Annotated in this window: 75 protein-coding genes and 3 tRNA genes (1 of these 78 cut by a window edge); 35 read left to right on the top strand and 43 right to left on the bottom strand. The window is 69.7% G+C overall.

The window, feature by feature from the left end:
• On the bottom strand, positions 1–905 hold a 905-nt coding region (locus tag QSJ33_RS13975), incomplete at its 3' end, for an immunoglobulin domain-containing protein (RefSeq protein ID WP_285727237.1).
• A gap of 124 nt (positions 906–1,029) precedes the next feature.
• Between QSJ33_RS13975 and QSJ33_RS13970 the strand changes: the two genes are divergently transcribed.
• On the top strand, positions 1,030–1,671 hold the full coding sequence (locus tag QSJ33_RS13970; protein WP_285727235.1) for a PilZ domain-containing protein: 642 nt from the start codon (positions 1,030–1,032) through the stop codon (positions 1,669–1,671).
• 59 nt (positions 1,672–1,730) lie between these two features.
• On the opposite strand, the gene QSJ33_RS13965 is transcribed toward QSJ33_RS13970, so the two are convergent.
• From QSJ33_RS13965 to QSJ33_RS13950, 4 genes are all read right to left on the bottom strand, one after another.
• Positions 1,731–4,025, bottom strand: a complete 2,295-nt coding sequence (locus QSJ33_RS13965) for a polysaccharide biosynthesis tyrosine autokinase (RefSeq protein WP_285727233.1) — start codon at positions 4,023–4,025, stop codon at positions 1,731–1,733.
• Entirely contained in the window at positions 4,022–4,495 is a 474-nt protein-coding gene (locus tag QSJ33_RS13960; protein WP_285727231.1) for a low molecular weight protein-tyrosine-phosphatase, read from the bottom strand. The genes QSJ33_RS13965 and QSJ33_RS13960 overlap by 4 nt, the downstream gene beginning before the upstream one ends.
• A gap of 62 nt (positions 4,496–4,557) precedes the next feature.
• Positions 4,558–5,640: a polysaccharide biosynthesis/export family protein gene (locus QSJ33_RS13955; protein ID WP_285727229.1), complete on the bottom strand. Its 1,083-nt coding sequence runs from the start codon at positions 5,638–5,640 to the stop codon at positions 4,558–4,560.
• 311 nt (positions 5,641–5,951) lie between these two features.
• On the bottom strand, positions 5,952–6,362 hold the full coding sequence (locus tag QSJ33_RS13950) for an FKBP-type peptidyl-prolyl cis-trans isomerase (RefSeq protein WP_420801406.1): 411 nt from the start codon (positions 6,360–6,362) through the stop codon (positions 5,952–5,954).
• A 157-nt stretch (positions 6,363–6,519) separates the two neighbouring features.
• Between QSJ33_RS13950 and QSJ33_RS13945 the strand changes: the two genes are divergently transcribed.
• The gene (locus tag QSJ33_RS13945; protein ID WP_285727225.1) at positions 6,520–6,753 is read left to right on the top strand and encodes a hypothetical protein; all 234 of its coding nucleotides are present in this window, start codon (positions 6,520–6,522) and stop codon (positions 6,751–6,753) included.
• A gap of 461 nt (positions 6,754–7,214) precedes the next feature.
• Here QSJ33_RS13945 and QSJ33_RS13940 read toward each other — a convergent pair.
• From QSJ33_RS13940 to QSJ33_RS13930, 3 genes are all read right to left on the bottom strand, one after another.
• Positions 7,215–7,305, bottom strand: a tRNA-Ser gene (locus QSJ33_RS13940).
• A 79-nt stretch (positions 7,306–7,384) separates the two neighbouring features.
• Positions 7,385–8,173: a sulfite exporter TauE/SafE family protein gene (locus QSJ33_RS13935; RefSeq protein ID WP_285727223.1), complete on the bottom strand. Its 789-nt coding sequence runs from the start codon at positions 8,171–8,173 to the stop codon at positions 7,385–7,387.
• A 78-nt stretch (positions 8,174–8,251) separates the two neighbouring features.
• A complete protein-coding gene (locus QSJ33_RS13930) occupies positions 8,252–9,400 on the bottom strand; it encodes an ABC transporter substrate-binding protein (RefSeq protein ID WP_285727222.1) in 1,149 nt (382 codons plus the stop codon).
• 98 nt (positions 9,401–9,498) lie between these two features.
• Here QSJ33_RS13930 and QSJ33_RS13925 point away from each other — a divergent pair, with 98 nt between their 5' ends.
• Complete coding sequence (locus QSJ33_RS13925) at positions 9,499–10,515, top strand: YncE family protein (protein WP_285727220.1); 1,017 nt, start codon at positions 9,499–9,501, stop codon at positions 10,513–10,515.
• Here QSJ33_RS13925 and QSJ33_RS13920 read toward each other — a convergent pair.
• Both QSJ33_RS13920 and QSJ33_RS13915 read right to left on the bottom strand, forming a co-directional pair.
• Complete coding sequence (locus QSJ33_RS13920) at positions 10,512–11,093, bottom strand: HutD/Ves family protein (protein WP_285727218.1); 582 nt, start codon at positions 11,091–11,093, stop codon at positions 10,512–10,514. The two genes, QSJ33_RS13925 and QSJ33_RS13920, sit on opposite strands and share 4 nt — an antisense overlap.
• On the bottom strand, positions 11,093–11,728 hold the full coding sequence (locus tag QSJ33_RS13915; protein WP_285727216.1) for a methyltransferase family protein: 636 nt from the start codon (positions 11,726–11,728) through the stop codon (positions 11,093–11,095). Before QSJ33_RS13915 ends, QSJ33_RS13920 begins: the two co-directional genes overlap by 1 nt.
• Before the next feature lie 9 nt (positions 11,729–11,737).
• On the opposite strand from QSJ33_RS13915, the gene asd reads away from it, so the two are divergent.
• Genes asd through QSJ33_RS13900 form a run of 3 tightly spaced genes read left to right on the top strand, consistent with a single transcriptional unit; the run spans position 11,738 to position 13,646 of the window.
• The gene (asd, locus tag QSJ33_RS13910; RefSeq protein ID WP_285727214.1) at positions 11,738–12,721 is read left to right on the top strand and encodes an archaetidylserine decarboxylase; all 984 of its coding nucleotides are present in this window, start codon (positions 11,738–11,740) and stop codon (positions 12,719–12,721) included.
• A complete protein-coding gene (gene scpB / locus QSJ33_RS13905) occupies positions 12,718–13,392 on the top strand; it encodes an SMC-Scp complex subunit ScpB (protein ID WP_285727212.1) in 675 nt (224 codons plus the stop codon). Before asd ends, scpB begins: the two co-directional genes overlap by 4 nt.
• Entirely contained in the window at positions 13,389–13,646 is a 258-nt protein-coding gene (locus tag QSJ33_RS13900) for a hypothetical protein (RefSeq protein WP_285727210.1), read from the top strand. The genes scpB and QSJ33_RS13900 overlap by 4 nt, the downstream gene beginning before the upstream one ends.
• Positions 13,647–13,959: 313 nt before the next feature.
• Here the strand turns inward: QSJ33_RS13900 and QSJ33_RS13895 are convergent, their stop codons facing one another.
• Both QSJ33_RS13895 and QSJ33_RS13890 read right to left on the bottom strand, forming a co-directional pair.
• Positions 13,960–14,193, bottom strand: a complete 234-nt coding sequence (locus tag QSJ33_RS13895) for a hypothetical protein (protein ID WP_285727208.1) — start codon at positions 14,191–14,193, stop codon at positions 13,960–13,962.
• A 76-nt stretch (positions 14,194–14,269) separates the two neighbouring features.
• The gene (locus QSJ33_RS13890) at positions 14,270–16,273 is read right to left on the bottom strand and encodes a protein kinase domain-containing protein (RefSeq protein ID WP_285727206.1); all 2,004 of its coding nucleotides are present in this window, start codon (positions 16,271–16,273) and stop codon (positions 14,270–14,272) included.
• A gap of 173 nt (positions 16,274–16,446) precedes the next feature.
• Here QSJ33_RS13890 and rpsU point away from each other — a divergent pair, with 173 nt between their 5' ends.
• The 3 genes from rpsU to QSJ33_RS13875 all read left to right on the top strand — a co-directional run bounded on the left by rpsU (position 16,447) and on the right by QSJ33_RS13875 (position 20,799).
• Positions 16,447–16,653, top strand: a complete 207-nt coding sequence (gene rpsU, locus QSJ33_RS13885; protein WP_285727203.1) for a 30S ribosomal protein S21 — start codon at positions 16,447–16,449, stop codon at positions 16,651–16,653.
• A gap of 97 nt (positions 16,654–16,750) precedes the next feature.
• Positions 16,751–19,168, top strand: coding sequence for an endonuclease MutS2 (locus QSJ33_RS13880; protein ID WP_285727201.1), 2,418 nt, complete (start codon positions 16,751–16,753; stop codon positions 19,166–19,168).
• 80 nt (positions 19,169–19,248) lie between these two features.
• On the top strand, positions 19,249–20,799 hold the full coding sequence (locus QSJ33_RS13875) for a methyl-accepting chemotaxis protein (protein WP_285727199.1): 1,551 nt from the start codon (positions 19,249–19,251) through the stop codon (positions 20,797–20,799).
• 212 nt (positions 20,800–21,011) lie between these two features.
• Here the strand turns inward: QSJ33_RS13875 and QSJ33_RS13870 are convergent, their stop codons facing one another.
• Positions 21,012–24,044: a TonB-dependent receptor gene (locus QSJ33_RS13870; protein ID WP_285727197.1), complete on the bottom strand. Its 3,033-nt coding sequence runs from the start codon at positions 24,042–24,044 to the stop codon at positions 21,012–21,014.
• 199 nt (positions 24,045–24,243) lie between these two features.
• The gene (locus QSJ33_RS13865; protein ID WP_285727239.1) at positions 24,244–24,648 is read right to left on the bottom strand and encodes a bacteriohemerythrin; all 405 of its coding nucleotides are present in this window, start codon (positions 24,646–24,648) and stop codon (positions 24,244–24,246) included.
• Between the two features lie 407 nt (positions 24,649–25,055).
• Here QSJ33_RS13865 and QSJ33_RS13860 point away from each other — a divergent pair, with 407 nt between their 5' ends.
• The 4 genes from QSJ33_RS13860 (at position 25,056) to QSJ33_RS13845 (ending at position 28,732) form a co-directional block, all read left to right on the top strand.
• Positions 25,056–25,667 (top strand): superoxide dismutase, encoded by a 612-nt coding sequence (locus QSJ33_RS13860; RefSeq protein WP_285727195.1) that lies wholly within the window; start codon positions 25,056–25,058, stop codon positions 25,665–25,667.
• On the top strand, positions 25,664–26,002 hold the full coding sequence (locus QSJ33_RS13855; protein WP_285727193.1) for a ferritin family protein: 339 nt from the start codon (positions 25,664–25,666) through the stop codon (positions 26,000–26,002). The genes QSJ33_RS13860 and QSJ33_RS13855 overlap by 4 nt, the downstream gene beginning before the upstream one ends.
• 28 nt (positions 26,003–26,030) lie before the next feature.
• Positions 26,031–26,867, top strand: a complete 837-nt coding sequence (locus QSJ33_RS13850; RefSeq protein ID WP_285727190.1) for a family 1 encapsulin nanocompartment shell protein — start codon at positions 26,031–26,033, stop codon at positions 26,865–26,867.
• 110 nt (positions 26,868–26,977) lie between these two features.
• Positions 26,978–28,732, top strand: a complete 1,755-nt coding sequence (locus tag QSJ33_RS13845) for a DUF748 domain-containing protein (protein ID WP_285727187.1) — start codon at positions 26,978–26,980, stop codon at positions 28,730–28,732.
• A gap of 48 nt (positions 28,733–28,780) precedes the next feature.
• Here QSJ33_RS13845 and QSJ33_RS13840 read toward each other — a convergent pair.
• From QSJ33_RS13840 to QSJ33_RS13830, 3 genes are all read right to left on the bottom strand, one after another.
• Positions 28,781–28,868: transfer RNA gene (locus QSJ33_RS13840), tRNA-Leu, on the bottom strand.
• A gap of 34 nt (positions 28,869–28,902) precedes the next feature.
• Entirely contained in the window at positions 28,903–30,612 is a 1,710-nt protein-coding gene (gene nadE / locus QSJ33_RS13835; RefSeq protein ID WP_285727185.1) for an NAD(+) synthase, read from the bottom strand.
• 9 nt (positions 30,613–30,621) lie between these two features.
• Positions 30,622–31,764 carry a sensor histidine kinase gene (locus QSJ33_RS13830; protein WP_285727182.1) on the bottom strand — a complete coding sequence of 381 codons (1,143 nt, stop codon included), beginning with the start codon at positions 31,762–31,764 and terminating at the stop codon, positions 30,622–30,624.
• Positions 31,765–31,800: 36 nt separating this feature from the next.
• On the opposite strand from QSJ33_RS13830, the gene QSJ33_RS13825 reads away from it, so the two are divergent.
• Positions 31,801–32,628 (top strand): pyruvate, water dikinase regulatory protein, encoded by an 828-nt coding sequence (locus QSJ33_RS13825; protein WP_285727180.1) that lies wholly within the window; start codon positions 31,801–31,803, stop codon positions 32,626–32,628.
• A 4-nt stretch (positions 32,629–32,632) separates the two neighbouring features.
• Here QSJ33_RS13825 and pap read toward each other — a convergent pair whose 3' ends face one another.
• Positions 32,633–34,108, bottom strand: coding sequence for a polyphosphate:AMP phosphotransferase (pap, locus tag QSJ33_RS13820; RefSeq protein WP_285727178.1), 1,476 nt, complete (start codon positions 34,106–34,108; stop codon positions 32,633–32,635).
• A gap of 91 nt (positions 34,109–34,199) precedes the next feature.
• Here pap and QSJ33_RS13815 point away from each other — a divergent pair, with 91 nt between their 5' ends.
• The gene (locus QSJ33_RS13815) at positions 34,200–35,102 is read left to right on the top strand and encodes a DUF7544 domain-containing protein (RefSeq protein ID WP_285727176.1); all 903 of its coding nucleotides are present in this window, start codon (positions 34,200–34,202) and stop codon (positions 35,100–35,102) included.
• Here QSJ33_RS13815 and QSJ33_RS13810 read toward each other — a convergent pair.
• On the bottom strand, positions 35,099–36,790 hold the full coding sequence (locus QSJ33_RS13810) for an NAD(P)/FAD-dependent oxidoreductase (protein WP_285727174.1): 1,692 nt from the start codon (positions 36,788–36,790) through the stop codon (positions 35,099–35,101). The two genes, QSJ33_RS13815 and QSJ33_RS13810, sit on opposite strands and share 4 nt — an antisense overlap.
• Before the next feature lie 84 nt (positions 36,791–36,874).
• Between QSJ33_RS13810 and QSJ33_RS13805 the strand changes: the two genes are divergently transcribed.
• Positions 36,875–37,795 carry a TIGR01777 family oxidoreductase gene (locus tag QSJ33_RS13805; RefSeq protein WP_285727172.1) on the top strand — a complete coding sequence of 307 codons (921 nt, stop codon included), beginning with the start codon at positions 36,875–36,877 and terminating at the stop codon, positions 37,793–37,795.
• Positions 37,796–37,811: 16 nt separating this feature from the next.
• Here QSJ33_RS13805 and QSJ33_RS13800 read toward each other — a convergent pair whose 3' ends face one another.
• From QSJ33_RS13800 to QSJ33_RS13790, 3 genes are all read right to left on the bottom strand, one after another.
• Positions 37,812–40,118 carry an ATP-dependent helicase gene (locus tag QSJ33_RS13800; RefSeq protein WP_285727169.1) on the bottom strand — a complete coding sequence of 769 codons (2,307 nt, stop codon included), beginning with the start codon at positions 40,116–40,118 and terminating at the stop codon, positions 37,812–37,814.
• Positions 40,119–40,127: 9 nt separating this feature from the next.
• The gene (locus QSJ33_RS13795) at positions 40,128–40,475 is read right to left on the bottom strand and encodes a c-type cytochrome (RefSeq protein ID WP_285727167.1); all 348 of its coding nucleotides are present in this window, start codon (positions 40,473–40,475) and stop codon (positions 40,128–40,130) included.
• A 67-nt stretch (positions 40,476–40,542) separates the two neighbouring features.
• Positions 40,543–40,869, bottom strand: a complete 327-nt coding sequence (locus QSJ33_RS13790) for a c-type cytochrome (RefSeq protein ID WP_285727164.1) — start codon at positions 40,867–40,869, stop codon at positions 40,543–40,545.
• A gap of 59 nt (positions 40,870–40,928) precedes the next feature.
• Between QSJ33_RS13790 and QSJ33_RS13785 the strand changes: the two genes are divergently transcribed.
• Positions 40,929–41,014 (top strand) — tRNA-Leu (locus QSJ33_RS13785).
• Between the two features lie 13 nt (positions 41,015–41,027).
• Here QSJ33_RS13785 and QSJ33_RS13780 read toward each other — a convergent pair.
• Positions 41,028–41,570, bottom strand: a complete 543-nt coding sequence (locus QSJ33_RS13780) for a glycoside hydrolase family 19 protein (RefSeq protein WP_285727162.1) — start codon at positions 41,568–41,570, stop codon at positions 41,028–41,030.
• 138 nt (positions 41,571–41,708) lie between these two features.
• Between QSJ33_RS13780 and QSJ33_RS13775 the strand changes: the two genes are divergently transcribed.
• Complete coding sequence (locus tag QSJ33_RS13775; protein WP_285727160.1) at positions 41,709–42,578, top strand: aldose 1-epimerase family protein; 870 nt, start codon at positions 41,709–41,711, stop codon at positions 42,576–42,578.
• A 3-nt stretch (positions 42,579–42,581) separates the two neighbouring features.
• Here QSJ33_RS13775 and miaB read toward each other — a convergent pair whose 3' ends face one another.
• From miaB to QSJ33_RS13750, 5 genes are all read right to left on the bottom strand, one after another.
• Complete coding sequence (miaB, locus tag QSJ33_RS13770) at positions 42,582–43,886, bottom strand: tRNA (N6-isopentenyl adenosine(37)-C2)-methylthiotransferase MiaB (RefSeq protein ID WP_285727158.1); 1,305 nt, start codon at positions 43,884–43,886, stop codon at positions 42,582–42,584.
• A 150-nt stretch (positions 43,887–44,036) separates the two neighbouring features.
• Positions 44,037–46,136 carry a TonB-dependent receptor gene (locus tag QSJ33_RS13765; RefSeq protein WP_285727156.1) on the bottom strand — a complete coding sequence of 700 codons (2,100 nt, stop codon included), beginning with the start codon at positions 46,134–46,136 and terminating at the stop codon, positions 44,037–44,039.
• 59 nt (positions 46,137–46,195) lie between these two features.
• Positions 46,196–47,554: an ATP-binding protein gene (locus QSJ33_RS13760; protein WP_285727153.1), complete on the bottom strand. Its 1,359-nt coding sequence runs from the start codon at positions 47,552–47,554 to the stop codon at positions 46,196–46,198.
• A complete protein-coding gene (locus tag QSJ33_RS13755; RefSeq protein ID WP_285727151.1) occupies positions 47,541–48,224 on the bottom strand; it encodes a response regulator in 684 nt (227 codons plus the stop codon). Before QSJ33_RS13755 ends, QSJ33_RS13760 begins: the two co-directional genes overlap by 14 nt.
• Before the next feature lie 2 nt (positions 48,225–48,226).
• Positions 48,227–48,847, bottom strand: a complete 621-nt coding sequence (locus tag QSJ33_RS13750) for a hypothetical protein (protein ID WP_285727149.1) — start codon at positions 48,845–48,847, stop codon at positions 48,227–48,229.
• A 90-nt stretch (positions 48,848–48,937) separates the two neighbouring features.
• Here QSJ33_RS13750 and QSJ33_RS13745 point away from each other — a divergent pair, with 90 nt between their 5' ends.
• Positions 48,938–49,816: a cyclic di-GMP-binding domain-containing protein, MshE-related gene (locus QSJ33_RS13745; protein WP_285727146.1), complete on the top strand. Its 879-nt coding sequence runs from the start codon at positions 48,938–48,940 to the stop codon at positions 49,814–49,816.
• Here the strand turns inward: QSJ33_RS13745 and lepA are convergent.
• Positions 49,813–51,630 (bottom strand): translation elongation factor 4, encoded by a 1,818-nt coding sequence (gene lepA / locus QSJ33_RS13740; RefSeq protein ID WP_285727144.1) that lies wholly within the window; start codon positions 51,628–51,630, stop codon positions 49,813–49,815. The two genes, QSJ33_RS13745 and lepA, sit on opposite strands and share 4 nt — an antisense overlap.
• A 145-nt stretch (positions 51,631–51,775) precedes the next feature.
• Between lepA and QSJ33_RS13735 the strand changes: the two genes are divergently transcribed.
• The 7 genes from QSJ33_RS13735 (at position 51,776) to QSJ33_RS13705 (ending at position 60,578) form a co-directional block, all read left to right on the top strand.
• Positions 51,776–52,585 carry a response regulator gene (locus QSJ33_RS13735; RefSeq protein WP_285727142.1) on the top strand — a complete coding sequence of 270 codons (810 nt, stop codon included), beginning with the start codon at positions 51,776–51,778 and terminating at the stop codon, positions 52,583–52,585.
• The gene (locus tag QSJ33_RS13730; protein WP_285727140.1) at positions 52,582–54,114 is read left to right on the top strand and encodes a hypothetical protein; all 1,533 of its coding nucleotides are present in this window, start codon (positions 52,582–52,584) and stop codon (positions 54,112–54,114) included. The genes QSJ33_RS13735 and QSJ33_RS13730 overlap by 4 nt, the downstream gene beginning before the upstream one ends.
• A 29-nt stretch (positions 54,115–54,143) precedes the next feature.
• On the top strand, positions 54,144–55,517 hold the full coding sequence (locus tag QSJ33_RS13725; protein WP_285727137.1) for a M20/M25/M40 family metallo-hydrolase: 1,374 nt from the start codon (positions 54,144–54,146) through the stop codon (positions 55,515–55,517).
• A gap of 62 nt (positions 55,518–55,579) precedes the next feature.
• Positions 55,580–56,398 carry a cytochrome C assembly family protein gene (locus QSJ33_RS13720; protein WP_285727135.1) on the top strand — a complete coding sequence of 273 codons (819 nt, stop codon included), beginning with the start codon at positions 55,580–55,582 and terminating at the stop codon, positions 56,396–56,398.
• Positions 56,395–57,696, top strand: a complete 1,302-nt coding sequence (gene hemA, locus QSJ33_RS13715) for a glutamyl-tRNA reductase (RefSeq protein WP_285727133.1) — start codon at positions 56,395–56,397, stop codon at positions 57,694–57,696. The genes QSJ33_RS13720 and hemA overlap by 4 nt, the downstream gene beginning before the upstream one ends.
• Positions 57,697–57,896: 200 nt before the next feature.
• The gene (locus QSJ33_RS13710) at positions 57,897–59,600 is read left to right on the top strand and encodes a GNAT family N-acetyltransferase (RefSeq protein ID WP_285727131.1); all 1,704 of its coding nucleotides are present in this window, start codon (positions 57,897–57,899) and stop codon (positions 59,598–59,600) included.
• A 12-nt stretch (positions 59,601–59,612) separates the two neighbouring features.
• Complete coding sequence (locus QSJ33_RS13705) at positions 59,613–60,578, top strand: hypothetical protein (protein WP_285727129.1); 966 nt, start codon at positions 59,613–59,615, stop codon at positions 60,576–60,578.
• 8 nt (positions 60,579–60,586) lie between these two features.
• Here QSJ33_RS13705 and QSJ33_RS13700 read toward each other — a convergent pair whose 3' ends face one another.
• The 5 genes from QSJ33_RS13700 to QSJ33_RS13680 all read right to left on the bottom strand — a co-directional run bounded on the left by QSJ33_RS13700 (position 60,587) and on the right by QSJ33_RS13680 (position 71,670).
• The gene (locus tag QSJ33_RS13700; RefSeq protein ID WP_285727126.1) at positions 60,587–61,264 is read right to left on the bottom strand and encodes an OmpA/MotB family protein; all 678 of its coding nucleotides are present in this window, start codon (positions 61,262–61,264) and stop codon (positions 60,587–60,589) included.
• Positions 61,257–62,030 carry a motility protein A gene (locus QSJ33_RS13695; RefSeq protein ID WP_285727124.1) on the bottom strand — a complete coding sequence of 258 codons (774 nt, stop codon included), beginning with the start codon at positions 62,028–62,030 and terminating at the stop codon, positions 61,257–61,259. Before QSJ33_RS13695 ends, QSJ33_RS13700 begins: the two co-directional genes overlap by 8 nt.
• Before the next feature lie 570 nt (positions 62,031–62,600).
• Complete coding sequence (locus tag QSJ33_RS13690) at positions 62,601–65,966, bottom strand: RHS repeat-associated core domain-containing protein (RefSeq protein WP_285727122.1); 3,366 nt, start codon at positions 65,964–65,966, stop codon at positions 62,601–62,603.
• A 2-nt stretch (positions 65,967–65,968) separates the two neighbouring features.
• On the bottom strand, positions 65,969–70,654 hold the full coding sequence (locus QSJ33_RS13685) for an RHS repeat domain-containing protein (protein ID WP_285727120.1): 4,686 nt from the start codon (positions 70,652–70,654) through the stop codon (positions 65,969–65,971).
• Positions 70,655–70,809: 155 nt separating this feature from the next.
• Entirely contained in the window at positions 70,810–71,670 is an 861-nt protein-coding gene (locus tag QSJ33_RS13680) for a tRNA1(Val) (adenine(37)-N6)-methyltransferase (RefSeq protein ID WP_285727118.1), read from the bottom strand.
• Positions 71,671–71,785: 115 nt separating this feature from the next.
• Here QSJ33_RS13680 and QSJ33_RS13675 point away from each other — a divergent pair, with 115 nt between their 5' ends.
• The 3 genes from QSJ33_RS13675 (at position 71,786) to QSJ33_RS13665 (ending at position 75,041) form a co-directional block, all read left to right on the top strand.
• Positions 71,786–74,011 (top strand): RelA/SpoT family protein, encoded by a 2,226-nt coding sequence (locus QSJ33_RS13675; RefSeq protein ID WP_285727116.1) that lies wholly within the window; start codon positions 71,786–71,788, stop codon positions 74,009–74,011.
• Positions 74,008–74,637, top strand: coding sequence for an NUDIX domain-containing protein (locus QSJ33_RS13670; RefSeq protein WP_285727114.1), 630 nt, complete (start codon positions 74,008–74,010; stop codon positions 74,635–74,637). Before QSJ33_RS13675 ends, QSJ33_RS13670 begins: the two co-directional genes overlap by 4 nt.
• Before the next feature lie 83 nt (positions 74,638–74,720).
• Complete coding sequence (locus tag QSJ33_RS13665; protein ID WP_285727112.1) at positions 74,721–75,041, top strand: hypothetical protein; 321 nt, start codon at positions 74,721–74,723, stop codon at positions 75,039–75,041.
• A 6-nt stretch (positions 75,042–75,047) separates the two neighbouring features.
• Here QSJ33_RS13665 and QSJ33_RS13660 read toward each other — a convergent pair whose 3' ends face one another.
• The 5 genes from QSJ33_RS13660 to QSJ33_RS13640 all read right to left on the bottom strand — a co-directional run bounded on the left by QSJ33_RS13660 (position 75,048) and on the right by QSJ33_RS13640 (position 81,919).
• On the bottom strand, positions 75,048–75,290 hold the full coding sequence (locus tag QSJ33_RS13660) for a hypothetical protein (protein ID WP_285727110.1): 243 nt from the start codon (positions 75,288–75,290) through the stop codon (positions 75,048–75,050).
• Positions 75,291–75,318: 28 nt separating this feature from the next.
• Positions 75,319–78,582 (bottom strand): efflux RND transporter permease subunit, encoded by a 3,264-nt coding sequence (locus QSJ33_RS13655; RefSeq protein WP_285727108.1) that lies wholly within the window; start codon positions 78,580–78,582, stop codon positions 75,319–75,321.
• Positions 78,583–78,591: 9 nt separating this feature from the next.
• Positions 78,592–80,037 (bottom strand): efflux RND transporter periplasmic adaptor subunit, encoded by a 1,446-nt coding sequence (locus QSJ33_RS13650; RefSeq protein ID WP_285727106.1) that lies wholly within the window; start codon positions 80,035–80,037, stop codon positions 78,592–78,594.
• 8 nt (positions 80,038–80,045) lie between these two features.
• Positions 80,046–81,443, bottom strand: a complete 1,398-nt coding sequence (locus tag QSJ33_RS13645; protein WP_285727105.1) for a TolC family protein — start codon at positions 81,441–81,443, stop codon at positions 80,046–80,048.
• Between the two features lie 74 nt (positions 81,444–81,517).
• Positions 81,518–81,919, bottom strand: a complete 402-nt coding sequence (locus QSJ33_RS13640; protein WP_285727102.1) for a hypothetical protein — start codon at positions 81,917–81,919, stop codon at positions 81,518–81,520.
• A 128-nt stretch (positions 81,920–82,047) separates the two neighbouring features.
• On the opposite strand from QSJ33_RS13640, the gene QSJ33_RS13635 reads away from it, so the two are divergent.
• The 6 genes from QSJ33_RS13635 to QSJ33_RS13610 all read left to right on the top strand — a co-directional run bounded on the left by QSJ33_RS13635 (position 82,048) and on the right by QSJ33_RS13610 (position 88,417).
• Entirely contained in the window at positions 82,048–83,112 is a 1,065-nt protein-coding gene (locus tag QSJ33_RS13635; RefSeq protein WP_285727100.1) for an NAD(P)/FAD-dependent oxidoreductase, read from the top strand.
• Positions 83,113–83,292: 180 nt separating this feature from the next.
• Positions 83,293–84,081, top strand: coding sequence for a carbon-nitrogen family hydrolase (locus QSJ33_RS13630; protein WP_285727098.1), 789 nt, complete (start codon positions 83,293–83,295; stop codon positions 84,079–84,081).
• Between the two features lie 86 nt (positions 84,082–84,167).
• On the top strand, positions 84,168–85,331 hold the full coding sequence (locus tag QSJ33_RS13625) for an efflux RND transporter periplasmic adaptor subunit (RefSeq protein WP_285727096.1): 1,164 nt from the start codon (positions 84,168–84,170) through the stop codon (positions 85,329–85,331).
• A complete protein-coding gene (locus QSJ33_RS13620) occupies positions 85,328–86,005 on the top strand; it encodes an ABC transporter ATP-binding protein (protein WP_285727094.1) in 678 nt (225 codons plus the stop codon). The genes QSJ33_RS13625 and QSJ33_RS13620 overlap by 4 nt, the downstream gene beginning before the upstream one ends.
• A gap of 1 nt (position 86,006) precedes the next feature.
• The gene (locus QSJ33_RS13615) at positions 86,007–87,206 is read left to right on the top strand and encodes an ABC transporter permease (RefSeq protein WP_285727092.1); all 1,200 of its coding nucleotides are present in this window, start codon (positions 86,007–86,009) and stop codon (positions 87,204–87,206) included.
• Positions 87,207–87,208: 2 nt separating this feature from the next.
• Positions 87,209–88,417: an ABC transporter permease gene (locus QSJ33_RS13610; RefSeq protein WP_285727089.1), complete on the top strand. Its 1,209-nt coding sequence runs from the start codon at positions 87,209–87,211 to the stop codon at positions 88,415–88,417.
• A 161-nt stretch (positions 88,418–88,578) separates the two neighbouring features.
• Here QSJ33_RS13610 and QSJ33_RS13605 read toward each other — a convergent pair whose 3' ends face one another.
• The 4 genes from QSJ33_RS13605 to QSJ33_RS13590 form a co-directional block, all read right to left on the bottom strand.
• Positions 88,579–89,436: a class I SAM-dependent methyltransferase gene (locus QSJ33_RS13605; protein ID WP_285727087.1), complete on the bottom strand. Its 858-nt coding sequence runs from the start codon at positions 89,434–89,436 to the stop codon at positions 88,579–88,581.
• 150 nt (positions 89,437–89,586) lie between these two features.
• Entirely contained in the window at positions 89,587–89,931 is a 345-nt protein-coding gene (locus tag QSJ33_RS13600) for a DUF1398 domain-containing protein (protein ID WP_285727085.1), read from the bottom strand.
• 145 nt (positions 89,932–90,076) lie between these two features.
• Entirely contained in the window at positions 90,077–90,823 is a 747-nt protein-coding gene (locus tag QSJ33_RS13595) for an SAM-dependent methyltransferase (RefSeq protein WP_285727083.1), read from the bottom strand.
• Between the two features lie 195 nt (positions 90,824–91,018).
• Positions 91,019–91,538, bottom strand: the 3' portion of a protein-coding gene (locus QSJ33_RS13590) for an alpha/beta fold hydrolase (protein ID WP_285727081.1). The gene runs 335 nt beyond the window's last position; only the last 520 of its 855 coding nucleotides appear in the window; its start codon lies beyond the right edge, outside the window; the stop codon is at positions 91,019–91,021.

Below are 91,538 nucleotides of genomic sequence, written 5' to 3'. Positions count from 1 at the left end.
TAGGCGTCCCACTCGACGGGGTTCGCCGCCGATCCGGAATCCGCCGATCCGAGGGTGAAGGAACTGCTACGCGGGTAGATGCCTCCCCGCAGGAGCACACGCAGCACCCCGGGGCTCGTCCGGCTCGCGTTCTGGATGATCGTCCGCGCGCCCTCCAGCGTCGTCGGCGCCGCCAGCGTCCCCGGATTCCCCAACACTCCGTTCGGCGCCACGATCACTCCGGTGACGCTCGTGGTGGCGGCCTGGACGGTGAGGGTGGAGGAGCCGGATTGGGTCGGGTCCGCCACGCTGGTCGCGGTGACGGTATGGGCGCCCGAGGCCAGGGGCGCGGTGTAGACGGCCGAATTCCCGGTCACTGCGAGGGCACCCACGGTGGTGCTGCCGTTCGGCACGCCATCCACCGTCCAGGTGACCGCCGTGTTGGTGGTACCCGTGACCGCCGCCGTCAGCGTCAGAGTGGCCGCGCTGTTGAGGGTGGCGCTCCCGGGGGTCACGGTGACCAGGACCCCGGCCTGGATCGTGATGGCGGCCGAGGCCTTCTTCGTGGAATCCGCGTTGCTCGTGGCCGTGACGCTGTGCGTGCCGGCCGCGGCCGGGGCGGTGTAGGTGACGGTGCTGCCGCTTCCCGTGAGGGTGCCCACGGTGGCATTCCCATCCTGGAACCCGTCCACGCTCCAGGTCACCGAGGTGTCGGTGGTGCCCGTGACCGTGGCCGTGAGGGAGAGGGTGTCGCCCGGGCCGATGCGGCTGGAACTGGGGTTCACGGCCACGGCGATGCCCCCCGACACCGACTGTGCCGGGGCGGAGGTGGGGGCGGCGGCACCTCCGCTGCAGGCGATCAGGGAAGTGACCACCCCGATGACCAGGATGCCCAGAAGGCGGACTTGAATACTCCCAGCATGCATGGGAGCCCCTTGTTCGACAGTACAGGAGTTCGGTGCGAAGGGGGTAGGCCTTGATCGAACCTATTTTATCCCATTCCTTGCAAATGTCCACCGGCGACTTATCATCAACCCGTGGGGACGTACCATGACTGAACCTTCCGACAAGCGCACCTTCGAGCGCATCCCCTTCAGCCAGAAGGTGAAGGTGGTTTCCATGGGGCGGATGGTGGCCTATGCCATGGCCATCAACCTCGGAATGGGGGGCGTCCTGCTGAAGTCGGCCTCCCCTCTCCCCGTGGGCCGGAAGTTCCGGTTGGCCATTCCCGTCACAGGTCCCGAGGGGGTCAAGCGCATCCTGGCTGAGGGCACCGTGGTCAGGAGCGATCCGGAGGGGACCGCCATCCAGTTCTCGAACCCCCTCGAGCTGGCGGGCATCGACAACCTGCTGGGCCAGGCCTCAGGGATGCCGGGGCATACGATCCTGGCGGGCTACCAGGCCTATTTCCGGGTGAGCCGGAACCAGGACCTCGCCGAGTGCGAGAGGCTCCTGGGCGTCAGCAAGCGCACCTTCCGGACCACGTTCTACATCACCTTCCTCTCCTGCATCTCCCTCTCGATCCTCCCCGTCTGGCTGTTCCAGAGCAGCATCCCGGCCTACCCCAACTGGATCAAGATCGTCCTGTCCTTCGTCTATGGCGGCATCTGGCTGGCGGTCATCCAGCCCACCCTCGACCTGACGGTCTTCCACTTCCTGAGGCACCGCGGTTCGACCCGAAGCAGCGTCTGATCCGGAACCGCCGGGCGGATCCCCCGGGGAGACCCGCCAGGCTGTGGTTCCGAAGCCCTTCAGGTGTTGTCGGCGCGGCCGTACTTGTAGTGGTAGGCGTAGAGGTAGTGCCGGTCGTAGTATCCCAATCCGGTCGGGAGCATGTCATTGAACACGCAACCCTTGAGCGGGATGCCGGCGGACTGGATGCGGCTCTGGCAGGCCCGGAGTTCATCCAGGGTGTGCTTCCTGGACTTGGCCACCAGGAGGACGGTCCCGACCTTGGACCCGATGATGGTGGCATCGGTCACGGGCAGGATCGGGGGGGCATCGATGACCACGAAGTCGTACTCCTTGGTCACGTCTGAAACGAAGTTCGCGAACCCCGGGGACATGAGCAGCTCCGTGGGGTTCCTGGGAATCTCGCCCGTGCTCATCATGTGAAGGCCCGGAACCTCGGTCTTGTGGATCACGGACTTCCAGGTGGACAGGCCCGCGATGACTTCGGAGAGGCCACCCAGCCGGTTCCCAAGACCGAAATACTTGTGAAGGTTACCCTTGCGCATGTCGGCATCCACGACGAGCACCTGGGCGCCGGTCTGGGCAAGGACCACCGCGAAGTTGCCGCTGAGGAAGGACTTCCCGACCTTCGGGGAGGGCCCCGTGATCATGATGGCCCGGTTGGGTGTGTCGCCCATGGTGAAGTTGAGCATGGTCCGCAGGCTCCGGAGGCTCTCGATGGCGAGGTCATCCGGGTTGTGGAGGGCGAGGAGGTGCCTGCCGGAACGGCTTTCCCGGATGGCCCGGTAGTGTTCCTCCTGGGCCTTGCTGTGGGGGATCGTCACGAAGACCGGCAGCCCCAGCTTGGTTTCGATGATCCGGTGATCCTCCACCCCCTGCTGGAGCGCCCGGCGCAGCATGGCGAGGCCGACACCCACGAAGAGCCCCAGGATGATGAAGACAGCCAGCAGCATCTCCTTCTTGGGCTTGATGGGCTTCAGCCCGGCCAGGGCCGCGTCGACCACGCGGGTATTGTTCGTCTCGGCGACCCGGGTGATCTGGAGCTGCTGGATGTTGTTCAGGAGGGCGGTGTAGAGGTCGGTGTTCACCTGGACGTCCCGGGAGAGGCGCACCAGCTCCTGCTGGTTGAGCGGCAGGGACCGGACCTTCTGGTTCACGCCGGCCGACTCGCTTTCCAGCTTGGCGATCTGGGCGTTCAGGGTCGACACGACATCCGAGTTCTCCTGGTAGATCCGGAGCAGATCCTGCTTCTTCTGCCTCAGGGCCGAGATCTGGGCTGCGAGGCTGGTGCTCTGCTGGAGGGCGAGGTCGGCCTCCCTCGGGATGTCCACCGAGCCCGTCTGGGCGCGGAACCGGTTCAGCTGGTTCTCTGCCAGGGCGAGCCGGGCATGCACCTCCGGGATCTGCTTCTGGAGCAGGTCCAGGGTGCGGGCGATCTCCCCGCTCTTCCGCTCCATGTTCTGGCGGATGTACTGGTTCATGATGTCGTTGAGGATCTGCTCGGCCACGATCGGGTTCGGGTAACGGAAGGTGAGGGCCAGGAGGTTCGTGGACTTCCCGGGCTGGGTGGCCCCCTTCTCGGCGGCCTCCAGGTCGTTCCGGACATCCGTGATGGCGTCCAGGAGGGGGCGGCGGACGAGCTTGAACACCTGGCCGGGCTTGGCCGACAACTGGCTGACCTCCAGCTTCAGCGTCTCGCCGCCGAAAGTGGCCGCCAGGAGTTCACCGGGCCGGCCCGAGGCAAGCACGCTGTCCTTCGGGAAGGTGGCCCCGGGCTTGCCGCCCAGGGCAGGGACCTCTTCGGGGCTCTTCCAGGCAAAGGCCCCGCCAGGCAGGGCGACGATCTGGAAGGCCAGTCCCCGCATGGCCTCCGGGACCACGAACGTGTCCACCTGGATCCGGGGTGCATCCGCCTTCCCCCGTTCCAGCGCATCCCCGATGACCGGGAACAGCACCGGCTTCGCCACGAGATCAAGGCCCAGGGCCTCCACGGTCCGGCCGAGCACCAGGTTGCTGCCGAGGATCTCGATCTCGGTGGAGGCATCGGATGGGGCGGAGAACAGGTTCTCCATGCGGGTGTAGGCGGCATCGGAATCCCGCGTCGACTTCGGCGGAACGATCTGGAGCAGGGCTTCGGCCTGGTAGATCGGAGTGCTCCACCAGATGTAGAACACGCCCAGCCCGGTAAAGACCAGCAGACTGATCAGCAGAAGGTAGCGGCCACTCCACAGGCCCATCAGCCATTCGCGGAGGTCGATCTCGCGGAGTTCATCGAAGCCCCCCTTCGGCCTCGAGAAGGTTCCGGTACCGCTCAGCTGGACGGGTCGCAGGGAGGGAGGGAGCGATGAAGTCATGCCAGCCTTTGCTCGGAAAGGAGATGCGGCACCCAGGCCGACACCGATCGTTGAATGTCCTTGTAGATCTGACGGAAAACGTCCGGGCCCTGGCAGAACGGATCCGCGATGTCCTGTGGCGGAGTGGACAGCCAATGTCCCAGGAGGAAGATCCGCCCCCGGGCGCTCGGAGCCAGCTGCGTGCACCACTCCTTCTGCCGGGAATCCATCACCAGGATGAGGTCCACCTCGCGGGCAAGATCCGGCGTGAACTGGCGACCCCGGTGCCCGGAGATGTCATGCCCCTCTTCCCGCATGATCCGCACACCTTCAGGATCCGGAGGCATGTCCACGAGGGCGTTCAACCCGGCCGAGGCGACCCGGACGGACGGCCCAAGGGCCGCGCGCAGGAGTCCTTCGGCGATGGGGGCGCGGCAATGGTTCGCCTCACAGAGGACGAGAACGGAGCGGATGGTGGGCGTCGATATCAAGGGGTTGGCCTGAAGAGGTTCGGGAGAGGCGGCAGGAGGGCGCCCGGCACCGGATGGGAGGATCACTTCACCCGGTTGATGAAATAGTCCGTCTCCCCCACCGCGATGGCCGTCGAGGTGACGGCCGTGACCGTGGGTACCAGCAGGCCCATGACCCGGCTGAAGCGGACGAGGGTCCCGGCATCCACGTAGACGATGTCCCTTGGATGGAGGGGGAACCGGTCCGCCAGGACCATGGCGGTCGGATTGCGGGAATCCAGGTGGTAGACGTTCACGGCATTGGCCGCGCCGGCCTGCCGGATCACGTAGATGGAACGCGCGTCGGCGCTCGTGCCCGCGATCCCTCCCGTCTCGGAGATGGCCTGGGCCAGGGAGAGGTTGCCATGGATCAGGGGGAGGCTGCCGGGCCGGACCAGCTCACCCATCATGTAGACGGGGTGTTCCAGGCTGTTGGGCACCTGGAGCGAGTCGCCATCCTTCAGGAGGATCTGGCCGACGCGGTTCCCGGAGGCGAGCAGCGCCTGGAAGTTCAAGCGCCAGACATGATTCCCGCGGGTGAGGAGCAGCCGGCTGTCATCCGCCGTGGGCAGGAAGCCGCCGGCCCGATTGATGGCCTCGGCCAGCGTGAAGGGGACATCGGTGACGTTGTAGACGGCGGGGTTCTTCACCTCCCCGCCCACATAGACCTTCTGGGAGCGGTAGGCGAGGACCTTCACGTCGATCTGGGGGTTCTGGAGCACCCTGGTGAGACGGGAGGTGAGGGCATCACGCACCTGCGAGGTGGTCATCCCCGCCACCTTGAAGGTCCCCACGTGCGGGAAGTAGATCTGCCCGTTCTCGTCCACGATGATCCCGGAAGCCGCATCCTGCCGGAACTGGCCCAGGGGGAGGGTGATCTCAGGGTGATCCCAGACCGTCACGAGCAGGACATCCTGGGGGCCGATGCGGTAGGCAGGGATCTTGTCGTTCAGCAGGAGCTCGGCGTCCGTCGGGTCGAGGTCGCGGGGCTGCTGGGGTTTCAGGACCTCGGTGCCCAGGGACCGCAGCGTGATGTTGAGGCCGTCCATCTGCATGGTGGTGTCATGCCGCCCCGGCTTCACGTTCAGCTTCATGCCAGGAGCCGCACAGGCGCTGAGGAGGAGCATCAGGGACCCGATGAGCCCGAGCCTGATCCATCCGCTTTCCTGCCTGCCGAGCCGCCCAGGGGCGGTCCCGGGATGCGGCCGGGGATGGGGGACTCGACCTTGTGGGGTGGACATGGATGCCTCCGCTTGGCACGGCCAGGGGATTCAGACGAGAAAGATACATCCATCCATCGCAATTTCCCAATTTTATCTAATATTTTTTAATACGATCCTAGCCGTTGTGCCCAAATTGATTTAACTCGCCCTCAGGGACAGGGCTGCGCCATCCACGGCAAGGTGGAGGATCCAGGGGGGCCGGGGCTGGGGGCGGCCTACTTCACCCCGAGCAGCTCCACTTCGAAGATCAGGCGGGCGTGGGGCGGAATGTCCTCCCCCGCCCCGCGGGCCCCATAGCCCAGGTCCGCAGGGATGTAGAGCATGCGCTTGCCCCCCACCCGCATGGAGGCCACACCCTCGTCCCACCCCTTGATGACCCGGCCGATGCCGATCGGGATGGTGAGGGGCTCCCCGCGATCCAGGGAGCTGTCGAACTTCCTGCCCTTCCGGTCTCCCCGCGCCTCGAGCCAGCCTGTGTAGTGCACCACACAGGCCTGGCCGCGCATCGGCATGGGCCCGGTTCCCACCACCAGGTCCTGGTACTTCAGGCCGCTGGGCGTCGTCACCTTCACGGGCGCCTTCGCCCTGGGCTTCGGCACGGCCCCCAAGGGCAAAGCCAGCACCATCAGGGAAAGGATCAGGCCGGTACGGGACATGGGCGCCTCCTGAAGCAACCGAGAGTGTAGCGGAACCCCCGGCGTGAACCATTCCAGCGTTCGAGGCATCCAACCGTCAGAGACGCCTGCCAGACCGGCAGGCCCCTTGATAACCACCGGAGGAGCCATGCCGCCCGGGAACGTCAGGACCCAGCCGCCGACCAGGGTGATCGAGAAGACCACCGTGCAGACCTGCCTCACCATTGCCCGGCGGGTCGAGCAGGACCGGCACCTCGCTGGCGACGCCCGGGGCTCCGAGGCCGCCCACCAGATTGCCGAGACCATCCAGCGGGAGCTGCTGGAGCAGGGGTGGCACAAGGGAGGTTACCCCGCCGCGGCACGGATCATCCCTCACGCCTGACGCGTCCGTGACGGGTCCGCTTCGGCCCGGCCTGGGAGATCCGCCTGGAGGGCGCGCATCCCCTGGGCTTGGCAGGCCGGGCAGTATCCGCCACAGCTCCAGGCACAGGTGAGGCCCCGCGATTCCGGTTGGGCCGGGATTGTCGGATCCGACGGGTTCTTGGGCATGCCCCAGGATAGGGCGCCGCCTGCGGATCAGCAGGTGAGATCCGCCCTGCCGGCCTTTCCGTGACTTCGATTCCCCCCTCGCCGCGCTTCCATGGGGCGGAGCGTGAGGGATTCCCTCCAGGGCCACCCTTCGGGCGTCCCTTCCGGCCGCACGAAAGGCTGGCACGGCGCTTCACGGCCCGGACAGCCCATCAAAGGCTGTCCGGGCCTGCGCCTACCTGCCGGCCTTTCTGTGACTTCGAATCCCCCGCTCGCCGCGCGCATGAAAGAAGCCGCCCTGCGGCGGCTTCAATGTGGCGGAGAGTGAGGGATTCGAACCCTCGAACGGCTTTTGACCGTTACACGATTTCCAATCGTGCTCCTTCGGCCACTCGGACAACTCTCCGGGGCTCCGCGCGGGCGCGGGGAACAGAAAGGCTAGCATGGGCCTGGGTTCCGGCCAAGGGCGAAGGCCGAGCCGGTGCTCAGGCGGCGTAGTGCTTGTAGAAGTACCAGGCCGCCAGGGCGAATCCGATGCTCACCACCGCGATCCGGACGGTCTTCCGGCCGACCCGGTGGGCCATGTGGGCGCCGAAGAATCCCCCGCCCATGGCCGAGAGGGCCATGAGCAGGACGAGGTGCCACACGACGTTGCCGGGGTGGCGGAGGAACTCCATGCCCACGAAGGCGAAGATGGCGATGCCGTTGATGGAGAGGGCCAGGAAGTTCTTGAGGCCGTTCATCTGGTGGATGTCCGTGAGCCCCAGCAGGCTCAGGGCCGCCAGCATCAGGATGCCGATGCCCGCGCCGAAGTAGCCGCCGTAGACGCCCACGACGAACTGGAAGGCGATGGCGCCGATCCACCAGCCCGTGGTGCGCTCGTGGCCGCCGACCCTCTTGAGGAAGCGGCCCACGGGATCGTTGGCCGCCAGGAGCACCGTGGCCGCCAGGATGAGCCAGGGGATCAGCTTGTCGAAGACGGACTGGGGCGTGACCAGCATGAGCCAGGCGCCCGTGAGCCCCCCGAGCAGCGAGGGCGGCACGAGGCGCAGGGCGAAGGCCCGGGTACCCTCCAGGTCCTTGCGGTGGCCCAGGAATCCGCCGATGGAGCCGGGCCAGAGGGCCAGGGTGCTCGTCACGTTGGCCTGCTGGCCCGTGAGGCCGATGCCCATGAGGGACGGGAAGGAGATCAGCGTGCCGCCACCGGCGATGGCGTTGATGGTGCCCGCGGCGAAGGCCGCGGCCATGACCGTGAGCGTCGACCATATCTGCATGGCCTCCACGATGCCATGGACCCGCCGGTGACGCGAAGCGCCCCGTGCGGGGCGCTTCGCCGGGGAATCAGCAGATCCTCACTTCCACTTGAAGGGGTAGTGCGGCTTCTTGATGGCGTACTGGGGCGGCCAGACCGTCTCGTGCTTCCCGTCCTGGATCTGCTCCACCAGCATCTGGTGGTGGTTCTGGTTGGTGTAGCCGCTGTAGTCGACGAACTGGACCTCGCCCATGATGCCGTTCCACTTCCCGCCGTCCAGGGCCGCCCGCAGCTTCTCGCGGTCGCCGCCGACCTTGGCCGCGGCCTCGGCCATGACCATCAGCGAGGCGTAGGCGTTGGCCGCGTGGTAGGGCACCTCGTCCTTGCCGAAGGCCGCCTTGTACCGCTTGGCGAAGTCCTTGGCGCCGGGCCAGTTCACATCGGGGGTCCACTGGGTGCTGGAGAACACGTCATTGGAGATCGCCTTCTCCCGGGCGAATTCCGAAGAGGCGAAACCTGCGCCCGCGCCCAGGAAGGCCTGGGGCGCGAGGCCCACCTCCCGGGCCTGACGCATGAGCAGGATGCCGTCCGCCACGTAGGACACCATGAAGACCAGGTCGGGGTTCTTGGCCTTGATCTTGGCCAAGGTGGAGCGGTAGTCGGGGGAGCCGGCGGCGTAGGCCTCCTCCGCCACCACCTGGATGCCCACCTGGCCCGCGTAGGCCTTGGCGGACTTGGCACCCGAGGTGCCGAAGTCGGTGTTCTCGTTCAGGATGGCCATGGTCCTGGGCTTGCCCAGCTTCTGGGCCATGGAGATGAGGATGGAGGCGTAGTCCTCCGTGGTGGCGCTGAGGCGGTAGACGTACTTCAGGTTCTGCCGGGTGATCTCCTCCTTGGAGGCCACCGGCACCAGGAGCGGCACCCGGTACTTCTCCGCCAGCTTGGACGCGGCGCTGGCGCAGGCGCTGCTGTAGGGGCCCACCACCGCCGCCACCTGGTCGCGGGTCACAAGCTTCTCCATGGCGGACATGGACACCTGGGGCTTGCCCGTGTCGTCCTCGATGACCAGCTGCACCGGGATCCCCTGCTTTTTGAGGTCCTCCAGGGCCAGCTTGTAGCCGTTGCTCATGTACTCGCCGATGGGCGCCTGGGTGCCCGTGAGGCAGTTGATGATGCCGATCTTGACGGGCGACTGGCCCTGCAGCGCCAGGCCGAACGCCAGCAACGAAGAAAGGATGCCCTTCCTCATGCGCGCCTCCTTGGGGGGATGTGGTGGACCACGCTACCACGGACAGCCCCTGGATACCTCGCCAGGTGATAGTCTCAATCTCACTGTAGGAGAACCCCATGCGGATGCCCCTCGCAAGCCTCGCCTCCCTTCTCCTCCTTGCCACGGCGCCAGCCCCGGCCCAGGGCCTGCACGTCCTCAAGACCCTGCCCGTGGGCGGGCCCGGCGGCTGGGACTACGTCACCCTGGACAGCGCCCGCCACCGCCTCTACGTGCCGCGCTTCGACCGGGTGATGGTCCTGGATCTGGACGGCAAGGTGGTCGGCACGATCCCCGGCACCGAGGGCGTCCATGGCGTGGCCCTTGCTCCGGACCTGGACCGCGGCTTCACCAGCAACGGCCGCAGCCAGTCCGTGACCATCTTCCGCCCCTCCACCTTGGAGGTGCTGGGCCGCATGAAAGCCACGGGGGCCGGACCGGACGCCATCCTCTACGATCCCTTCACCCGCCGCGTCTTCTCCTTCAACGGCCAGGGGAAGGACATCACGGCCTACGACGCGGAGAAGGGGACGGTGGTGGGCAGCATCCCCCTGGGCCACAAGCCCGAGTTCGCCGTCGCGGACGGCAAGGGGCGGATCTTCGTGAACCTGGAGGACGCCTCCGAGGTCGCCGTCCTCGACGCCCAGACGCTGAAGGTGCTCCATACCTGGCCCCTCGCGCCGGTGGAGGAGCCCTCGGGCATGGCCATGGACCGGCGCCACCGCCGCCTCTTCATCGTGGGCCGCAACCGCCTGATGGCCGTCATGGACGCCGACAGCGGCAAGGTGGTGGCCACCCCCGCCATCGGGGCCGGTGCCGACGCGGCGGCCTTCGACCCCGGGACCGGAACGGCCTACAGTTCCAACGGCGAAGGCACCCTCACCGTGGTGCGCCAGGATTCCCCGGACGCCTACACCGTGCTGGAGCAGGCCCCCACCCAGCGGGGCGCCCGCACCATGGCCCTGGACGAGGCCACCCACCGCCTCTACCTGCCCACGGCCGAGTTCCAGCCGGCGCCCGTGCCGGCGCCCGGTGCGCCCCGGCAGCGGCCGGCCATGGTGCCGGACAGCTTCCGGATCCTGGTGGTGGGACGCTAGTCGATCCTGACCACGATCACCGCGGTCCCACCTCCGTAGCCCGGCACGAGGGCCAGGTCCCCTGCCCCCCCGTCAACCCGGAGGAGGTGACCCTGGCCCAGGTGCAGGTCCAGGGCGGGCACCGAGACGACGCCCCGGGCCGCGAACACCAGGACGGTGGCCGCATCCAAGGAGAGGCGCCGGGAGTTCTCCAGCCGCTGGACCTCCAGCCGGGTCCGGCAGCGGGCGGGATCGGCCATGAGATTGAAGTCCACGCAGGGCCCGCCGAGCAGGATGGCCCCGGCGGGCCAGTCGCCGGAGAAGCGGACCGGCTCGAGGGATCGGTCCAGGGTCACGGTGCCGTGCCCGCCGAAGTCCAGGCGGAAGCCGTCGCCGGCGATCAGGAGGAGGGTCCGTTCGATTCCCGGGAACGCCGAGAAGGGCCCGGAGACGGCCACCTCGGCGCTGCTGAGGCGCCAGGCGAAGCCCGTCTCCAGCGTGGCGCCCGCCGGCTCCACGGCCAGTTCCAGGGTGGTCCCGCCGCCGTTCTTCCAGGGCATGCGGCGGGCCTCGCGGGGCGTCCGGCGGGTCCAGCGCATCAGGCCTCCAGGTCCCGGGCCTCGGCCCGGCTCAGGGTCTTCCAGGGGAGGGGCACCAGACCCGCCACCCGGGCCCGGTAGCGGTGGTAGCGCTCGCCGTGGAGGGCCAGGAGCTTCCGCTCCTCCAGCCGGGACCCGACGACAAAATAGGCCGTGATCCACAGGACCGAGACCAGGCGGAGGGCCGTCATGTCGCGAGTCCACAGCAGCACCAGCGACAGGGCGTACCAGGGGTGGCGCACAAAGCGGTGGAGGAACCCGATACAGAAGGGCTCGCCGTCCCCGGCATCCATCCGGCGCTCGCGCCAGGAGCGCCACCCCAGGAAGAGGGCCGTGTCGTAGGGGCTCCCCGGCAGCAGGAGCCCAGCCAGGGCTGCCAGGCCCAGGCCATCGGCCACCCAGCGCCAGGGCCCGGTCCAGCGCCAGAGGAAGGGACCCGGGTCCCCCCGCAGCCACAGGACGAAGGGGACCAGGGCGACCAGGGCCACCAGGTTGTAGAGCAGCCGGTAGGCCGGCATGAGGCGGGGCCAGCGGGCCGCGACCCAGCGCTTCACGGGGTGGCTGGCCAGCAGGGAATGGAGCAGGCCGTACCCTGCCCAGGCGGCGGAGAGGACCGGGAGCGAGGGCGTGCCCATGGAGGCATGGTGGCCCGGACGGCGCTCCGGCGGAAGCGGAAGCCGGGTTATCCTGGCGGGATGCCCTTCGACTGGCCCACCCCTGCGCGCGCCGCGCTGGCCCTTGCCCTCCTCTGGGCGGCCTACGTGCTGCTGCGCACACCGGGACCCCTGACCCTGCGCCTGCTCGGTTTCTATCCCAAGCGGCTGGGCTCGGCCGTGGTGGGATGGGCGGCCGAGCGCGACCTGCCCCGCGCCTGGCGGGCGCCCCTGCTGGGCCGCTTCGCCCGGGCCTACCACCTGGACATGGCCGAGGCGGAGTACCCCCTCGAGCGGTATCCCAGCCTGCAGGCCCTCTTCACCCGACGTCTGAAGCCCGGCCTCCGGCCCCAGGAGGCCCCCGTTCCGGGCTTCGTGAACAGCCCCGTGGATGCCCGGATCATCGCCTGCGGACGGATCGAACGGGACACCGCGATCCAGGCCAAGGGGCTTCCCTACCGCATCACGGAGCTGCTGAAGCACGATCCCGGCGCCCGGCGCTTCGAGGGCGGCCACTACCTCACCCTCTACCTGGCGCCCAAGGACTACCACCGCATCCACGTCCCCCTGGAGGGCCGCGTCACCGCGGTCTCCCGCGTGGAGGGCGAGCTGTGGCCCGTGAACGACGCCAGCACCGGCGCCGTGGCCCGCCTCTACGAGCGCAACCGCCGCGCCACCTGGACCGCCCTGGGCACCGGCGCCGACGAGGGCCTGGAGGTGGCGGCTGTGCTGGTGGGCGCCACGCATGTGGGTGGCGTGGTCATCGATCCCCGCTGGCTCGGCGGGAAGCCCCTGCCGAAGGACGGCGGCTTCCCCGTGGCGATGCTGCCCTGCACGCCGGGCGAGGACCTGGGCACCTTCGAGTTCGGGTCTACGGTGGTACTGCTGGTGGGGGGACCGAGGGCGGAGGACTGGGCTCCCGTCCGCACCGGGGGCGAGGTGAAGGTGGGTCAGCGGCTGGGGGCGTACCGGTGAACGACACGGAGATCTTCCACCAGGATCCCCTCTGGGACGAGGGCGGCGACCTGCCGGGCGCCCTGGAGGCGCTCTTCACGGCGGCGGGCGAGGTGCTGGACCTGGCCCGCCTGCGGGAGCTGACGGGCCTTGGCGACGGGGCGCTCCAGCAGGGCATCGAGAAGCTCCAGGAGCGCCTGCAGGGCGCCAGCGGCCTGCGGCTGCTGGAGGTCGGCGGCGGCTGGCGCATGGCCACCAGCCCCGTCTACAAGGACATGGTCGCCAAGCTGGTGACCGTCACCCGCAGCGGGAAGCTCACGCCGGCCCAGATCGAGACCCTGGCCATCATCGCCTACCGCCAGCCCGTCACCATCACGGAGCTGAACGCCATCCGCGGCGTCACCAGCAGCGCCAACCAGGTGAAGAGCCTCATGGAGCGCCAGCTCATCACGCCCGCCGGCCGCAAGCCGGTGGTGGGCCGGCCCATGATGTACGCCACCACCCAGGCCTTCCTCCTGCACTTCGGCCTCAAGAGCCTCCACGACCTGCCCCAGCTCGGCGACTTCGGGGAAGGTCGCCTGGAGGTCGAGGCCCTGGCCGCCCTGGAGCCGCCGCTGCCCGAGGACGGGCTCTTCGGGGAAGGCGCCATGGAGATCGTGCCCGAATCCCCCGAAGAAGGTTCCGAGCCATGAGCGTCCGACAGCCCGCCGTCAGCCTGCAGGAGCAGCCCGCCAAGCCCGAGAAGCCCTGGAGCCCCACAGGCATCGTGCTGCAGGGCTGGCAGAAGGGGCTCCTGCTGGTGATCCTCCTGGGTGTCCTCTACCTGCGCCTGTGGCGCCGGAAGCAGGCCCGTATCCAGGTCTGCAGCCACTGTGGGGAGAAGAACCCGCCGCACCTCTCCAACTGCCGGAAGTGCGCGGCGCCGATGCTCAACCTCAAGCGCTAGGCGGGGCCCGGCCGGGAGCGCTGCGCGGCAGCGCCCCTCGATCCGTTCAGGGCAGGGGCCGACCTGGGCGCGATGCTCAACCTGACGGGGGCCCGGCTCGGAGCGCTGCGCGGCAGCGCCCCTCGATCCGTTCAGGGCAGGGGCCGACCTGGGCGCGATGCTCAACCTGACGGGGGCCCAGCTCGGAGCGCTGCGCGGCAGCGCCCCTCGCCACCCGTCTAGGCTTCGCCCCGGCGGTCGTGTGGCATAAGCTCCTCGCCGGGTCCCGGCTCCAGACGCTCCCCCGGAGCGTCTTACGCCACCCGGCGGTCGCTTAGAACTCGATATCGATCCCGGACTCTTCGGCCAGGTCGTTCTCCACGCCCAGCACCTCGCAGGCGGCCCCGTACATCTGGAGGACGGCGGTCTTCCGGTTGCTCAGGCTGGTGAGGAGGTCCTTCACCCGCTGCACCTCGGAGGCGATGGTGTTGTTGATCTGCTCCACTTCCTGGCGGCAGCGCTCGCGGGTGGTCTCGTAGAAGGCGTGCTGGTCCTGGCTCAGATCCATGGGGAACTCCGGATTGCGGGAATGGGGACGGGGGGACGCGAAAGCCGAGTCTATCCTGAATCGTTTGTGCTGGGGATCAGCTCCGGGCGGCGATCCAGAGGAGCGTCACCAGCAGGACGGTGAGAACGAGGATCACCGGGAGCAGCCAGCGCGGGCGCGGCTGCGGCGGGGCGACCGGCCCCTCGGGGGCGGCTTCGAGGCCCGGCGCCGTGTCGGCACGCGTCCGGGCGGTGGTCGTGGTCTCCCCGGATCGCCCTGCGGGCACCCGATAGGAGCCGCTGCTGAGGCTGGCCACCTGGGGGAAGCGGGCCGCCAGCAGTTCCTCCAGGCGTTCCTTCGGACCCACCAGCAGGGCCTCCATGTACTCCGCCACGTCGTGCTCGGTGATGGGGGCACCCTGGCGCTGGAGGAAGTCCCGCAGGTCGCGCTCCATGAAGCGGGCCGAGGGATAGCGGTGGTCCACGCCCTTCTGCAGGGCCCGGCTGACGATGGCCACCATGTCCCGGGACACCCCCGGGTTCAGGGTGTGCAGGTCCGCGATCCGGCCCAGGCGCACCTTCTCCAGCACGCCGAGCTCGGAATCCGCCTGGAAGCAGCGCTCCCCGGTGAGCAGCTCGAAGAGCACGAGCCCCAGGGAATACAGGTCCGACCGGTTGTCCAGGGGCTGGCCGGTGGCCTGCTCGGGGCTCATGTAGAGCAGCTTGCCCTTCAGGGCGCCCGCCACCGTGTGGCTGGCCTTGCTGGCGGCCTTGGCGATGCCGAAGTCCACGAGCTTCACCGCCCCGTCCGTGGAGAGGAGGATGTTCTGGGGGCTGATGTCCCGGTGGACCAGCTTCAGCTCCCGGTCGTCGAAGCCCCGCTTGCGGTGGGCGTAGTCCAGGGCGGAGGCCACCTTCATGGTGACGAAGGCCGCCACCTGCTCCGGGAAGGGCAGCCGGTACTCCCGCACCTTCTTCAGCAGCGTCCGGAGGTCCCGGCCGTTCACGTACTCCATGGCGATGTAGTAGGAGCTGCCCGCCTTGCCCAGGTCGAAGATCTGCACGATGTTCGGATGGGTCAGCTGGGCCGCCAGCTTGGCCTCGTCGATGAACATCGTGACGAAATCCTCGTTGTCGCTGAAGTGCGGCAGGATGCGCTTGATGGCCACGATCTTCTGGAAGCCCTGCACGCCCCGCTGCTGGGCCTTGAAGAGCTCCGCCATGCCGCCCACGGCGATCTTCTCGAGGAGGTAGTAGTTCCCGTATTCCTCCAGCACCTCCGGGTGCCCGGCGACGCCGGACGGGGGGAGCCCCGGCGGAGGCGTCCCGGCGGGCGCGCCTCCGCCCTCGCGGGAGGCTTCCCAGGAGAAGGGATCGTTCACCCCGGAGATGCCGCTGAGCGTGAAGTCCGAAGGGCCCAGCGCCTCGGGCGCGGCCGTTTCCGACACCGGGGCGGTGGACATGGGCACGGGGGCCACGAGGCGGACGGGCGCCTGGGGCAGCCGCCCACGCTCCGGGGTGGCCCGGGAGAGGGCCTCCACCTCCTGCAGCACGTCGCCGAAGATGTCCTCGGTGCTGAGGGGCGTCTGGGGGGCCGGCGGCGGCGGTGGGGCCGCACCGTGGGGGGCCGGCGGGGAGGGCAGGGCTTCGTAGAGGGCGAAGGGATCGCGAGGGGGGGCCGGCGCGCCATCGAGGTCGGCGAGCAGGTCCCCGAAGATGTCCTCGCTGCTGAGGTGGGAGGTGCCGGGACGGAATCGCCGGAGCGCCGCGGCCAGCTCCAGCTCGGGCTGGGTGCGCTCCAGGAAACCCTGGACTCCCACCCCCTTGCGGTTCACGCCGCCGGAGGTGGAGCCTTCCGTGAGCACCAGCACCGGCAGGTCCGGTTTGCGCACCCGGAGGCGGCGCGCGAAGTCGTAGCCGGCCTCCTCGGGCGTGGCCGAGTCCAGCAGCAGCAGGTCGGGAACCAGCCCCGCGGATTCGAAGGCGGGGGCCTCCGAAGCCCGCACCCACTGCACCGTCCAGCCGTCCCCCTCCATGGCGGAGACCAGCCCCGGAGTCCGGAGGGACTCGCCGTCCACGATCAGCAGGAGGGGGCGGGGCATGGGGGATCCAGAGGCGGGGAGAACCAGGGTAACGGCAGGCCGCGACCCGGTCCAATGCCCAGGCCGCCGATTCAGCCTCGCTCTGCGAGGGTTTCCGGTGTAGACTCGTTCCCTGGTCCCGTCCCGGTCTCCGGTGGCGGTGGCGAATCCCCTGCGGAAGGAGGTGCATCCCTATGCCTTTGGTCAAGGTCAAAGAAGACGAAACGTTCGAGTTCGCCCTTCGCCGCTTCAAGCGGAAGTGCGAGAAGTCCGGCATCCTCAGCGAGCTGAAGAAGCGCCAGCACTACGAGAAGCCCAGCGCCAAGCGCAAGCGGAAGATGCTCGCCGCCCGCAAGAAGACGCTGAAGCGCCTCGCGCAGGAGCGCCGCATGCTCGGTTGATCCCGCAGCGCTCGCGCGCCGCGTGAAAAGGCCCGCGCGAGCGGGCCTTTTGTTTTACTGGAGGCTGACGATCGAAGCCCGAGGACTCCACCCTTCCATGACCCCCGAACTCCAGGCTCTCGAATTCCCCGAAGCGGTGCGTCTCATCCAGGCGGGCGCGCGCACGGCCGAGGCCCGCACCGCCCTGGGGAGCATGCATCCCTGGGACGGCCGGGCCGGACTCCGGCGCCTGCACCAGCTCGAGCTGCAGGACCTATGGGCCCAGTCCCCGGATCTCCTGCCGGTCCAGGCCCTGGACGAGGCCCTGGAGGAGCTCCTGGATCCCGCGGGATGGCTGCAGCCGGACCACTGGCGGCAGCTGCGGGATGGCCTGCGGGCCCTGGCCGTGCTGCTGAGGAGCCTCTCCGGCCTGGCCTGGCCGGAGGCCCGCCCCGCGCCGGCCGGCGTCCACCTGGGCATCGACCGGCTCCAGGTGACGGCCGCGCTGCTGCCGGACCCTTCGCCGGTGGCGGACCGTCTCGCGAAGGCCTTCACCGCGGACGGCCAGCTGGATCCCCTGCGGATTCCGGGCCTGGCCGAGCTCCACCGGCAGCGCCAGGCCGCCCTGCAGGCCGTGCAGAACAAGCTCCAGAAGCTGCTCCGGGGAGGCCCGGAGGCCTTCTCGGACCCCCTGGTGGTGGAGCGCAATGGCCGCCTCTGCCTGCCCGTGCGCCAGGAGCGCCGGAGCCTGGTGCCGGGCCTGGTGCTGGACCGCAGCGGCAGCGGCGCGACGGTCTTCATCGAGCCCATGGATGCCGTGCCCCTCAACAATGCCTTCGTGGAAGCGGACCGGGACTACACCCAGGCCGTGCAGGCCTTCCTCCGGGATCTGCTGGCCGAGCTCCGGGCCCGCCGGGAGGATTTCACCCGCTGGCGCGACCTCCAGGCCCAAGCGGACCAGGCCCTGGCCCTCCTGCGCTGGGCCGCCCTCTGCGACGGCCGCCTCCCGGATCTCGAAGCCGATCCCAAGCGGGGCCGCCTGTGCCTGCTGGAGGCCCGGCATCCCCTGCTGCTGCCCGCCGTGCGCGAGGTCCTGGGCCTGGAGCCCCTGCCCCACCCCGTGGTGCCGCTGAACCTGGTGCTGGAGGCGGAGAAGCCCGGGCTCGTCATCTCCGGCTCCAACACCGGCGGCAAGACCGTCGTGCTGAAGACCGTCGGCCTGCTCACGGCCCTGGCGGCCTGCGGCTGCGCCGTACCCGCCCGGGAGGGGTCCAGCTTCCCCGCCCTGCCCAGCCTCCACGCGGACATCGGCGATCACCAGACCATCACCGGAAGCCTCTCGACCTTCAGCAGCCATATCCTGCACCTGAAGGACATCCTGAAAAACGTCCATGATGGCGGGCTGGTGCTGCTGGACGAACTGGGTACGGGCACGGATCCCAAGGAGGGCGCCGCCCTCGGCATCGCCCTCCTGCAGACGCTCTCCCGGCGCCGGTGCTGGATCCTCTGCTCCACCCACCTCGGCGAGATCAGCCAGTGGGCCCTCCGCCACGTCCGGTTCCAGAACGCCTCCGTGCAGTTCGACGAGGATCGCCTCGCCCCCACCTACCGCCTGCTGGTGGGCCAGCCGGGCCAGAGCCGGGCCCTGACGATCGCCGCCAAGCTGGGCCTCCCCGCGCCGCTGCTCGAGCACGCCGAGAAGGTGCTGGGCCGGCGGGAGCAGGACTGGCGGGACTTCCTGCGGCAACTCGAGGCGGAGCGGGTGCGGATCCAGGAGGAGGCGGAGGTCCTCCGCCAGCGGGAGGCGGCCATCGAGAAGGACCGGGAGATCCTCCGGCAGCGGGAGGAGAAGCTCTGGACCGAACGCGAAGCCTTCCAGCGGGAATCCCGGGAGAAGGTGGCGCGGGTGCTGGACTTCCTGGACCACGAGGGCAAGCGCCTGGTCAGGGAGCTGAAGGACCGGCAGAAGGCCCAGGCGAACGCCGACCGCCTGGGCACCGAGGCCCACGAGCGGGTGAAGCAGCTGACCCGCATCGCGGAGGCCGAACTGGGCCCCAGGCGCCCCCGGCCGGGCGCGGAGGAGGTCCCCCAGGTCCGGGAGGGGGGCCATGCCCGGCACCGGGGCCTGGGTGTGGAGGGGAAGGTCCTGGCCCTCAAGGGGGACCGGGTCACCCTGGAGACCCTCCAGGGCCGGCGCCTGGAATGCCGGGTGGGGGAGCTCGAGGCCATCGGCGCCCGGGAGGCCGCCCCCCGGGCCTCCGGAAAGGTCCGGGTGCGGGCCGAGGCGCTGGACATCGAATCGGAGATCAACCTCATCGGACGGGCCAGCGACGATGTGGACAGCGAGATCTACCGCTTTGTCGAGGAGGCCCTGGCAGCCGGCCGCCGCGTCATCCGCATCGTCCACGGCCACGGCACCGGCCGGCTGAAGGCGGCGGTCCGCGAGGCCCTGCGGGGCCATCCGGGCATCTCCCGGGTGGAGGATGCTCCCCAGAACCAGGGAGGAGCCGGCGCCACCGTGGTGACCCTCCGGTAAGAATCCGATCCAGGCTGAAATTCAACCTCGCCACCTCCCCTTCCGATGCCATGGGCATCACGTTTTCCTCAGGGGCGGCCATGGCATTCTGGAACAACCTCAACATCCGAAAGAAGCTGCTCTACTCCATCCTCGCCCTGGCGGTGGTGCTGGGCGGTTCGGCCACGATCTTCTCCGTCTGGCGCCTGGACTCGGCCCTCAACTCGGGCCTGAGGCTGAAGGCCAGCAGCCTGGCCTCCCTGGTGGCGGACAACGTCCAGTCCGGCGTCCAGTTCGAGGACACGGGCCTGGTCGAGCGCGGTCTGGAGGCCCTGAAGAACGATGCCGACATCACCCAGGCGCTGGTGGTGACCTCCGATCCCGCGACCAAGGCCACGAAGATCATGGCGAAGTCCAAGGCCAAGGCCGAGGCGGATGCCAGTGCCATCGCCGATGCCTTCATGGCCGCGGCCGCCGGCAAGGACATGAGCAAGGAGAACCTCTTCCTGGACGCCAAGGGCTACCTGGTGGTGGGTTCCCTCGTGAAGATCGACGGGGCTCCCGTGAAGTCCTACCTGGTGCTCCTGGTGAACCACGACAAGCTGCGCCAGGACCAGATCGCCGCGCTGGCGGGCATGGCCCTCCTCGGGGTGTTCATGGTCGCCCTGGGCTTCGTCGCCGCCTGGCTGCTGGGCAATGCCATCGTGAAACCCCTCGAGAACATCCAGAAGCGCATGCGGGACATCTCCGAGGGCGAGGGCGACCTGACGGCGCGCCTCGATGTGCACGGGACTGACGAGATCGCCCAGCTGGCCGGCCACTTCAACCGGTTCGTGGAGAACATCCACGGGATCGTGCAGCAGGTGATGGCCATCTCCACAAACATCGCCTCGGGGTCCCTGCAGATGTCGGCGGGCATGTCCGAGATGCACAGCACCGCCCAGAGCATCGCCCAGGCCGCGGAGACCCAGAAGGGCAGCGTCAACACCACGACCGGCAGTGTCCAGACCATCGCCGGTGCGTCCAATGTGGTGTTCTCCAATGTGACCGACGCCCTCAAGGTCTTCGACCAGGCCCAGCAGGCCGCCGCCAAGGGCGGCACCGCCGTGGGTGGCGCCGTCTCCGGCATGCAGGCCATCAACCAGAACTCGAAGCAGATCGGCAACATCCTCACGGTGATCACCGAGATCGCCAACCAGACGAACCTGCTCTCCCTGAACGCCGCCATCGAGGCCGCCAAGGCCGGCGAGCATGGCAAGGGCTTCGCGGTGGTGGCCGAGGAGGTGCGCAAGCTGGCAGAACGCAGCGCCACCGCGGCGAAGGAGATCACGGCCCTCATCCAGACCTCCGATCGCGCCATCGGCGACGGCACCAAGATGGTGAACACCGCCGGCGAGGCCCTGCAGAGCATCCAGGCGGCCATCACGGCCTCCGCGGAGCGGATGAAGACCATCGGCGAGCAGAGCCAGGCCCAGAGCCAGGACAGCCAGCGGGTGGTGGACGCCATGGGCAACCTGACGGGCATCGCCGAGCAGAACGCCGCCGCCATGGAAGAGATGGCCGCCACCATCAAGGAGTCCACCCGCACCGTGGACGAGCTCAGCCACCTCGCCGAGCAGCTCAACGCCATCGTCGCCCGCTTCAGGATCTGAACCCGGGCCCATCGGCACGCCACCTGAAGGCCCCGCTCCGGCGGGGCCTTTCCCATGGCTGGGCCCGGCGGCGCCTCCCGCGCCCGTTTCGGGTCCGGAGCGCGATCCAGGCCCCGCCCGGCCTGCCCCGGGGGCATGGCCGGGTCCCAGCGGCAATCCGATAAAGAAACAGGCCCCGCGATGCGGGGCCTGCTTCCTGGAACGGGGTGGCGCTAGAACCGGGCGCGGACGCCCAGCTGGACCTCGCGGGTGTTGCGGTCCGGGAGGTTGATGTAGCCGAAATCCGTGGTGGGCTGGCCACCGGTGATGGTGGTGCGCTGGTTGGCCCAGTTGGGGAGGTTGAAGACATCGATGAAGGTCTCGACGTCGAACCGGCGGGTGAGCTTGAAGTCCCGGGTCAGGCGCAGGTCGAGGGTCCGCATGGAGGGCTGGCGGAAGCCGTTGCGCTCCGTTCCGGGCAGGTAGTCGTTGCGGCCGCCGTCCCCGTTGACGTCGGCGGTGGCGATGGCGCTGTAGGGCCGTCCGGTGGTGTAGCTGTAGTTCACGGAGCCCTGGATGCCCCAGTAGATGGGGAAGTAGCCCGCGAAGACCACCCGCCAGCGGCGGTCGTTGTCGCTCCAGGAGGTGGTCGCCAGGGGATCCGCCGGGTTGTTCACGTTGGAGTCGGCGGTGCTGCTGGCGGTGGTCCGCTCGTTGGAGTTGTTGTCCCGGGTTTTGGACCAGGTCAGGTTGGAGGTGAAGCCCCACCCGGCATCGGACCGCTTGGACAAGGTGAGGATCAGGGCCTGGTAGGAGCCGTCGCCGTCGTTCTTGCTCAGGAACACGTTGCCGAACCCGGTGAAGTCCATGAGCCGGCCGGCGACCATGGCCTTGTTGGGCCGACCGGTGGTGCTGAACCGGTTGACGTCCGGCAGGGCGTAGCCGTCGTTGTAGTAGGACCCGGCCGGGGCACCCACCTGGTTCAGGTTGATGTTCACGAAGTACTGGAGGTTCTCGAACTTGGCATACACCCCCTGCACGCCCACCGTGTAGCCGCTGTCGTAGGTGTGCTCGAGCCCGAGGGAGGTCCGCTTCGCCACGGTCATCTTGTTGCGGGGGTCCCAGACCTGGCCCTGCTTCCCGGCCGTGGAGGCCAGGGTGGAGAGGAGCGCGGGATCCAGCCGGTTCAGCGTGGTTCCGGACACGAGGTTCGCGTAGGACAGCAGGCCGGAATTGAAGAGGGTGTTGGTCGTGGCGCCGTTGTTGATGAAGTAGGTCGAGGTGGTGTTCCCGTTGCTGTTCATCGTGTTGGACACGGTGAGGCTGGGGTTGGGGCTGGAGAACCAGCCGTAGCCGCCGCGCAGGAGGGTCTTGCCCTGCCCGGTCAGGTCATAGGTGAACCCGAAACGCGGATCGGTCGAGGTGCTGCTGTTGGCCTGGTCGAGACCCGCGAACTGGGGGTTCGGCCGCGGATTGTCGGGCTGCACCTCGCGGGTGGTCCGGAGGCCAAGGCTCAGCATGAGGCGCCGGTCCAGGAGGCCCTGGTACTGGCCCTGCACGTAGCCCGCGAGCAGCTTGGAGGAGTAGGAGATCGCGCCGCCGTAGTTGCTGAAGGCGCCCACGTAGGTGAGGCTGTCCGCGGTGGCCACGGTCCCGGTGGCCCAGCGGTTCGCCACGCTGTAGTTGCCGAACTGGATGGAGCCGTTCTGATAGCGGAAGAAGGTGTTCTTGAAGTCGAACCACTGGAGGTCGACGCCGCCCTTGACGGTCCAGTCGCCCTGGTTCCAGGTGAGGTTGTCGATGACCTGCCAGGTGTACTCGTCGAGGCCGTTGGGCAGGAAGTTGTTCTGGCCGGCCGTGAAGCCGCCGTTCACCTGGAACTCAGGAGACGCGGTGCTGTTGGCGTAGCGGGGGCGGCGCTCGATGGCGCGCTGGATGCGGGCCTCGTTCACCAGGTTGGGGCCGAGGAGGCTGTTCAGCTCCACCACCCAGGAGATGCCGCTGTTCTTCTCGAGGCCCTGCTGGGTCTGCCCGGTGGTGGGGGCGAAGGAGCTGGTGAAGGAGGTGGTGCCGTTCTCGGACTTCCAGTCCTGGGCGTTCACCCGCAGGGTGGCCCGGTGGTTCTCGTTGATGGTCCAGTCCAGGCGGCCGAAGTACACGGTGTTCGTGCGGTCGTTGGTGTAGGTGCGGCCGCCTTCCTGGGCGAGGGTGCGCCCGTCGTTGCCCATCACCAGGTTCCCGAAGGTCCCCAGGAAGGTGTTGAAGTTGGCCAGGCTGTTGCCCCCGCTGCTGGAGATGGCGAAGTCGGGGGTGAAGTCCTCCTTGTACTTGTAGGTCTCCACGCCCACGAAGAAGAACAGCTTGTCCTTGATGATGGGCCCGCCCACGTTCACGTTGAACTGGGTCTGGGTGAAGTTCTTCGTCTCGGCCTTGTCGGTGTTGACGGTGCCGCGGGGATCGTAGGGCACGGGCCGGATCTTGGCGACCAGGGACTGCGGGCGGACCTGGTAGAGCGCCGTGCCGGAGAATTCGTTGGTGCCGGTCTTGGTGACGGCGTTGATCACCGCGCCCGCGGCGTTGCCGTACTGGGCGTCGAAGGCGTTGGTGATGATCTGCAGTTCCTTGATGGTGTCCGCGCCGAAGGCGAAGGGGATGCGCGTGGACCCGCGCTGCTCGCCGAAGAAGTTCGACTGGTAGGAGGCGCCGTCGATCGTGAGGTTGTTCTGGATGCCGCGGGCGCCTTCAACGGCCACGCGGTTGTTGTCGGGGTCGTAGGTCGTTCCGGGCGTCAGGTTCACCAGGTTGGTGAAGTCGCGGCCGTTGAGGGGGATGGATTCCACCAGCTTCTCGTCCACGGAGGTGATGGTGTTCACCTGGGTGGTGTCGAGGGTCTGGGAGGACGAGACGATCTCCACCGTGGCGGCCGCTTCCGCCTTGTCCAGGTTGAAGTTGGCCACGCTGCTCTGGCCGAGGACCACGTGGATGTTGGCATCCTTGACGGCCCGCATGCCCTGGGCGGTGATGGTGAGCTCGTAGGCGCCGACCGGCAGCAGGCCGATCTGGTACTCGCCGGCGGCATTCGTCACGGCGGTGCGGGTGAGGCCCGTGTCCAGGTTGCGGAGCACCACGGAGGCCCCGGCCTGGGCCTGGCCCGCCTTGCTCTTGATGACGCCCCTCACCGCGCCGGCAGTGGAGGAGGTCTGGGCCTGCGCCACCGTGGCGCAGGCGAGGCCTGTCAGGAAGAGGGTTGTCCAGCGTCGGTTCATGGATGCTCCTAAGCCATGGGGGGATGGCGTATCGACCGGGCGGGAGGATCCCCGCAATTGCGACCGGTTCCTGGGAATACACAAGCATTCCCAAAGGCGGGGTGCCTCTCAAGCTCCTTTTTCGGGCGGCAGAAGTAACCTGATCGATACAGGCCCGTTACCCGACCGTGGTCGACGGGGAGCAGGTGGCTACCCCGGGTCAGACCAGGCCCCGGGCCTTCAGGAAGGTCACGAACCCGAAGTCCCCGTCGCTGATGTGATGCTTGAACCAGCCTTCCATGAAGGTGGGCACCATCATGGCCATGCTGTGGTGGCTCTCAAGGAACTTGGCCTGGAGTTCCTTCAGGCTGGTCAGCATGGCGGCATGCTCCGCCACATGCTGGGCCAGGTCCGGATAGCCATGCTCGCCCATGAACCTCTCCTCCGAGGCGAAATGCCGGGCCGAGGCTCTCAGGAGGGAGTCCAGGAGGTGCTCGATCACCTGCCGGTCGGCTCCCGCCTGGACCGACGTCCGAAGCTCGTTCACGGTGGAGAAGAGTTCCTTGTGCTGCTCGTCGATGAGCTGGATGCCTGTGTTGTACCGCGTACTCCAGACCACATCCATCACGTCGGATCCTTTCGGGGACAAACTTTCAGCATCACAGAAGGACCCGGGCCGAGTCCATTGGCTACCACCGAATCACCTTATTATTCAACACCCTCCAGGCCAATGTAGACTTTATGGACCTCCCGATCAAGTGAAGTCGGTGCCGCTTCCCCTGGATCAGGGCCGGGCCCGACGGGGCCTTCCCGATCCGGTTCATAGGCGGGATCCGGGTCGACGCAGCCCTTCGATCTGACCGAGGCTGCATTTCAACTTGATGGGATGATCCACCCAATCCAGACCAGCGATATTATGTAAAAATTCTATCAATTTGGCTTATTGTTTTGGTTCAAAAGATGCCTGCTGATGGGCCCAGGTGCCCCGTCATCAGATGGACTGCGCCATGTGGAACCTTTGCGGGGGAATTCATGGCGTACGAACCCAAGAACTACGAGTACCTGAAGGGCGGAACCTTGAAGGGGTTCAGCGACAGCCAGCTGGACCTGCACTTCACCCTCTACAAGGGCTATCTGGCCAAGCTCAATGAGATCGAGGAGAAGCTTACCCTCACGAGCAATGCCAAACCCAACTATTCCTTCAACGAATACAGCGAACTGAAGCGCCGGGAAGCCGTGGCCTTCAACGGCACCTTCCTCCACGAGCGCTACTTCGAGAACCTCGGGGCCGATGCGGCCCTCAGCCCGGGGATTCAGCATGCCCTGGAGGCCCAGGGCGGCAAGGACCAGGTGCTGGCCGATCTCAAGGCGGCCGCCCTGTGTGGCCCCGGCTGGGCGCTGCTGACCCGCAACCGCCGGGACGGCAGGCTCCACACCTATTTCGTGGCCGAGCACCATCTCGGCCTGCCGATCGAGCAGGACCTGCTCCTGGTGCTGGACAGCTGGGAGCACGCCTTCATGGTGGATTACGGCATCAGGCGCCCTGACTACATCAACGCCTTCCTCGAAAACATCAAGTGGAGCGAAGTATCCAGGCGGTTCGGCGTCCTGAATGCCGGTGGCGGGGAAGGCGACCTTACATGAACGGCGGACTCATCGAAGCGGGCCTCTCGGCCGGGGCGCTCGACCTCCATCGGGCGCTGGCCAGCCTCCAGGAAGAGCTGGAGGCCATCGACAACTACCACCAGCGAGCGGATGTGTCGGAGGACGCGTCCATCAAGGCCATCCTGATCCACAACCGCAACGACGAGATGGAGCACGCGGCGATGCTGCTCGAGTGGCTCCGCCGGGCCATGCCTGAATTCGACACCCAGATGCGGAAATTCATCTTCGCGTCAGGGGCCCTGACCGAGGTGGCTGCCGGGGCCGGACCTCCGGCGGCGCCTGGCAGCGGCCTGGGATTGGGAAACCTGAAATGAACGGGCGCTCCGCCCAGGAGATACGGCCATGACAGACATCCTCCGGCGCGACATGGCGCCCATCACAGACGAAGCCTGGAGGGAGATCGAACGCCAGAGCTCACGGATCCTGAAGGGGAACCTCTCGGGACGGAAACTGGTGGACTTCTGCGGCCCCCATGGCTGGCAGTTCGCCGCGGTGAACCTCGGGAGGCTGGACGTCGGATCCGGGGAGACAAAGGGCGGAGTGGCCTGGGGACTGCACAAGGTCCTCCCGCTCCTCGAGATCCGGGTGCCCTTCACCCTGGGGATCTGGGAACTGGATGATGTCGCGCGCGGTGCGAAGAACCCGGATCTGCATGGCCTGACCGAGGCCGCGAGAAGGGTGGCGATCTTCGAAGAGACGGCCCTCTACCGGGGATTCGATGGGGCCGGCATCCAGGGCATGCTTGAGGGCCCCAGCCATCCGCCGGTGCCCCTCAGCCCCGACCGGGGCAGGTTCACCGAATCCCTCGAAAGGGCCCTGCTCGCCATCCAGGAGGCTGAGATCGGGGGTCCGTTCGCCCTGGTCCTGGGCACGGAACCCTACGCGTGGCTGATGGCTGGAGATCCAGGGGCCTACCCGCTACGTAAGCGGGTCGAGGTCCTCTTCTCCGGCGGCATCCATTGGAGTCCGGCCCTTGAGGGCGGGGCTGTGCTCTCGCGCCGGGGGGGCGATTTCGAGATGACCGTCGGCCAGGACCTGACCATCGGCTACCAACGGCACGACACCCGGGAGGTCGAGCTGTATTTCACGGAATCCTTCACCTTCCGGGTGCTTGAGCCCGCGGCGGCCGTGGAGGTGAGGCTTCAGCCCCGCTCCTCCCCGGACGCCTCGGCCTCCTGATCACGGGAATCGCATCAGACACGGTCATGGAAACGCTCGAACCATTCCCTCCGGAGGGCCCGGGAGACCCTCTTCCAGGAGCCGCCCCCCCGGGGCGGTGGAGGCGGTTCTTGAAGGTCTGCCGGGCCAATCCCGGCAAGGCGATCCTTTCGGGCCTGGCCGGGTCCCTCGTGGTGGTCCTGTGGATGCTGGATGCCCTGCTCGCGAGCCCCATGCGCAGGTGGGCCGAGCGGACCATGAATTCGAAGCTGAACGGCTATACGGTCCGCATCGGCCGGGCGCGCCCCCACATCTGGAAGTTGGCCTTCGACCTGGACAACCTGGTCCTGGTGCAGAACTCCCACCCGGATCCGCCCGTCGCGGATTTCGGCGCCCTGGAGTTCTCCCTGGTGTTCCATGAGCTGCTTCGCCTCAAGGTGGCCGGGGACCTGACCATCCTGCGTCCCGCGCTGCACATCAACCTGGACCAGCTCAAGGAGGAGGCCAACAGCCACGTGAGCCTGAAGGATCGGGGTTGGCAACGCGCCGTGGAATCCGTCTATCCCATCAAGCTGGACCGGGTGGAAGTCCTGGATGGCTCTCTCCTCTACCTTTCCGGCGACACCACCGGCAGACCGCTCCAGCTCACGAAGGTCTCCATGGTGGCCAGGAATGTGCGCAACATCGCCGCGGCCAGGGATACCTTCCCATCTCCCGTGACCCTGGAAGGGGTGCTCTTCGACACGGGGCGGGTCAGTTTCAAGGGAGCGGCGGATTTCCTTCGCGAACCCTACCTCGCCGCCCGAGGGGAGATCCACCTGGTCCAGGTTCCCTTGGATCGCCTCGATCCCCTTGCCCAGGACTTCCAGCTGAGGACCAGAGGCGGGTTCCTTTCCGTGAACGGGTCCATGGAGTACACCCCCGAAGCCCAGAAAGCCCATCTCCGCGACGTCCGCTTCGAACACCTGCGCGTGGATTACGTGACCAGCCGCGCCACCAAGGCGATCGAATGGGAACATGGGAGGCAGGCCGTCAAGCTGGCCAAGAAGGTCCGCAACGCGCCCAGCCTGCTCCTTCAGGTGGACCTCCTGAAGCTGACGCACAGCCAGATCGGCTTCGTGAACGAGGCCACCACCCCCCCGTACCGCTTGTTCATGTCGGATGTGGACCTGGACCTGGAAAACCTGAGCAACCAGGCCGGCCCGGGGAGATCCAGGTTCCATGGCCATGGGACCTTCATGGGCCACGGAACCACCGTGGTCTCCGGCGGGAGCCGGTTGACCGCCAGCCCCGCGGACTTTGATGTCCGGCTCAAACTGGATGATGCCCGCCTGCCCGACCTCAACGCGTTCCTGCTCGCCTACGCCGGGGTGGATGTGGCCGAGGGCCTGTTCTCGGTGTACACCGAAATCACCGTGAAGAACAGCCGGGTGGAGGGCTACATCAAGCCCCTGCTGAAGAACCTGAAGATCTACGACCGCCAGAAGGATCAAGGGAAGCCCTTCGGAAAGCGCGTGGAAATGCACGTGCTGCAAATGCTGGCGAGCCTCTTCAAGAACCGATCCAGCAAGGCCGTGGCCACGGTGACCCGCATTTCCGGTTCGACCAGCGATCCCAAAACCAACGAGTGGGAGGCCATCCGCAAGCTCATCGGGAACGGCCTCTCCCATGCCATCCTTCCGGGATTCCTGGACAAGCAGAAGGTCGAGCCCCTTCCCGGGACCGTCGATCCGCCTGCGCGGAAGAAGCCCCCACGGAGCCCGAAGACGGGTGCCGGCGATCGGACGCCGACGCCCGCCGCGGGGCCGGCGGCGCCCGCGTCTGCCCGCACCGGGCCTGACAGCCAGGCGGGTCTCGCAGGAAGGCCGTCGGCGCACCATCCGTGACCTCAGACCGACCGCCCAGGCGTCGGGCCCCTCTCGGGGCCCGACGACTGGTGCCGGCGGCCGGACTCGAACCGGCACTAGGGGTTGCCTAACAAGATTTTGAGTCTAGCGCGTCTACCAGTTTCGCCACGCCGGCACGAACCGCCAGGATAGCGCGGTGGTGCGGCTTTTCAAACGGCGGTGAGGGGGATGCGGCGCCCTGCCCCGAAGGCCTTCGGGCTCACCTTGAAGGCGAAGGGAAGCTGGCGGCGCTTGAACTCAGTCCGGCGCAGCAGGCCGAGAATCCTCGGCAGGGCCGCCCGGGCCTCCTCCAGGTCCGGGCCCTCCAGCAGCAGGGCCAGGTCGTCGGCGAGGCCCTCCTCGGGTCGCTGGGCCTCCACGGCCGCGCCGAGGATCGCATCCAGCTGGACATAGGGCAGCAGGCTGGCCTCGTCCGTCTGCCCCGGCCGGAGCTCCGCGGTGGGGGGGCGGTCCAGGACGGCGCGCGGCACGGCGGCGCCCAGTTCCCGCGCCACGGCATACACGCGGGCCTTCAGGCAGTCGCCCAGGGGGGCGAAGGCGCCGATGCCATCGCCGTAGAGGGTGAAGTAGCCCGTGGCCGCCTCGCTCTTGTTGCCGGTGGTGAGGACCGCGATGCGGTCCGTGCCGAGCCGCCGCTGCACCTCCGGCTCCGTGGTGAGGGCCATGACGAGCGCCCCCCGGGACCGGCTCTGCAGGTTCTCGTCCGTGAGGCCGAAGGTCCGGCCCGGCAGGGCCTTCCCGAGGGCCTCGGCGAACCCGGCGAAGGGCGCATCCGCATCCAGCGCCAGGAACCGCATGCCCAGTTCCCGGGCCTGGGCCTCCGCCAGGGCCGAGCTCTCACCGCTGCTGAACCGGGTGGGCATGGCCACGCCCATCACCCGGTCCGGGCCCAGGGCCTCCACTGCGAGGGCGGCGCAGACGGCGCTGTCGATGCCGCCGGAGAGGCCCAGCACCAGGCCCTCCAGGCCCTGCTTGGCCAGGTTGTCGCGCAGGCCGGTCACCAGGGCCCGGCGGAGCCAGGCGCCGTCCCCGCAGCTGTTCCAGGCACCGCCCCCGGAGGCCGTATCCACCAGGATCATTCCCTCCTGGAAGGGCGCGCTGCCCTGCCAGCGCCCGTCGGGCAGGGCCAATCCCGAGCCGCCGTCGAAGAGGAGCCAGCTCTCCGCCCCGGCGCGGCTGGCGTAGGCCACGGGCACGCCATGCTTCCGCGCCAGGCCCGGGATCAGGCGGCGCCGCTGGTCATCCTTCGAGGGGATCGCCCAGGGCGCGGTGCGGCCGGGTGGCAGGTAGCTCCCGAGGGCGCTGGGACTGGCGCTGGCGTTGAGGATGAGGGTGGCCCCGGCGGCCACGAGCTCGGCGATGGGATCCAGTCCGTAGCGGACCGGGGCGTTGCCGAGCTCGGCGTCGGCCCACAGGTCCTCGCAGATGGACAGTCCGAGGCGCTCGCCGCGGAAGGCGACCAGGGGCTGGGGCGCGGGATCGGGTTCGAAGTACCGGGCCTCGTCGAAGACGTCGTAGCTGGGCAGCACGCGCTTGCGGATGACCTGCCTCAGGGCGCCCTGCTCGCACCACCAGAGCTCGTTCCAGAGCCGCCCCGAGGGCGCGGGCCGGGCCGTACCGAAGACCAGGGGGACGGCCCCGCTCAGGCCGGCGAGCCGGTGGGATTCCGCCTCCACCCGCCGCCGCAGGCCGGTTTCCCAGAGCCGATCCTCCGCCAGGTAGCCCGGAATGGCCAGCTCCGGCGCCAGCACCAAGTCGGCGCCGGCGGCCACGGCGGCGGCATAGGCAGCCTCCAGGGCGCGGCCGTTGGCCTCGGCATCCCCGAGGCGCGCGTTGAGCTGGAGCAGGGCCACTCGCATGGAACCAGCCTACCAGCGGATCTCCGTGCGGGTTCCGCCCTCGGACCGGGGCTCCAGCCTCAGGTCGGCACCCTGGGCATTCAGCCACTTGAGGGCCAGGGGCAGCCCCAGGCCCGTACCTTCGGGCCGGCCACTCTCGAAGGGACGCAGCATGCGCACGGCCGTGTCCTCGCCCAGCCCCGGCCCCTCGTCCAGGATCTCCAGGCGCCCCTCGCCCACGCGCACCCGCACCCGGCCGCTCAGCGGAGTGGCCTGGCAGGCGTTCTCCAGCAGGTTCACCAGGGCCTGGTGCAGCAGCTGCGGATCAGCCTCGGCCCCGCCCTGGCCCTCCAGGAGCAGCTGCCGGCCCTGGCTCGCGGGGCGGCGCTTCAGCTCCGCCAGGGCCTGGCCCGCCGCCTCCTCGAGGCGCAGCGGCTGCAGGGCAGGTTCCAGGGGCCGGGCCCACTGGAGGAACCGCTGGACCAGCCCTTCCAGGTCCTCCGTCTCCGACAGCAGCGCCTCGGCGGCCTCGGCGTGGCCCTGCCGCTTCAGCAGCTGGCCGTGGCCCTTCAACACCGCCAGCCCGTTCTTGAGCTGGTGGGCCACGCCTGCGGTCATCTCGCCCAGCTCCGCAAACCGCTCGCGCAGCTGGACCCGCCGGGCCTCCTGCTCCACTTCCGTCACATCCTCGAACTGCACCAGGGCGCCGATCCGGTCCGGAGCCTCGATGCGGCGGATCCGCCAGCGCCGGCCCGCGCCTGCGCAGCGCCAGGGGGGGCCCGGCTCCCGGTCCAGGGCCTCCAGCAGCCAGGGGAAGGGCTCGAGGACGAAGGCCGCCTCCAGGCCCACCACCCCCGCCTTCACCCCGAGCAGCTCCTGGCCCCGCCGGTTGAGGGCCGCCAGGCGCTGGCGCTGGTCCACCCAGAGCAGGCCGAAGGGGAGGGCGTCCACGAGGCGCTCCTGCACCGTGCGCAGCTCGCCCAGGGAGGCCGCCAGCTCGCCCCGCTCCCGCAGGCTGCTGGACACCGCGCCCAGCAGCACCGCCCCCGGATCGCCGGGGACACTCCGGCGGAGGCGGATCCAGCGCGCCACGACGAGCACCAGGCCGAGGACCATCACCGCCAGGGGCAGGGCCATGGCCAGCTGGGCGACGGTGTGCGGGGAGAAGTGCATCGTCCCAAGAGTATGCCCGAGGGGTAGGCTAGGGAGATGGACAGGCAACCCATCTACGTGGTGTCCGGCGGCTCCGGCGAGACCGCCCTCCGCACCGTCCAGGCGGCGCTCACCCAGTTCTCGAAGGGCGAGGCGTCGGCCCTGGTGCGCCGGTTCCAGAACGTGCGGACCCAGGAGGACCTGGACCGGGTGCTGGAATCGGCCACCGAGAAGCGCGCCGTCATCGTCCACACCACGGTGTCCCGGGAGCTGCGCTTCTACCTGGCGGACCGCTGCGCGGAGCTGCGGCTCACCCAGGTGGACCTCTTCGGCAACCTGCTGGACACGCTGGCCCTCTACCTGCGCGAGCGGCCCGAGGAGCGGCCGGGCAGCTTCCACGCGGTGGGCGACAAGTACTTCCGGCGCATCGAGGCCATCGAGTTCGCCCTCCGCTTCGACGACGGCGCCGACATGACCGGCCTGGTGGACGCCGACATCGTGCTGGTGGGCATCAGCCGCACCAGCAAGACACCCCTCTCCATGTACCTCGCCATGGAGGGGCACAAGGTCATGAACGTGCCCCTGGTGCCCGGCGTGCCCCTGCCGCCCGAACTCGACCACATCCCCCAGGGCCGCATCGTGGGCCTCACCATCCAGGCGGACCGCCTCCAGGAGATCCGCGCCTACCGCCTGAAGCGCCTGGGTGCCACCGGCACGGCGGACACCTACAGCGACATGGGGCACATCCTGGAGGAGCTGGCCTATGCCGACGGGGTGTTCAAGCACCACCGCCGCTGGCCCGTCATCGACGTGACCGGCCGCAGCATCGAGGAGACCGCCGGCCTGGTGCTCGACCGGGTCTTCGGCAAGGAGCGCGGCATCTGACGCCCTACAGCTCCTCCTCCAGCCGCCGGCACAGCGTCCTCAGCATCTTGATCCGTCCGAAATGCTTGTCCTCGCTCTCCACCAGGGTCCAGGGGGCGATCTCGGTGCTGGTGCGGTCCAGCATGTCGCAGATGGCGGTCTCGTAGGCGGGCCACTTCTCGCGATTGCGCCAGTCCTCCTCGGTGATCTTGAAACGCTTGAAGGGGGTGTCCTGGCGTTCCTGGAACCGGCGCAGCTGCTCCTCCTGGCTGATGGACAGCCAGAACTTCACCATGATGCTGCGGCTCCGCACGACCTGGTCCTCGAAGTCGTTGATCTCGCTGTAGGCGCGCTGCCAGTCGGCCTCGGAGCAGAAGCCCTCCACCCGTTCCACCAGCACCCGGCCGTACCAGCTGCGGTCGAAGATGGCCACCTTGCCCCGCCGGGGCAGGTTCCGCCAGAAGCGCCACAGGTAGGGCTGGGCCCGCTCCTCCTCCGTGGGGGCCGCGACGGGATGGATGCGGTAGGTCCGCGCGTCCAGGGCCTGGGTGATGCGCCGGATGCCCCCGCCCTTGCCGGCGGCGTCGACCCCCTCGAAGACCAGCACCACGGAATGCTTCCGGAAGTTCCGGTGGCGGGTCAGGAGGTTCAGGCGTCCCTGGAGCTCCAGGAGGGCCTCCTCGTAGTCCTTCTTGTCCAGGCGCTGGGTCAGGTCCAGGGCCTTGAGCACGTTCACCTGGTCGATGGCCACCCGCGGGGCGGGCGGCATCACCACCGGCTTCGGCGCCGGCATGTCCAGCCGCGCCCGCAGGCGCTCCAGCAGCACCTTCCCGACGGTGAGCCGCTGGTACCGGGGGTCGGTCGCCTCCACCACGATCCAGGGCGCCTCGGCCGTACTGGTGGCGCGCAGGGCCCGCTCCGAAACCTGGCGGAAGGTGTCGTACATGTCGAAGTGCCTCCAGTCCCGATCGGTCACCCGCCACCGGGTCTTGGGGTCCTTCTCCAGACCCTTGAGCCGCTTGCGCTGGGCGTCCTTGCTCAGGTGCATCCAGAACTTCAGCACCAGGGCGCCCTCGTTGATGAGCATCTGCTCGAAGCGCGCCACCCGGGCCATGTCCTGGTCCAGTTCGGAGGTCTTCGTCCGGCCGTGGGCCCGCTCCAGGATGGGCCAGGTGTACCAGGACCCGTCGAAGATGCCGATCTTCCCCTTGGGCGGCAGCATGCGCCAGTACCGCCACATGTGGGGCCGTTCCAGCTCCTCGTCGGAGGGCTTGTCCAGGCCGAGGGTCTGGATGTGGCGGGGGTCCATCCACTCGTTGAGGGTGTTCACCGTTTCGCTCTTCCCCGAGCCGTCCACCCCAGCCACCAGCAGGATCACGGGGAAGCCCTTCGCCCCGGCCAGGTCGTACTGGGCGTCCAGCAGCGCCTCGCGCAGGACCGGAACCTCCCGGTCCCAGTCCTCCTTCGGGATCCTGTGGCCGAGCTCCGCGGATTCGAACATGGTTCCTCCGGGACGGATGTCGCACCTTTTCGGCACGTGGCCCACGATAGCCGACTTCCCTGCGGGACACCCAAGGCCGATGATGGGGGCCATGATCTCCATCACCTGTCCCATCCAGCCCGCCCTGGACCACACGAAGCGCATCCTCTTCCAGCCCTTCTCCCTGGGGAAGTGGTTCGTCCTGGGCTTCTGCGCCTTCCTCGCCCACCTGGGCGGAGGGGGCTCGTTGAACTACAACCAGGCCTTCGACCGCACCCGCCTGGCCCGGGAGGGCCACCTGGCGGAATGGGCGGGCGCGCACCTGCCCCTGGTGATCCTCCTCGGCGCCCTCCTGGTGGTCTTCCTCCTGGGGCTGGGGGTGCTCTTCCAGTGGCTGGCCAGCCGGGGCGCCTTCATGTTCCTCGACGGCGTGGCCCGCGACCGGGCGGCGGTGGTGGAACCCTGGGACCGCTTCCGGGACCGAGGCAACCAGGTGTTCCGCTTCCGGCTCGTGCTCATCCTGGTCACGCTGGGCTTCCTCGCGGTCGTCGTCGGGGCGGGGTTCCTCGTGGTCCTGCCCGCCTTCCGGGCCCAGGCCTTCGGCCGCTCCGCGTTCCTCCCGCTGCTACTGGTGGGCGGCATCCTGCTGCTCGGACTGCTCGCGCTCCTGGCCGTGAGCCTGCTGCTGAAGGATTTCGTGGTGCCCATCATGTACCGCCGAGACCTGGACCTCCCGGTGGCCTGGGGCGTCCTGCGGCAGGAGCTCCTGCCGGGACACGGCTGGCAGTTCCTCGGCTTCTACCTGATGACCCTCGTCCTCTGGATCCCCGCGGCCCTCCTGGCCATCGCCATCATCTGCCTCACCTGCTGCGTGGCCCTCCTCCCCTACCTGAGTTCCGTGGCCCTCCTGCCCATCTCGGTGTTCTTCCGCTGCTATTCCCTCTGCTTCCTGGAGCAGTTCGGGGAGGGCTGGCGGATCCTCGAGGTGCCTGAGCAGGCCGGGCCCTCCGTCTAGTACTCGTTCGCCAGATCCCCGGCCCGCACCTGCTTCTCGAAGGGCTGGAACACCTCGGCCCCGGCGGACCGGGCGATCCACTCGGCCACGCGGATGCCGTCCACGGCCGCCGAGGTGATGCCCCCGGCGAAGCCGGCGCCCTCGCCGCAGGGGTAGAGGCCGGGATGGGACACGGACTGGCCGTCCTCGCCCCGCAGGAGCTGGATGGGGCTGCTGGTGCGGCTCTCGATGGCCAGCAGGATGGCCTCGCGGCTGGCGAAGCCGTGGAGCTTCCGGTCGAAGACCGGCAGGGCGCCCGCCAGCTGCTCCTGCACGAAGCCCGGCAGGCAGGTGCGCAGGTCCGCGGCCACGGCGAAGGGCCTGAAGCTGGTGCGGGGAAGGCGTCCCGTCGCCCGGTTCCTGAGGAAGTCCTGCACGGCCATGGCCGGGGCGCCGTAGGTCTCCCCCGCGGCCCGGAAGGCCGCCTGCTCCCAGGTTCGCTGGAAGTGCATGCCCGCCAGGGGGTGGTCGCTGCCGAAATCCGCCGTGTTCACCTTCGCCACGAGGCCGGAGTTCGCGAAACCCGAATCCCGCTTCTCGTTGCTCATGCCGTTCACCACCACGCCGCCGGGCTCGCTGGCGCACTGGATCACCTCCCCGCCCGGGCACATGCAGAAGCTGTAGGCGGCGCGGTTCAGGCCGAAGTTGCAGACCAGCTTGTAGTCCGCGGCGGGCAGGGAGGGATGGCCGGCGCTGGGGCCGTACTGGGCCCGGTCCACCAGGTCCTGGGGATGTTCCACCCGGACGCCCATGGCGAAGGGCTTCTGGCGCATGGCCACCCCGTGGCGGTGCAGCATCTCGAAGGTGTCCCGGGCGCTGTGGCCCGGCGCGAGCACCAGCGCCTCGCAGGGGATCTCCTCACCGCCTTCGAGCACCGCGGCCCGCACCCGGCCCCGCTCGTCGAAGCGCACGTCCGCCAGGCGGGCCCGGAACCGGTACCGCGCCCCCCGGGCCTCGGCGTCCTTCCGGATGAGGACGGCGCAGCGGCGGATGACATCGGTGCCCACATGGGGCTTGGCCAGGTAGAGGATCCTCGGGTTCGCGCCGAAGCGCACGAAGGTGTCCAGCACGTAGCGGGTGGCGGGGTGCCCGATGCGGGTGGTGAGCTTGCCGTCGCTGAAGGTGCCCGCGCCGCCCTCGCCGAACTGGGCATTGGCCTCGGGATCCAGCACCGCATCCTTCCAGAGGCCGGAGATGGCCTTCACCCGCTCGCCCATGGCCGGCCCCCGCTCCAGGACGACGGGTTCGAGCCCGTAGTCCAGCAGCCGCAGGGCGCAGAAGGTCCCCGCCGGGCCAGAGCCCACGACCACCACCCGGGGCTTCCGGGTCACGGGCGGCACGGCGTAGGGCGCCGCCTCCGGCGCCGGGTCCAGCTTCAGGCCGCCGGGAAGGAGGCCGAGTGCGAGCGGCCGTTCCGTCTCGAAGCTGAGGGACACCAGGAAGCGGATGGCCCCCTTGTGCCGGGCGTCCAGGCTGCGCCGCTCCAGGGCCACGGCCCGGTAGTCCCCGGCCCGCCCGCCCAGGGCGTGGGCCAGCGGCACCGCCAGGTCCAGCGCCTCCTCTCCCAGATTCAGCGGCAGGTTGGCGAGCAGGTAGCGCACGGGATCCTCGGCGGTGGGAGCCCGGCGGGGCTCAAGGCCAGGGTCCATGGTACCCGGTCCTGGACAACCCGCGTTTCCCCACCGGACGGGCCACCGGGAAGGCCTATGCTTGCAGCAGGAACGGAGTCCGCCATGGCCGAACAGCCCTTGCAGCGCGCGGTGGTGGCCGGAGGCACCGGCCTGGTGGGCCGGGCCCTCGTGAAGGCCCTGCTGGCCCAGGGCACCGAGGTCGTGGTCCTCACGCGCCGCCCGGCTTCGGCGGTGCTCCCCACGGGCGCGACGGCAAACGGGTGGGAGAACCCCGCCGAAGTCCTGGAGGGCGCAGGCGCCGTCTTCAACCTGGCCGGCGAGGGCATCGCGGACCGGCGGTGGAGCGCCCGGCGCAGGAAGGCCCTCCTCGAGAGCCGCGTCGGCCCCACCGAGGACCTGGTCGAGGGCCTCCGGACCTGCGCCCGGCGCCCCACCGTGCTCGTGAACGCCTCCGCCATCGGCTACTACGGGACGACCGACGACGACACCCCCCTCAGCGAGCTCGCTCCGGCCGGAACGGGCTTCCTGCCCGACGTCTGCCGGGCCTGGGAGGCCGCCGCCCTGCCCGCCCGGGACCTGGGCGTGCGCGTGGCGATCGCCCGCATCGGCGTGGTGCTGGCCCGGCGCGGCGGCGCCCTGCCCAAGATGGCCCTGCCCGTTCGGCTGTTCGCCGGCAGCCGGTTGGGTCACGGCCGGCAGGGGCTCAGCTGGATCCACCTCCACGACCTGGTGGCGATGCTGCTGGAGGCCGCCCGGAATCCGGCCTGGGAGGGCCCCTTCAATGCCACGGCCCCCGAACCCGTCTCCCAGGCGGTCTTCCTGAGCCTGGTGGCCAAGCGGCTCCATCGCCCCCTCCTGCCCATCCCGGGCTTCCTCGCCGCGGCGGGCCTCCGCCTGGCCCTGGGCGAGATGGGACGCGACCTGCTCCTGCGGGGCGCCTACGTGCATCCCGGGAAGGCCGAGGCCCTGGACTTCCCCTTCCGGTTCCCCTCGCCGGAGGACGCCCTGCTGGACCTGCTGTGAGGGGGCCAGGCCCGCTTCAGCCTTCCTTCTCGAGCATGCCGAAGCGGGCCACGATCCGCTTCTCCCCAGCCTCCGCGAAGCGCACGGTGTAGGTCAGCCCATCCCCGCTTCCGGAGCTGGCGACGATGATGCCCCGCCCGAACCGGGGGCTGCGGACGCGGGTGCCGCCGGGCCAGGCCCCGGCCGCCGGGCGGGATTCCGGTTCAGGCTCCGGTTGCTCGTCGCGGTGGCCGCTGGGATCGGCAGGCTCCTCCGCCTGCGCCCGCACCCGGTCGAAGAAGCCCCGGATGCGCTGGAGCTCGGTGGCGACGGAGGCCCCGCCGGCGCCCCGCGTGAAGGAGCTGCCGGGCCGCACGCCCTCGCCGGCCTGGTACAGCTCCGTGCCCCACCGGATGGGGGCCTGCAGGGCCTCGGCGGGGATCTCCCGCAGGAAGCGGCTGGGCATCCCCAGCATCTCCGTGCCCATGATGCGCCGGCGGCGGGCGGCCGTGAGCGTGAGGCGGCGCTGGGCGCGGGTGATGGCCACATAGAAGAGGCGGCGCTCCTCCTCCAGGCCCTCGGGCGTCTCCCGGGCGTTGCGGTTCGGGAAGACGTCCTCTTCCATGCCCACCACGAAGACGTAGGGGAACTCCAGCCCCTTGGCGCAGTGGATGGTCATGAGGCTGAGGTGGGCGCTCTCCTCCACCTGGTCCGCGTCCGCGGCCAGGGTGATGCGGTCGAGGAACTCCGACAGCCGCACCCCGAGGGATTCCGCCTCCGCCGCCGCGCTGAGGAACTCCTCCAGGTTGCGGATGCGGCCCTCGGCCTCCAGGGTGCCCTCGTCCTCCAGGCTCTGCAGGTAGCCGCTCTCCTGGAGCACCCACCGCACCAGGCCCGCCAGGCCCTGGGCCTCGCGCTCCCCCGCGGCCCGGCGGAAGAGCTCCAGGAAGCGCCCCATCTCGCGCTGGGCGCGGCCCTTCAGTTCGCCCCGGCGGAGCAGGTCCGCCAGGCCCTCCAGGGCCGTCCCGCCCTCGGGGATGGCCCCCTCGATCTTCGCGAGGGTGGTGGGCCCCACGCCCCGGCTGGGGGCGTTCACGCAGCGGCGGAAGCTCACCAGGTCGAAGGGGTTCGACACCAGGCGCAGGTAGGAGATCAGGTCCTTCACCTCCTGGCGCTCGTAGAACTTCACGCCGCCCACGAGCCGGTAGGGCAGGTTCCTGGCGCGCAGGGCCTCTTCCAGCTGCCGGGACTGCCAGTTGGCCCGGTAGAGCACGGCCACCTTGGCCTCCGCATCCGTGGCGCGGAGTTCCAGGATGCGCTGCACCACCCACTCCGCCTCCAGGCGCCCCTCGTCCGTCAGCTTGAAGACGATGGATTCGCCGTGGCCCAGGTCGCTCCACAGCGTCTTGCCCAGGCGCTGGGAGTTGTTGGCGATGACCGAGCTGGCGGCGTCGAGGATGCGCTGGGTGCTGCGGTAGTTCTGCTCCAGCTTGATCTGCACCGCCTCCGGGAAGTCCCGCTGGAAGTCCAGGATGTTGCGGATGTCCGCGCCACGCCAGCCGTAGATGGACTGGTCCTCGTCGCCCACCACGCAGAGGTTGTGGTGTCGCCGCGCGAGGTGCTGCACGAGCAGGTACTGGGCCCGGTTGGTGTCCTGGTACTCGTCCACGAGGATGAACTTGAAGCGGTCGCCGTAGGCCGTCTGGAGGGCGGGCTCGCGGAAGAGGCGCTCCGTGTAGAGCAGCAGGTCGTCGAAGTCGCAGGCCCGGTGGCTGCGCAGGCCCTTCTGGTAGAGGTCGTAGGCCTCCAGGACCTTCCGCGTCCAGGGATCCAGCGCCTCCTCCCGCGCCTCCTCCGGGAGCAGGCAGCGGTTCTTGAAGTCCGAGATCACCTCCAGCACCTTCCGGGGATGGAACTGCTTCTCGGGCAGGTGGAGTTCGGCCAGGACCTGCTTCATGAGGCTCTTCTGGTCGGAGGGATCGAAGATGACGAAGTCCCGGCCCACGGGCGTGCGGTCGCCCTCCCGGCGCAGGATGCGGGTGCAGAAGCTGTGGAAGGTGCTGACCCACAGCTGCTCGAGGGGCACCGAGACGAGCCGCTGCACGCGGTCGCGCATCTCCTCCGCCGCCTTGTTGGTGAACGTCATGGCCAGGATGGAGCCGGGATGGACGCCCTCCTCCTCGATGAGCCAGGCGATGCGGCGGGTGATGACCGTGGTCTTCCCCGAGCCGGCACCCGCCAGGATGAGCAGCGGGCCATGGGCATGGCAGACCGCCTCCCGCTGGGGGGCGTTCAGGTGCTTCATCAGGGGGTGGTCGGAAAGGTCGGGGGCGTCGCCGGGCATCCCCTCATGCTACCGCGCGATGGGCTTCCCCTTCTGGGCCTTGCGCAGGACCTCCTTGACCATGAGCTCCGCGTCCGCCTCGCTGAGTTCCCCCTTGAAGGAAGGCATGATCCAGCCGAAGAAGATCCCCTTCTGGATGGTCCGGACCATCTTCGCGTCGTTCAGGTCCGCCGCCTTGGTCGCGTCGGTGAAATCGAAGCCCCTGAGCTTCTTCCCGTCCGGACCCAGGGCGGAACCGTCGACCCCGTGGCACTTCACGCAGTTCTGCTGGAAGAAGGCCCGCAGATCGTCCACGGACCGGGCCGGAGCCTGGGCCATGAGGCCCGTGACGCACAGCAGGGGGAGAAGGGTACGCATGCCCACGGCACCTCCCGGAAAGCGGACGTTCCAACATGCCTCCAGAACGGCGGCGCGCAAGGGCCGGTCAGCGATGTTTCCTCGGACCCATGGGGCGGATCACCTCCCGTACCATCCGCCGGGCCTCCCCGTCGTCCAGGACGAACCCGAAAGCGGGCATGGCCCCGCTGCCCTGGCGGATGGCCCGTGCCAGGTCCCCGTCGGAGGCGGTGCCGAAGGTCTTCGGGTCCGCGAAGCTGGCCGGTCCCAGGCGGATTCCGCCCGGCCCTCGCCCCGTGCCGTCCGCGCCGTGGCAGACGGCGCACCGGGCCTCGTAGAAGCGCTTCAGGTCACGATCCTCCGCCCGGACCGGGAGGACCGGAACGAGCAGCAGGACCGCCAGGACGCCTCGCACGGGTTCCCTCCGCGAGGAAGCTACCACAGCGCCGGGCCCTCCCGTTAGGCTGGGAGGGCGCTCCCGTGGCGGAATGGCAGACGCCGCGGACTTAAAATCCGCTGCCGGCAACGGCGTCCCGGTTCGAATCCGGGCGGGAGCACCAGCCTCCGGCGGGTTCACCCCTGCTCGGGCAGCAGCTTGAGCAGGGCCGTGACGATGCTGCTGAAGCGCTTCCAGCCATCCAGGTTCCCGTTGACCAGGCGCCGCACCTTCACCCAGTCGTCCGCGGCGGCGGTCTTGGGGACCTCCTTCAGCATGAAGGCATAGGCTAGGATCTTTGCCGCGTGGCCGGGGTCCAGGGCCAGATCGGGATCCGCCAGGAGGTCGGCGCCGATGAGCTTGCCGTACTGGGCGTACTCGGAGCGCCCCAGGATGGGGATGAAGCCCCGCCCGCAGTACTTGGCGCCGTCCCCGGATTCGGTGTTCCCCAGGGACCGCTTGAACTCGTACACCCGCCGGAAGTAGCCCTCGCTGCCGGCCTCCCGCTCGGGGGCGAAGGTGTAGCCCTCGGTGCCGATGGTGGCGATGGCCGCGACCTCGGTGGCCGGATCGTCGATCTGGAGAGCTGCCAGGGCCCCGGCCACCAGGGGCCAGTGCTTCTCCACGTTCGCCGCAGGGGCGTGGAGGGTGGCCGCGATGACGTCCGCCGTGAAGTGCATGGCTGGCTCCGGAATGGCCTGACCAGGGGGGAGGGGGCCAATCTAGCACAGATGTCACCGGCGGAACCCTGAGAGTGCCCGACCCCACCCCGGCGAGGCCGCGGGGAAGCCAGGGGGGAGGCACCCTATGCTGGAGGCATGGACAGCCATCGGATGCGCCTGGGGGAACTGGAGGCCGAGGTCTCGGCCGCGGGCGCGGAACTGCGGACCCTCCGCCACCGGGGCACGGATCTCCTCTGGGATGGCGGCCCCCTCTGGCCGCGCCGGGCCCCCCTGCTCTTCCCCATCGTGGGCGGCCTGAAGGCCGACACCCTGCAGCATGGCGGCCGGGACTTCCCCCTGCCCAAGCACGGCTTCGCCCGGGACCGCACCTTCGCCTGGAGCGGGCGCACCCCGGCCAGCTGCGCCCTGGAACTGGCAGAGGATGCCGACACCCTCGCCGCCTATCCCTTCGCCTTCCGCCTGCGGGTGGGCTACCGCCTCGAGGCCGGGGCCCTCCACACGGAGCTGGCCCTGACGAACCCCGGCGAGGTCCCCCTGCCCGCCAGCCTGGGCGGCCATCCCGCCTTCCGCTGGCCCCTGGCGCCGGGCCTCCCGAAGGCCACCCACCGGGTGGTGTTCGCGGAGGACGAACCGGATCCCATCCGCCGCCTGGACGCTCGGGGCCTGCTCGCCCCCGACCCGCGGCCCACGCCGGTGCGGGGCCGGATCCTGGACCTTCACGAGGGGCTCTTCGCCGACGACGCCCTCATCCTCGACCGCGTCCGCAGCCGGTCGCTCCGCTTCGAAGCCAGGGGCGGGCCCGCCCTCGAGGTGGCCTGGGAGGGCTTCCCCCACCTGGGCCTCTGGGCCAAGCCGGAACCCGGCCCTTCCTTCCTCTGCCTCGAGCCCTGGCAGGGCTTCGCCAGCCCCGCCGACTGGGATGGCGAGTTCACCACCAAGCCCGGCCTCGTGACCCTGGCCCCCGGCGAGACCCGGAGCTGGCGCTACACCCTCAAACCGGAGTAGGGGCTACACCAGCTCCGCGCCCAGGAAGTGGGGGCTGGCCTGGGTGATGCGGGCCTGCACCAGCTCGCCGAAGGGCAGCTCGCGGCCCGGTCCGGCAGCCAGGTGGATGGTCTTCCACTCGCCGCTGCGGGCCAGCCACCAGCCCTGCTCGGTGGCCGTCCGGCTCTCGATGCGCACGGGGATCTCCCGGCCCACGAAGCGGCGGTTGCTGGCCAGGGTCAACTCCGCCTGGCGCTGCTGGAGGCGGGCCAACCGCTCGGACTTCACGGGCATGGGCAGGTCGTCCTTCAGGCGCAGGGAGGGCGTGCCGGGCCGGGGCGAGTAGATGAAGCTGAAGGAGGCGTCGAACTGGACCGTCTCCAGCACCTGCATCGTGGCCTCGAAGTCCTCATCCGTCTCGCCGGGGAAGCCCACGATGAAGTCCGTGCTGAGGGCCAGGCGGGACCGGCCTTCCCCCAGGTAGCCCAGGCGCTCCAGGTACTGGTCGATGGTGTACTCGCGGAGCATGCGCTTGAGGATGCGGTCGCTGCCGCTCTGCAGGGGCAGGTGGAGGAAGGGCGCGACCTTCGGGTTCGTCACCAGCTCCCGCGCCAGGTCCCGCGTGAAGTTCATGGGGTGGCTGGTGGTGAAGCGGAGCCACTCGAGGCCGTCCACCTCGGCCACCCGCGCCAGCAGCTCGGCGAAGGTGCAGCCGCCGGCGTAGCTGTTCACGTTCTGGCCCAGCAGCTCCACCTCGCGGTAGCCGGCTTCGACGAGGCCCCGCACCTCGGCCACCACATCCGCGAAGGGCCGGCTGCGCTCGGTGCCGCGGGTGGTGGGTACAATGCAGTAGGTGCAGGCGTGGTTGCAGCCCTCGATGATCGTCACCAGGGCCTTGGCCGTGTCGCGCCGACGTGCCACCTGGGGCGGGAAGAGGTGGTTGTCCGGGTACTCGCCGGTGTCGATGACCCGGCCCCTGCCGGCCTGGGCCTCCGCCACCAGCCGGGGCAGCTGGCGGAGGGCCATGGTCCCCAGCACGAAGTCGATGTGGGGCGCCCGCTTGAAGAGGGCGGCCTGCTCCTGCTGGGCCAGGCAGCCCGTGACGCCCACCAGCAGGGGCCGGCGCTGCTTCTCCTCCCGCAGCCGGCCCAGCTCGGAATAGACCTTGTGGACCGCCTTCTCGCGGATGGAGCAGGTGTTCAGCAGCACCAGGTCCGCGTCCCCGGCCTCCGCCACCGCCTCGAACCCCTCGGCCGACAGCAGCCCCGACAGCTTCTCGCCGTCGTGGTCGTTCATCTGGCAGCCCCAGGTCTGGATGTGGAACTTCATCGGTCCTTCACCTGCTCCATCGTGATTCGCTTCCTGTGGGGCCCCGCCTTGCGGAGTCCCCCGGACTCCGCTCCGCGACCCACAGGGTCGCGAGGATGTGGAACTTCATCGGTCCGTCCAAACCTTTGAGTTTACCGGAAGCGGCAGGTGTCAGAACCGGTAGCTGACGGTGGCGGTCACCCGCCGGCCGGGGAGCAGGTAGTACTGGGCGTCGCCCATCTCGCTCTCGGCCACGGGGTCGCGGCGGTCTCTGAGGTTGTCGCCCTTCACGCGGACCTCCCAGCGGGCGGCGCGGTAGCCCAGGCCGGCGGCCAGGGTGGTGTAGCCGCCATAGGGGGCCCGGTTTCGCTTGTCCATGAAGATCCCGCCGGTGTACCGGGCCTCCAGGGAGCCCGTGAACCCTCGGGCCGGGGCGTAGAGGAGGCCCAGGGCGCCCAGGTGGTAGGGCGACATCTCCAGGCGCTTGCCGGCGAGCTGGGTGGCCGTGCCCCCGAAGTCCTGGACGTAGTCCCGGAATCGGCTGTCGTGGTAGCTGTACGCGCCGTGCAGGGACCAGTCGGTCCGGAGCCGCCAGTCGGCGCTCAGTTCCATGCCCTGGAAGCGCTCCGTGCCTGCGTTCACGAGCACTGGCAGCCCCCCCAGGCTCTGGGAGACCACCAGGTTGCTGAAGTCCATGAGGAAGGTGCTCAGCTCGAGGTCGAGCCGACCGTCCAGCAGCCGCGACTTCGCGCCCAGGTCGTAGCTCTCGGCGGTCTCGGGCTTCAGGATCCCGGGCGTGCTGTCCAGGCCGAAGTCGATGGCGCCGGGCTTGTAGGTGTTCCGGTAGCTGGCGAAGAGGTTCACGCGGTCCGCGCCGGACTGCCAGGCGGTCCAGGTGAGCCCGGCGCTGCCGGAGAGGCGCGTCACGGTCCGGCGGTCCTGACCCCCGTCCAGGGTGGCGCTGGCGAAGTCGAGGGTGAAGGCCCGGCGGGTCTCCTCTGTGCGGTTCAGGCGCAGGCCGCCCTCCACCACCAGGCGGGACATGGGCGACCACTCGGCGAAGCCGTAGAGGCCCGAGAAGTCCCGGCGGTCGTCGATGCGGATGTCGGCGGCCGGCGGCAGGGCGCCGCTGCCGGGCGCGTTGGAGCCATCCAGGTTCACGACGTAGTCGAAGTCCCCGCCCCGGCCCGTGCCGGCGCCATGGAGGTGGTCGAAGCCCGCCACCAGCTTGAGGCCCGGCAGGTCGGTCCAGGCCAGGTGCGTGTCGAAGTAGAGGTCCGTGGTCTCGATCCGCTCCCGGTAGCCGTGGGCGTTGGGATCCGTCGTGACCACATCCACCAGGAAGCCCCGGAACAGGTCCTGGCGCGACCGGGACGTGGAGAGGATCGTGGACCACAGGGCCGCGCCGGCCTGCTGGTCCCAGCCCAGGGTGAAGGTGGCCCGCCGGTCGTTGAGGTAGGCGCCGTCGGGGTTGTGGTTCGCATCCAGGGGCACGTCCGTGGTGAGGACCTTGCCCACCCGGGGATGGGGACTGGCGGGCTTCTGGTCCACGGCCGCGGCGTCGAGGTCGAAGCGGAGGATCCCGGCGCCGAGCTCCGCCCGGTTCCGCCACAGGACGTGGCCCCGCTTGAACGCCGTGCGGGGGTCGTCGTAGCCCTGCTTGGCCACGTCGGCCGTGAGGCTGGACTCCACCTTCGACCAGCGGGGCAGGCGCAGGGTCACGGCGGCGCCGCCGCTGCCGTGGCTGCCTCCGGACAGCCGGACCGATCCTTCCGTGTCCGCCGGGTGCCGGTGGATCACCTGGATGACGCCGACGAAGGAGGTGGCGCCGTACATCACGGGTGCCGCGCCCCGCTGGATCTCGATGCGCTCCACGTTCTCCAGGTCCAGGGTGCTGAGGGCCGGATTGAAGGCCCCGCCCCAGGGCACGCCATCCACCACCAGGAGGAAGGCGTCGAACTCCTTGAGGCCCCAGAACTCGGGGATGCTGGAGGCCGGCCCGCCGTCGCCGCCGGGCGCGATGTTGATGCCCGCCGCCAGGGCCAGGGCGCTGCGCAGGTCCGTGGCGCCGCGGTCCGCCAGGTCCCTGCCGGTGAGCACGGTGATGGAGGCCGGCACCTTGACCGGATCCTCGGGGAAGCGGGTGGCGGTCACCTCCACCGTGGCGGCGCCGGCGGGCTTCGGCTGGTCGGCTGACTGGGCCCGCAGGGTCGGGGCCACACCCGCCACGAGCAGGCAGGGGATCAGGGCCAGGGTCGAGGGGCACCGCATGGTTCCTCCAGCGCGAGCCCCCAGAAGAACATGACGTCAAACTTACATCAACATGAACATCAGGTCAGGTTGGGGATCCGCAGGGTCACCCTCGTGCCCTGGCCCACCCGGCTCTGGATGTCCATGGTGCCGTCCAGCATGGCGGCGATGCGGGCCACGATCGCCAGGCCCAGGCCCAGGCCGCCTTCGGGTCGGGGTTCGGGGGGGCGGGTGAAGGGCCGGCCCAGGCGCGGGACCCATTCCGGGGCGATGCCCGAACCCGTGTCCTCCACCCAGAGGGCCGTGGCGCCCGGCGCCGTGTCCGCGCCCAGCACCACCCGCCCCCCGGCAGCGGTATGCCGCAGGGCGTTCGCCACGAGGTTGTGGAGGGCGCGGGTGAGGAGCAGCCGGTCGCCCGCCAGGACGCCCGGGGCTGCCGCCGCCTGGAGGGCCACGCCCGCCTCCTCGGCCGAGGCCTCGAAGAAGCCGCGGACCTCTTCCAGCAGCCCCGGCACGTCGATGGGCTCCCGGGCCAGGCGGCCAGGGCCCCCCTCCGCCCGGGCCAGGAAGAGGATCTGGTCGATGAGGGCGGCCATGCGGTCGCACTCCTCCAGCAAGCCGCCCAGGGCGCTCCGCTGGGCCTCGCTGCTGCCCGGTGCCAGGGCCAGGTTCTCCAGGGTGCTGCGGAGGTTCTGGAGGGGCGTCCGGAGCTCGTGGGCCAGCTCCGCCCCCAGCCGGTCCGTGCGCTCGAAGGCCGCCTGGAGCCGCGCCAGGGCCGCATTCAGGGTGTCCACCAGGGCCCGCAGCTCCCCCGGGAACTGCCCGGCCTCCAGGCGCCGGTCCAGGTGGCGGTCGTCGATGGTTCCGGCCTCGCGGACGATGCGGGCCAGGGGGGCGAGGCCCCAGGCGGCCACCCACCGGGCCACCAGGGCCGCCACCAGGGCCGCCAGCCCCACGGCCAGGCCCAGGGTGCGCCGGAAGTGGGCGGTCAGGGCCTGCTCGTGGCTGCGGTCCATGGCCAGGAAGAGCGTCCCGCCGGACTCGCCTCCCCCGGCGCGCCAGGGACGCGCCAGGACCGAGAAGACCCGGCCATCCGCCGCCTCCACCTCCTGGGCGGGGGCCCCCGGCGGGGGCACGGCCAGGGACGGCAGGCCCGCCATGAAGGCGCTCTGCCCGAGGACCCGGCCCTCCCGGTCGAGCACCCGCCATTCGGCCTTCTCCAGCACGGGCCTGCCCCCGGCTTCCGGCCCGGTGTCCCCCGCGGCCAGCCGCTGGAGCATGGCCCGGGCCTGGCCCTCCATCACCAGGGCATCCTCGGCCTCCAGGGAGCGGTGGAGGGCCCGGTCCATGAAGACGGCCATGAGCCCCGCCAGCAGCGTCGCCGACAGCGCGAAGGCGAGCTGGAGCTTGCGGAGGATGCTGCCGCTAGGCCGGCTCACGGGGCTCCAGCACGAGGCCCACGCCCCGGAGGGTGTGGATGAGCTTCACGGGAAAGGGATCGTCCACCTTCCGTCGCAGGCGCAGGATCTGCACATCGACGGCGTTGGCGTCCACGGCGCCTTCCAGGCCCCACACGGTCTTCACCAGCTGGCTGCGGGCCACCACCTGGCCGGCGTTCTCCAGCAGGAGGGCCATCAGGGTGTACTCCTTGGGGGTGAGGTCGATGCGGTGGCCGGAGCGCAGGATGCTCCGGTGCGTGCGGTCCCAGACCAGGTCCGCCACCTGGATGCGGGTCGGCGACTGGACCGGCTGCACCCGCCGGACGATGCTCCGCAGGCGCGCCACCACCTCGAGGATGCTGTAGGGCTTGGCCAGGTAGTCGTCCCCGCCGGCCTCCAGGCCCCGCAGGCGGTCCTCCAGGTTCCCCTTGGCGGAGAGGAAGATCACGGGAACGGGATTGCCGGCGCCCCGCAGGGCCTTCACGACCTCCAGGCCCGACAGGCCCGGCAGCATGACATCCACCACCAGCGCATCGAAGACGCCGCTGCCGGCGAGGGGGAGCGCCTCCTCCCCCGAGGCCACCACCAGGGCCTCCAGACCTGCCGCGGCCAGCCCCGACCGCAGTTCCTGGGCGGTCCGGGCCTGGTCCTCCACGATCAGCACGCGCATGGTCAGTCCTTCGGGAGGAGGGCCACCAGGGTGCCCTCCCGCGCTTCCAGGGTCAGGCCCAGGCGTTCCCCCATGCTGCGGAGCCACAGGGACGTGAGGTTGCGCGCCGCGTCCTCCGGGGGCACCGGCAGCAGGGCCGGCGGGATGGGCGGCGCGTCCGGCCAGCGGAGGCGCCAGCCTTCGGGGGCGACCTCGGCCTCGATCCGGAGGGCGCCCGGCGCCACCCAGGGGAGGATCTGCCGGCTGAGGGCCACCGCCCAGTCCTGCAGCAGGGGCGCTGGCCAGGGCCGCCCGTCGCCGGACTCGGCCAGCACCACCTCCACGGGGCACTTGAAGAGCACGGACAGGGGCTCCAGCCGCCGGAGGAGCCCCTCCCGCCATTCGGGCCAGGGCAGCTGCCCCGCATCCGGGATCCGCCCCAGGGCCAGGGCCCGCGACATGGCCACCAGGTTCCGGCCCTCCTCCAGGGTGGCTTCCAGGCGCAGCCGGTTCCGCGGGCTGAGGGGTTCCGCCGGGTCGCTGAGGTCCAGCACCCCCTGGATGCCCGCCAGCAGGTTGTTGAAATCGTGCAGGGCCGTCCGCCACAGCGTTTCGGATGCCTCCACCGGGCCATCGGAAACCATCGTCCCTCCCCGCTGGCGAATATGCCTGCCTATAAGTTAACTTGGAGCTGATCTTCGCCGAAGTGTCCAGGTGTCCTGAAGGCGCGTCTCATGCAACAACCGATCAAGCGGCTGGGGGAAATGCTCGTGGAAGCGGGCCTGATCACCCCCGCCCAGCTGCAGAGCGCCATCACCCACCAGAAGATCGCCCGGGGGCGGCTGGGCAGCAACCTGGTGGCCCTGGGCTACATCACGGAGGAGGTCCTCATGGACTTCCTCAGCCACCAGACCGGTGTGCCGCGCATGGATGTCCGGACGGCGGAGGTCCCCCCGGAGATCCTCAGGCTCATCCCCCATCGGCTGGCCGAACAGTTCACCGTCCTGCCCGTGGCCATCAAGGAACCCAAGTCCCTGGTGCTGGCCATGTCCGACCCCTCGGACCTGAATGCCATCGACAGCGCCCGGTTCGCCTCCGGACTCCACATCGAGCCGGTCGTGGCCTCCCACAGCGCCCTCCGCAAGGCCATCGCGGACCTCTACCGCCGGCTCGACACCCCGGCCCCCTCGGCCCTCACCATCGAGCTGGGCGCGGAGCCGCTCCCCGATGACGCCCTGCCCATGCCCTTCGCCATCGAGCCGCTGCCGGTGCCCATCCCTGCGCCACCGCCGTCCCGGCCCGCGGCCTTCCCGCCCGACCCCTTCTTCGACAGCCCGGGAATGCCCACCCAGCCGATCCACATCGATCCCTTCGGCTTCTTCGATCCCGCCCCGGCCAAGCCCCCCGCCCCGCCCGCCAACCCGGACCTGATCCACAGCCGGACCCTGGGAGAGGTGACCCGCCGGCTGGAGAGCTACCATACCCGGACCCTGGTGTTGGGCCTCATCCGGCTCTTCCAGCGCCGAGGCGTCATCGGCCAGGACGAGTTGCAGCGCCTCCTGGCCAACCTCATCGAGTCCGGCGAGATCAAGGACGACGATCGCCTCGGCTAGCTCTCGACCTTGAGGATCGCCAGGAAGGCCTCCTGGGGGATCTCCACGTTGCCGATGGCCTTCATCCGCTTCTTGCCTTCCTTCTGCTTGTTGAGGAGCTTCTTCTTGCGGCTGACGTCGCCGCCGTAGCACTTGGCGAGCACGTCCTTGCGGCGGGCCTTCACGTTGGTGCGGGCGATGATCTTGCTGCCGATGGCGGCCTGGATGGCCACGTCGAACATCTGCTGCGGGATCACTTCCTTCATGCGCTGGCAGAGGGCCAGGCCCAGGGTCTGACTCTTGGCGCGATGCACCAGGATGGAGAGGGCGTCCACGGGGTCGCCGTTCACCAGGATGTCCATCTTCACCAGGTCCGATTCCGTGTAGTGCTTCATGTGGTAGTCGAAGCTGGCGTAGCCCTTGGAGATGGACTTCAGCTTGTCGTAGAAGTCCAGCACCACCTCGTTCAGGGGCAGCTCGTAGACGAGCATCACGCGGTCCGTGGAGACGTACTCCAGCTTCTGCTGGATGCCCCGGCGCTCCTCGCAGAGCTTGAGCAGGCCGCCCACGAAGTCCGTGCGGGTGAGGATGGTGGCCTCGATGATGGGCTCCTCGATCTTCGCGATCTTCTGGAGGGGCGGCAGCTTCGAGGGGTTGTCCACGGCGACCTCGGTGCCGTCCGTGAGGTGCACGTGGTAGCGCACGCTGGGGGCCGTGGTGATGAGGTCCAGGTCGAACTCGCGCTCCAGGCGCTCCTGGACGATCTCCATGTGCAGCAGGCCGAGGAAGCCGCAGCGCAGGCCGAAGCCCAGGGCCGTGGAGGTCTCCGGCTCGTAGGTGAAGCTGCTGTCGTTCAGGCGCAGCTTCTCCATGGCGTTGCGCAGGTCTTCGAAGTCGTCGCTGGAGGTGGGGAAGATGCCCGCGAAGACCACGGGCTGGATCTCCTTGAAGCCCTTCAGCATCTCCGAGGCCGGCTTGGTGGTGTTCGTCACGGCGTGGGTGATGGTGTCCCCCACCTTGACATCCGCGAGCTGCTTGACACTGGCCACCAGGTAGCCCACCTCGCCCACGCTCATCTCGGGCTGCTTGTCCATCTTGGGATCGAAGATGCCGATCTCGTCCACGCGGTACTCGGAGCCGTTGCTCATGAAGCGGATCTGGTCGCCCTGCCGGACCCGGCCGTTCATCACCCGGATGAGGCTCACGATGCCCCGGTAGGGGTCGTAGTAGCAGTCGAAGACCAGGGCCTGCAGCGGCGCGTCGGGATCGCCCTGGGGCGGCGGGATGCACTTGACGATCTGCTCCAGGACCAGGTCGCAGTTGTCGCCGGTCTTGGCGCTGACGTTCACGGCGTGCGCCGTGTCCACCAGGCCGATGACGGTGTCGATCTGCTCCAGCACCCGGGCCGGGTCCGCGCTCGGGAGGTCCGTCTTGTTGAGGACGGGGAACACCTCCAGGCCGTTCTCCAGGGCCAGGTAGGTGTTGGCCAGGGTCTGGGCCTCCACGCCCTGGGTGGCGTCCACCACCAGGATGGCCCCCTCGCAGGCGGCGAGGCTGCGACTCACCTCGTAGGTGAAGTCCACGTGTCCCGGGGTGTCGATGAGGTTCAGGGTGTAGGTGTTCCCGTCCAGGGCGGGGTACTTCAAGGTCACCGCGTGGGCCTTGATGGTGATGCCGCGCTCCCGCTCCAGGTCCATGTCGTCGAGGATCTGGGCCTGCATGTCCCGGTGGGCCACCGTCTTCGTCAGCTCGAGCAGGCGGTCCGCCAGGGTGGACTTGCCGTGGTCGATGTGGGCGACGATGGAGAAATTGCGGATGTGCCTGGGATCGGTCAACGCGGAACCTCGAACCGGCCATTGTACCTGAGGCGGCGCCGGACGTCCCGCGCGGATCCCTGGTTTCCCTTGCGCCCGGAATCAACCCGTGGTTGATCCCAACCGATGGGGCCTTTAACCTCGTAAGAGGAGTGAAGGAGCCCGCTTGCCCGCGACCCAGTCCCCCCAGACGATCCTGATGGTGGAGGACAACGCCCTGCAGCGCCGTCAGCTGGAGGCCCAGCTCCAGCCCCTGGGGCACCGCCTCCTCTCGGCGGTGAACGGCCAGGAGGCCCTGGACCGGATGCGGGAGAACCCGCCGGACCTCGTGATCATGGATGTGGTCATGCCCTCCATGGACGGCTTCAAGGCCTGCGAGGCCATCAAGGCCGACCCCCGCACCGCGGGCATCCCCGTCATCGTGCTCACCGCCCTGAGCCGGGACGCCAAGGACCGCAGCTACGCCGCCGGCGCCGACGACTTCCTCCGCAAGCCCGCCTCGACCCTCCTCCTCCAGGTCCGCGTCCAGACCCACCTCCGCATCCATTCGCTGGCGCAGTCGGTGGGCCACCTGGCTCCGGCCCGCCCCAAGGTCCTGGTCGTCTCCGGCAGCCCCCTGGTGCGGGCCCAGGTCCAGAACCACTACGGGAAGGACCAGGCCGTCTTCGTCGAAGCCCAGGGCGAAGGGCAGGCCCGGGCCCAGATCCTGGCCCACCGCCCCGACCTGCTGGTCCTGGACACGGAGCTGCTGGACGGCAGCGCCCAGACCCTGGCCATGGCCATCCAGCAGGCCGAGGAGCTGGCCGGCATGCCCATCCTCCTCCTGCATGGCCCTGGCGAGCTGGAACTCTGGTCCAAGCTCAAGGAGCCTGTCTCCGACGCCATGGAGAAGCCCCTCGTGGCCCCCGAGACCCGCCGCCGCGTGGCCCTCATGGCCCGCCTGGCCCATCTCCAGAAGCTGACCCGGCCGGCATGAAGCGGTTCCTCCGGGCGGCCGCGCCGTTCCTGGCCGGCCTGGCCCTCTCCGGCGCCCCCGTGGTGGGCCGCGTCACCGACGGCCACCGCGGCCTGGCCGGTGTCCGCATCTACCCCGACCGGCTCCCCCGCGTCTCCCCCGACCTCGATCCCCCCGTGGCCCTCACGGACGCCCAGGGCCGCTTCCAGCTGGAGCTCGATCCCTCGGATACGGTGCTGGCCGTGGAGAAGGATGGCTGGCATCGCGACCTGGTGCCCGCCGCGGCCTGGGGCGACGACATCGTCCTCGGCCCCGAGCCCCTGCACCACGTGGAGCGCGCCCTCGTCGTGCGCGTGGATTTCCAGGACGAGGCCTCCACGGTCCCCGACGGCGCCCTCCGCCAGCTCCTCTTCTCCCGCCGGCCCGGCGTGGCGAGCGCCGCCAACTACCTCTACGAGGTCTCCAAGGGCGCCCTCACCCTGGAGGAGGGGCGGCTGCTCCACTACCGCACCGGGGCCTTCCCCGCCCCGCACACCGACGACCAGAAGGACGCCATCGTGACCTGGGTGCTCGGGAAGCTCCACGGCATGGACCTGGGCGATTGCGACCGGGTGGACAACCGGACCGGCGCGCCCGGGCCCGACGGCCGGCCTGACCACCTCTGGATCATCACCCCCGGCAAGCCCCAGACCCTCACCGCCGACGAGCAGGACATGAAGGCCGTGAACCTGCTGATGCCCCTGCCCTGGGACAAGTACCACCGCTGGCCCGTGGTCTTCCTGACGGAGGAGGTGCCCCTCGGGAACATCGTCCACGAGGCCTTCCACGCCATGGGGGAGCAGTCCGTGGACGACCTCTACCTGGGCTGCGACGACCCCGCCACCGCCGGCATCTGGGACCTCATGGACGCCGGCCAGTACCGCGGCTGGGACCGCTCCCACCCCGGCGAGGGCCCCTGGGTGGACGACACCGGCTACAGCCCCTCCCACCCCCTGGCCTGGGTGCGTTCCGAACTCTGGTACCGCGGCCGCTACCGCGAGACGGTGCCCCGGCTGACCGTGAAGGGCCGCACCTGGGAAGGCTGGATCGCCCCGGCCGCCCGCGCCCCGGAGGCCGATCCCCAGTGGGTGACGGTCCCCGATCCCCGCCGGAAGGGGCGGTTCTGGAGCCTGGAGGTCCGCCGCCCGTGGGGGTTCGAGCGCGGCCGCGTGGGCCGCCGTTTCGGTCCGGGCCACGAGGGCCTGGTGGTGGCCCTCATCGACCCCTCCCTGCTCAGCCCGGACGAGCCCAAGGGCGCCGTGCGCGTGGTGGACGCCCATCCCGGAACGCCGGAGCCGCCCAAGCCCCGCTTCCCCTGCGGGCGCTGGGAGCTGGACGACGCCGCCTTCAACCTGGGAGCCGGCGAGAACCCCAAGGGCCACAGCGGTCCGCTGTCCTGGCAGGTCCTCGAGACCGACGCCGCCGGCCGGATGAAGGTACGCCTCACCCTGAAGGCCCCCGTCGCGGCCCTGCGGGCGCAGCGGAAACCGAGGCGACAGAAAAGCGCGTGACGACAGCCTCATGCCCATTAACATGAGGCATGGTCAACCCGCGCCTCGCCGCCATCCTGGTCGCCTTCGCGACCCTCCTCCAGGCCCAGCGGCCGCCGGAGGACCTCCTCGCCGCCTCGGACCGGATCAAGGCCGAGGCCTTCCGCACCCACGGCGCCTACCGCGACCTCGCCTCCCTCTGCGACGGCATCGGCCATCGCCTGGCGGGCTCCCCCGAGCTGGACCGGGCCATCGGCTGGGCCCAGGCCCGCATGAAGGCGGCCGGGCTGGAGAACGTCCACACGGAACCGGTCATGGTGCCCCACTGGGTGCGCGGCGCCGAGCGGGCCGAGATGACCGCCCCGCGCGTCCAGCCCCTCCACATCCTCGGCCTCGGCGGCAGCGTGGGCACGCCCGCGGGCGGGGTCACGGCGGACGTGGTGGTGGTGGGCTCCTTCGCGGAGCTGGACCGCCTGGGCGACGCCGTGAGGGGGAAGATCGTCCTCTACGACGTGCCCTACGCCGGCTACGGCCCCACGGTGGCCTACCGGTTCAGCGGCGCCTCCCGGGCGGCCAAGTGGGGCGCGGTGGCGGCCTTGGTGCGCTCGGTCGGCCCCGTGAGCCTCGACACCCCCCACACCGGCCTCATGGCCTATGATCCCGCCCAGCCGAAGATCCCCACGGCCTCCGTCACCCTGGAGGCCGCCACCCAGATGCGGCGCATGCAGGCGGCGGGCCTGCCCATCCGCGTGCACCTGGAGATGGGCGCGCAGACCCTGCCCGACGTCCCCTCCGCCAACGTGGTGGGGGAGCTCCCCGGCACGGAGCGGCCGGACGAGGTGATCCTCCTCAGCGGCCACCTGGACAGCTGGGACGTGGGCCAGGGCGCCCAGGACGACGGGGCCGGCTGCGTCATCTCCCTCGAGGCCGCCCGCCTCATCCATGCCCTGGGGCTCAAGCCCCGCCGCACCATCCGGGTCGTGTTCTTCGTGAACGAGGAGAACGGCGTGCGCGGGGGGAACGCCTACCTGGCGGCCCACCGGGCCGAGCTGCCCTCCTTCATCGCGGCGGCGGAATCCGATTCCGGCAGCGAGAAGGCCCTGGGCTTCAGCCTGGACCTGCGCAAGGCCACCCCCGAGGCCCGGGCCGCGGCCCTGGCGAAGCTGCAGGCTTTCGGCCCCCTGCTCGAGCGGCTGGGCGCGGGGCGGCTGGTCCCGGGCGGCTCCGGCGAGGACGTGGGCCCCGTGGTGGCCGAGGGCGTCCCGGGCCTGGGCATGAACCACGCCGCCACCCACTACTTCGACATCCACCATACCGAGGCGGACACCCTCGACAAGGTGGACGAGAACGACCTCGCCCAGAACGCGGCCATCCTCGGCACCCTCGCCTACGCCCTGGCGCAGTCGGACGTCACGTTCCGGTAGTCCGTCACAGGACGGCGGCGGGGTGGCTGTGGCCACAGGCGGATGCCGCTATCATCTGCTCCATGGTCATTTCGCTCCTCCTCGGCGGCACGGCGCTGCTCCTCTACCTGGGAGCAGAGGTCTTCTCCATCGCGAACCTCCGCAAGGAGAAGGCGGTGTTCGGCCTGGTGGCCAAGGCGCTGCTGACCCTCGGCTTCGTCGTGCACTTCGCGGCCCTGGAGTTCGGGGGGCGGCTCACCCACACCGTGCCCTACCGGGACCTGTCGGCCTCCATGTCCCTCTTCGCCTGGATGGTGGCGGGCTCCTACGGCATCCTGCGGCTGCGGCACCGGGAGGCCTCGGCCGGCCCCTTCCTCATTCCCGTGGCCATCCTCTTCCTCGCCATCTCCCTGGTGACCCATCCCGCCCAGGCTCCTGCGCCCGACCCCAAGCTCTCCGGGGCCCTGTTCGCCTTCCACGTCACCCTGGCCATCCTGGGCTACGCGGCCTTCACCCTCTCCTTCGTGCTGGCCCAGATCTACCTGATCCAGCTCCGCCAGATCCACAAGCGGAAGCTGGGCCTCCTCTTCTCCCGCCTTCCGGCCCTGGACGTGATCTCCCGGATGCACCACACCTCCATCGGCATCGGGGTGGTGGCCATGACCGTGGCGTCCACCCTGGGCCTCATCTGGGCCAAGCAGAACTGGGGCACCTACTGGGATCCCAAGGTGGCCTTCACCTTCCTGCTCATCGGCATCTACGTGCTCTGCCTGCTGGCCGGACGGTTCCTCCGCTGGAGCGGCAAGCGCGTGGCCCTCCTCTCCCTCGCCGGCTACGTCCTGATGCTGTTCTCCTACACCATCGTGAACCTCTTCATCACCCAGGAGCACGTGTTCCATTGAGCCATCCGGACGAATCACCGCTCCTCCTCGTGGGCTGGGATTTCCGGCAGACTCCGGTGGAGCTGCGGGAGCGGCTGGCCTTCTCCCCCGAGAAGATCGAGGCGGCCATCCTCCGCCTGCGCGAGGAGGGCCTGCTGTCCGAGGGCGTCATCGTCTCCACCTGCAACCGCAGCGAGGTCTACGGTGTGCGAGGGCCGGCCGCCGTGGAGGGCGATCCCCTCCTGGCGCTCACCGGGTTCGTTTCCGAATTCCATGGCCTGCCCCGCCACGAAATCGAGAGCGTCGGCTACCGCCACATGGGCGCCGACGCGGTGCGCCACCTCTTCCGCGTCACCGCGGGCCTGGAGTCCCTGGCCCTGGGCGAGCACCAGATCATCGGCCAGGTGCGCGAGGCCTTCCGCTTCGCCTCCAGCACCGGCCTCACCCGCACGGTGCTGAACCGCCTCTTCCAGAAGGCCATCGAGGCCGGCAAGCGCGTCCGCAACGAGACGGGGCTCAACTCCCGCCCCATCTCCATCCCCGGCGTGGCCATCGAGCTGGCCCAGAAGATCTACGAGGACCTGGCGCCCCGGCGCTTCCTCATCCTGGGCGCCGGCGAAACCAGCTCCATCTTCTTCGACCTGCTGGTGGCCCGGGGCGCCAGGCACATCGAGGTGGTGAACCGCACCCTGGAGAAGGCCGAGGCCCTCTGCCAGCGGGCCGGCAAGGCCTATCCCTGGGAGCAGCTGGCCTCCCGGATCCCCCACGTGGACGTGGTCGTGAGCGCCACCTCCGCCACCGAGCCGGTCATCACCCGGGAGGATGCCCACCGGGCCGTGGCCCAGCGCCGGGGCCAGCCCCTCTTCTTCCTCGACCTCGGCATTCCCCGGAATGTGGATCCCAAGGTGGCGGACCTCGACAACGCGTTCCTCTACGCCGTGGACGACCTCCAGGAGATCGCCGAGCGGAACCGGCAGGAACGCCAACGGGAGGTGGTGCCCGCCATGGCGATCCTCGAGGAGGAGCTGCAGGACTTCACGGCCTGGTACGGGTCCCTGGCGGTGGTGCCCACCATCACGGCCCTGCGCCGGAAGTTCGAGTCCATCCGCGAGGCCGAGTTCGACCGCTCCCTCGAGAAGCTGAACCACCTCTCCCCGGGGGACCGGGAGAAGATCCGCCTCATGGCCCAGTCCATGGTGCGCTCCCTGCTCCGCCGCCCCACCGAGGCCCTCAAGGAGACGGACGACCCCACCCGCCGGCTGGAACGGGCCGAGGCCGCCCAGTATCTCTTCGACCTGGACATCGACCCGAAGGACTGAGGGCTGGGCCGGGGGATTCGGCGGCGGTCTCCGATCGCAGGGCCCTGCCGGGGTGGAAAAAGGCAACCAGAAGGTCGATGATCAAGGGAGCCAAACCCCCAGGAGTCCCAGCTGCCGAAAGCGTTCGGGGACATGCCGTCCATACCCGCCCACGAGGGCCCAGGGGTGCTGCGTCCGGACCGACGCCCAGGGAGCCCGCCATGACCCCTGAGGTCTTCGCCGAATGGCTCCGGCGCCTGGGCCACCGGGTCGTCCGCACCCAGAGCAGCTACTGGTTCGACCAGGGGCCGCGGGTCTTCCAGGCCTTTCCCTACCACTGGATCATCCAGCCGTCGGAGGAGGAGCTGCGCGAGTTCCTCCTGGCGGAGCGCGCCATCGGGCTCCGCTACTCCACCCCCCTGGACGCGGAGGAGGGGTCCTGCAGCTACCACATCCTCTACGAGCGCCCGGACTACGGACTCCAGGACGTGGAGCCCTCGGTCCGCTCCAAGGTGCGCCGGGGGCTGGAAGCCTGCCAGGTGGGCCCCATCCCCCTGGCGCGCTATGCCCGCGAGGGCTGGTCCATCGAGCGGGACACCCTGGACCGCCAGCACCGCCATTCCAGGCGCGGCCATGGCGACTGGGCGCGCATGGTGGAGGCCGCTGCGGACCTTCCCGGCTTCGAGGTCTGGGGCGCGGAGGTGGAGGGCCGGCTCGGGGCGACCCTCATGTTCGCGCGGGTCGGAGACGCCATCGACCTGCTCTACCAGCAGTCCCGCCGCGAGTACCTGCCCCTCCGGGTGAACAACGCCCTGCTCTTCGAAGCCACCCGGACCCTCGTCGCGCGCCCCGGCGTCCACCTGATCCACAACGGCCTCCACTCCCTGGATGCCCCGGCCAGCGTGGACCACTTCAAGGTGCGGCTCGGCTACACCATCAAGCCCATCCGCCAGCGGGTGGTGTTCCATCCCCGGCTCGCCCCCTGGTTCGGCCCCGCCACGTCCGGGGCGCTGGCGCGGCTGGCCGGGCTCTACCCCCAGAGCGAATTCATCCGGAAGGCCGAGGGCCTGACGAGGTTCCACTGCAACGGGCAGCTGGCGCTCCACCGGCAGACCTTCCCCGAGCTCCTCGAACCCGACCGGGAGGCCCTCTGCCGGCGGCTCGGGCTCCCCTTTCCTTCGAGTGCCGGGGCCCCGACGCTGGAGGGGCAGCCGCTCCGGATCACCCCCGCCACGCCGGCGGACCTGGCCGCCCTGACCGCCCTGCACCTCGCCTGCTTCTCCGAGGACGAGCATCTGGCCCTGAAGCTGGGTCGCCCCTTCATCCACGCCGTGTACCGGTGGTTCCTCACTTCCCGGGACACCCTGGTCCTGGTGGCCCGGCTCGGGGACCGGATCGTGGGCCTCACGGCCTTCTCCCGCCGTCCCTACAACCTGCCCATGCTCCGGGCCTGCAGGTGGCAGGCCCTGCTCGGGCTCCTGCGCCGCCCCTGGCTCGTCCTCCGTCCGGATTGGCTGGGGCGGCTCGCCTCCCTCCTCCTCACCAGGCGGTCCTCGCCGGCGGAGGGGGTCGCCCAGATCGCCTTCACCGGCGTCGCGCAGGAGGCGAGGGGCCATGGCGTCGGCCGGGTGCTCAAGCTCGCCTCCCTCCAGGCCTGCCGGGAATGGGGCGTCGCGGCCGTCACCACCGGCGTGCGGCGGGACAACCTCCCCGCCCGCGCCCTCAACGCCTGGGTCGGCTTCGTCGAGAGGCCCGAGCTCAGCTCGAAGCGGCTGGTCCACCTCCACCTCGACCTGGGCGCGCCGGGCCCCCCCCCCGCCACCGGCGGGCCGGCCCGCCCCTCCCCCGGCGGGCTGACCACCCCCCGCCGCCGACCGGATCCACCCGCCGCGCCGGGCATTCCATTTGTCAGGACAGGCGCCTAGACTGACCCCGCCATGCCCACCCTCCAGTGCCGCCATTGCGCCGCGCCCCTCCCGGAGTCCGCCGCCTCCGGCCCGGTGACCTGTCCCTACTGCCAGACGGTGAACGAGCCCACCACGGCGATCCAGGCCCCGCGGACGCTGAGCGCTGAGGACCAGAAGGCCGCCTTCAAGGAGGCCATCAAGGAGGAGATCGAGGAGCGGATCCTGCACGGCCGACCCGCCCCGCCCGCCCCCCTGCCCGCGCCGCCGCCCCCGCGGGCCCGGAGCCTCGGCGACTCCCTCCGCGGCTGCCTCACGGGCTGCGGCTGCCTGGTGGTGGTGCTCGTGGGAGCGCTGGTCTACGGGTTCATCAAGGATCCCGGCGCGGTGGCCCGGGGCTTCCGCCAGTTCGCAGGCGGCGGGCTCCGGGCCACCGACCTGCGCGAGATCACCAGCCACGAGGCGGTCCCGCTCAAGGTGGCGCCGCCGGACCACGGCTTCCAGGCCTTCGATCCCGGGCGGGATCTGTCCTGGCTCATGGCCCAGGCCCGGGACTGGGCCCCCGACGCCCGGCTCCTGCGTCTCCGCGTGGTCCGCCTGCGGGCGGACGGCGCCACCGACCTGGCGGCCGATCCGCTCGCCGAAGTGGACGCGGAATTCGACGCGCCCTCCGCCCTCGCGAGGAGCCTGGCCACCCGGGCCCGGTCCTACCGGCAGGTCAACACGGGCCTGGAGCTCCGGATCGCCCGGGGCCAGGTGCAGGCCCGGCTGGAATGGGGCGGCCAGCGCCAGGCGCCCCGCCCCGACCTGGCCTCGCCCCAGCCGGTGGCCCGGCTGTTCGCGGCCCTGAAGGCCGCCCGCCGCCTGCCCGTCCAGCCCCTCTACAACGGCAGCCTGGCCTGCGATCCGAAGGCGGGCTGGACCTGGACCTTCCAGGGCCTCAGCGACCCGGGCCCCATCCCCCGCGTGCGGGCGCAGGACGGCGCGATCCTCCGCTGAACCCGGTCCTACCGCTCGGCCGCCCGCTGGAACCGGAAGACCACCTTGCGCTGGAGGGCGCGTCCCTCGGGGGTGCTGGGATCGCCCTCGATCTGGCTGTCGCCGTGCGCCTCCACGGCCATCCGGGCGGGATCCACGCCCAGGTCCCTCAGGTAGCGCCAGGCGGTCTGGGCGCGCTCGGAGCTGATGGCCAGCGCATCCCCGCCGCGGCCCTTCTCGCCCGGCGCCGCATGGCCCTCGCAGACCAGGGTGAAGCCCCGATACTGCTTGGCCAGCTCCGACAGCCGCACCAGCAGCACGTCCGCGCCGAGGGTCAGGGCGGCGCTGCCCTCGTCGAAGATGAGGGCGCCGCGGAAGCTCACCACCCGGAGCCGGGTGCCGACGTCCTGGCCGGATTCGCGCTTCAGGTCGTTCAGCAGCTTCTCCAGGTCCGCGGCCCGGTCCGGGTCCAGGCCCCGGGAGCCCGGCAGGATGCCGTCGCCGGCCGTGACGGAGGGCTTCACGCCCAGGGCCTTCTGGATGGACTGGACCGCCTGCTGGAGCTTGGCCGTGTCATGGACGGAGAAGGAATACAGCAGCGCGAAGACGGCCATGAGCTGCACCATCAGGTCGGCGAAGGTCACCAGCCAGAGTCCCTCCAGGTCCGTCTTGCGGCGGGCGAGGCGGAGCGGCGCCTGGTTACCCACGGGCGGGCCTGCGGCGCTCCCCGCCCCGCTCCCGCGGCGAGAGGAACGCATTGAGCTGGGTCTCCAGCACCGAGGGGTTCAGCTCGGCCTCGATGCCCAGCACGCCCTCCATCATGATCTGCTTGAGCTGCAGCTCCTCCCGGCTGCGCAGCTCCAGCTTCCCGGCGATGGGGATGGCCAGGAGGTAGGCGATGACGGCGCCGTAGAGCGTGGAGAGCAGCGACAGGGCCATGGCCCCGCCGATGTTCGAGGGATCCTTGATGCTGGCGAAGAGCTGCACCATGCCGATGAGCGTGCCCACCATGCCGAAGGAGGGGGCGCTCATGGCGATGAACCGGAAGATCTCCTGCCCCTGGTGGTGGCGGTCCTGGGTGGCGCGCAGCTCCTGGGCCAGCACGTCGCGGATGTGGTCCCGGCCCGAGCGGTCCACCACCATCCGCAGCCCCTGGGCCAGGAAGCCCTCCACGTCGAGGTACTTCTCCAGGTTCACCAGCCCCTCGCGCCGGGCCCGCTGGGACAGCCCCACGATCTCCCCGATCACCGCCTGCGTCTCCGGCGTGCGCGTGAAGAAGGCCCGCGACGCCACCCGGAACGCATAACGCACGTGGTCCAGCGGGAAGCGGATCAGCGTCGCCGCGATCACCCCCCCCACCACCACGATCGTGCTGGGCGGATTGAAGAAGATCCGCGGATTCGGCCCCAGGCCGATGGCCACCCCCAGCAGGAGGAAGCCCAGCAACACCCCCAGGAAACTGCCTCGATCCATGGTCGAACCTCGGAGGGATTATCGGCCGACACCCCCCGGAAGCATAGAAATGGGAGCCTTTCAGGAGAACCCCGGCTTTTCGACGGCCCGCTCAGAGACACTCCCTTAGGAGGCCGGCCGCTGCCATTCGGGGGAATCAACGTATTCTACAGAATAGGCGGACTAATTTACGGGGAGAACGTCAGGGTGAACGATGGCAAGGAAGAATAAATCCTTACAATGCCTCATCACGAACATCTTTCGAGCTAATCAAGAAAATCACAAACGGAATTAGTGGTGTAATAAATGCCAATAAAGAGAGCCACTTATTTGGTCCAAATTTTTGAAAAAGCTTGTAGTGGGTAAAAAACAAATAGACATAACTAATTCCCCATAAAATACCGACTACAACATACTGAGTAGTAGATGCCATGGGATTATTGACAACTTTAAGGTTGTAAAACACCATTAGAATAGCAAGCGCAACCATTCCGATGCATGTTAAGAGGAAATAACGGTCACTTGTTTTTTTCATATTAAGCTTCCTTCCCATCTGAGGAGATGAATGCAAAGATGTTCAATCATATCTGGTCATTTATTTGCGGGGTCGATTTTCTTTACTCCTAACCCAGAAACGGTGAGTTTACCTCCAACTCCTAGTGAACCGGAAGCCGATGCAGATAGTCCATCTTTTTTGGTGATGCCTGCATTCGCGTTACCACCAACGGTGCCACCCTTCACTTCAGCATGAACGCTAACCAAAGTGACTTCATACCCAAAAGCTTTAATTGAAAGAGAGGCACCTGCACCAGCACTTGCGGCAGTAGCCTCCGCCCCAATCCCGACTTTAACTCCATCTTTATTTGCTGTTACACCAACTTGACCTTCGAGTTTTCCTTCGGAGGATGTGCGCTCTGTGTTCAGAGACAGATGCCCACCTAAATATGAAGAGCTTATTTCTTCCTTTTTATCGTAACCAGCAGTGCCTCTTCCTGTAGCCCTCATACCCGTGGCAGAGGCTTCACCGCTATCACCAGTAGTAATACTGGTTTTAACTGTTTTATTGTCCCAATGCTCTGTTACGGAATAGGTCGCCTGGGATTGCTTAGGATTGGGCTGCGAATTCACTGGAGCCTCTCGGGAGTATGGCTGACTCTTTCCAAATGCCCATTCCTTAAGGTCTTTCAATCCGATCATTCCGGTTGGATCAATTCGCATTGTCGGAGCATTTTGAACATAGCTGTAAATGTTCCAGCTCTGCGTCTCCTCAAAATGCTGGTCTCGCGCCGGATCCGGGCTCAGGAACCTGCCATACATGGGTGCGTAGAAGCGCGCCTGCATGTAGATGAGCCCACTCGGGTCAGTCTGCTCGTGGTTGGTGAAGCCTTTGGCGAAGGCGGTGGCGGTGGTGGGGTCTGTCAAGGACTCGCCGAAGGGCAGGAATTTCTGCTCGGATTCTACCATTCCGGCCCCGTTGACCAGGAACCGTGGGCTGCCGAGGTGATCCACGAGGGTCACGTGGAGCCCCTGGGCATCCACCTCTCCGATCTCCTTGGTTCCCACGTAGACGATGTCCTTCTTCCATTTCAGCACCCACCCCCGCACCGTCAGGCTGGCGGTGCCTGACTTGCTGGGATCCTGCAGGCTGGTGGCGGTGATCGTGACCGGGCCCGGCTGGGCCGGGGCTGTGAAGGTCCCGTCCGCAGCCATGGAACCGGAACTGGCCGCCCAGGTCACGCCGCCCTGGACGATGCCCAGTCCGGAGACGACCGCGCTGAACCGCAGGGCCTGGCCAGCGGTCAGCGTGGCGGAGGCCGGCGTCACCGAGACGCCCGACACCACAGCCCGGACCGTGACGGAGGTCCTGGCGGTCCTGCCGGGATCGGCCACGCTGGTGGCGGTCACGGTGTAGGTGCCGGCCAGGGCGGCCGTGAACACCCCCGACGCACTGATGGAGCCGCCACCATCGACGAACCAAGTCACGCCAGGGTCCGCGGCGCCTGTCACGGCGGTGGAGAAGGCCACCGATCGGCCGGCCTCCACGACTGGATTCGCAGGCACCACCGGCGCCACGGCCGCCGCGGAGACCGAAAGGCTGATCGTCCGCACCACGGCAGGGTTCTGCACGCTGGTGGCTGTCACCTGGACCGTGAGCGGGGTGGCTGGGACAGGCGCGACGTAGGTGCCATCCCCGCCGGAGGCAATGCTCCCGGCGGTCGCCGCCCAGGTCACCGTCGTGTCCCCTCCGCCCACCTCTGAGACCGCTGCCGACAAACGGATGGTTTCACCGGCACTCAGGGCGGTTTTCGGAGCGGTGAGGGTCATCCCCGAGACCACCGATTTCACGGTCACGCTGGTGCTCGCGGATTGGCCTGGATTCGCCTGGCTGGTAGCCGTGACGGCGTAGCTGCCCGCGGTCGTCGCGGAGAACAGGCCCGAGGCACTGATGCTACCCCCGCCACTGACCGACCACCGGACCGAGGGGTCCGCGGCTCCTTCGGCGGTGGCGGAAAACTGGATCGAACTGCCTGCATCCACCACGGCTCCGCCGGGAGTCAGGGCACTCACCACCACGGGGGAGACCATGACCGTCATCGAGGCCATTTTGGTGGGGTCCTGGATGCTCCTGGCAGTCAAGGTGTACTGGCCGCCAACCAGGGGCGCGGTGTAGAGGCCATTGCCAGCCACGGTTCCCCCGGTTGCAGTCCAGGTCACACCCGTGGCGGGCCCGCCCAGGCCCAGGACCTGCGCGGTGACCATGATGGCCTCGCCGGCCTTGAGGTTGGTGGTCGAAGGCGTGAGGGTTACGCCGGTGACGACGGAACGGACCCCCACCGTCGTGCTGGCGCTCTTGCTGGGGTCTGCGACGGAGGTGGCCGTCACCGTATAGGTGCCGGCCAAGGTGGCGGTGAACAGACCGCCCCCGCTGATGCTTCCGCCGCCGTTCACCGACCAGGTCACCGCGGGATTGGCGGCACCGTTGACCGTGGCCGAGAACTGGATGGAATTCCCCGCATCCACCGTTCCGTTCGACGGCGCCGGAACACCCACCGAGATGGAGGCCACGCTCACCGTCGCCGTAGCCTTCTTGGTCGGGTCCTGGACACTCGTCGCCGTCACGGTGTAGGCGCCTCCGGCCAGAGGCGCGGTGTAGGCACCGGAACTGGCGATGCTCCCCCCGCTCGCGGACCAGGTCACAGCGGTGGTGGGTCCCCCCTGCCCCTGGATCTGCGCACTGAAGGCGGTGTTCTCCCCAGCCCTGAGACTGATCGAGGAGGGGGTGAGGACGATCCCCGTCACGATGGAGCGGACGGTCACCGAGGTGCTTGAGCTCTTGCTCGGGTCGGCAACGGACGTGGCCGTTACCGTGAAGGTCCCGGCGCTGGAGGCCGTGAACACGCCATTCGAGCCGATGCTCCCCCCACCGCTGACCGACCAGGTCACACCCGGAGTGGCTGCCCCGCTGACGGTGGCGGAGAAGGGCACCGTGCTCCCCGCATCGACCGTGGGATTGGCTGGACTCACGGCCGAGATCGAGGCGCTGGTGACCGTGACGGCCCGGGTGGCGGTGGCCGTCAGATTGGTCGTGATCCAGGACGTGCAATTCCCCGCGTAGTCCATCCGCTTGCAGGTCCGGACGGTGTAGGAGACGGTCAGGGTGGCCGTGTAGGATCCCGGAGCAGCGTAGGCATGGGTGGCCGAGGCCCCCACTCCGGTGGCGCCGTCCCCGAAGGACCAGGAGAAACCGGTGACGGAGAACCCGTCCCGTCCGGAAGAATCGGTGCTGCTTGCGGTGAAGGCCACCCCTTGCTGGGCGGCCACGGTGACCGACCCCGACGGCGCGGTGATTGTGGCCTCGGCCGGATCTGCCTGCAGGCTTCGGGACGAACCACCCAGGGCCATCAAGAGGAGGAGGGTGAACCGCTGGAGGGTGGAGGGGTTCGACAGGATGCTCATGGCTACTCCAGCACCAGGTCGTACTCGGCCACCAGCTGCCGGGATTCGTTGTAGATGCGGTAGGCCTTCCGGATCAGGTCCTGGGGGGCGACGGTTCCCAGCCCCTGGTAGGTCTCCACCAAAGTGCGCAGCCCCTCGTCATCGTAGGTGTAGACCTCCGTGGTTCCGTGCTGCCGGTCGATCAGGGTCCTGACCCGACCCAGGGCGTCGTACCCCATTCGGAGCTGGGTATTGAAGGCGGAACCCGTGCTCCCGGGCTCCCGCTGGATCTGGACCAGGTTGCCCTGGTCGTCGTAGCTTGCCCCGGTCGGCACCCCATTGAGCGACTCTGGCAGATGGTTGGTGGCGGCCATGGAAGCCACCTCGCTCCCGTTCATGGCGAAGGACCTCAGGTCCCGCTGGCCGATCACGGCGGTGGTTGCCAGTGGCAGAGGAGGCCGCGTGCCCCAGGCCCAATCGACGACCGCGACCGTCGACAGGAGTTTCCGGTTCCCGAAGGGGTCGTAGTCGAAGGTCTGGGCCAAGGCATACGGGGAACTCGCCGCCCTTCCAGTGGTCGGATCCAAGTCCCTGGCCATGACGGAAGTCAGGCGACCCAGGGCGTCATATCCGTAGAAATCCTCGCCGTCAGAGCCGAGCCGGCCGAGCCCGTCGTACTGGTAGTTCCAGTCCCGGAGCGTGGAGCCATCGCTGAGGAGATGCCTCATGTACTTGAGCCGGGACTGGTCGGGATCGTAGTCCAAGAAGGTCGAGGCCGCGCCCCCGAAAGTCAGGCTGCGAAGGCCCCAGTGATCGGGGTCATAGGTGAGCGTGGCCGTACTCCCGCCGGTGAAGGTGGAGCCATTCGGAAGGCCCTTGGCGGCCTCGTACTGGAGGACCTGGACGCGCCCGTCCGGGTAGCTCCTGCCATGCAAGGTCCCGTCCGTATTCCAGTCCAATCCCAGGGTGAAGCTGCGGCCGTCCACGCCTCTCGCCAGGGTGGAAAGCCGACCATTGAGGGCGCCATAGATCAGGGAGCGGCTGACACCCCCCTCCTGGGCGCTCGTCAGCCGGTTGTTCCCGGCGCCATGGCCTGGTTCGTCGTACTGGACGGTGCGATGGATGCTTCCATCGTCGGAAACGACGCTGCGGACCCGACCCAACGGATCGTAGGTCATCGACACGGTTCTAGGAAGGGACGCCCCGGCCCCGTAGGTCGTGTGGGTGGGGGCGCCTGTGAGGGTGAAATCGGAGAAGGAGGTGCGGCCGCTTTCCGGCTGGATCAGTTCGGCCAGCCGTCCGAGGGGGCTGTAGGCCCAGCTTCGGGACTGGGCAGGACCGACACCTTCGGCCCCGGACCACTGGACGACCGATGCGACGCGGCCGCCGAGATCGTAGCGGTAGGTGGAGGACTGTCCAAGCGCATCCACCACCTTGAACAGCCGGCCATCCACGTCAGAGGAGAAGGTGGTGCTCACCGCGTCGGGAGTCCCAGAGGCCTGAGTCTGGGTCCGCTGCCGGACGCCATAGGTGGTCTCGATCACCTGTCCGTTCGGATCCACCTTCCGGACCAGCCTCCCGTAGCCGTCATAGGTGTAGCTGGTGCCCCTGTGGAGGGCACTTGCATCCTTGTACTGGGATACCGTCGGCTCCCAGAGCTTCACATACCTCAGACAGTTGCCCGTGCGCGGATCCTCCGCGGCGCAGGAGCTTTCATAGTGCCCCGGAACATAGGAGATCAGGACCGAGGCATCATGCACGAGGTTGGGGGCTTTCCATTCGGTTTCATCGCCCATCCCCGGGTTCCAGACGGTTTCCGCGACCAGTCGTCCCGCCGCGTCGTACCCGTAGAGCCGGTGGCTCCATCCGATGCCATTGAACCGCCGCTCCAGGATCAGTTCCCCATAGGGGTTGTACCGGTACTGGGCCTGCTCCGAGCCGTGAGAGACCGTATAGCCGCGATTGTCCACATCCACGGCAATCGTCGTCCCCAGTTCGGGTGCGTCCGGCTGGATCCCGGTCAGCCGCCCGGCCCCGTCCCAATGGGCCTGGGTGGTGAACCCATTCGCATCCTTCTGTGAGGTGGCCCGTTCCAGGCTGTCGGCGGACTGCTCGAGATGCCAATCCACCCCGAAGGGACTGATCCGGTTCATGAATCCGTAGGTCGAGTCGTACCCGTAGCCCGCACCCACGGGACCTGTGAGTCCCTCGCCGGTGCCGTGGAGCTGGATGGAATCCACCTGGGCGGCCTCGACCCCGGAAGTGCCCTTGTACGCGTACTGGGTGGTCACATCCTCGTTCCCGCTGGAGATCCGCACGGAAGCGAGTCGATTCAACTCGGGGTGGGCCTGGTCATAGGTCCGCATCGTCGAGGGCTGTGAAGCCGGAAGCGGCTGGGTGGCCCCCCAGCCCTCGCCCTGGTCGGACTGGACCTCCACGCGAACGCTCTCGACCCGTCCAAAGATCCATTGCGCCACGTCGGCGCTGTAGGTCCTCACCTCCACGCGGTAGGTGCCCCGGTTCGGATTGACGGGAAGCACGGACACATCCTGGCCGGCCATGGCCCGGGAGAGCACCTCCACGTCCAGGGGCGGAGCTGCTTCCACCTGCTCCCGCAGGGTGTGGATCGATCTCCAACCGCGGGTGTCCCTGTCCCAACCGGTGTACTCCCTGGTTTCCAGGGTCTGGTTGAGCCTGTCCCAAGTCCGTTGCCGGGTGGCGAAGGGAACCGCCGAAAGGTCGAACAAGCCATCAGGATTCGAATCGCCACGGAGATCCCAGCGATCGTAGATCTGCACCCGGTAGGCGACCGTACTTCCCAGGGGCACCAGGTAGACCTGGTTGGGGGTGGGATTCACCACCGCGAAGTCAGCGGAGGGATCCACGCCAGCGGCGTAGTGGCGAATCTCGACCGGCTGGTGCTTGAGATGCGCCAGGGTCTGCATTCGGACTGTCGGGGAGGATGGATCGCCTCCCAGGTCATTTCCGGAGGGCTCCACGTACCGCGTCAGGGTGGAGGTGCCGTCAGGATGGGTCACCACATCGCAGAAGGCCGTAGTGGTCCACAGGGCACCGGTCTTCCGGGAAGGGAGGGGGATCATCCTTTTGTGGGTGGTGATCCTGCGCGTCGGGCAGGAAGGCGATTCAGTCAATCCGCCGCTGACGGTATCCGCTTCGGTGATCTGGTCCACGCCACGCCGGTAGACGGGAAGCCAGGTATAACCCAGACCGCGACTCCCCCCCATGGCCAGGAAGTGGTCGCTGGCAAGGCTCAGCGCCTGTGGCTGATTCCGAAGGAACTCGGTGCGGTCGTCCCAGCGGAGGGTCACCGTGCGCCCGGGGAACACCACCGATTCGGGGTATTCCAGCAGGTCCACCGGTGTCCCATTGCCGTCCCAGGCAATGACTTCCTGCTTGAAATTGAACTGTACGTCCTCCCCGGTGCTCTGGTCGCTGAGTCGAGTGATCTTGGAAGCCTTGAATCCATCAAAGGGCTGGTTGACTGCCGCGGGTCCGACCACGACGCCTTCGGCATTGGCGGGATGGGGCTTGTTGTAACTGATGCCCTGGATCGCGAAGCTGGGCTGTTCGCCTTCGCCGTGATACGCCAGCGTGGTGCCATCCCAGGTGATCGAGGCCCCGGTCGGCCCGTTGGAAGTGGACCAGGCCGCGGTCCAGTGGCCGGAGGCGTCGGCCGTGATCGCGATCAGGTCGCCGAACCGGTTGCGCATCGAGGCGAGGGCGAACGCCGCGTGGCTCATGAACCGGTGACCGGTCCAGGTTTCCAGCCCCTGTGTGTTCCCGTTCACCTGGGAGGACGAGCCCTTGAAGTACCAGGACTTCTCGATGGTCCCGTAGCGGTTGGACCGCCAGTGGAACTCGTAGGCCACGTCCCCCCGGATGACCAGGAAGTCCGACGGGAACCGGTAGTAGCAGTCAGGGGTGGAGGCTCCTGGCCTGCTGGCCGTGCCGACGATCGGGACCCCGTACTGCCGGGGGGCCAGGCTGGGGTGTTCCAGCCCCAGGACCAGTTCGCCGGAAGGCCCCCTGCGGATGAAGGGGGCTGTGGAAGGGGCCACCGCCTGGTCGGTCATCCGCCCGATGACCCAGCCGGCATCCGAGAACCCGAAGGTCCGGATCAGGCGGAGGGCTTCATCCTCGGTGGGCACCTGGCCAGCCAGCGGCACTTCCAGACTCAGGCTGGCGCTCCAGCCCTCGGGGCCCTGGAAATGGGTCAACCGCTGCGTGGGCACCTTCGTCTGCAGGAAGTTTTCCGAGAAACTCTCACTACCGTCCTCGTCGAATACGAGCTGGAAGAACCCAGGCGTCAGATCGAATCCCCCCGAGGCGGCCGCCCGGGATAACTCGCTCCAGTTGGTGGGATCGCCTTCGCCCGTCGGGATCCCGTCGAGGGAGGATGGGCCGATGTACAGCGGATAGACCTCCTCCTGGGGAGACCATCGACCGCTCAGTACAGGCTGGAACCGCAGTCCCCGGGCGCCGATCCCAGGCCCCAAGGGCAGGTGGATGGCGAGGCTTCCGCTGCTCCCATCGACCTCGACCCCCTTGAGAACGGTCCCCGGTCCCTTGGAACGGTCGAACTTGATGGCTCCGAACTGCGTCTGGTAGCTCTGGCCGAGCACCGGCCCCCAGGCAAGGGCGGCAGACAGGGCTAGCACGAACAGGCGGGGGGGCCGTGGGAATCGCATGGGAGCTCCGGAACGACTTGGCCCCCAAGGCTAGCTTTGCCCTCTGACTCGTCTAAGTTAAATGATGTTAAGGTCCTATTTGAAAAAAGGAATCCACTTGCCATCGAGTTCATGACAGCAAATTCAGGGCGGGTGGGCGCCTCCAGGAGAACCTTTCACAGCCCTGGCGGGAACCCCACGGCGAGCCGGACGCGGGCGATGGCGGGGTCGACGCGGCCGTCGGCGCGGCGGATGAGGAGGGGGGGTTCCACCTCGGGGCAGTCGGCGCGGGTCTCGAAGTCCGCGGGGAGGTCCTGGCGGCGGGCGGCGGCCAGGAGGTCGATGCCGTAGGGCTCGCCCTCCTTGAAGACCACTTCGCGGCGGTGGAGGCAGAGGAGGCCGGCCTCGCGCAGGGCGGCCAGGGCCCGGTCGCGCTGGTCGTTGGGGAAGACGCAGGCGAACAGTCCGCCCGGCGCGAGGATGCGCGCGGCGGCCTGGGCGTAGTCGGCGATGGTGCCCCGCACCTCCAGCCGGGCGGGCACGGCCTGGGGATGGGCGGCGGCCACCCGGCTGCCCTCGGGCCAGTAGGGGGGCGTGCCCAGCACCAGGTCGAAGGGCGTCTCGCCGGCCAGCACGTCGGGATCGCGGAGGTCGCCCTCGTGGATGACGTAGCGGTCGCCGACCCCGTTGTAGCGGACGCTCTTCCGGGCCAGGGCCGCGCTCTGGGCCTGGGCCTCCACGGTGTGCACCACGGCGCCGGGACAGCGCCAGGCGGCCACCAGGCCCACGCTCCCGATGCCGGAGCCCAGGTCGGCGATGCGTTCCGGCCGGGGGCACCAGACGGTGCCGTACCAGGCGGTCAGGAGGTCATCCACACTGAAGCGGTGGCCCCTCGCCTTCTGGAAGATCCGCCAGCGCCCGCAGAGGCCGTCGAGGGTCTCGTCCGCCTCCGGCTCGATCCCTCCGGGGGGAACGGGGCCCGGTCGGGTCCAGCCCTTGTAGGTGGGGGCGTCATCGGAGGGGGGGCGGGGCGGCATGATCCGAGTGTCCGGTACATCCGACCCCAGCGCAAAACGAGGCTACCTCCGGCAGTTCCCGCACTTCCGAATTTCGACCCTGGCGCGGGGGCCCCGGGTGCCTCACACTCCCACCATGGCCGACGCAGGGACCAGTCCGGAGCCCGTCCTCCGAGAGGGGGAAGGCTCAGCCTGCGAAGGGGACAGTTGCCTGACCCTGGAGGGCGCCTTCGACCGGGTCAAGCGGGCCTTCCTCACGCACCACCCCGAGGGCGACGTGGCCCTCCTCATGCGGGCCTTCGCGGTGGGCAAGGAGATGCACCGCACCCAGCTCCGCAAGAGCGGCGAACCCTACTTCTTCCACCCCCTGGCCGTGGCGGAGAGCCTGGCGGACTGGCGGCTGGACGCGGTGAGCGTGGCCTGCGGGATGCTCCACGACGTGGTGGAGGACACGCTGATGACCCTCCCCCAGGTGAAGGCCCAGTTCGGCGAGGAGATCGCCGAGATCGTGGACGGCCTCACCAAGATGAGCAAGCTGGCCTTCACGGACAAGCACCTGCTGAACGCCGAGAACGTCCGGAAGCTCCTGGTCGCCATGGGCAAGGATGTGCGCGTGCTGCTGGTGAAGCTGGCGGACCGCCTGCACAACATGAAGACCCTCGGCGTCATGGAGGAGGAGAAGCGGCGCCGCATCTCCCGGGAGACGCTGGAGCTCTACGCGCCGCTGGCGAACCGCCTGGGCATGGGCGTCGTCCGCCTGGAGCTGGAGGATCTGGCCTTCCGCCAGCTGGAGCCCGAGCGCTACGCCGAGCTGAAGAACGCGGTGGAGGGCAAGCGGGCGAAGATCGCCGGCACCATCCAGGAGATCCACGGGTCCCTGGAGGCCATCCTCCGCCAGCAGGGAATCCAGGCCCAGGTGTACGGGCGGGTGAAGCATCTCTACGGCATCTGGAAGAAGATGGGCGTCCAGGCCAAGGGCTTCGAGGACATCCACGACTGGCTGGCCTACCGCATCATCTGCCCGGACCGGGCGAGCTGCTACACGGCCCTGGGCCTGGTCCATGCGCTCTACAAGCCCGTCCCCGGGAAGTTCAAGGACTACATCAGCCTGCCCAAGGAGAACGGCTACCAGAGCATCCATACCTCCGTGCTGATGAAGTCCGGCGACATCTTCGAGGTGCAGATCCGCACCCCGGAGATGCACCTGCACGCCGAGGCCGGCATCGCCAGCCACTGGACCTACAAGGACGGCCGCATCGCCAACCGGGCCGAGATCAACCAGGTGGCCTTCCTCCGCCGCATGGTGGAGCTGCACCAGGACGCCCAAGACAGCCGCGACCTCGTGGCCAACCTGCGCGGCGAGCTCACCTTCGGGCGCATCCAGGTGTTCACCCCCAAGGGCGACCTCCGCAGCCTCGTGGAGGGCAGCACGCCGGTGGACTTCGCCTACGCCATCCACACCCAGGTGGGCCACCACTGCGTGGGCGCCAAGGTGAACGGCCGCATCGTGCCCCTCAAGCACACCCTGCAGAACGGCGACCGGGTGGAGATCCTCACCCGGCCCGACCACAAGCCCAGCCGCGACTGGCTGGGCTTCGTCAAGTCCGCCAGCGCCAAGAGCCGCATCCAGGCCTTCATCCGCGAGGAGGAACGGGCCCACGCCATCGCCCAGGGCAAGGAACGGCTGGAGCGGGAGGCCCGGACCATGGGCGTCCGGCTGGACGAGCCCGAGGCCCACGCCAAGCTCGAGGCCCGACTGGCGGAACTGAAGCTGGCCAGCTGGGACGCCGCCTACGCCGCCCTGGGGTTCGGGCGCATCACCGTCCACAAGCTCATCGAGCCGCTGGTGCCCGAGCCCGAGCGGGCCAAACCGCGGGAGGAGGCCAGCAACCTCATGGATGCCGTGGTGGTGGGGGACACCACCGGCATCCTCTACGCCCTGGCCGCCTGCTGCAAGCCCATCTGGGGCGACGAGGTGGTGGGCTACATCACCCGCACCCGGGGCACCGCCATCCACCGTGCCGACTGCCCCCAGCTCAACACCGCCACCCTGCACCCCGAGCGCCGCGTCAACGTGGCCTGGGGCAAGCACGGCCTTGAGCTGTACGACACCGAGATCGCCCTCACCACCGAGGACCGGCCCGGCATGGTGGCCGCCATCTCCGAGGGCATCCAGCGCGTGGGCATCAACGTCCAGCGCTTCCACGGCTCCGCCACCGAGGAGGGCGCAGGCCTCTTCCACATCGCCCTGCGCGTGCGCGACCGGACCCACCTGGTGGAGCTCATGGCCGGCCTCCGGCGCATCCGCGGCGTCTACACCGTGGAGCGCGTGAAGGGGTCGGTGTTCGGGAAGGTGAAATGAGCGCCTGGCGCCCCCCCGCCGAGGCGCCGCCCGTGCCCTGGCCCCGCATCGAGGAAAGCCTGCGTGTCCCCCAGTGCTGGAGCCGGTGCCACCAGCTGAGCCTGCGCATCCCCGAGGACGCCCGCCGGGCCGCCGTGGGCGTGCTCCTCTGGGGCGATGCCGCCGGCGCCCGGAAGCTGGTCCTGGTGCAGCGCGGCTACGGCGCCCCCCACCACCCGGGCGAGCTCGCCTTCCCGGGCGGCATGGCCGAGCCCGGCGACCGCGACCTCCCCGCCACGGCCCGCCGCGAGATCGCGGAGGAGGTGGGCATCACCGGGGGGCTCTGGGAGCTGGGCTGCTTTCCCGACGGCGTGGCCAAGGCCCGCACCCGCTTCACGCCTGTGTTCTTCCGGTGGGAGGATCCGGACCCGGCTTTCCGCCTGGACCGGGAGCTGGAGCAGGCCCTGATGCTGCCCCTTGCCCCCCTGCTGGAAGCCCCCTGGACCCTCGAGCGCCTGGAGCGCCACGGCCTGGCCCTCGATGTGCCGCGGCTGGAGCTGCCCCAGGCCCCGCTCTGGGGCGCCACCGCCTTCGTCCTCAAGGCCTGGCTGGACGTGCTGGCGGCCTGCCCCACCCCCGTGGATTGACACGGGTCCCATCCAGCCCCACCTTGGCTCCGGCTCCAGGGCCGCGGCGTCCCGCCTGCGCGGGGCAGCCGCAGGAGGTGGCCATGATCCTCACGATCCGGAAGACCGGCGGTCCCGCGGGGACCGACGAGGTGCTGGGACCCATCGACGCGACGCCGATGGACGCGGAGACCCGGCACCGGCTCTCCGTCCAGCTGGAGGCGCTGGCGGACCTCACCAGCAGCCACGAGCCCTCCGCCAGGGAGGGGATCCGCTACGAGGTGGAGGCCCGGGGCCCCGGCCACGCCTCGACCTGCCTCCTCGTGGAGGACACCGGCGATCCGGGGCACCCGGCCGTCCAGGCCCTGGGAACGCTGATGCGCACCCTGGGCCTGGAGCTGCGGGCGCCGAGTCCGGTCGCCTGAGCGGAGCTACTTCTTCTTCTCGACCTTGGGCGTGCCGTCCTTCTCGAGGTACTTGTCGGGATCCTTCTGGAGGGCGGCGCCGCACTCCTTGCTGCAGACGCGGTACTCCCGGCCCCGCACGGCGACGGTCATGGCCTTGGCGTCCATCGTCATCTTGCAGACAGGGTCCTTGGTGTTGGTGGCGGGCTTCGCCTTGGCGGGCGCCGGGGCGGCCAGCACGGCGAGGGAGAGCAGGGCGGCGGAGAGCATGGGGACTCCTTGAGAGGGTTTCATTATCTCAGGCTTCGACAGAAGCCTGGGCCGGAAGGGAACGCAGCTTCCAGAGGTAGTAGATGGCCGGGTAGACCAGCAGCTCCAGGAGGAAGCTGGTGGCCAGGCCGCCCACCATGGGGGCGGCGATGCGCTTCATGAGGTCGGCCCCGGTGCCGATGCTCCACATGATGGGCAGCAGGCCCATGAAGGCCGCGAAGACGGTCATGGCCTTGGGGCGGACGCGCTTCACGGCGCCGTGGATGATCGCCTCCACCAGGTCGGCCCGGGTGTTCAGGCGGCCGGCCTTCTGCGCCTCGTCATGGCTGAGGTCCAGGAAGAGCAGCATGAACACGCCCGTCTCCGCGTCCAGCCCCATGAGGGCGATGAGGCCCACCCACACGGCGATGCTCATGTTGTAGCCGAGGATCCACAGCAGCCAGAAGGCCCCGATGGCGCTGAAGGGCACCGCCAGCATCACGATGGAGGCCTTGAAGGCCGACTTCGTGTTGGCGTACAGCAGCCCGAAGATCAGCACCAGCGTGATGGGCAGCACGAGCTTCAGCCGCTCCTTCACGCGGATCATGTTCTCGAACTGGCCGCTCCAGGTCAGGCTGTAGCCCGGGGGCAGCTTCAGGTCCTTCCCGATGGCGGCCTTGGCGTGCTCGACGTAGGTGCCCACATCCACCTTCGAGGTGTCGAAGTCCACCAGCACGTAGCCGTTCATGAGGCCGTTCTCGTCGCGGATCATGCCCGGGCCCGTGGTCCACTTCAGGTCGGCCAGCTCCTCCATGGGCACGGTGCCGCCGCTGGGCAGGGGCACCAGCACCCGCCCCAGGGCGGACGGGGATTCCCGGAAGTCCCGCTGGTAGCGGACGTTGATGGAGTACCGGGCCCGGCCGTCGAAGACGGTGCTCTGGTTGTCCCCGCCGATGGCGGTCATCACCAGCATGTTGGCCTGCTCCACGCTGAGCCCGTAGCGAGCCAGGGCCTCGCGCTTTAGGTCGAAGTCCAGGAAGTAGCCCTGGTTCGTCCGCTCGGCGAAGGCGCTGCGGGTGTCCGGCACCTTGGCCAGGATGGCTTCGGCCTGGACGGCGATCTTCTCGATCTCCCCCAGGTCGGGCCCGTTGACCTTCAGGCCCACCGGCGTGCGGATGCCCGTGCTCAGCATGTCGAGCCGGGCCTTGATGGGCATGGTCCAGGCGTTGGGGATGGCCGGCAGGCGCACGGCCTGGTCCAGGTCGCGCACGATGTCCTCCTGGGTGATCCGGTCCCGCCAGAAGGGCCGCAGCAGCCCCTTGAGCCAATCCGGTGCCCAGCGGGAGTACCAGCGCGGCACCGCGCGCCACTGGTCCTCGGGCTTGAGCTGGATCACCGTCTCCATCATGGAGAAGGGTGCCGGGTCCGTGGCCGTGTCCGCCCGGCCCGCCTTGCCGTACACCCGCGCCACCTCCGGCACCGTCCGGATGAGGCGGTCCTGGATCTGGAGCAGGCGTTGGGCCTCGGTCTCGCTGAGGCCCGGCAGGGTGGAGGGCATGTAGAGGATCGTGCCTTCGTTGAGGGGCGGCATGAACTCGCTGCCGAGGTGCATGAACACGGGCACCGTGACCAGCACCAGCAGGGCCGCCCCGGCCACGGTGGCCTTGGCATGCTTCAGGACGAAGCGGCAGGGCGGCTCGTAGATTCGGTGCAGGAACACCGAGATGGGATGCTTCTCCTCGGGGTGGTAGGTGCCCACGAGGGCCTGGGTGGACAGCCAGGCCAGCCACTTCGGCTTGAAGGTGAAGGGGTCCATGCGGGCGAAGAGCATCCGCAGGGCCGGGTCCAGCGTGATGGCCAGCAGGGCCGCGATGGCCATGGCCAGGTTCTTGGAGTAGGCCAGGGGCTTGAAGAGGCGGCCCTCCTGGTCCACCAGGGTGAACACGGGCATGAAGGCCACCGCCACCACCAGCAGGCTGAAGAAGACCGAGGGGCCCACCTCCAGCAGGGCGTCCAGGCGCACCTTGTGGAAGTCGCCGGGCCTTCCGGAGCTGTTCCACTCCTCGAGCTTCTTGTAGGCGTTCTCTACCTCGACGATGGCCCCGTCCACCAGCACGCCGATGGAGATGGCCATGCCTGCGAGCGACATCAGGTTCGCGTTGAGGCCCAGGGCGTTCATGGGGATGAAGGCCAGGGCCACACTCACGGGGATGGTGATGATGGGCACCACGGCGCTGGGGATGTGCCACAGGAAGATGAGGATCACCAGGGAGACGATGATCATCTCCTCCACGAGCTTGGAGGTCACCGTGTGGATGGCCTTCTCGATCAGCTCAGAGCGGTCGTAGACCGGCACCACCTCGACGCCGGTCGGGAGGGAACCCTTCAGCTCGGCCAGCTTCGCCTTCACCCGCGAGATGACATCCAGCGCGTTCTCGCCCTGGCGCATCACCACGATGCCGCTCACGGCATCCCCCTGCCCGTCCAGGTCCCCGAGGCCGCGCCGCATCTCCGGACCCAGGGTGACCGTGGCCACGTCGCCCAGGCGCACGGGCGTGCCGTTGTCGGCCTTGAGGACCGCGTCCGCGAGGTCCTGCGTCGTCTTGACGTAGCCCCGGCCCCGCACCATGTACTCGCGCCCGGCCATCTCCACGAGCCGTCCCCCGGCCTCGTTGTTGGCGGCCTTCACGGCCGCGATGACGGCGTCGATGGGGATCCGGTAGGCGGCCAGGCGGTTGGGGTTCACCTGCACCTGGAACTGCCGTGCCTGCCCGCCCACGGTGGCCACCTCGGCCACGCCGGGCACGCTCTGGAGGGCGTAGCGCAGGAACCAGTCCTGGTACGACCGCAGCTCGTCGCTGCGGTGCTGCCCGCTGCGATCCACCAGCGCGTACTGGTAGACCCAGCCCACGGAGGTGGCGTCCGGTCCCAGCTCGGTCTTCACGCCCGCAGGGAGGCTGGCGGTGATCTTGCTGAGGTATTCCAGCACCCGGCTGCGGGCCCAGTAGATGTCCGTGCCGTCCTCGAAGATCACGTAGACGTAGGAGTAGCCGAAGTCCGAGAGGCCGCGCACGGCCTTCACCTTCGGCGCGCCCAGGAGCGCAGTGACGATGGGGTAGGTGACCTGGTCCTCCACCAGGTCGGGGCTGCGGTCCCACTTGGAGTAGACGATCACCTGGGTGTCGCTGAGGTCCGGCAGGGCGTCCAGGGGGATCTGGCGCATGGACCAGAAGGACAGGGCCAGCAGCACGAGGCTGGCCGCCAGCACCAGGAAGCGGTTCTCGGCGGAGAAGCGGATGATCTTCCGGATCATGGCCGCCCCCTACTGCTTCGGCCCGGACGCGGGGGCGTCCTTGCCGCTGCCCATCTGCGCCAGGGCGGAGCGCAGCCGGGACTCGGAATCCACCAGGAAGGCCGCGCCGCTCACCACCTCGTCGCCCTCCGACAGGCCGCTGCGGATCTCCACCCGGTCGCCCTCGGAGGCGCCGGTCTCCACCACCCGGGGCGCGAACTTCCCCTCGCCCAGGGCCAGGAACACCACCTTCCGGGTGCCGGAATCGAGCACGGCGTCCAGGGGCACGGTCAGCCCCCGGCGCGTGCCCGCGTGGACCACCGCGTCCCCGAACATGTCGGGTTTCAGGTCCGCCTTCGGGTTGGGCACCACGAGGCGCACCTTGGCCGTGCGGGTCTTCGGATCCAGCACGGGATCCACGAAGGCCACCCGGGCATGGAAGGTCCGGCCCGGGAAGGCCTGGAGCGTGAGGTCCGCGGCCTGGCCCACCTTCACCCTGGACAGCTCGGCCTCGTAGACGTCCGCCAGGGCCCAGAGGTGGCCCAGGTCCGTGATCTCCAGGGGCGTGTCCCCGGGGGCCAGCCGGGCGCCCTCCACCACCGTCTTGGCGGTGATGACGCCGGAGATGGGCGAGCGCAGGGTCACGTCCTTCTGCACCTCCCCGGTCTGCTCCAGGTGGGCCAGGGCCTGGGGCGGCATGTCCCAGAGCAGGAGGCGTCGCCTGGCGGCCTCCAGCAGCTCGCCTCCGCTCTGCTGGAGGGATCCGCCGGCCAGGGCCTTCTGGGTCTTCACGGCCAGCAGGTACTCCCGCTGGGCGCTCACGAAGTCCGGGCTGTAGAGGCTGAAGAGCGGCTGGCCCTTGGCCACGGGTTGGCCCACGAAGTCGGCGTAGAGATGCTCCACGAAGCCCTCCACCTTCACGTTCACCTTGCGGATGCGGGTCTCGTCCGGGGCCAGGCGCGCCAGGGTGCGGAGGTCCCCGCCCACCGGCCCCAGGACCGCCTTGGCCGTGCGCAGGCCGATGAGCTGCTGCCGGGCGGTGTCGATGGTGACCGGGGCCAGGCCCTTCACGTCCGATGCCCCACCCTGCAGGTCGCCCTCGTACACCGGCACGTAGTCCATGCCCATCTCGTCCTTGCGGGGCGTGGGCGAGGTCTGGCGGGGATCCATGGGCGAGCGGTAGAAGAGGATGCGGCCCTGGCCCGGCGCGGGGGCACCGGTCTCCTCGATGGGCACCAGCTCCATGCCGCAGATGGGGCAGCTCCCCGGATGGTCCTGGAGGATCTGCGGGTGCATGGGGCACTGGAACATCTGCTTCTTCGCGGCGGCCTGGGCCGCGGGCCCCTCGGCCGGCGGCGCGGCCCCGTGGCGATGCAGCACCAGCGCGGCGCCCCCGGCGCCGGCGGCGAGGCCCACCAGCACGAGGACGACCGAACGGAAGGGCGGGGTGGAACGGGTCGGAAGGTCGAGGCTCATGGGATCTCCTACATCCGGGACATGGGGGCGGGGCCGGCGTCCGCGGCCTTGGCGGAACCACCGGCGGAGGCGGAGGGACGGACGGACGGAGACGACCCGGCGGCGATGGAGGCGGCTCCCATGGATCCACCCGAGATCGGTGACGTGGGGGCGAGGCCGGCCTCGCGGAGGGCGATGCGCTGGGCCTGGAGCTGGGCCAGGGTCTGGAGGTAGCCGCCCCGGTCGCCCACCCAGCCGTTCAGGGCCTCGAGGGCGGCGAGGAAGCCGATGCGCCCCGCCTCGTACTGGGCCAGGGTCGCCCGGAAGCTGGCCTCGCTCTGCACCAGGAGGCCCTGCTCGTAGAGGGCCTTCGACTTCTCCAGCGACTCGATCTGGGCCATCCGTTCCTCGGTGCGCTGGCGCAGGAGGCTGCGAACGGCCACCAGATCGGCGTCCTGGGCGTGCAGGTGGTGCTCGTGCTCCGCCAGGGCCCGCTGCTGCTTGCTGCGGCCGTAGATGGGCAGGGAGAGGCTCAACCCCACCTGCCACATGGGATCGAAGCTGCCCCGGGGCATGATGCCGGCGGTGATGGCGAAGTCGGGCCGGCGATCCAGCTTGGCCAGATCCACCAGGCGTTGGGTCTGTTCCACGCCCAGGGCCGCCGCGGCCATCTCGGGGCTGCGGGCCTCCACCTGCGCCGGCGTGAGGAGGGCCGGCTCCGGCAGGTCCGCCAGGCCGATGGACGTGGGGATGGGATCCTCCGGATCGTGCAGCCGCAGGCGGTTCAGGGCCGCCAGGGCCGACCGTTCCTCGGCCTCCAGTCCGAACCGGGCCTGTTCCAGCCGGGTCTTCTCCAGCTGGGCCCGGAGGAGGTCCGCCTGGGAGCCCTGGCCCACCTCGTAGCGGGTGCGGGCCAGGCGTTCGGCCTGGTCGAGGAAGAGGGCCTGGTCCTTCAGCAGCGCCAGCTGGCCGCGGACCAGCAGGAGCGCGGCGTAGCCGCGGCGGACGTCCGCCTCGAGGCCCAGGCGGGCCCGGGTCTCGGCCGTCTCCGACACCTTCACGCCCAGGGCCGCCACGTCCTGGCGCAGCCCGCGCTTGCCGGGCCACGGGAAGGGCTGGGTGAAGGCCACGCTGTAGAAGCTGGTCTCCATGCGCCCCACCTGGATGCGGTTGAAGCCGTCGTTCTGCATGCCCAGGGAGAGGGTGGGATCGGGCAGGGCCTTGGCCTGGGGCACCTTCTCCCGGTCCATGCGGACCTGGGCGGCGGCCTTGTGGAGGGAGGGATCCCGGTCCAGGGCTTCCCGCAATAGGCTGGCCAGGACCGGATCCTCCGGGATGAGCGCGGGATCGGGATGGGAATCGGGGGCCTGCGCCGCGGCCGGTGCCAGGAGCACCAGGGCCGGGGCCAGGCGCAGCAGCGTGCGCATGGGGATCTCCGGAAGGAAGCTGGAGGCGGGGCCCGCCGGGCTTCCCGGCAGGCAGGGCTACGCCAGGGTCCGCCTCAGATCCGGAGGAGGTTCAACCGGGCGAGGTGGCGTCCCAGGTCCGGATCCCGACCCCGGGCCGGCAGGACGGGCTGGAGGTCCACGGGCCCGGCGACCTGGGCCACCTTCACCGTAGCCGGCTCGGGGCGGGGCTCGGAGCGGCGGGTTTCCCCCTGCTCGGCCCGCTGGAGCAGGGCCAGGGGCGTCGAGACCGGGGTCGTGCGGCCGCCGCAGCCATTCTGGGAGGGGCCCTGGGGGGTCTCCGGCTTCGGGCAGGGGCAGCTGTCGTGCGGCCCGGGCAGCATCCCGCAGCAGCAGGCCTCGTGCGATTCCGCCGCGCCGGTCGCCGGCGCCCAGTCCAGCCCCACGCCGCCGATGAGCAGCGCGCAGGCGAGCAAGGTGCGCAGAAGGGTCCGCAAGCGAGACTCCGTTGCCTCATCTTAGGCCCGTTCGCTGGGGCCACAACCGGAAGCGGACGGGCCTTGATGCGGGTCACAGGGACCGGGTCCAGACCCCGCCGCGCTAGGATGAAGGCAGAGAGGCTTCCTTGGGCGTTGACAGGGCAGAAGTTGCGATCATCGGCGGCGGCATTGCCGGCCTGTCCACCGCCTTCCACCTGGCCCGGTCCGGCCAGCGGGGAATCGTCCTCCTGGACCGCGAGGACCAGCCGGGCACCTACGCCAGCGGCCACAACGCCGCCATCGCCCGCGCCCTCACGGGCCGACTCGAGCATTCCGCCCTCACGGTCGAAGGCCGCCACCGCCTGGCCGAGGCGGGCCTCCTCGCCGCCGGCGGCGGGCTGCTGCTCTCCGTCGAGGCCGGCCCTCTCGAAACCCTGGAGGCCGAGGCCCGGGCCCTCGGCGTCGAGGCCCATCGCGGCGCCGGCTGCCCCCTGCCCGGTCTCCGGGCCGCCGAGCACCTGGCCCTCCCCGGCGACGGCACCATCGACACCGCGGGCCTGCTGCGCCACTGCGCCGAGGGCGCCCGGGCCGGGGGCGCGGACCTGCGCTTCGGCTGCGCCCTCCGGGGCCTCGAGCGCCTCCCCTCCGGCTTCCGCCTGGCGACCGACCGGGGCCCCCTGGAGGCGAAGGCCCTGGTCATCGCCGCCGGGGCCTGGGCCGGCGAGCTCGGCCGCTGGGCGGGCTCCGCCCTGTCGTTCACGCCCCTCCGCCGCTCGCTGGTGTGGAGTTCGGCCCCCCATCCCGCCGCGCAGCCCTGGGCCTGGTGGGTAGACCGGCCCTTCTACTTCCGCCCGGAGAGCGGCGGGCTCCTCCTGTGCCCCTGCGAGGAGGCCGCCGTGCCCCTGCCCGAGCGCGGGCGCCAGCCCGGCACGGACGCCGGCGTGCTCGAGGGCCTCTACGCCAGCCTGCGCGAGCTGGCGCCCGACCTGGCGGAGCGTCCCATCACCCGGTACTGGACCGGCCTCCGCACCTTCGCGCCCGACCGCCGCTTCGTCCTCGGCTGGGATCCCGGCGTGCCGGGCCTCTTCTGGGTGGCGGGCCTCGGCGGCCACGGCATGACCAGCGGCCTCGCCGTGGGCCAACTCGCCGCCGACAGCTTCCTGCGGAAGGCCACCGCAGGCCCGCTGGATCCTCGCAGGTTCATTGACTGAGGAAACCGCGAATGGCGCGAATGGAAAGGCGGGAAAGGATCACCGCCAAGACGCCAAGACGCGAAGCAAGACCAACGCCTTGTCCTGTGCTGTTCTTGGCGCCCTTGGCGCCTTGGCGGTGATCTGTCCTTTTTCGCGCCCATTCGCGCCATTCGCGGTCCCGCCATTTAAACTCAACCCATGACCTCCCTCCGCGTCGCCCTCGTCCAGCAGGCCACGGCCTGGGAGGATCCCGCCGCCAACCTCGCGCGGGCCCGGGACTTCGTGGCCGAGGCCGCGCGCGCCGGAGCACGGGTCGTGGTGTTCCCCGAACTGGCCACCACGGGCTTCACCATGGCGTCGGAGGGCTTCGCCGAGCCCCTGCCCGGGCCGACCAGCGAGGCCTTCGCCGTCCTCTCGCGCGAATTCGGCCTCTACCTGGTGGGCACCGCCGTGGAGGCCCACGCGCCCCACCCCCGCAACGCGGCCTTCGTCACGGCGCCGGACGGATCGTTGGTGGCCCTCTACCGCAAGCTCCACCCCTTCACCTACGGCGAGGAACACCGGCACTACGTGGGCGGGGACGACTGCCCGGTGTTCGAGGTGGACGGCATCCCCTGCGGCCTGCAGATCTGCTACGACCTGCGCTTCCCCGAGCCCTTCCGCGCCCTGGCCGCGAAGGGCGCCGAGGTGGTGTTCCTCCCCGCCAACTGGCCCATCCGCCGCATCGACGCCTGGTCCACCCTCCTGGCCGCCCGCGCCATCGAGAACCAGATGGCCGTCTGCGGCGTCAACCGCGTGGGCCGCGATCCCCTGGCCGAGTACCCCGGCCGCTCCGCGATCCTGGATCCTTTCGGCGCAGCGATCGCCACCGGCGGCTCGGAGGAGGGCCTCGTCATTGGCGAGATCGACCTGGCCAAGCTCCGTGCCTGGCGCACCCGCTTCCCCGCCCTGCAGGACCGGCGGCCGGAGCTCTACCCGAAGCTGTAGGCCCGGGCCAGGAACACGGACTCGGGATCCGCAGGGGGCGAAGTCCGCCCCTTCCTGTGCTTCCCGGGCGACCTAGATTGGTACCCATGCGAAAGGTGCCGCGCTGGGCCGTTCTCCTCCTCGCGGTGGGGATCGGGGCGGTGATCCTGAAGGTGGCGGTCTTCCGGGATGCGGGCCTGGAGGTGAAGGTCGCCCGGGCCGAGGTGGGGCCGGTGGAGGAGATCGTCACCAACACCCGGGCCGGGACGGTGAAGGCCCACCACCGGGCCAAGCTCTCGCCGCAGATGGGCGGCCTCGTGACGGCCCTGCCCCACCGGAAGGGCAGCCGGGTGGCCGCGGGGGACCTCCTCCTGCAGCTCGAGGACTCGGTCCAGCGGGCCCAGCTGAACCTCGCGGAGGAGCAGGTCCGGACCGCGGAGGCCCGGACCCGGGAGGCGTGCCTCGCGGCCGGCCTCGCCGAGAAGGAACTGGTCCGGGGCCAGGCCCTGGCCCGGGACGGCATCCTCAGCCCGCAGGCCCTGGACGCCCTCCAGAGCGCCCGGGACCGGGCCGCGGCCACCTGCCAGGCCCTGGGCGCCACCCTGGACGAGGCCCGGGCCCAGGTGAAGCTGGCCCGGGCCCAGCTCGCCCTCACCCAGATCCGGGCGCCCTTCGCCGGGATCGTGGCCGAGTGCTCCGGCGAGGTGGGCGAGTGGATCACGCCGTCGCCCCCCGGCATCCCCATCCCCGCCGTCCTCGACCTCCTGGATCCCGCCTCCCTCTACATCAGCGCGCCCATCGACGAGGTGGACTCCCGGCGGGTGAAGGTGGGCCAGCCCGTCCGCATCGCCATCGACTCCCGCCCCGGCGAGAAGCTGCCGGGCCGCCTCGACCGGGTGGCGCCTTACGTCCTGGACATCCAGGAGCAGAACCGCACCGTGGAGATCGAGGCCGTGCTGGCGGACCCGGCCTCGGCGCAGGACTTCCTGCCCGGGACCTCCAGCGATGTCGAGGTGATCCTGGCCCGGCGGGACGGGGTGCTCCGCGTGCCCACCGCCGCCATCGCCGAGGGCGGGCGGGTGCTCGTGCTGGCGGGGGGGCGTCTGGCGGAGCGGACGGTGCAGACCGGCCTCCGCAACTGGCAGTTCACGGAGATCCGCTCGGGCCTCGCGGCGGGGGAGCAGGTGGTCACGGCGCGGGAGTCCGCGGAGGTCCGCGCCGGGGCCCGGGCCCATGCCCAGGCCGAGGGTCGGGCCCGGGAGGGGCCATGATCCAGCTCGAGGGCGTGTGGCGCACCTACCCCATGGGGGAGGGCGTGGTCCATGCCCTGCGGGACATCAGCCTGGGCATCGCCCCGGGCGAGCACGTGGCCCTCATCGGCCCCTCGGGCTCCGGCAAGTCCACGCTGCTGCACATCCTCGGCTGCCTGGACCGCCCCACCCGCGGCCGCTACCGCTTCGAGGGCCGGGAGGTGGGCGCCCTGCCCGATGGCGAGCGGTCCCTGCTCCGGCGGAACCGGATCGGCTTCGTCTTCCAGTTCTTCCACCTGCTGCCCCGGCTCACCGCCCAGGGCAACGTGGAGCTGCCCATGCTGTTCGGCGGGGTCCCCCGGGAGGAGCGGAAGGCGCGGGCGGCGCGGGCCCTGGCGTCGGTGGGCCTCCTGGCCCGGGCGGGCCACCGGCCGGACCAGCTCTCGGGCGGGGAGCGGCAGCGCACGGCCATCGCCCGGGCCGTGGTCATGGACCCCGCCGTCCTGCTGGCGGACGAGCCCACCGGCAACCTGGACCGCGCCTCGGCCCAGGAGGTGATGGGCGTGCTGGAGGCCATGAACCGGCAGGGCCTGACGCTGGTGGTGGTCACGCACGATCCGGTGCTCGCGGGCCGCGCGAAGCGGGTGGTGCACCTCTCGGACGGGGCCCTGGCGGACCCGCCGGCGGAGGCCTAGCGTGGCCCCCCTGGACCTGCTCGGCTTCGCGGTGGGCGCCCTCCGGGGCCACCGGCTCCGCACCGCGCTCTCGGTGGCGGGCGTGGCCATCGGCATCGCCTCCGTCCTCGCCCTCACGGCCCTGGGGGAGGGCGCCCGGCGCTACATCGTGGACGAGTTCGCGTCGCTGGGCTCCAACCTCGTCATCATCCTGCCCGGCAAGGTGGAGACCACGGGCGGCATGCCCTTCGGCGGCGTCACCCACGACCTCACCCTGGAGGACCACGCGGCCCTGGCCCGCCTGGGCCGCCTGCGCCGCACGGTGCCCCTCGCGGTGGCCACCGAGACCCTGCGGTTCCAGGGCCTGGGCCGCTCCGTGCCGGTCCTCGGGACCACGGCCGAGTACCTCGAGGTCCGCCGCCTGCGCATGGCCGCCGGCAGCTTCCTGCCGCCCGGGGATCCCCACCGGGCGGGCACGGAGATCGTCCTGGGGATGAAGGCCGCCCGGGAGCTGTTCCGGGGGGAGAACCCCCTGGGCCAGGTGCTCCGGGTGGGTCCGGCCCGCTTCCATGTGGTGGGCGTCCTGGCGCCCCGCGGGCCCTCGATGCTCGGCGTGGACCTGGACGAGGCGGCCTTCGTCCCGGTGGGGACGGCCATGCGCCTGTTCAACCGCACCTCCCTCTTCCGCATCGTGGCCGAGGTGCGGATCTTCGCGGAGATGGACCTGGCCAAGGCGGAGGTCCTCGCCCTCCTGAGGGAGCGGCACCGGGCGGAGGACGTGACCGTCTTCACCCAGGACGCCATGGTGGCCTCCTTCTCCGCCATCCTCGGGGCTTTGACCCTGACGCTCGCGGGCATCGCCTCGGTCTCCCTGGTGGTGGCGGGGGTGGGGATCATGAACGTCATGCTGGTCTCCGTGACCGAGCGGCGCGCGGAGATCGGCCTGCTCAAGGCCCTGGGCGCGGCGGACCCGCAGATCCTCCTGGCCTTCCTCGCCGAGGCCACGATGCTGGCGGCCCTGGGCGGCTGCCTCGGGCTGGCGGCGGGGGCCGCGGGCGTGCGCCTCCTGGCGTGGGTCTATCCGGCGTTCCCGGCGGCGATCCCCCTCTGGGCGGTGGGCGCCGCCCTCACCCTCTCCTTCGCGGTGGGCCTGGGCTTCGGCGTGTGGCCGGCGCGGCGGGCCACGCGGCTCGACCCGGTCGCGGCCCTGGCGAGGCGGTGACCATGGCCGTGCCCGCCGCCGAGCTCTTCCGGTTCGTCCTCGGGTCCGTGGCCGGACACCGGCTCCGGTCCTCGCTCTCGGTGCTCGGCGTGGGCATCGGCGTAGCCGCGGTGGTGCTGCTCACGTCGCTCGGGGAGGGCACGCGGCGCTACATCGTGGGCCAGTTCAGCCAGTTCGGCACCAACCTGCTGGCGGTCAATCCCGGCAAGGTGAAGACCATGGGCCTCCCCGGCGTGTTCGGCGGCACCACCCACCCCCTCACGCCCGAGGACGCCGAGTCGCTGCGGCGCCTCCCCGGCGTCGAGGCCGTGATCCCGGTGGCCATGGGCCAGGGCCGGGTGGAGCACGGCGGCCGGGGCCGCAGCGTCTACCTCTACGGCGTGAACCACGAGCTGCCCAAGGCCTGGGGCGTGGGGACGGCCCAGGGCAGCTTCCTGCCGCCCATGGATCCGGGGCGGCGGGCCTCCCTCACCGTGCTGGGCCCCAAGCTCGCCCGCGAGCTCTTCGGGACGGCCTCGCCCCTGGGCCAGCGGGTCCGCGTGGGCTCCGAGAGCCTGGTCGTCATCGGGGTCATGGAACCCAAGGGCCAGCTCCTGGGCTTCGACCTGGACGACACGGCCTACCTCCCCGTGGGCACCGCCATGGGGCTGTTCAACCTGTCCGAGCTCCACGAGATCGACCTGCTCACCACCCGCAGCGAGGGCGTCCCCGCCGTGGTGGCGCAGGTGAAGGCGGCCCTCATGGCCCGGCACCGGGGCGAGGAGGACTTCACCCTCACCACCCAGACCGAGATGCTGGAGGTCTTCGGGCGCGTCATCGGCATCGTGACCCTGGCGGTCACCGCCATCGCCGGCATCTCGCTGGTGGTGGGGGCCATGGGCATCCTCACGGTGATGTGGATCTCCGTGAGCGAGCGCACGGCGGAGATCGGCCTCCTGCGGGCCCTCGGCGTGGAGGCCCCCACGGTGCAGGCCCTCTTCCTCCTGGAGGCGATCCTCCTGGCCCTGGGCGGCGGCCTGGGTGGCCTCGCCCTCGGGGCCCTGGTGCAGCTGGTCCTCCGCCTGGCCGTGCCCGGCCTGCCCCTGGCCACGCCCCCCGGCGCCGTGGTCGCCGCCCTCCTCATGACCCTGGGCGTGGGCGCCGCCGCGGGCGTGCTGCCGGCCCGACGGGCCGCATCCCTGGATCCCATCGAGGCCCTGCGGGCGGAGTAGCTCCGGATCGCGCACCGCCTCCAAGCGGAAGGCGGAAAGCAGACCGCGAATGACGCGAACCGCCCTTCGGGCCCACGAATGCCAGGCGACCCCATTCCACCGCGATTCGCGCCCCTTCGCGCCATTCGCGGTGGAGGGTTCTGGCCGAGTCAGGCCGATCCTCAGGTGCTCGCCACCAGCAGCTCCTCGGCGGGGTCGGGGGGGCGGAGGCCGTCGGGGCGGCCCGCGAAGTAGCGCCGGGCCAGGGCGCCGGAGGAGACATGCCGCGCCTCGCGGAAACCGGCGGCACGGGCGAGGGCCACCAGCTCCGGCGGCTCGAAGAAGCTGAGGAAGGGCGTGCCGCTGGCCCGAGCACCCTCCATGGCCCGCGCCATGCCGGGACGCACCTCGGGGTCGGTCCTCTCCACGGGCACCAGGAAGGACATCACCAGGGAAGAGCCCGGCGCCAGGGCCGCGGTCCGGCCCAGGGTGGCCGCGACGGCCTCCCGGGTGAGGTACATGCTCACGCCCGTGGAGGCCACCACCGCCGGCCGCGCGGCGTCGAACCCCGCCGCCGCCAGCCGATCCCACTCGCCGTCGCCAGCTTCGAAATCCACCGGCACCAGCCGCAGGCCGTCCGGGACGCCGTAGCCCAGCTCCAGCAGCCGCTGGCGCTTCCAGGCCTGGGGCCCCGGCCGGTCCACCTCGAAGACCGTCAGACGGCCAGCGAGGTCGGGCCGGCGCTGGGCGAAGGTGTCCAGCCCCGCCCCCAGGAGGACGACCTGGTCGACGCCCCGGCCCGCCTGGTCCTCGATCCAGTCCTCGATGAACCGCGCCCGGGCCACGATGGCCGCCCGGAAGGGCCGCGTGAACGGGCCCATGTCCGGCCGGTCCCGCCACCCGTCCTCCGGCGCCGCCAGCCTCAGCCCCACCTCGTCCCGGAACACCGGCGGCGGCGCGTCCACCTCCAGGTGCAGCGCCCGCCACAGGGCCACCCGCACCGCCGTGCTGTCGGGTACCGGTAGAGGTTCCTCAGACATCGTGCCTCCGGGAAAGCAGCCACCGGGGAAGTCTAGCGGGGGACGCCCAGGGAGCCGAGGGAGCGGGAGTTCGGGGTGGGCCAGGGGTCAGGCCTCGGGGGGCCTGGCGCCAGGGAACCATTCCGTGTGCTGGTCACCCTGGCGGCCGAATTAGGTCACCCGCTGGCCCCTGAGAAAGGCGACGTAGCCCTGGACTCCCGCCGCCATCGCGCGCTTGCTGAACGCCCGGAAGGTCTGGCCATGTTGCTGGCTGTCGAGGATGGCCGCCTGCAGGGCCGGACGGTCGAAGTCCCCGGCGATGGCAGGAAGATCCTCGAAGGCGAGCGGGGCGTGGGCGACGCCGCCCGTCGGGCTGTAGAAGGTGAAGGTCCGGGACGCGTAGTCCACGTGGTAGGTCTCGACGCCGTTGTCGAGGAGGCTGCTCACGATCTCGGGGAACGGCAGGGAGCCTGTGAGCGTGGCCGCAGCCGCCTTGAGAATCAGGTTGGCATCCATGGCCTTCTCCTCTGGTTGAGCGTGATGGGGTGCGCGGGGCCTGACGCAGAGGTTACCGGCCTGCGCGGCGTTTCGCTCGGGTCCGGTGGGACGCCTTGGTGGACCCGGGCGGACAGGCGGGGCCCCTGCCCTTCGTCCTGGCGTGTCACCGCGGCATCAGCGCGAACACACCCCAGCCCAGGTATTCCCGCGTGTATGTGGCGTAGCGCTCGGGTTCCAAGGTCAGCTTGGCGCGAACCTCTGTGGCCAGCACGTCGTCGGGATGGGCGTCCAGCCAGCGGCGCAGGGTGAGCCACTGGGCGGCCTCGTACCGGTCCCAGTCGTCCGGACCCGCCAGCACCATCTCGACGACGTCGCAGCCAAGCCGGCCGAAGGAGGCGAGCAGCTCGGGAAGCAGGAGGAAGTCGGCGATCGCGTGGACAAGACACCCCTTGGCCACCGCCTCCGTGGGGGGCACCTGCCGCCAGTAGGGCTCGCCGACGAGGAGGATCCCCCCGGCGCGCAGGCTCCGCGCCAGCAGCGCGATCGTGCCGGCCACGCCCCCGCCGATCCAGGTGGCCCCGACACAGGCGGCCACGTCGACCTTCTCCTCCGAGACATGGCCCGCCGCATCGCCATGGATGAACGTGACGCGATCGGCGACGCCGAGTTCCTCGGCCCGGCGGCTTGCCTGTTCGGTGAACAGCGGGCTCAGGTCGATGCCGGTGCCGAGGATGCCGTGATCGCGGGCCCAGGTGCACAGCAGCTCCCCCGACCCGCTGCCCAGGTCCAGCACCCGGGCCCCCGGTTCCAGACGCAGCGCCCTGCCCAGCGTGGCGAGCTTGTCCGGTGAGATCGGGTTATGGATGCGGTGAGCACTTTCAGCGAGGGTGAAGATCCGCGGGATGTCCATGGCGGGAAACTCCCTCAAGGGTGTGGATCCATTCGGTCAGGGCCTGACAAAGGAAGCTGAGCAATGCCTAGGAAGCGAGAAGAAGGAAGAGAGCGAAAGATAATGCAGGTGGGGTCCGCGTTGAGCGCAGGGCCAAGCTTCGAGATGGAATCCAGGTGAACAGTTGGGCTGAGTGTTTTTGGTACGGGACCTCCCTTATGGCTTTGGTTGCCTGGCATCGAGAAAGTCATTCACCATCGGGACGATGACGGACATGCGTTGCATCAGCGTCACGTGGGTCGTAGCGGGCAGGATGGCCAATCGCGAGGCGGGGAGCGGCTTGATATCGCCGTGGATGCCGCCGCCTTTCAGGCGAAACATCTCCGCGACGTGCTCGAGCCGTATACCATCCGAGTCGCCGTGGATGAAGAACATCGGCGCTGTGGTGGCCTTCAGTTGATCGTCGCTGATGTCGTGCCCTTTCGAATCCATGGCGAGGAGCCGCTTGACGAACTTCGGGAAGTCGCCTGGATTTGGGCTCAGCCTTTTGTACTCGGATTCAATGGGCGTGCCCTTGAAGGCATCCGCAGTAAGTGTCGCGAGCGCGTCCTGCCCTTCCTTGACCGCGCCATCCCGGCGGAGCATGGACGAAATGACCACCACCTTTCGCACTTTGTCTGGATGACGGATCGCACACTGCATGGCCACACCGCCGCCCATGCTGTACCCGAGGAGG

Origin of the sequence: Geothrix rubra (assembly GCF_030268065.1) — a bacterium.
GTDB lineage: Bacteria > Acidobacteriota > Holophagae > Holophagales > Holophagaceae > Geothrix > Geothrix rubra.
Note: the sequence above shows the minus strand (reverse complement) of the source record. Positions and strands in the feature narration are given on the sequence as shown.

What these genes read in the sequence shown, in the direction of transcription:
- QSJ33_RS13970 (WP_285727235.1), top strand. Translation starts at nt 1,030, where the DNA reads ATGACTGAACCTTCCGACAAGCGCACCTTCGAGCGCATCCCCTTCAGC.
- QSJ33_RS13965 (WP_285727233.1), bottom strand. Translation starts at nt 4,025, where the DNA reads ATGACTTCATCGCTCCCTCCCTCCCTGCGACCCGTCCAGCTGAGCGGT.
- QSJ33_RS13955 (WP_285727229.1), bottom strand. Translation starts at nt 5,640, where the DNA reads ATGCTCCTCCTCAGCGCCTGTGCGGCTCCTGGCATGAAGCTGAACGTG.
- QSJ33_RS13950 (WP_420801406.1), bottom strand. Translation starts at nt 6,362, where the DNA reads ATGGTGCTGGCTTTGCCCTTGGGGGCCGTGCCGAAGCCCAGGGCGAAG.
- QSJ33_RS13945 (WP_285727225.1), top strand. Translation starts at nt 6,520, where the DNA reads ATGCCGCCCGGGAACGTCAGGACCCAGCCGCCGACCAGGGTGATCGAG.
- QSJ33_RS13935 (WP_285727223.1), bottom strand. Translation starts at nt 8,173, where the DNA reads ATGCAGATATGGTCGACGCTCACGGTCATGGCCGCGGCCTTCGCCGCG.
- QSJ33_RS13930 (WP_285727222.1), bottom strand. Translation starts at nt 9,400, where the DNA reads ATGAGGAAGGGCATCCTTTCTTCGTTGCTGGCGTTCGGCCTGGCGCTG.
- QSJ33_RS13925 (WP_285727220.1), top strand. Translation starts at nt 9,499, where the DNA reads ATGCGGATGCCCCTCGCAAGCCTCGCCTCCCTTCTCCTCCTTGCCACG.
- QSJ33_RS13920 (WP_285727218.1), bottom strand. Translation starts at nt 11,093, where the DNA reads ATGCGCTGGACCCGCCGGACGCCCCGCGAGGCCCGCCGCATGCCCTGG.
- QSJ33_RS13915 (WP_285727216.1), bottom strand. Translation starts at nt 11,728, where the DNA reads ATGGGCACGCCCTCGCTCCCGGTCCTCTCCGCCGCCTGGGCAGGGTAC.
- QSJ33_RS13900 (WP_285727210.1), top strand. Translation starts at nt 13,389, where the DNA reads ATGAGCGTCCGACAGCCCGCCGTCAGCCTGCAGGAGCAGCCCGCCAAG.
- QSJ33_RS13895 (WP_285727208.1), bottom strand. Translation starts at nt 14,193, where the DNA reads ATGGATCTGAGCCAGGACCAGCACGCCTTCTACGAGACCACCCGCGAG.
- QSJ33_RS13890 (WP_285727206.1), bottom strand. Translation starts at nt 16,273, where the DNA reads ATGCCCCGCCCCCTCCTGCTGATCGTGGACGGCGAGTCCCTCCGGACT.
- rpsU (WP_285727203.1), top strand. Translation starts at nt 16,447, where the DNA reads ATGCCTTTGGTCAAGGTCAAAGAAGACGAAACGTTCGAGTTCGCCCTT.
- QSJ33_RS13880 (WP_285727201.1), top strand. Translation starts at nt 16,751, where the DNA reads ATGACCCCCGAACTCCAGGCTCTCGAATTCCCCGAAGCGGTGCGTCTC.
- QSJ33_RS13875 (WP_285727199.1), top strand. Translation starts at nt 19,249, where the DNA reads ATGGCATTCTGGAACAACCTCAACATCCGAAAGAAGCTGCTCTACTCC.
- QSJ33_RS13870 (WP_285727197.1), bottom strand. Translation starts at nt 24,044, where the DNA reads ATGAACCGACGCTGGACAACCCTCTTCCTGACAGGCCTCGCCTGCGCC.
- QSJ33_RS13865 (WP_285727239.1), bottom strand. Translation starts at nt 24,648, where the DNA reads ATGGATGTGGTCTGGAGTACGCGGTACAACACAGGCATCCAGCTCATC.
- QSJ33_RS13860 (WP_285727195.1), top strand. Translation starts at nt 25,056, where the DNA reads ATGGCGTACGAACCCAAGAACTACGAGTACCTGAAGGGCGGAACCTTG.
- QSJ33_RS13855 (WP_285727193.1), top strand. Translation starts at nt 25,664, where the DNA reads ATGAACGGCGGACTCATCGAAGCGGGCCTCTCGGCCGGGGCGCTCGAC.
- QSJ33_RS13850 (WP_285727190.1), top strand. Translation starts at nt 26,031, where the DNA reads ATGACAGACATCCTCCGGCGCGACATGGCGCCCATCACAGACGAAGCC.
- nadE (WP_285727185.1), bottom strand. Translation starts at nt 30,612, where the DNA reads ATGCGAGTGGCCCTGCTCCAGCTCAACGCGCGCCTCGGGGATGCCGAG.
- QSJ33_RS13830 (WP_285727182.1), bottom strand. Translation starts at nt 31,764, where the DNA reads ATGCACTTCTCCCCGCACACCGTCGCCCAGCTGGCCATGGCCCTGCCC.
- QSJ33_RS13825 (WP_285727180.1), top strand. Translation starts at nt 31,801, where the DNA reads ATGGACAGGCAACCCATCTACGTGGTGTCCGGCGGCTCCGGCGAGACC.
- pap (WP_285727178.1), bottom strand. Translation starts at nt 34,108, where the DNA reads ATGTTCGAATCCGCGGAGCTCGGCCACAGGATCCCGAAGGAGGACTGG.
- QSJ33_RS13815 (WP_285727176.1), top strand. Translation starts at nt 34,200, where the DNA reads ATGATCTCCATCACCTGTCCCATCCAGCCCGCCCTGGACCACACGAAG.
- QSJ33_RS13810 (WP_285727174.1), bottom strand. Translation starts at nt 36,790, where the DNA reads ATGGACCCTGGCCTTGAGCCCCGCCGGGCTCCCACCGCCGAGGATCCC.
- QSJ33_RS13805 (WP_285727172.1), top strand. Translation starts at nt 36,875, where the DNA reads ATGGCCGAACAGCCCTTGCAGCGCGCGGTGGTGGCCGGAGGCACCGGC.
- QSJ33_RS13800 (WP_285727169.1), bottom strand. Translation starts at nt 40,118, where the DNA reads ATGCCCGGCGACGCCCCCGACCTTTCCGACCACCCCCTGATGAAGCAC.
- QSJ33_RS13795 (WP_285727167.1), bottom strand. Translation starts at nt 40,475, where the DNA reads ATGCGTACCCTTCTCCCCCTGCTGTGCGTCACGGGCCTCATGGCCCAG.
- QSJ33_RS13780 (WP_285727162.1), bottom strand. Translation starts at nt 41,570, where the DNA reads ATGCACTTCACGGCGGACGTCATCGCGGCCACCCTCCACGCCCCTGCG.
- QSJ33_RS13775 (WP_285727160.1), top strand. Translation starts at nt 41,709, where the DNA reads ATGGACAGCCATCGGATGCGCCTGGGGGAACTGGAGGCCGAGGTCTCG.
- miaB (WP_285727158.1), bottom strand. Translation starts at nt 43,886, where the DNA reads ATGAAGTTCCACATCCAGACCTGGGGCTGCCAGATGAACGACCACGAC.
- QSJ33_RS13765 (WP_285727156.1), bottom strand. Translation starts at nt 46,136, where the DNA reads ATGCGGTGCCCCTCGACCCTGGCCCTGATCCCCTGCCTGCTCGTGGCG.
- QSJ33_RS13755 (WP_285727151.1), bottom strand. Translation starts at nt 48,224, where the DNA reads ATGCGCGTGCTGATCGTGGAGGACCAGGCCCGGACCGCCCAGGAACTG.
- QSJ33_RS13750 (WP_285727149.1), bottom strand. Translation starts at nt 48,847, where the DNA reads ATGGTTTCCGATGGCCCGGTGGAGGCATCCGAAACGCTGTGGCGGACG.
- QSJ33_RS13745 (WP_285727146.1), top strand. Translation starts at nt 48,938, where the DNA reads ATGCAACAACCGATCAAGCGGCTGGGGGAAATGCTCGTGGAAGCGGGC.
- QSJ33_RS13730 (WP_285727140.1), top strand. Translation starts at nt 52,582, where the DNA reads ATGAAGCGGTTCCTCCGGGCGGCCGCGCCGTTCCTGGCCGGCCTGGCC.
- QSJ33_RS13725 (WP_285727137.1), top strand. Translation starts at nt 54,144, where the DNA reads ATGGTCAACCCGCGCCTCGCCGCCATCCTGGTCGCCTTCGCGACCCTC.
- QSJ33_RS13720 (WP_285727135.1), top strand. Translation starts at nt 55,580, where the DNA reads ATGGTCATTTCGCTCCTCCTCGGCGGCACGGCGCTGCTCCTCTACCTG.
- QSJ33_RS13710 (WP_285727131.1), top strand. Translation starts at nt 57,897, where the DNA reads ATGACCCCTGAGGTCTTCGCCGAATGGCTCCGGCGCCTGGGCCACCGG.
- QSJ33_RS13705 (WP_285727129.1), top strand. Translation starts at nt 59,613, where the DNA reads ATGCCCACCCTCCAGTGCCGCCATTGCGCCGCGCCCCTCCCGGAGTCC.
- QSJ33_RS13695 (WP_285727124.1), bottom strand. Translation starts at nt 62,030, where the DNA reads ATGGATCGAGGCAGTTTCCTGGGGGTGTTGCTGGGCTTCCTCCTGCTG.
- QSJ33_RS13690 (WP_285727122.1), bottom strand. Translation starts at nt 65,966, where the DNA reads ATGAGCATCCTGTCGAACCCCTCCACCCTCCAGCGGTTCACCCTCCTC.
- QSJ33_RS13685 (WP_285727120.1), bottom strand. Translation starts at nt 70,654, where the DNA reads ATGCGATTCCCACGGCCCCCCCGCCTGTTCGTGCTAGCCCTGTCTGCC.
- QSJ33_RS13680 (WP_285727118.1), bottom strand. Translation starts at nt 71,670, where the DNA reads ATGCCGCCCCGCCCCCCCTCCGATGACGCCCCCACCTACAAGGGCTGG.
- QSJ33_RS13675 (WP_285727116.1), top strand. Translation starts at nt 71,786, where the DNA reads ATGGCCGACGCAGGGACCAGTCCGGAGCCCGTCCTCCGAGAGGGGGAA.
- QSJ33_RS13670 (WP_285727114.1), top strand. Translation starts at nt 74,008, where the DNA reads ATGAGCGCCTGGCGCCCCCCCGCCGAGGCGCCGCCCGTGCCCTGGCCC.
- QSJ33_RS13665 (WP_285727112.1), top strand. Translation starts at nt 74,721, where the DNA reads ATGATCCTCACGATCCGGAAGACCGGCGGTCCCGCGGGGACCGACGAG.
- QSJ33_RS13660 (WP_285727110.1), bottom strand. Translation starts at nt 75,290, where the DNA reads ATGCTCTCCGCCGCCCTGCTCTCCCTCGCCGTGCTGGCCGCCCCGGCG.
- QSJ33_RS13655 (WP_285727108.1), bottom strand. Translation starts at nt 78,582, where the DNA reads ATGATCCGGAAGATCATCCGCTTCTCCGCCGAGAACCGCTTCCTGGTG.
- QSJ33_RS13650 (WP_285727106.1), bottom strand. Translation starts at nt 80,037, where the DNA reads ATGAGCCTCGACCTTCCGACCCGTTCCACCCCGCCCTTCCGTTCGGTC.
- QSJ33_RS13645 (WP_285727105.1), bottom strand. Translation starts at nt 81,443, where the DNA reads ATGCGCACGCTGCTGCGCCTGGCCCCGGCCCTGGTGCTCCTGGCACCG.
- QSJ33_RS13630 (WP_285727098.1), top strand. Translation starts at nt 83,293, where the DNA reads ATGACCTCCCTCCGCGTCGCCCTCGTCCAGCAGGCCACGGCCTGGGAG.
- QSJ33_RS13625 (WP_285727096.1), top strand. Translation starts at nt 84,168, where the DNA reads ATGCGAAAGGTGCCGCGCTGGGCCGTTCTCCTCCTCGCGGTGGGGATC.
- QSJ33_RS13620 (WP_285727094.1), top strand. Translation starts at nt 85,328, where the DNA reads ATGATCCAGCTCGAGGGCGTGTGGCGCACCTACCCCATGGGGGAGGGC.
- QSJ33_RS13610 (WP_285727089.1), top strand. Translation starts at nt 87,209, where the DNA reads ATGGCCGTGCCCGCCGCCGAGCTCTTCCGGTTCGTCCTCGGGTCCGTG.
- QSJ33_RS13605 (WP_285727087.1), bottom strand. Translation starts at nt 89,436, where the DNA reads ATGTCTGAGGAACCTCTACCGGTACCCGACAGCACGGCGGTGCGGGTG.
- QSJ33_RS13600 (WP_285727085.1), bottom strand. Translation starts at nt 89,931, where the DNA reads ATGGATGCCAACCTGATTCTCAAGGCGGCTGCGGCCACGCTCACAGGC.
- QSJ33_RS13595 (WP_285727083.1), bottom strand. Translation starts at nt 90,823, where the DNA reads ATGGACATCCCGCGGATCTTCACCCTCGCTGAAAGTGCTCACCGCATC.